Origin of the sequence: Paenibacillus dokdonensis (assembly GCF_004916975.1) — a bacterium.
Lineage (GTDB): Bacteria > Bacillota > Bacilli > Paenibacillales > Paenibacillaceae > Paenibacillus_AQ > Paenibacillus_AQ dokdonensis.
Genome location: NZ_STGQ01000001.1, coordinates 1,377,407 through 1,492,749, shown reverse-complemented (window position 1 = coordinate 1,492,749; position 115,343 = coordinate 1,377,407). Strand labels below are relative to the sequence as shown.

At 47.3% G+C, this 115,343-nt stretch carries 107 protein-coding genes and 1 other annotated feature (2 of these 108 running past the window's edge); of the genes, 11 read left to right on the top strand and 96 right to left on the bottom strand.

Going from position 1 to position 115,343, the window contains the following annotated elements:
* A protein-coding gene (gene hrpB, locus E6W40_RS06970) for an ATP-dependent helicase HrpB (RefSeq protein WP_136604823.1) crosses the window boundary here: on the bottom strand, positions 1-1,123 show its 5' portion. The gene continues 1,373 nt to the left of window position 1, outside the view; the window shows 1,123 of its 2,496 coding nt (coding positions 1-1,123); its start codon is at positions 1,121-1,123; its stop codon lies off the left edge, out of view.
* A gap of 124 nt (positions 1,124-1,247) precedes the next feature.
* On the opposite strand from hrpB, the gene gluQRS reads away from it, so the two are divergent.
* Entirely contained in the window at positions 1,248-2,237 is a 990-nt protein-coding gene (gene gluQRS / locus E6W40_RS06965) for a tRNA glutamyl-Q(34) synthetase GluQRS (RefSeq protein WP_246072899.1), read from the top strand.
* Positions 2,238-2,306: 69 nt separating this feature from the next.
* Here gluQRS and E6W40_RS06960 read toward each other — a convergent pair whose 3' ends face one another.
* The 12 genes from E6W40_RS06960 to E6W40_RS06905 all read right to left on the bottom strand — a co-directional run bounded on the left by E6W40_RS06960 (position 2,307) and on the right by E6W40_RS06905 (position 15,392).
* Positions 2,307-2,684 carry a DnaJ family domain-containing protein gene (locus tag E6W40_RS06960; protein ID WP_136604821.1) on the bottom strand — a complete coding sequence of 126 codons (378 nt, stop codon included), beginning with the start codon at positions 2,682-2,684 and terminating at the stop codon, positions 2,307-2,309.
* Positions 2,685-2,815: 131 nt separating this feature from the next.
* A complete protein-coding gene (locus tag E6W40_RS06955; protein ID WP_136604820.1) occupies positions 2,816-3,622 on the bottom strand; it encodes an SDR family oxidoreductase in 807 nt (268 codons plus the stop codon).
* Between the two features lie 146 nt (positions 3,623-3,768).
* Complete coding sequence (locus E6W40_RS06950) at positions 3,769-4,575, bottom strand: hypothetical protein (RefSeq protein WP_136604819.1); 807 nt, start codon at positions 4,573-4,575, stop codon at positions 3,769-3,771.
* A 13-nt stretch (positions 4,576-4,588) separates the two neighbouring features.
* Positions 4,589-5,344, bottom strand: coding sequence for a vWA domain-containing protein (locus E6W40_RS06945; protein WP_136604818.1), 756 nt, complete (start codon positions 5,342-5,344; stop codon positions 4,589-4,591).
* Positions 5,345-5,383: 39 nt separating this feature from the next.
* A complete protein-coding gene (locus tag E6W40_RS06940; protein ID WP_136604817.1) occupies positions 5,384-7,399 on the bottom strand; it encodes a protein kinase family protein in 2,016 nt (671 codons plus the stop codon).
* Positions 7,400-7,528: 129 nt separating this feature from the next.
* Entirely contained in the window at positions 7,529-7,804 is a 276-nt protein-coding gene (locus E6W40_RS06935; protein WP_136604816.1) for a WXG100 family type VII secretion target, read from the bottom strand.
* Between the two features lie 115 nt (positions 7,805-7,919).
* Positions 7,920-8,198 carry a DUF4176 domain-containing protein gene (locus E6W40_RS06930; protein WP_136604815.1) on the bottom strand — a complete coding sequence of 93 codons (279 nt, stop codon included), beginning with the start codon at positions 8,196-8,198 and terminating at the stop codon, positions 7,920-7,922.
* 64 nt (positions 8,199-8,262) lie between these two features.
* Complete coding sequence (locus E6W40_RS06925; protein ID WP_136604814.1) at positions 8,263-8,931, bottom strand: hypothetical protein; 669 nt, start codon at positions 8,929-8,931, stop codon at positions 8,263-8,265.
* A gap of 20 nt (positions 8,932-8,951) precedes the next feature.
* Positions 8,952-10,142 carry a WXG100 family type VII secretion target gene (locus E6W40_RS06920; RefSeq protein WP_136604813.1) on the bottom strand — a complete coding sequence of 397 codons (1,191 nt, stop codon included), beginning with the start codon at positions 10,140-10,142 and terminating at the stop codon, positions 8,952-8,954.
* A gap of 6 nt (positions 10,143-10,148) precedes the next feature.
* On the bottom strand, positions 10,149-10,976 hold the full coding sequence (locus E6W40_RS06915) for a hypothetical protein (RefSeq protein WP_136604812.1): 828 nt from the start codon (positions 10,974-10,976) through the stop codon (positions 10,149-10,151).
* A 16-nt stretch (positions 10,977-10,992) separates the two neighbouring features.
* Positions 10,993-14,982 (bottom strand): type VII secretion protein EssC, encoded by a 3,990-nt coding sequence (gene essC / locus E6W40_RS06910; RefSeq protein WP_136604811.1) that lies wholly within the window; start codon positions 14,980-14,982, stop codon positions 10,993-10,995.
* A gap of 35 nt (positions 14,983-15,017) precedes the next feature.
* The gene (locus tag E6W40_RS06905; protein WP_246073058.1) at positions 15,018-15,392 is read right to left on the bottom strand and encodes a ubiquitin family protein; all 375 of its coding nucleotides are present in this window, start codon (positions 15,390-15,392) and stop codon (positions 15,018-15,020) included.
* 364 nt (positions 15,393-15,756) lie between these two features.
* Here E6W40_RS06905 and E6W40_RS06900 point away from each other — a divergent pair, with 364 nt between their 5' ends.
* Entirely contained in the window at positions 15,757-15,996 is a 240-nt protein-coding gene (locus E6W40_RS06900) for a hypothetical protein (protein WP_136604810.1), read from the top strand.
* 73 nt (positions 15,997-16,069) lie between these two features.
* On the opposite strand, the gene E6W40_RS30255 is transcribed toward E6W40_RS06900, so the two are convergent.
* The 4 genes from E6W40_RS30255 to E6W40_RS06885 form a co-directional block, all read right to left on the bottom strand.
* On the bottom strand, positions 16,070-16,204 hold the full coding sequence (locus E6W40_RS30255; protein WP_281281438.1) for a hypothetical protein: 135 nt from the start codon (positions 16,202-16,204) through the stop codon (positions 16,070-16,072).
* Between the two features lie 93 nt (positions 16,205-16,297).
* Positions 16,298-16,825: a hypothetical protein gene (locus E6W40_RS06895; protein ID WP_136604809.1), complete on the bottom strand. Its 528-nt coding sequence runs from the start codon at positions 16,823-16,825 to the stop codon at positions 16,298-16,300.
* A gap of 122 nt (positions 16,826-16,947) precedes the next feature.
* The gene (gene rsgA / locus E6W40_RS06890; protein ID WP_246072898.1) at positions 16,948-18,039 is read right to left on the bottom strand and encodes a ribosome small subunit-dependent GTPase A; all 1,092 of its coding nucleotides are present in this window, start codon (positions 18,037-18,039) and stop codon (positions 16,948-16,950) included.
* Between the two features lie 306 nt (positions 18,040-18,345).
* Positions 18,346-18,939 carry a DUF2087 domain-containing protein gene (locus E6W40_RS06885; RefSeq protein ID WP_136604808.1) on the bottom strand — a complete coding sequence of 198 codons (594 nt, stop codon included), beginning with the start codon at positions 18,937-18,939 and terminating at the stop codon, positions 18,346-18,348.
* A 207-nt stretch (positions 18,940-19,146) separates the two neighbouring features.
* Between E6W40_RS06885 and E6W40_RS06880 the strand changes: the two genes are divergently transcribed.
* From E6W40_RS06880 to ytaF, 3 genes are all read left to right on the top strand, one after another.
* Positions 19,147-20,124, top strand: a complete 978-nt coding sequence (locus tag E6W40_RS06880) for a YpdA family putative bacillithiol disulfide reductase (protein ID WP_136604807.1) — start codon at positions 19,147-19,149, stop codon at positions 20,122-20,124.
* Between the two features lie 142 nt (positions 20,125-20,266).
* On the top strand, positions 20,267-20,710 hold the full coding sequence (locus E6W40_RS06875; protein ID WP_136604806.1) for a DUF441 domain-containing protein: 444 nt from the start codon (positions 20,267-20,269) through the stop codon (positions 20,708-20,710).
* A gap of 373 nt (positions 20,711-21,083) precedes the next feature.
* On the top strand, positions 21,084-21,719 hold the full coding sequence (gene ytaF / locus E6W40_RS06870) for a sporulation membrane protein YtaF (RefSeq protein ID WP_136604805.1): 636 nt from the start codon (positions 21,084-21,086) through the stop codon (positions 21,717-21,719).
* A 109-nt stretch (positions 21,720-21,828) separates the two neighbouring features.
* Here the strand turns inward: ytaF and E6W40_RS06865 are convergent, their stop codons facing one another.
* Entirely contained in the window at positions 21,829-23,577 is a 1,749-nt protein-coding gene (locus E6W40_RS06865) for an ABC transporter ATP-binding protein (protein WP_136604804.1), read from the bottom strand.
* Positions 23,578-23,779: 202 nt separating this feature from the next.
* Here E6W40_RS06865 and E6W40_RS06860 point away from each other — a divergent pair, with 202 nt between their 5' ends.
* Positions 23,780-24,295, top strand: a complete 516-nt coding sequence (locus E6W40_RS06860; protein WP_136604803.1) for an ADP-heptose synthase — start codon at positions 23,780-23,782, stop codon at positions 24,293-24,295.
* Between the two features lie 83 nt (positions 24,296-24,378).
* On the opposite strand, the gene E6W40_RS06855 is transcribed toward E6W40_RS06860, so the two are convergent.
* Complete coding sequence (locus tag E6W40_RS06855) at positions 24,379-24,828, bottom strand: NUDIX domain-containing protein (RefSeq protein ID WP_136604802.1); 450 nt, start codon at positions 24,826-24,828, stop codon at positions 24,379-24,381.
* Positions 24,829-24,861: 33 nt separating this feature from the next.
* Positions 24,862-25,182 carry a HesB/YadR/YfhF family protein gene (locus E6W40_RS06850; RefSeq protein ID WP_136604801.1) on the bottom strand — a complete coding sequence of 107 codons (321 nt, stop codon included), beginning with the start codon at positions 25,180-25,182 and terminating at the stop codon, positions 24,862-24,864.
* Between the two features lie 455 nt (positions 25,183-25,637).
* Here E6W40_RS06850 and E6W40_RS06845 point away from each other — a divergent pair, with 455 nt between their 5' ends.
* Together E6W40_RS06845 and E6W40_RS06840 are read left to right on the top strand one after the other, a co-directional pair.
* A complete protein-coding gene (locus tag E6W40_RS06845; RefSeq protein WP_136606868.1) occupies positions 25,638-27,407 on the top strand; it encodes an ABC transporter ATP-binding protein in 1,770 nt (589 codons plus the stop codon).
* A complete protein-coding gene (locus E6W40_RS06840) occupies positions 27,397-29,463 on the top strand; it encodes an ABC transporter ATP-binding protein (RefSeq protein WP_136604800.1) in 2,067 nt (688 codons plus the stop codon). Before E6W40_RS06845 ends, E6W40_RS06840 begins: the two co-directional genes overlap by 11 nt.
* A 145-nt stretch (positions 29,464-29,608) precedes the next feature.
* On the opposite strand, the gene E6W40_RS06835 is transcribed toward E6W40_RS06840, so the two are convergent.
* The 16 genes from E6W40_RS06835 to E6W40_RS06765 all read right to left on the bottom strand — a co-directional run bounded on the left by E6W40_RS06835 (position 29,609) and on the right by E6W40_RS06765 (position 47,993).
* Entirely contained in the window at positions 29,609-31,168 is a 1,560-nt protein-coding gene (locus E6W40_RS06835; RefSeq protein WP_136604799.1) for a tetratricopeptide repeat protein, read from the bottom strand.
* 123 nt (positions 31,169-31,291) lie between these two features.
* The gene (locus E6W40_RS06830; RefSeq protein WP_211146979.1) at positions 31,292-33,130 is read right to left on the bottom strand and encodes a cache domain-containing sensor histidine kinase; all 1,839 of its coding nucleotides are present in this window, start codon (positions 33,128-33,130) and stop codon (positions 31,292-31,294) included.
* 2 nt (positions 33,131-33,132) lie between these two features.
* The gene (locus E6W40_RS29940) at positions 33,133-33,978 is read right to left on the bottom strand and encodes a helix-turn-helix domain-containing protein (RefSeq protein ID WP_246072897.1); all 846 of its coding nucleotides are present in this window, start codon (positions 33,976-33,978) and stop codon (positions 33,133-33,135) included.
* A 3-nt stretch (positions 33,979-33,981) separates the two neighbouring features.
* Entirely contained in the window at positions 33,982-34,695 is a 714-nt protein-coding gene (locus tag E6W40_RS29935; protein WP_246072896.1) for a response regulator, read from the bottom strand.
* A gap of 129 nt (positions 34,696-34,824) precedes the next feature.
* The gene (locus E6W40_RS06820) at positions 34,825-36,513 is read right to left on the bottom strand and encodes an extracellular solute-binding protein (RefSeq protein WP_136604798.1); all 1,689 of its coding nucleotides are present in this window, start codon (positions 36,511-36,513) and stop codon (positions 34,825-34,827) included.
* Between the two features lie 105 nt (positions 36,514-36,618).
* Entirely contained in the window at positions 36,619-37,515 is an 897-nt protein-coding gene (locus E6W40_RS06815) for a carbohydrate ABC transporter permease (protein ID WP_136604797.1), read from the bottom strand.
* Positions 37,516-37,563: 48 nt separating this feature from the next.
* On the bottom strand, positions 37,564-38,520 hold the full coding sequence (locus E6W40_RS06810) for an ABC transporter permease (RefSeq protein ID WP_136604796.1): 957 nt from the start codon (positions 38,518-38,520) through the stop codon (positions 37,564-37,566).
* A 152-nt stretch (positions 38,521-38,672) separates the two neighbouring features.
* Positions 38,673-39,620 carry a protease complex subunit PrcB family protein gene (locus E6W40_RS06805; protein WP_136604795.1) on the bottom strand — a complete coding sequence of 316 codons (948 nt, stop codon included), beginning with the start codon at positions 39,618-39,620 and terminating at the stop codon, positions 38,673-38,675.
* Positions 39,621-39,705: 85 nt separating this feature from the next.
* Positions 39,706-40,194: a hypothetical protein gene (locus E6W40_RS06800; protein ID WP_246072895.1), complete on the bottom strand. Its 489-nt coding sequence runs from the start codon at positions 40,192-40,194 to the stop codon at positions 39,706-39,708.
* 120 nt (positions 40,195-40,314) lie between these two features.
* A complete protein-coding gene (locus tag E6W40_RS06795) occupies positions 40,315-41,025 on the bottom strand; it encodes a hypothetical protein (RefSeq protein ID WP_136604793.1) in 711 nt (236 codons plus the stop codon).
* A complete protein-coding gene (locus E6W40_RS06790; RefSeq protein WP_136604792.1) occupies positions 41,025-41,957 on the bottom strand; it encodes an ABC transporter ATP-binding protein in 933 nt (310 codons plus the stop codon). The genes E6W40_RS06795 and E6W40_RS06790 overlap by 1 nt, the downstream gene beginning before the upstream one ends.
* A gap of 33 nt (positions 41,958-41,990) precedes the next feature.
* Complete coding sequence (gene argS / locus E6W40_RS06785; protein ID WP_136606866.1) at positions 41,991-43,688, bottom strand: arginine--tRNA ligase; 1,698 nt, start codon at positions 43,686-43,688, stop codon at positions 41,991-41,993.
* A gap of 54 nt (positions 43,689-43,742) precedes the next feature.
* Positions 43,743-43,992, bottom strand: a binding site (T-box leader).
* 50 nt (positions 43,993-44,042) lie between these two features.
* A complete protein-coding gene (locus E6W40_RS06780; protein ID WP_136604791.1) occupies positions 44,043-44,450 on the bottom strand; it encodes a PqqD family protein in 408 nt (135 codons plus the stop codon).
* 5 nt (positions 44,451-44,455) lie between these two features.
* Positions 44,456-46,369 (bottom strand): OPT family oligopeptide transporter, encoded by a 1,914-nt coding sequence (locus E6W40_RS06775; protein WP_246072894.1) that lies wholly within the window; start codon positions 46,367-46,369, stop codon positions 44,456-44,458.
* A gap of 179 nt (positions 46,370-46,548) precedes the next feature.
* On the bottom strand, positions 46,549-46,887 hold the full coding sequence (locus E6W40_RS06770; RefSeq protein ID WP_136606865.1) for a four-helix bundle copper-binding protein: 339 nt from the start codon (positions 46,885-46,887) through the stop codon (positions 46,549-46,551).
* Positions 46,888-46,985: 98 nt separating this feature from the next.
* Entirely contained in the window at positions 46,986-47,993 is a 1,008-nt protein-coding gene (locus E6W40_RS06765; protein WP_136604789.1) for a CobW family GTP-binding protein, read from the bottom strand.
* Positions 47,994-48,180: 187 nt separating this feature from the next.
* On the opposite strand from E6W40_RS06765, the gene E6W40_RS06760 reads away from it, so the two are divergent.
* Positions 48,181-48,696 (top strand): MogA/MoaB family molybdenum cofactor biosynthesis protein, encoded by a 516-nt coding sequence (locus E6W40_RS06760; RefSeq protein WP_136604788.1) that lies wholly within the window; start codon positions 48,181-48,183, stop codon positions 48,694-48,696.
* 53 nt (positions 48,697-48,749) lie between these two features.
* On the opposite strand, the gene E6W40_RS06755 is transcribed toward E6W40_RS06760, so the two are convergent.
* From E6W40_RS06755 to E6W40_RS06620, 29 genes are all read right to left on the bottom strand, one after another.
* Positions 48,750-49,262, bottom strand: coding sequence for a hypothetical protein (locus tag E6W40_RS06755; protein ID WP_136604787.1), 513 nt, complete (start codon positions 49,260-49,262; stop codon positions 48,750-48,752).
* 122 nt (positions 49,263-49,384) lie between these two features.
* Positions 49,385-50,380, bottom strand: a complete 996-nt coding sequence (locus E6W40_RS06750; RefSeq protein WP_136604786.1) for an acrylyl-CoA reductase family protein — start codon at positions 50,378-50,380, stop codon at positions 49,385-49,387.
* Positions 50,381-50,609: 229 nt separating this feature from the next.
* Positions 50,610-52,061 carry a nicotinate phosphoribosyltransferase gene (locus E6W40_RS06745; RefSeq protein WP_136604785.1) on the bottom strand — a complete coding sequence of 484 codons (1,452 nt, stop codon included), beginning with the start codon at positions 52,059-52,061 and terminating at the stop codon, positions 50,610-50,612.
* A gap of 152 nt (positions 52,062-52,213) precedes the next feature.
* Complete coding sequence (locus tag E6W40_RS06740; RefSeq protein ID WP_136604784.1) at positions 52,214-53,008, bottom strand: NUDIX domain-containing protein; 795 nt, start codon at positions 53,006-53,008, stop codon at positions 52,214-52,216.
* Between the two features lie 103 nt (positions 53,009-53,111).
* Positions 53,112-53,513 (bottom strand): PaaI family thioesterase, encoded by a 402-nt coding sequence (locus E6W40_RS06735; protein ID WP_136604783.1) that lies wholly within the window; start codon positions 53,511-53,513, stop codon positions 53,112-53,114.
* 39 nt (positions 53,514-53,552) lie between these two features.
* The gene (locus E6W40_RS06730; RefSeq protein WP_136604782.1) at positions 53,553-54,026 is read right to left on the bottom strand and encodes a GNAT family N-acetyltransferase; all 474 of its coding nucleotides are present in this window, start codon (positions 54,024-54,026) and stop codon (positions 53,553-53,555) included.
* A gap of 113 nt (positions 54,027-54,139) precedes the next feature.
* A complete protein-coding gene (locus E6W40_RS06725; protein WP_136606864.1) occupies positions 54,140-54,553 on the bottom strand; it encodes a YlbF/YmcA family competence regulator in 414 nt (137 codons plus the stop codon).
* A gap of 64 nt (positions 54,554-54,617) precedes the next feature.
* Positions 54,618-56,180, bottom strand: coding sequence for a tRNA (N6-isopentenyl adenosine(37)-C2)-methylthiotransferase MiaB (miaB, locus tag E6W40_RS06720; protein ID WP_136604781.1), 1,563 nt, complete (start codon positions 56,178-56,180; stop codon positions 54,618-54,620).
* A gap of 234 nt (positions 56,181-56,414) precedes the next feature.
* Positions 56,415-56,990 (bottom strand): phosphate propanoyltransferase, encoded by a 576-nt coding sequence (gene pduL / locus E6W40_RS06715; protein WP_136604780.1) that lies wholly within the window; start codon positions 56,988-56,990, stop codon positions 56,415-56,417.
* A gap of 109 nt (positions 56,991-57,099) precedes the next feature.
* Complete coding sequence (locus E6W40_RS06710; protein WP_136604779.1) at positions 57,100-57,966, bottom strand: 2-oxoacid:ferredoxin oxidoreductase subunit beta; 867 nt, start codon at positions 57,964-57,966, stop codon at positions 57,100-57,102.
* Between the two features lie 2 nt (positions 57,967-57,968).
* Positions 57,969-59,723 carry a 2-oxoacid:acceptor oxidoreductase subunit alpha gene (locus E6W40_RS06705; RefSeq protein ID WP_136604778.1) on the bottom strand — a complete coding sequence of 585 codons (1,755 nt, stop codon included), beginning with the start codon at positions 59,721-59,723 and terminating at the stop codon, positions 57,969-57,971.
* 168 nt (positions 59,724-59,891) lie between these two features.
* Entirely contained in the window at positions 59,892-60,890 is a 999-nt protein-coding gene (locus tag E6W40_RS06700) for a dipeptidase (protein WP_246073057.1), read from the bottom strand.
* A 183-nt stretch (positions 60,891-61,073) separates the two neighbouring features.
* Positions 61,074-61,334 (bottom strand): stage V sporulation protein S, encoded by a 261-nt coding sequence (locus E6W40_RS06695; protein WP_136604777.1) that lies wholly within the window; start codon positions 61,332-61,334, stop codon positions 61,074-61,076.
* Between the two features lie 156 nt (positions 61,335-61,490).
* Positions 61,491-62,285, bottom strand: a complete 795-nt coding sequence (locus E6W40_RS06690; RefSeq protein ID WP_136604776.1) for a TIGR00282 family metallophosphoesterase — start codon at positions 62,283-62,285, stop codon at positions 61,491-61,493.
* A 77-nt stretch (positions 62,286-62,362) separates the two neighbouring features.
* Positions 62,363-63,907: a ribonuclease Y gene (gene rny / locus E6W40_RS06685; RefSeq protein WP_136604775.1), complete on the bottom strand. Its 1,545-nt coding sequence runs from the start codon at positions 63,905-63,907 to the stop codon at positions 62,363-62,365.
* A gap of 281 nt (positions 63,908-64,188) precedes the next feature.
* Positions 64,189-64,917: a regulatory protein RecX gene (locus tag E6W40_RS06680; protein ID WP_136604774.1), complete on the bottom strand. Its 729-nt coding sequence runs from the start codon at positions 64,915-64,917 to the stop codon at positions 64,189-64,191.
* Between the two features lie 83 nt (positions 64,918-65,000).
* The gene (recA, locus tag E6W40_RS06675; protein ID WP_136604773.1) at positions 65,001-66,062 is read right to left on the bottom strand and encodes a recombinase RecA; all 1,062 of its coding nucleotides are present in this window, start codon (positions 66,060-66,062) and stop codon (positions 65,001-65,003) included.
* A gap of 207 nt (positions 66,063-66,269) precedes the next feature.
* A complete protein-coding gene (locus tag E6W40_RS06670) occupies positions 66,270-67,556 on the bottom strand; it encodes a competence/damage-inducible protein A (RefSeq protein ID WP_136604772.1) in 1,287 nt (428 codons plus the stop codon).
* Positions 67,557-67,683: 127 nt separating this feature from the next.
* Entirely contained in the window at positions 67,684-68,271 is a 588-nt protein-coding gene (gene pgsA / locus E6W40_RS06665) for a CDP-diacylglycerol--glycerol-3-phosphate 3-phosphatidyltransferase (protein WP_136604771.1), read from the bottom strand.
* A gap of 196 nt (positions 68,272-68,467) precedes the next feature.
* A complete protein-coding gene (locus E6W40_RS06660) occupies positions 68,468-68,962 on the bottom strand; it encodes a YajQ family cyclic di-GMP-binding protein (RefSeq protein ID WP_136604770.1) in 495 nt (164 codons plus the stop codon).
* 164 nt (positions 68,963-69,126) lie between these two features.
* Positions 69,127-69,288, bottom strand: coding sequence for a hypothetical protein (locus E6W40_RS29395; protein ID WP_168928842.1), 162 nt, complete (start codon positions 69,286-69,288; stop codon positions 69,127-69,129).
* A gap of 108 nt (positions 69,289-69,396) precedes the next feature.
* Positions 69,397-70,443: a helix-turn-helix domain-containing protein gene (locus E6W40_RS06655; protein WP_136604769.1), complete on the bottom strand. Its 1,047-nt coding sequence runs from the start codon at positions 70,441-70,443 to the stop codon at positions 69,397-69,399.
* A 28-nt stretch (positions 70,444-70,471) separates the two neighbouring features.
* The gene (locus tag E6W40_RS06650; RefSeq protein ID WP_136606862.1) at positions 70,472-71,218 is read right to left on the bottom strand and encodes a DUF3388 domain-containing protein; all 747 of its coding nucleotides are present in this window, start codon (positions 71,216-71,218) and stop codon (positions 70,472-70,474) included.
* A gap of 263 nt (positions 71,219-71,481) precedes the next feature.
* Positions 71,482-71,733: a DUF3243 domain-containing protein gene (locus E6W40_RS06645; RefSeq protein ID WP_136604768.1), complete on the bottom strand. Its 252-nt coding sequence runs from the start codon at positions 71,731-71,733 to the stop codon at positions 71,482-71,484.
* A 124-nt stretch (positions 71,734-71,857) separates the two neighbouring features.
* Positions 71,858-72,631, bottom strand: a complete 774-nt coding sequence (gene ymfI, locus E6W40_RS06640; RefSeq protein WP_136604767.1) for an elongation factor P 5-aminopentanone reductase — start codon at positions 72,629-72,631, stop codon at positions 71,858-71,860.
* On the bottom strand, positions 72,631-73,911 hold the full coding sequence (gene yfmH / locus E6W40_RS06635; protein ID WP_136604766.1) for an EF-P 5-aminopentanol modification-associated protein YfmH: 1,281 nt from the start codon (positions 73,909-73,911) through the stop codon (positions 72,631-72,633). The genes ymfI and yfmH overlap by 1 nt, the downstream gene beginning before the upstream one ends.
* A gap of 2 nt (positions 73,912-73,913) precedes the next feature.
* Positions 73,914-75,197: an EF-P 5-aminopentanol modification-associated protein YfmF gene (gene yfmF, locus E6W40_RS06630; RefSeq protein WP_136604765.1), complete on the bottom strand. Its 1,284-nt coding sequence runs from the start codon at positions 75,195-75,197 to the stop codon at positions 73,914-73,916.
* Between the two features lie 132 nt (positions 75,198-75,329).
* A complete protein-coding gene (sleB, locus tag E6W40_RS06625; RefSeq protein WP_136604764.1) occupies positions 75,330-76,151 on the bottom strand; it encodes a spore cortex-lytic enzyme in 822 nt (273 codons plus the stop codon).
* A 244-nt stretch (positions 76,152-76,395) separates the two neighbouring features.
* Positions 76,396-76,776, bottom strand: a complete 381-nt coding sequence (locus tag E6W40_RS06620; RefSeq protein WP_136604763.1) for a winged helix-turn-helix transcriptional regulator — start codon at positions 76,774-76,776, stop codon at positions 76,396-76,398.
* Positions 76,777-76,908: 132 nt separating this feature from the next.
* Here E6W40_RS06620 and E6W40_RS06615 point away from each other — a divergent pair, with 132 nt between their 5' ends.
* Together E6W40_RS06615 and E6W40_RS06610 are read left to right on the top strand one after the other, a co-directional pair.
* A complete protein-coding gene (locus tag E6W40_RS06615) occupies positions 76,909-78,090 on the top strand; it encodes an MFS transporter (RefSeq protein ID WP_136604762.1) in 1,182 nt (393 codons plus the stop codon).
* Between the two features lie 46 nt (positions 78,091-78,136).
* Positions 78,137-78,979 (top strand): aldo/keto reductase, encoded by an 843-nt coding sequence (locus E6W40_RS06610; RefSeq protein ID WP_136604761.1) that lies wholly within the window; start codon positions 78,137-78,139, stop codon positions 78,977-78,979.
* Between the two features lie 125 nt (positions 78,980-79,104).
* On the opposite strand, the gene E6W40_RS06605 is transcribed toward E6W40_RS06610, so the two are convergent.
* The 31 genes from E6W40_RS06605 to pyrH all read right to left on the bottom strand — a co-directional run.
* A complete protein-coding gene (locus E6W40_RS06605) occupies positions 79,105-81,753 on the bottom strand; it encodes an FtsK/SpoIIIE family DNA translocase (protein WP_136604760.1) in 2,649 nt (882 codons plus the stop codon).
* Between the two features lie 78 nt (positions 81,754-81,831).
* Complete coding sequence (locus E6W40_RS06600) at positions 81,832-82,050, bottom strand: YlzJ-like family protein (protein WP_136604759.1); 219 nt, start codon at positions 82,048-82,050, stop codon at positions 81,832-81,834.
* Positions 82,047-82,805, bottom strand: a complete 759-nt coding sequence (locus E6W40_RS06595) for a ClpP family protease (RefSeq protein ID WP_411831713.1) — start codon at positions 82,803-82,805, stop codon at positions 82,047-82,049. The genes E6W40_RS06600 and E6W40_RS06595 overlap by 4 nt, the downstream gene beginning before the upstream one ends.
* A 195-nt stretch (positions 82,806-83,000) precedes the next feature.
* Positions 83,001-84,680, bottom strand: a complete 1,680-nt coding sequence (locus E6W40_RS06590) for a ribonuclease J (protein WP_136604758.1) — start codon at positions 84,678-84,680, stop codon at positions 83,001-83,003.
* A gap of 228 nt (positions 84,681-84,908) precedes the next feature.
* Entirely contained in the window at positions 84,909-85,790 is an 882-nt protein-coding gene (gene dapA, locus E6W40_RS06585) for a 4-hydroxy-tetrahydrodipicolinate synthase (RefSeq protein WP_136604757.1), read from the bottom strand.
* A 53-nt stretch (positions 85,791-85,843) separates the two neighbouring features.
* Complete coding sequence (gene dapG / locus E6W40_RS06580; RefSeq protein WP_136604756.1) at positions 85,844-87,061, bottom strand: aspartate kinase; 1,218 nt, start codon at positions 87,059-87,061, stop codon at positions 85,844-85,846.
* A gap of 18 nt (positions 87,062-87,079) precedes the next feature.
* Positions 87,080-88,126 (bottom strand): aspartate-semialdehyde dehydrogenase, encoded by a 1,047-nt coding sequence (locus E6W40_RS06575; protein ID WP_136604755.1) that lies wholly within the window; start codon positions 88,124-88,126, stop codon positions 87,080-87,082.
* A 50-nt stretch (positions 88,127-88,176) separates the two neighbouring features.
* On the bottom strand, positions 88,177-88,773 hold the full coding sequence (locus E6W40_RS06570) for a dipicolinate synthase subunit B (protein WP_136604754.1): 597 nt from the start codon (positions 88,771-88,773) through the stop codon (positions 88,177-88,179).
* Entirely contained in the window at positions 88,770-89,669 is a 900-nt protein-coding gene (dpsA, locus tag E6W40_RS06565; RefSeq protein WP_136604753.1) for a dipicolinate synthase subunit DpsA, read from the bottom strand. Before dpsA ends, E6W40_RS06570 begins: the two co-directional genes overlap by 4 nt.
* Before the next feature lie 150 nt (positions 89,670-89,819).
* Positions 89,820-90,266, bottom strand: coding sequence for a dUTP diphosphatase (gene dut, locus E6W40_RS06560; RefSeq protein WP_211146978.1), 447 nt, complete (start codon positions 90,264-90,266; stop codon positions 89,820-89,822).
* The gene (locus E6W40_RS06555; protein WP_425464937.1) at positions 90,241-91,470 is read right to left on the bottom strand and encodes a M16 family metallopeptidase; all 1,230 of its coding nucleotides are present in this window, start codon (positions 91,468-91,470) and stop codon (positions 90,241-90,243) included. Before E6W40_RS06555 ends, dut begins: the two co-directional genes overlap by 26 nt.
* Before the next feature lie 117 nt (positions 91,471-91,587).
* Entirely contained in the window at positions 91,588-92,577 is a 990-nt protein-coding gene (locus tag E6W40_RS06550; protein ID WP_136604751.1) for a polysaccharide deacetylase family protein, read from the bottom strand.
* A gap of 197 nt (positions 92,578-92,774) precedes the next feature.
* On the bottom strand, positions 92,775-94,871 hold the full coding sequence (gene pnp, locus E6W40_RS06545; RefSeq protein WP_136604750.1) for a polyribonucleotide nucleotidyltransferase: 2,097 nt from the start codon (positions 94,869-94,871) through the stop codon (positions 92,775-92,777).
* A gap of 148 nt (positions 94,872-95,019) precedes the next feature.
* A complete protein-coding gene (gene rpsO / locus E6W40_RS06540; protein ID WP_044478403.1) occupies positions 95,020-95,289 on the bottom strand; it encodes a 30S ribosomal protein S15 in 270 nt (89 codons plus the stop codon).
* A 151-nt stretch (positions 95,290-95,440) separates the two neighbouring features.
* Positions 95,441-96,388: a bifunctional riboflavin kinase/FAD synthetase gene (locus E6W40_RS06535; RefSeq protein WP_136604749.1), complete on the bottom strand. Its 948-nt coding sequence runs from the start codon at positions 96,386-96,388 to the stop codon at positions 95,441-95,443.
* A 40-nt stretch (positions 96,389-96,428) separates the two neighbouring features.
* Positions 96,429-97,346, bottom strand: a complete 918-nt coding sequence (gene truB / locus E6W40_RS06530; protein ID WP_211146977.1) for a tRNA pseudouridine(55) synthase TruB — start codon at positions 97,344-97,346, stop codon at positions 96,429-96,431.
* A complete protein-coding gene (locus E6W40_RS06525) occupies positions 97,343-98,320 on the bottom strand; it encodes a DHH family phosphoesterase (protein ID WP_136604747.1) in 978 nt (325 codons plus the stop codon). Before E6W40_RS06525 ends, truB begins: the two co-directional genes overlap by 4 nt.
* 114 nt (positions 98,321-98,434) lie before the next feature.
* A complete protein-coding gene (rbfA, locus tag E6W40_RS06520) occupies positions 98,435-98,788 on the bottom strand; it encodes a 30S ribosome-binding factor RbfA (protein ID WP_136604746.1) in 354 nt (117 codons plus the stop codon).
* Positions 98,789-98,806: 18 nt separating this feature from the next.
* Positions 98,807-101,479: a translation initiation factor IF-2 gene (infB, locus tag E6W40_RS06515; protein ID WP_136604745.1), complete on the bottom strand. Its 2,673-nt coding sequence runs from the start codon at positions 101,477-101,479 to the stop codon at positions 98,807-98,809.
* Positions 101,472-101,795, bottom strand: coding sequence for a YlxQ family RNA-binding protein (locus E6W40_RS06510; protein ID WP_211146976.1), 324 nt, complete (start codon positions 101,793-101,795; stop codon positions 101,472-101,474). The genes infB and E6W40_RS06510 overlap by 8 nt, the downstream gene beginning before the upstream one ends.
* The gene (rnpM, locus tag E6W40_RS06505; protein ID WP_136606859.1) at positions 101,788-102,096 is read right to left on the bottom strand and encodes an RNase P modulator RnpM; all 309 of its coding nucleotides are present in this window, start codon (positions 102,094-102,096) and stop codon (positions 101,788-101,790) included. Before rnpM ends, E6W40_RS06510 begins: the two co-directional genes overlap by 8 nt.
* Before the next feature lie 27 nt (positions 102,097-102,123).
* A complete protein-coding gene (gene nusA / locus E6W40_RS06500) occupies positions 102,124-103,221 on the bottom strand; it encodes a transcription termination factor NusA (RefSeq protein ID WP_136604743.1) in 1,098 nt (365 codons plus the stop codon).
* A gap of 135 nt (positions 103,222-103,356) precedes the next feature.
* Entirely contained in the window at positions 103,357-103,818 is a 462-nt protein-coding gene (rimP, locus tag E6W40_RS06495; RefSeq protein ID WP_136604742.1) for a ribosome maturation factor RimP, read from the bottom strand.
* A gap of 228 nt (positions 103,819-104,046) precedes the next feature.
* The gene (locus tag E6W40_RS06490; protein WP_136604741.1) at positions 104,047-108,363 is read right to left on the bottom strand and encodes a PolC-type DNA polymerase III; all 4,317 of its coding nucleotides are present in this window, start codon (positions 108,361-108,363) and stop codon (positions 104,047-104,049) included.
* 189 nt (positions 108,364-108,552) lie between these two features.
* Complete coding sequence (gene proS / locus E6W40_RS06485; RefSeq protein ID WP_136604740.1) at positions 108,553-110,001, bottom strand: proline--tRNA ligase; 1,449 nt, start codon at positions 109,999-110,001, stop codon at positions 108,553-108,555.
* 62 nt (positions 110,002-110,063) lie between these two features.
* Positions 110,064-111,335 carry an RIP metalloprotease RseP gene (gene rseP, locus E6W40_RS06480; protein ID WP_136604739.1) on the bottom strand — a complete coding sequence of 424 codons (1,272 nt, stop codon included), beginning with the start codon at positions 111,333-111,335 and terminating at the stop codon, positions 110,064-110,066.
* Positions 111,336-111,602: 267 nt separating this feature from the next.
* Entirely contained in the window at positions 111,603-112,745 is a 1,143-nt protein-coding gene (locus E6W40_RS06475; RefSeq protein WP_136604738.1) for a 1-deoxy-D-xylulose-5-phosphate reductoisomerase, read from the bottom strand.
* Positions 112,746-112,763: 18 nt separating this feature from the next.
* Positions 112,764-113,564, bottom strand: coding sequence for a phosphatidate cytidylyltransferase (locus tag E6W40_RS06470; RefSeq protein WP_136604737.1), 801 nt, complete (start codon positions 113,562-113,564; stop codon positions 112,764-112,766).
* A 21-nt stretch (positions 113,565-113,585) separates the two neighbouring features.
* Positions 113,586-114,353, bottom strand: a complete 768-nt coding sequence (locus E6W40_RS06465) for an undecaprenyl pyrophosphate synthase (protein ID WP_136604736.1) — start codon at positions 114,351-114,353, stop codon at positions 113,586-113,588.
* 72 nt (positions 114,354-114,425) lie between these two features.
* A complete protein-coding gene (gene frr / locus E6W40_RS06460; protein ID WP_136604735.1) occupies positions 114,426-114,980 on the bottom strand; it encodes a ribosome recycling factor in 555 nt (184 codons plus the stop codon).
* Positions 114,980-115,343, bottom strand: partial view of a UMP kinase gene (pyrH, locus tag E6W40_RS06455; protein ID WP_136604734.1) — the 3' portion only. Its footprint extends 365 nt past the window's final position; the window shows 364 of its 729 coding nt (coding positions 366-729); the start codon falls outside the window, past its right edge — the gene reads right to left on this strand; its stop codon occupies positions 114,980-114,982. The genes frr and pyrH overlap by 1 nt, the downstream gene beginning before the upstream one ends.

Genomic DNA, 115,343 nt, shown 5'->3' with positions numbered 1-115,343 from the left:
TGGGCTCTTGAACTCCCCATGCCGCGAGCTCAAGTGCTAACGGCGTTAAATCCGTCTCCAGAATCTCCGGCTGATTCCGCTGTTTCAAGTGATCATGTACTTCATGGCTCCACAGCCTGTACGCCACTCCCGGAGCCGTCCGTCCCGCCCGGCCTCTGCGCTGGTCTGCAGAAGCCCGGGATACCTGGCTTGTTGCCAAATAAGGCATTCCTGAACGCGGAGAAAAAAGCTGTGTACGCATATATCCGCTGTCCACCACTATCCGAACACCGTCTATTGTTAAGCTCGTTTCCGCAATGGAAGTTGACAGAATTATCTTGCGCCGGTTTTCTGTATCCGGACGCACTGCGGCATCTTGTTCATTTTGCGGCAGCTGACCATACAGCGGCCTGACCACAAATCCGGATGAAAGTCCTGCTCTATCCAGCTCTGCATGCAGCCTGCGGATTTCCCCGGCTCCGGGCAGGAAGACCAGTATATCGCCGGGATGCGCTGCGGCAGCCTCTCGGATAACAGCTGCCAGATGCTGCTCGAGTTTCTGTCCGTTAGCTGGCGGTGTATATATCGTTTCTACCGGAAACTGCCGTCCAGGACAGTTCACGACAGATGCATGCCCCAGCAGCGCAGCGACAGGCTCTGCTTCAAGCGTCGCCGACATCACCAGAATCCGTAAATCCTCCCTGAGGACAGACCTGGATTCAAGTGCCAGAGCGAGACCCAGATCACCCTGTAAATTACGTTCATGAAATTCGTCAAAAATGATCATCCCGACGCCTTCAAGCTCAGGATCATTTTGCAGCATCCGGGTCAAAATCCCCTCCGTCACCACTTCTATCCTTGTATTTTTACCTGTCTTACTATCCATCCTTACCCGGTAGCCGACAGTTTCTCCGGTCTGCTCGCCGAGCATTTTGGACATATATTCCGCTGCAGCCCGCGCGGCGAGCCTGCGCGGCTCCAGCATAATGATTTTTCGGCCATGCAGCCAAGATTCGTTCAGGAAAGCCAGTGGAACCTGGGTCGTCTTCCCCGCCCCCGGCTCAGCAATGAGGACCGCCGATGTATCTGATCGCAATCGTTCAATCAGCTCTGGCAGTACCCTCTGTATCGGTAATTCATTCATTCTCTTCTCACCATGTCTTTCGATCGTATACTTGTCTTGCTTTCATTATAGAGCCTTGGAGCACTGGATATCCACGTCGGTTTGCTATAAAATGTACGAAGCTGCAAAAAGGAGACGATTGCATTTGAGCCCAAACAAACGTCAGGTGCGAGGCAGATTCGCACCTACACCTTCAGGCGAGCTGCATATTGGCAATGCATGGGCGGCTTTGCTTTCTTGGCTTCAGATCCGCAGCCGGCAAGGAACTTTCTTGCTGCGGATGGAGGATATCGATACACAGCGGTCCAGACCGCACTTGGCAAGACAAATTCTTGACGACCTGTACTGGCTAGGGCTGGACTGGGATGAAGGTCCGGATGTAGGTGGTCCTTTTGGTCCGTATACCCAAAGCGAAAGGATCGAGTATTACGATGAATCCCTGAAGCAGCTTGATGGCAAAGGATGTCTTTATCCCTGTTATTGCAGCCGCGCTGATCTATTAGCAGCTGTACGCGCACCCCACGGATTATCATCGGAAGGTCCTGCATATCCGGGAACTTGTCGCCATCTGACGCAAGAAGAAGCTGCCCGCAAATCCTTGGTTAAAGCCCCAGCATTACGGTTCAAAGTTGACCATGAAATGCTTATTTTCCGGGATGGTGTTGCCGGCCAGCAGGAGTTTGATGCCGCCAGCGGCGGCGACTTCATCGTGCGGAGAGCAGATGGAATGATATCGTATCAATTGGCTGTCGTCGTAGATGATGACCGGATGCATATTACGGATGTCCTCAGAGGATCAGACCTGCTGGATTCCGTCCCCAGGCAGCTCATGCTTTATAAAGCGCTTGGTATGCACGCCCCGGCTTTTGCCCATGTTCCACTGTTTATGGGTCCGGATGGCAAACGACTGGCCAAGCGGCATGGCGGAACCAGTCTGGCAGCACTTCGTGAAATGGGTGTCACTGCCGAGCAAGTGGTCGGCTGGCTCATGTGGATCGCAGGACTGACAGAGAAGCTGGAGCCATTGACAGCCAGAGAGTGTATACCTCTTTTCCATATGGAAAAGCTTCCTTCTAATCCGATCATCATCACCGAAAGGACGTTATCCCATCTGCATGGAACTAAAATCCCATAAAAAACCTCTATCTTTGCCTGAGCTGAAGGTAAAGATAGAGGTTTTTTTTGCCATACAAAAAATAAGCTCCTAAGAATCCTCCAAACGGTCTCGCATCTTTTGCTCATATTCCAAAAACGCCGTGCTGCCGCTTAATCCTCTCTGCTCCATCAGCATTTGAAAGCGCAGCTTCTTCTCAGTCAGCGTTTTTTTCAGCTTTTCCTTTTCGCCGGCGGTCACGCAAGCATGGATTAAATCCTGCAGCTTCAGCAGTTCTCCCTTCAACTGCATTTCCTCCGGAATGAACCCGGCATTTTTCATGATTTTATATGACATTCGGAGGTCTTCAGGGATCTGGGACGTATCTTCGAGCTCCAGCGGCTTTCCTTTACCTGCCAGATCCTCGAATTCACCCTGATTCATTGCCTGGGTTATTCTTTGTTCTGCAAGCCAAGACATGATACTCATGTGAGGTCAGCCCTCCTTATGTTCTAAAGTAAACTTTATTCAATGTAATCATGTACCACCGGGCATGTCAAACTAGAATAAGACCGTTTCCGCAGCTGCGGAAACGGCCATTATTTTCAACATATCCTACATTAGCAGAGTAGCGATTCCGCTCCGTCGATAATAATCTGTGCGCCTGTAATATGACAGGACTCATCCGAGCCCAGAAACGCCACAAGATCAGCCACGTTTTCTGGATCCCCAGGTCCATCAGCCAGAGGCTGACTTCCTTCCGGGAACTGTACCGGGATGACAATTTCCTTCAACTCTTCAGTTTTCTCCGTGCTTTGATCGATATTGGTTGAAATGGAACCCGGGCAAATGACATTAACACGGATTTTGAATTTGGCCAGCTCCAGCGCCGCCATTTTGGCAAAGGCTACTTGACCTGCCTTTGAGGTGCTGTAGGCAGACATACCAAAATTCGAGAACGTCCGGTTGCCGTTAATGGAACTCGTAATAATGACGCTGCCACCGTGCTTTTTCAAATGAGGAATGGCATACTTGACTGTCAAAAATGTACCGTTCAGATTCACGCTCAGCGTATGCTGCCAGTCCTCCAGCTTCATATCTTCAATAGGTGAAAGCACGCCATTGATGCCTGCATTGGCAAAAACAACATCAACCGAGCCGAACAGTTCTACCGTTTCGAGAACCGCTTTTTCCACACGGGCCGCATCCGAGGTATCCACATCAAAAGCGCGTGCGGAACCCGGTCGAATGGCATTAATCTCCGCTTCTGTCTGAGCCGTGCGGTCGTTTAATAAATCGAATAAAGCCACATTGGCTCCCTCTGTAGCCATTTTAATGGCAGCCGCTTTTCCAATGCCGGAACCGGCTCCCGTTACAATCGCTGTCTTTCCTGTAAAACGCAGTTTATTTACCTGCTCCTGACTCATTCGTATCTCTCCTTTGGTAACCTGATTCTAGTATGTTTCATCTGTCTCAAGATTACCCAAAAAGAGCTTATGCTTAATCACCTAACAAAAAAACTTTTTTTATTCCTCTAACTATTTTTAACCACTGTAAATTCTCGTTATTCCTGTTACCACTGAAGTTCCAAAAACGCAGCATCATCCTCAAGCCCGCCAGTATGCGGGGCATCAAGGAGAATCTGAATCTGTTCATCCGGCAGCAGCTCGCGGATCGGATCCAGATCATCCAGACCGTCCGTGTAGAGCTGCAGACGCATTGGTAATCCGTATTCCAGACGGGTCTGGTATACATGGGGCGAACCTCCGACCGGCCCCGTTAAGGTGGACCAGCGTTCATTCGTCAGCATCGTTTCGTGGAAATATTCGCTGATCTCCGCATTATTTTTCCAGAAGCGCAGCCTTGAATCACCCTGCCATGCCATCCAGATTCTCCCCTGTCTTTTTCTTGCTGTAGGCAGCTCGATACGACCACAAATATACATCGTCTGGCTTCCAAGACGCTGCTTGTCTTCCAGTACCTCGCGCAGCAGCGTAGGGACTTCTCCCGGAGGCGTCAGCTGTTTAAGCTGCTCGGAAGCTGATGCGGTGATTTCCTGCATGAAGCTTGTAAAAGCTGCAGAGGACCACTCGCGCGTGGTACCCAGCCAGTCCAGCAGCGTGTTGCCAAGAAATCGCGCAGCGAAATCACCTTGGTAGCTCTGTCCGACCCCGTCGCAAAGAACAAAATTACATGAGTTGCCATCCATATGAACACCAACAAAATCCTGCCCTTTCTCTCCCTGCACTAGACTTTCCATTGCGCGCCCATAAGCATATCTGCAGACAAAACGGCCTTGATATGTAGAAAGCCGATGCTCAGAGGACTGGGAACTGACAAACGTGAATAAGCCTTGAGTTGCAGCCGTATTGGTTTTCATAGAATACCCCTTCCTACGCTCTGACCGGCGTTGCCGCCGACATTTGGAATCCGATGGACACGAGCTCAGCACAACTTCCTGGAAGCATCATCAATGCTCCGGGGGTAAGTAGATAATCAGCCTCGGCCAGCATCTCCCGATAGCTCTCCGGCAGAGGTGAGGACATATTCCGCAGCTTTGCCGCATGCTCATCCTTGAGCTCGGTTTCCGTGTGGATTCCTTTCCAACGCCTTGGCTGCAAGATAGGCTCATCCAGCATATGATCGGAGATAAAGATATTTTCCACGAGCACATTTCCGTCTGGTACACTCATGCTCATAATCCGTTTGGCTATAGGCTCAGGATCATCTCCGGTTGCTACCCCATCGGTCATGTGACAAACCAGCGGGGCAGGACAATCCTGCATATGCGGAAGTTCGGACTGCAGTATACGTTCCGCCTGGCGGAAGGCCTTAGCTGAATCCGAGAATCTTCTCGGTGTCAGATCCGGCAAAGAACCCACTGCTGCAATTTCATCGATCCCCTTTATTCCATTGAGCAGATCGTAAACATCATCACTATATGCCAAGATGGCAATCCGGTAACGCGGCGTAAGTCGGTTACCTTTCGTTGACCGGAACACCATTTGCCGAATAGCGAGAGATAAGGCTTCATAAACGATATCGATACGCCGTTTATCCTCCATCAGCATATTCATGGATGCGCTGATATCGATTAAGTAGATAATAAGCGCTGGCGTGCGCTGGGAAGCCTGAATAGTATAATTCATCTTTTTATTTAACTCCCCTTTTTGGTTAATAAATCATGTCTAGACGTTAGGCAGCTGATAACCCGCATTGGCCAGAAATTTATAAATTCCGTTTGCGCGAGTGCTGGTTTTCCCCACAGTTTTAAAATAAGCTGCATCCTTCTCATACAAATTGACAAAGCTTTTAGCGTATTCTCTTGCTTTCGCCGTATTACCGCCCTTTTGAGCATTATAGGCTTGATTATAGGAAGCAATCAGCTGGACTACCTGGCTTGACCGTTTTTTCTGGAGTGTCTTGGCTTTCGCTGCAGCCTCCTTGCGTGCGGCTTCTTCTTTGGCCTGTTGAATCTTTAGCTGCTTCTGGTAAGCTTCAAACTTGGCCTGTTTGTCATACATCTGCTGCAGCTGTTGCTTCTCCGAATCCTTTTTCTCTTGATTTTGCATTTGCTGGGCAAGATAGGCTTCATACTTGGCCTGTTTGTTATACTGCTCCTGCAGCTTTTGCTTTTCAAGCTTCTGCTGAGCCAGCTTGATTTCTTCATCCTGCTTAAGCTTTTGCTCCGCTTCGGCAGCCTTCACCAGCTTTTCGTCCTCCTGCTTTTTGAGCTCTGCCAATCTGACTTCTTCCTGCTGCTTGGCAAGAGCCTCAGTGGCTGCGGCTTCCTTTTGACGGTTTTCCGCCCGGTCTGCCAATATCCGGTTTACCGTAAAGCCGGAGCCTCCGATAAGAATCAAGACAGCAATTGCTGTAGCAATCCATTTTCGGGAACGGTAAAAAGGAAGCTTCCCTGGCTCATCTTCCTGTTTCGGATTGAGCAGCTCCTCAATCCCCTTAATGGCCGCTTCCAGTTCCACCTGCAGCGGTGAACCTGATGGTACAAAATGATGTGCGGACCGGTAAACCTCAAGTGCGCCGTTGAGATTTCCCTTCTCCTCCATTTCCCTTGCCTGCAGGAATAACCGGTTGACTACGCCACTATCCTGACCGGTTCGGTTCGATTCAACCAAGACAGCGCCTGACCCCTGTCGTTCAGGGACGGATCCCGCAGCAGCCTCAGAGGCTGCCTGCGTAGGTATGATTGGCTCCTCCACTTGAATATTGGGAACTGCAGCGATTTCAATTTCATCCTGCAGCAGTTGTTCCTCATTAATGGACGACAAGATAACCAGCCATTCACCGAAGGTCGGACAACTGCTAACATCCTGACTCTCCCAAGCACGGGCGAACAGTTCCGCAACCTTAGTACCCCAGTTATCCTCGAGGGACTTCTTCAGCACAAAATACCGCTCGCATGGGTTTTGCATCTCATGCTGGTCGAAATAGCTTTCTCCCCAGGCCTTCCCCACTACCTGTGGATCACACCATCCCAGCATCTCAGCAAGAATAATCGCTCCGGCAAACCGATCTGCATAAGCACTCCACAGTCCACTCTGCACCGTACGATGGGCTGCATATCCAGGCGAGCCTGCCAGCAGTACATCAGGTCGGTCCATTTTAGGACTATACATCTGCTCAACATCAACCAATTCGACAGCCGAGCTCTTGTCCGGTAGATCGACTTCAGAAAAAAACGGAAGCATTACGTTCGGAGCAGATAAATCGCAATGGGCCAAGCCACGCTGTTCCATGCCCGAAGCAATGCCGGAAAGCGCCTTTGCGAGCGAGAGACTTTCCGTGCGTTTAAGCTGCCTCTGGTCGGCAATGATATCAAACCAGGTAAATCCGTGAACCCAGGGCATCAATACGGCATATAGCAGGTCCGGATGTTCGGCAATTATTTCTCCGTTTCTTTCGGGAGTGAGCACGTCTCGACTGCAGACCTGCAAGCCCGGGCTTCCACTGTAAATCTCCATCGTTTCAGACTGATAAACCATCGCCGGAATACGAAATTTAGGAAAAAACACTTTTAGAGCCTTCGCCTCATGCGGTCCGCCTTCTGCAGGGATCAGCTGATAGACAATTCCCTGCCTTCCTGCTTGGGCATACGCCAAACCGGGCGCGGCTGGATGCTGACCCACAGAGTACATTTTTCCGTTGATACGGATCATATCTCCCGGATTAGGCTGAAAAGACATAGACATCCCCTCTCTTTGTCAAAAAACTAGAATAGACTGCAAGAAAACCGGGAGTTCACGAACACCCGGTTTCTAAGCTTATAAGTGGATTGTACCAATCCCAATACTTTGGTCCTATCGAAATACACCTTAACGCGTTTCGTCGACGGTGCGGAATTTCTGGGCAATTGCAGTCAGCTCTTGGCTAATGCTGTTGAGAATTTGAACGAATGATTGCATCTGCTTGCCTGCTTCCTGGAATTCCTGGAAGAAACGCTGTTTGGTCATCCCTTCCCATTGTCCTTCCATGCCATGAATGGCTTGGGTCAAGCTGGAGACGATTTGTTGGCTTTGCTCTCCGCTTTGCTTGAATTGGTTCGCTACCGTATCGACTTGCTCGGGGGTAATTAAAATACGTCCTGCCATAATGTGCCTCCTTCAAGGTTCGATTATTTTCTTTTTTATTTTCGTTCTAGACTATACTATATTTTGCCAATTTCATCTAAAGTCGCTAGTCCTGATTCTTTATACCCGCTTCCTACTAAATTGAAACATCTTCCAGAAGCTTGTTAAATCTTTCTTCCTCATCATTCGAAAATCCGGTAAATTCGATCTTGTCGATATCCTCATGATTGAACAAAAAAGTATAGTTGGGGTCGATGTATCCTTCCGGATAGACAACACCCAAATAATCGTATAAGGTGTTACTTTCCATTTGGATCTGCTTGCGCCCGTAAATCATCAACTTCTTCTGAGCGCCCTTGAGCAGAACTACCGACCCGAGCGGAAGCAATGAATTCGTGTGTTCCCGTTCCTCCATCGTTTGTTCAACCTTCCTCTCTATTGACAATATGTACACGTCTTTCTGGGAAAAGACTGAAGTATTAGCCTCTCTTCTTCATCAAAATATATTTGTGAAGATTACCGGCAAGCATCATATATGCTAACGAAAATAGTAAAAGAAGCATGATAATCAGCATCACTTTGATGTTGTAGCCCCCAAAGGTTTTGACGAGCACACTCCCGATCAGAACTCCTGCCCCGGAGCATGCCAGTATGATGCCTTGTGACTTTCTTAGCCCATTGCCATTACCTGACACGGTCTCATTTTCATCACGGGAGTAATATCCGCCATATAAAAGCTTCATATGAATCCGATACAGAAGTCCGAAAACGAGAAAATACCCCGCCCCGGATACGATCAGAAACCAAGGCGATGTCATACCTAAGGTGGCATATGCCAGCTTGTTCGCAGCGGCCGTAAAGGCTGCTGAGCCCAGTATTCCAAGCACTCCCAGAAACAACAAATGGAATATTTGCATTCTGCCGGGCGATATCAGAATAAAAAGGCTCAAAACATCCAATACCGCCAGCGGAACCAGCAGCACCCACGCCCATAAAGGGGTAAATGGATCTGCAAAGGCTAAAATGAGCAGCAGCAGATTAGGGAGCAGTAGCAGACTCACGGTCTGAGATCGTATGATACGAAGCGGATAAACCCCGGTAAAATCATCTATGGAACTTTGCTTTTGCTGAGGAACACTGCTGTTCAACGATCCCTCACTCCTTTATATCAGGCAAACATCTTGCCCAGACTGCCGATCTTATTTTTCACCTGGTCTGCGAGTTCACTTGCTCCATGGGATACGGCTTTTACGGAGTCTGAAACGGCATGAAAGGTTTCCTGCGCTGCATGGCCAATCCCTTCCGCTGCAACCTTCGCCACTTCAACCGTTCCGTCGATCGTTGCATCTACTCCGTCCACTGCATAAGTTTTTAGCGATTTTCCGTTAATTTCGATATCGGTGACCGCCGATATGATCACACCCGAAGCCAAGCCTACTACCGCACCTACAGCCGTACCCGCTACGGGAACCGCGGAACCTACCGCTGCTCCAATCGCGGCACTGCTTGCCAAAGTCCCTAGACCCAAGCTTCCGTTCACCAATACACTGGCTGCCGCACGGCTTGCCCCTCCGCGCTTATAATCCTGAAATCCGGATACGCCTGTATCAAATAAAAGTCCAGCGTAACCAAGCTTTCCGCCAATCCCCTTGATCGATAGAGACTCTTTGGCAGCGATTTTGGGATCAACAAATTTCCAAACCTGGGGATTTTTCGCCGCATTATTGAGCGTGTAACGTGTTCCTTTAATGCCTTCATTCAGTGCATATGGTGAACGCGCGCCCTTGATCGTAGCAACTGCCCCATTATTTCTCATATTGACATTAAATCCGCTTTTGACCATCGTTCCCAGCATTAGAGCACCATAGCCTAGCGATGCCCAGCCTGCCGGAGTCGGTCCCTGATAGCCCCAGCCGACATCAACCCCGTCCTCACTTGATCCTTGTCCCTGTACAGCCATAACTGCAGAAGATGGATTCGAGATCGGGACATTGCGTCCACCATAGCCGGGGAGAATCGAACCGCTGCCTTGAATACCGGCAGCACGAAAACTGGCAACCGGAGAATTATAGAATACAGAATTGCCCATGATGGAATGCTGCTGCTGATCTGCGGTCTGAAACTGGCCTGCCTTATTAAGCACATTTCTTCCCATTTCGTTAAGCAGGGCATAGATCTGCTCTCCCTGTTGGTTGGCGGTTTGCCACTGATTCAAGAGAGATTGACGGATAGAAGTTTCCCATATTAACGATCCTAAAGCCTGATTTAAAGAAGCCGTAATTTGGCGGATTTGCTCGCCACTCTGCTCCAACTGACGACTTAATGCCCGGAGTGCTTCCGGTTCAACAGAAATACGCACGGATCATCACCTTCCATCTGATTCTGCGGACTGCTTCAGCCAAAGAAGCAGCATCTCTTGAAATTGTTGTTTGCTGGCAGGACTGGCTGTCAACCAGTCTTGATCCCCGCTCATGCTCATGCGGACTAGCCAATTCATTGAATCATTAACCACAAATGCGGCATTCTGTGTCTCCCAGCTGCTTCCATTCCATGTGGACAAGTGCATTTCACCTTCCACTGTACGAAATTTCATGCAGCGGGCAAGCGCAATGGAACCTTCCATATCATTCGTAGCCGCGGCAAGCTCATCACTCAGTTCATCCAAAGTGAGAGCCGAAGCGCGGCTGAGTATTTCCCCGAATTTCTTTTTGGAGAGCAGCAGGGCCGGTGTATCCGCAGGGGCATAATCCTTTAAATCCATCTCATCTATCAATCTGCCGCATGCCTCATCCACCGTTCCCAGCTCATCAAGTTTATATTGAAAATCCCTTTCGGATTTACAGACTTGAACGACACGTTCATTTGTAGCATGCAAATAACCTTCGAATGTTTCATTATTTTGCTTATACCTTAACCAGCAGGAGCGTTCAGCTAAACCTGCTATGGCCACTCGCGAGAATACCTTTGGAGGCATCGCAAGCTCGACGCCGTTGTCTTCCTCTATAAGGTAACCCTTTTCCAGAAGAGATTCTTTGACGACATCCCATTCTTCGGCAATTTCCTCCGCCAGATATCCTTGAAAAGGGTCTTCTATGCCTAAAAGGCGGTCCGAACCCAGAATTCCTGCCAGGAAAAAGAATTCTTTATTATCAAGTGTAATTGTATCCTGTTTGGAAGCATGAATCGTCAACATTATGAGCCACCTCCCCTCAAACAACAACATGCCATCGGTCACGAATTTCTGTGACCCAGTTATTGCTGTCCCATTGTTCATCGAACGGAATTGCAGCTTTAACCCTGGCAAATTTCCGTTTAATGTAGTACCCCTGTCCCGGTGGAAGAATTTTCAAGCTGCCAGGGGCATTACTGGACTCCGAAAAAGGAATCCGAAAGAACGATAAATCATTAGGGTCTAAAGTCCCGAATAGAAATCCGCTTTGGCAAGATTTCACATCATTAAACCACTCCACCCCGAACGTTGGAAAGTCAGCCGGAACACCCGATAACAGAACATGTACATTCCGGTCACGTCCGAGTCTCACAATGGCTCCGAGCTGTTCCTTTATAGTAAAGTCATTTAACTGTTTAGCTAGAATGTCGGCATCATCGATCACCAGCAGAATGGCTGGTCCTTCCGTCTCTTCACTTCCACGGCGCTGCACCTGCTCATATACTTGACCAATCAGAATAGAGAGCTCTTCCTCCCTCGCGGCGCAGCCCTGTATATGAGGAAGCTCTTTAACCTGCGACAGACCACGGCTTCCATAACGGGAATCCACTGTATACATAAGCATCTGTTCCGGTGAGTAATGATATGCCAACGACAGCATCCATGCAAGTAAAAAGGAGGTTTTCCCTCCCTCCATCGGGCTGGCAATGATGAAATGAGGTCCTTCCTTCAAGTCCAGTTCAAAGGGCTCCAGATCATCCGTAAACAATCCGACAGGTACCTTAAACGAAGATTTCCCCGAAAGTTCTGGCTTGAAGCTTGCCACATGCGGCATAAGCTCATGAAGCAGAATACGTTCCGGCAGCTTTTCAATCTTCGGCACTTGCTCATTTGGATAATGCTGAGCGATGTTCTGAATCTGGTTGCGGAGCGCTATGGAACGCACTGCTTCATCATCGCCCGCTGCCGGCAGCGCACCCTGGAACTCAAGCGGTGGTATATGTCCTTTCACTAAACCTCTGCCCGGAGGCATGGAGCCAGGGTTCCTGGCCGGTCTGCCAACGGCATAATAATAATCTGCAGCATCCGCGAGTTCAAAGGTTGCCGCATTGGCAATATTGCTCCGTACTTTTTCAAAAATATCAGATATACGGTTTGAAGTGATCATGAACGTGATACCAAGGTTACCGCCCTCACGCAAAATAAATTCCAGCATCTCATTTTCTTCAGGAAATGAATTCCGGAAATTCAAGTAACCATCGATGATCACGAGCAGCTGCGGAAGAACGGTCATCTGAGAACGCCGATAAGCGGCAGCAGTTTTTACGCCTACCTCGGCAAACATTTCTTTACGCCGGGAAACGGTCTTCACCAGAAAACGGAACAAGCGTTTAATCCGGTCATCCTCTTCTGCCATCATGACACCGCCAATATGCGGCAATCCTGTGAAATCACGCATCATACGACCCATATCCACGATGTAGCCATTCCACGCCAGTGGAGAGTAGCGGCCTGCCAGTGACATCAGCAGAGTTTGTATAAATGTCGTCTTGCCAAGACCCGGCATTCCATATACTGCCCAGTGTCCCTGGTGCATCGAAATATGAAGCGGTCTTTGGCTTTGGTTAGGCAGATCATCAATCACACCCACGATTCCTTCAAGCTCATGGGCCTGCAGGTTTCCTGTAAAGACTGCCAGATCCTCCAGCTCAAGCCTGTCCGGAAGCGGCGGCAGCCACGGTCCCTGAAGACGCTGGATTCCTGCCTCACTTGCTGCTTCGGCCAGTTTGTCTATAAAGACCTGCAGCTGCTTTGGCGGCTGCTCCATTTGCAGATTCGCTGCGGACATGCTGGTTGCCAGCAGGTTTTCACGTTTTCCGTTCAAAGAGATTTCCGTCGGGACGATCCGTCCCGGCGAATCCGTTTGTTCCACATAAGGTGCACCACTCCAGGCAAACTGCATTTCTTCAAAAGTCTCATCGCTGCCCACCTGTAAGTAGCCACGTCCCGGCTTATTAATCCAGGCTGCATTCGGAATTTTGAGCATGTCCCGGCTGTCACCTTCGTCCTGTACGCGCAGACAAATGCGGAAACGGGCGTTACTCCATATTTTATCGTCAACAACGCCAGCCGGTTTCTGAGTCGCAAGTATCAAATGAACACCCAGCGTTCGGCCTATAGCCGCTATGCTGATCAGTTCATCCATGAACTCAGGCTGATCTTTTTTGAGCTGTGCAAATTCATCAATTATAATGACCAGATGCGGAAGAGGTTCTCCCCCTCCACGTCTTAACTGCTTGTAGTATTCGTCGATATGCTGCAAATTTCCGGCATCATTTAATATTTTTTGGCGACGGACTAGCTCCGCCTTAAGAGATATTTGGGCTCTTTCCATCAAACTGCTGCTTAAATTGGTAATCGTTCCTACAACATGCGGCAGATCGATGAACGTATTGGACATACCTCCGCCCTTATAATCAATGAGCATGAAAGACAGGTCATGGGGATGAAACTCCGCGGCTAAGGAGGCCACAATGGACTGAATAACCTCACTTTTACCTGACCCGGTTGTCCCCGCGATCAGACCATGCGGACCATGCCCCTGTCTTTCTATTTTATCATGAATATTCAAATTGATCTTTTTACCGCCTGCACGGACGCCAATCGGGACCGGGAGGCTGTCTGGATAACGATTATTTTTCCAGCGCTGCTGCACATCCAGATCCGATACGGTTTTCATATTCATCATTTCAAACAGAGACAGAACATCCGGTATATCCGATGCCAAGGAACGTTTCAACCGGACCGGGGCCATGTAACGCGATAAAGCCTCTGCCCTTTCGAGCGTAAGGATATCCGGAACAAAACCCATCTGATCAAATGCCCCGTCCTCGCGCTTTAAAGAGTAATGCCCCTGCTCCCTGCTAACATCCACGATCAGATGGCATTGCATAGGCAGTGCTTCCTTGCGGTCCGACAAAATGATGGTGCAGGTGTCAACCTCTCCGGGTTCTTCCAGCAAAAGCGGAAGCAGCGGCTCCTCTTCGATCAATTGGCTGCTCGACAGTAGGACAAGCTGTACCGGCAATTCAACGGTTTTCTTCTTTTTCTCATTACGTGATGTTTTACGGCGCATCAGGCGCTGGAACAGTTCATCCGCAAGCTGGTGGGTACTGCTGCGCCGGTCAGACATATAGCGCTGGCTCCGGTTCTCATCCCATGTATGCGGGAGCCATCTCATCCAGTCCCAGTCCTCTGCATCCTTTTCCTCGTAAAAGGCGGCGAGCTTCACCTCGTCCGGTGAATGTCGGACAGCCATCTGGGCAATGATGACCCGCAGTGAATTCATGACCGTCTCCCGGTCACCCACGAGACCAATGACTTTCGCCTGAAACAGCGGCAGCGCTACCGGAGCATCCGGAACCGTTTCAAATTCATTCGCAAGCTCCTGCGCCGCTTCAATCAGCGGATCTTTTACATAACCATCCGGACGAGGAACCTTTACCTTCATATAAAAGGGAAGATTTCCGGTTCCAATACGCGTATGCAGAAAATCATCATCCTCAAAAGAACGTTCCCACAGCACGCTGCTCCGGTTTTTGACAACATGAAAACAGACATCAGGATCACCGTGAACTTCTAAAAGCACATTCACTTGTTCCTTATGCCCTATGGTTAATTCTTCTCTGTGTTTGTCCAGCTCCACATGATATAAGCGGATACGCTCTTTCAGCTGTTCCTTATATTTCTTCTTGTTGCCTAGATAGACGAAGAAAGGAATCGTGTAAGATGTCAGCATCATCATGACAGAAACCATCTGAAACATAATAAAGCTCGAATTGCCCATCTTTCCGGTCAGATTCATATATATATAAAATCCAATGCTGAATATCGTCATTACCGCCGGAAGTAGAATGGAAATGAGAGAGAAAGAAGGCTTGTTTGGCTCATTCTGCGGTCTCAATATTTCGATATTCTCTTCTTTCAGCGTTGGCTTGATTCTTGGCGAGCGTTGATACAACACATTCACGATGCGTCAGCTCCTCCTTTAGCTTCCAAAACGTTCTATGTATTTTGTACGTGTTTTTTTCTCCAAAGTTGCTCTCTTAATCCCCCATTACCCCAATAGACCTCATGTTGAAACAGGCTCCTCTTCCCATATACTGGAGCCTCTTCATCCGTTGTGGAGAAAGCGCGCTGAAGCCTTACCAGGCTGCCTTCCCGAAGGCCTGCTTCGGCGATATCCTGAGAATCACGAATCGTAAACCAGAGCCCGTCCGGAAATTTTCCTTCCAATATATATTGTTGGCCGGCTTGAGGCGCTTCCCCGTGCACCCTCATTCCCAGCATTTCCTTCAATTGAATGACGGGATAGTCGTCCGGTACATCTATATCAAACCAATCTCTTTGCTGGCGGCTTTTGATGACGGTCAGAATCAATATTTTACACCTCTCATTCTCTGTAAATCTATGATTCATAAGATACAATAACTTCTATGATAATGTATCACTCGTGCGTAAACATGTCAATTTGTGACAAATTAACTAGATTAAATCATTAAAATCAAAAATAGAATAGGTTCAGAGAATCATTTCCATTTATTTTTCATTCCTGTTTATGATAAAATATCCTTTTTCAAGTAAGATCAATATGACAATTTCACATCTTTTATATCCATGAAAATCCCTATGAATCTGTGAAAATTGTGTGCAATTTAAGTTTTTATAAGCTTTCTTTAAGGTATTTTTAATAATCGGGGTTTAGAATACAAATATGGAATAACACGAATGAGGTGATTTTTCTATGAGAATGTTAATTAGTTTCCAAAACAAGCTGGTCCCAGTATACTTCAGCAGTGAAAACAAACAATCCGTCCAAAAAATATTAAAGCTGCTAAGCGGCACCTTAGAAAATAAGTTCCAATACGGCAAAAGAGCATTACAAAAATGCCTGAATTCATTAATCAGCATCGAAATCGAAGGCTCTGAAGCCATTTTGCACAGCAAAAGTGAAAATGACACACTGGCACTGTCCCTCTATTAAGAGGGATTTTTTTTGTCTGCAACAAAAAAGGAGCCTTAATGTAAGACTCCCCATGATGGATACATGTGTATCATTATTTGAAGGAATACCATTCCACCGCGTTTTGTGCTTTCTGAATACGGATCTTGAACAACTGAAGCAAACTGGAGCGAGTATGTTCTTCCGGGCAGGAGTCCAGTTTTCTTAAAATAAACCGATCAATGGACATGTCCATCCTCTCCCTTAAGATTCATTCAGGAACTATTTTCCTATTTTCCTGTTTTACATATTTACCCGCATAAATGCTTTTTAATCACGCTGTTTACCTATGCAGTACCTGCTCTGCTTCTAACGTTAAAAGCATCATTAAAATATAAATAATCAGGGATGCCAGGATCAGGAGGATCCCCAGAATGACGGCAAGAAGCGGCGCGAGCGGCGCAATCAGCAGAATGAGAAATGTAGCAGTAATGACGATGATATACCATCTCCAGCGCTGAATCGCCTTGTTCTGAAATTCATGAAAACCCCTGCGGCCGGCAAGCTCGCTGATGCCATAACAAAGATGAAAAACAATGTACAGCTTTAGGATGTAGAGCACGACATTAAACAAAAAGTAAAACAACCATGACTGGAGTGATGCCCACGATATGACGAGAGACATAACCGAAAGAATGATCATAACAACCGACATATTTTTAGCCTTGAGAAAATGCAGCGACTTGCTTTCCAGTTTTACGAAACCGAGAAAGAAGAGCACATACCCGACCACATCCGGCAGTATGTCAAAACCATTAATGCGGATATCAATCAGAAACAGAAATCCCCAAAATAAGTGTAAAAAACCCACTCTCTCCACCTCCCGCAGCTTCCTTTATATTATATATTGGTAGGGCAAGCCTAATTATAACTTAAAAAGAAAGCCTTTACATCCAATATATACCATTTCAATTCCGCTCCGGTGATCCTTTCTCATTCCTCACTTATACGGCTGTTCCAGAACGCAGATTTCCGGCGTACCGGCTCCTTCGCAGATTGATCCTTCCGATTGACTTTCCTTTGGGTGCGCGCCTCCTTCTTAATTTGGAACTGAAGCTCGCGCTGGGTCTTACGGTAATTCTGCAATCTTTTTTCATCCAACTCCCCGTCAAGGACAGCTGCAAGAACGGCGCATCCCGCTTCATTCTCATGCTGGCAGTCCATAAACCGGCATCCTTCACCGATCGATTCGATATCAGCAAATACCTGCTCCCATCCTCCGCCGTCATCATCATAGAGCTGCAGCTCCCGCATTCCCGGCGTATCCACCATCAGTCCTCCCTGTGGCAGCAAAAACAGCTCCCTATGGGTGGTCGTATGCCGGCCCCGGCTGTCCTCCTCGCGGATACCCTGCGTCTTTTGCTCAATGGATTCCGCCAACCAGTTGACGATCGTCGATTTGCCGCAGCCGGATGAGCCCGTAAGTGCTACCGTCACCCCCTCCTTCAGATAACCGGTAACCGCCTCTTTTCCCATATTCTCAAGCGCACTAACCACATGTACCGGCACCCCAGGTGCAATCAGTTCCATTTCCGCAGCCTTCATCTCCGCATCATCACACAGATCGGCTTTACTCAGCAGAATGACCGGATTCACGCCACTGTTCCAGGCCATGATCAGATACCGCTCCATCCTCCGCGGATTGTAATCATCATTCAGTGAAGTCACCAGGAAGAGTACATCGACATTTGCAGCAATCAATTGTTCCTGTGCCGATTTGACACCAGCCTTCTGTCTGGAAATGCTGGTTTTTCGGTCGATAATACTGTGAATAATGACTCGGCCCTCGCCTTCAAGCATATGCAGCTGAACCCAGTCGCCAACGGCAGGATATATACCTTTACTCTGAAGCGTATGCTGCATTTTGCCGGACATTTCCCCCCACGCTTCTCCTTCTTCCGTGAATACCCTGTACTTTTGACCGTGATCCGCAATGATTCGTCCTGGTTTATGCTGACTGCGTTCCTCTTTGTTCCAATGGTTTTCCCAATACATATTCCAACCGTATTGCATCAATTTGTTCAAATAAAATCCCCCTAAAATGGTGTTTGTTATTTATGAAAAAACCCCGAAGCTTATCGCTCCGGGGTTATTGCATACATTCGCAATAAAAAAAGCCGCGGAGACATAAGGTCTCCGCGGCATATAAAAATGGTATCCCTCATGTTGTATTAGAACATGGGAACCTTCTTAAGCCGATGAAAGGAGACCGATATACATGCATAACGAACGACGGATACAAATAATGTGTTGTTTTTCATGTTTTATCGTCTCCCTTCCTGTCATATGCTGACATCATAACCAGTTTAGCAAATCATTGTCAAGCCCTTTTTATTTGACGTTCTCCCAATGTGTCCACAGCTCACGCGGATTAAGCTCATAGATTTCGTCTTCCCGGTACATAAACTGATGCATAATAAACTCTCTTCGGATTGTGGCAAAATCATCATGGTACTGCTTGATAAACTCATTAATTTCTTTCTCTGGATACTTGCGTCCCGGCTCCAGTTGTTCAATCATATGCTCGAATGCGATCAGCTTTTTCTTATATTGGGCAGGAATTTGGCGCAGACGGCCGTCCTTCGCAAAGAAATTGCGGATCACCGCTGCTTTCACATTTTCATTCACGGGTTCGGACATTTCCTTACCTCCTTCCTTGAAAATCAAATGAAGTGATGCCTCTGCATGCTGCTGGATAAAATAGCGGTTTTGGGCAAAATAAACCGTGTTCTTTTCACGTCGCTCTGTAATAAGTGCCTCCTCTCTAAGCTTGGCTGCATGATGAGTGACCGTCGGCTGTGAAATGTTCAATTTTTCTGCCAAGGTTTGACCATTCATCTCCCCTTCTGACAGCAGCAGCAAAATACGAAGCCGTGTCGGATCAGCCAATGCTTTGTGGTAATTGACGATTTTTTCAAGCTGCATCTCTTCACTCCCCGGGCATCAAATAGTTATCCGCCACCTAATTATATGTTTATCTAATTTAATGTATATCTAATTATATATTTATCAAATACTTTATGTCAATTCACATTTTTGTCATCCTTAAATCCCGGGTAAGCTGCTGGTTTTTGTCAGTAAATTACGATACGATGGTAAGTGAATTGTTTATAGTCAGAGGAGGAACAAACCATGCAAGACGTTATTATTATTGGAGCCGGCCCCTGCGGATTATCGGCCGCAATTGAATGCGAACGCAGAGGGCTGTCCACACGGATTATTGAAAAGCATTGCCTAGTGCATTCCATATTTCTATATCCGACTCATATGCAGTTTTTCAGCACGGCTGAAATGCTGGAAATCGGAGATATCCCTTTTCCTAGTTCAAATGAAAAGCCGTTTCGCTATGAGGCGCTAGCCTATTACAGGAAAGTGGCAGAACATTACGATCTTGCCATTTCACAGTATGAAGAAGCCCTGTCTCTTGAGCGTAAAGGAGATCAATCCTTTGTTGTCGAAACTGTGGACCGAACGGGAACTCATCATCAATATGAAGCCCGTAACGTAGTCATCTCGACAGGTTATTTTGATCATCCCAACTATATTGGCATACCGGGAGAAGATTTGGACAAAGTTACGCACTACTTCCGTGAAGCACATCCTTACAGCGGTATGAAAGTTGCCATTATCGGAGGAAGCAACTCTGCCGTTGATGCGGCCATGGAACTGATTCGCGTCGGCGCCAAAATCGATATGATCTATCGCGGCGAAACGGTGTCCGAGAATATCAAGCCATGGGTACGTCCAGTATTCGAAGCCATGGTACAGAAGGGCAAAATAACCGTCCATGTTCAGTCTCATGTTACGGAGATCTCCCAGGACTCCGTTACTATTGAAAGCAAAGACGGTGAAATCAGCAAGGTGGATAATGATTTCGTCCTTGCCCTCACCGGCTTCCGTCCTGACCGCAAGCTGTTGTCTTCCTGCGGTGTTGAACTTGACGGCGACATGGAAAAGCCGCTCTATAATACAGAAACGATGGAAAGCAACGTGCCCGGACTCTATGTCGCAGGTGTTATCGCATCGGGGCGCAATGCCAATGAAGTATTTATCGAGACAGGACGCGAGCATGGTGTCCGGATTGCCGAGCATATCACCGCTACGAAATAACAGCATCTATTATGAATTGCTTCCTGTAAAAGGATTCCTTACGGTTATAACCTCCTGCATATGGATATTTTCTGACTGCAATAAGAATACTGCTGTATAGAGGGTATTTTTTGTCAGTAATGAATGCGGGAGGCGAAGCTGGTTGGATATGACGTCATTGATTTTGCTGATTCTGGCAGCTCTGGGCATCATCAGCAGCAATTCACCGATTACGATCGCTATGATTGTTCTGCTTCTTCTGCGGGTGCTTCATCTCCAGCAGCTGTTTCCTTGGCTCGAGAAAAACGGACTGACCCTTGGCATTGTGATCTTGACCATTGGGGTTATGACGCCTCTGGCCAGTGGAAAAATGAGCCTGCAGACCATTGGTGAATCGTTTTTGAATTGGAAATCGCTGCTCGCTATTGTGATCGGAATGCTGGTCGCCTATCTTGGTGGCCGCGGAGCTTCACTCATGGCCGTAAACCCTACGATTGTAGCCGGTTTGCTGGTCGGAACCGTTCTTGGTGTAGCTCTTTTCAAAGGTGTCCCTGTTGGTCCACTGATTGCGGCTGGAATTCTCTCCCTTATCATCGGCAGAGTATAATCAACTGCTTGTACCTGTTTTTTACAAGAAAGATCATCGTATCATGCTTCCTCTGCAAGCTGGCGTCGATTCCTAATCGGCGTCAGCTTGTTTAGCTTCCAAAACCGATGCCTATGAAAAAGCTCTCATAAAAAACGGAAAAACATTGAGAAAATCTCAACAGTCACTCAAAAAAGAAGACATAGGCAGGCGCCTATTTACCTTACTTACCTTTCCTGGTAATGGAATTTTGGGCGAACATCTCCCTACATCAGGTGTTGAGAGTCATGTTGATTTTTTATCAACGATTTGATGTGGGATAAGCACTCCTTTCTCAACACTCCTATATACTGTCATGTAAACAGAATTTTCTACTTGAGAGGAGCTTTTGAATATGGTTTGGCTTTTGATCCTTGGTTTAGCGATTTCATCCAGCATCGATAATTTGGGGGTGGGAATTACTTATGGCATACGGGGGATTCGGATTCGTTTACTATCTAACATGCTGATCTCTGTCATTTGTTTTCTTTTCAGTGCAGCCGGAATTTATTTCGGACAATGGGTCTCTAAGGTCATGCCGGGGATATTCCCGGTGCTGCTTGGAGCTTTCCTGTTAACCGTCATCGGGATTCGCATCATTTTGCTCGCGATCCCGCGTCACCCGAAGAATATTGATCAGACCGAGAAAGACTCTGCAACAATGGCGAAAGGATTGAACGGAATACTTAAAAACCCCGAGCGTATAGATTGGGACCAATCCGGAGACATCGGCTGGGCAGAAACGGTTATTCTCGGAATTGCCCTCTCTGCGAATGCACTAACTAGCGGACTAGGGGCGGGACTTCTCGGATTACCGCCTTTTCTCATCGCAATTACCGCTGCAATCGCTAGTTTTATTACCGTGTGGTTAGGAGTTCTGCTTGGCAGAAAGGTGGCTCACTTGCGAATTGGTGCTTTCTCAGTTGGACAGTTCGGTACACTGATCAGTGGAATTCTGCTTATCATCATTGCTGCCAATTCTTTTTTTTAACAAGCCAAATTCCGATTTTCCATTCAAACAAAAAGAGGTTAGCAGGGAACATTCTGCTAACCTCTTTTTGGTTTAGTTTTATAAGATCTCAAACCATGGCAAATGTCTGTTACACTTCGAGATGCTGCACATTAAACAGTCTTGCATAGCTGCCTTCCATCGCCATCAGCTCCGTATGGGTACCCTGTTCGGTAATCGTACCATGTTCCATTACAATAATTTGGTCTGCATGGGTAATTGTCGACAATCGGTGCGCAACAATCAATGTCGTGCGATTGACGGACAGAGATTGCAATGCTTGCTGGATCAAATGCTCGGACTCCAGATCAAGCGCCGATGTAGCTTCGTCAAGAACGAGAATATCCGGATTTTTCAAAAACACGCGTGCGATCGCAATCCGCTGCTTTTGTCCTCCCGAGAGCTTGACGCCTCTTTCCCCAACCTCTGTATCATAACCTTGAGGCAGATTCATGATGAATTCATGGGCGTTGGCTGCAGCCGCGGCCGCCTCTACCTTGGATGAATCCGCATCTGGATTTCCGATCAAAATATTATCCTTTACGGAGCCGCTGAAAAGAAAGTTATCCTGCAGCACCATCCCGACCGAACCGCGGACACTCTCCATCGTTAATTTCCGCACATCCTCGCCGTTAATGCGTACACTTCCCTGCTGGATATCATAAAACCGCGGAATCAGTGAGATCAGACTGGATTTACCTCCGCCGCTCATGCCAACAAAAGCTACCGTCTGTCCATGCTTAATCTCTAGATTTACATCCTTAAGCACCCAATCCCCATCGTTGTTATATTTGAACCATACTCCGTCAAAAGAGATATTGCGTGCAGGCGTATTCAGCTTTTTGGCATCCGCAGCATCCACAAAATCATAAGGCTCGTTCATTAGCTCCATGACCCGCTCCAGAGAAGCAGATGCCTGGGTTAACACGGTTGAGGAGTTGATCAGCCGTTTGAGTGGAGCATACAGCCTGTCCAAATAACCGAAAAATGCGATAAAGGTACCAAGTGTCAGACTATGATTGATGACGCGATAGCCACCATACCCGATCACAAGCAGCGGTGCAATATCGGTGAGTGTATTAATAATCGAAAAGGTCAGCGCATTCCAGCGGGTTGCGGCAAGCGCCTTGTTCAGAAAGTTCTGGTTAATATTTTTAAACTGTTGATGATCATGACGTTCGAGAGTAAAACTGCGAATTACTGATATCCCCTGAATCCGTTCATGAAGATATGCCTGGATCCCGGCCAGTGCCTGGGAGCGGTCTTTGGTCAGCTTCTTGAGCCTTTTGTACAGCATTTTAACGGCAATGGCGTAAAAAGGCAGAATCGCAATGGATACCAGCGTAAGAACGGGATTGAGATAGAACATGACTCCAAGGACAAACAGCAGCGTAAACATGTCCAGCCAAATATTCATCATACCGACTTCCACGATGTTTTTCGTCTGCTCCACGTCATTAACAAAACGCGATATCGCTTCTCCTACCTTCGTATTCTGATAATACCGCAATGATAGGCGCTGCAAATGTGCATACAGCTTATTCCTCATATCGAACAGGATGCGACTCGTGATAAGCTGGGCAAAATACTGTCTTAAGTATTCAACGGGTCCACGGATAATGACAAACAGAAACAATGCCCCTCCAAGAATTAAAAACAGCTGACTTGCCTGCTCCTGAACTGTCAATTTGGGGTTCATGAGCAGATCATCGACGACATATTTCAGGATCATCGGCAGGGTGAGCGGAATCCCGAATTTCACCATCCCAATGATCAGCGTCAGGACAATCCACTTCGTATATGGTTTAACAAATTGATAATAAGCTTTCCAGTGACTCAATGCCTTGCACTTCCCCTTTCTTCTTCGAACACATGCCATTCGGCGGTAAATCTATATTACCCGAGTGAACAGCAGATTCACCCGGTTGACATTTCCTCCTTACAATGATTAGATATTTTTAAGTTACAACATCGTTCCATTGAACCATAAGCCATGTAACCAAAGACCCTGCCGCTATCGCAGGGACCTCAGGAGGCCCCAAATGCCAAAACAATTCGTTACGGAAGCGGTCATGCTAGCCATATACGGAGAACTGCTGCTGACTCCCGTGCCGGTTGAATATATGATACCGTATACCAGCCTGCTTGAGCTTTATGAATTTTTAGCAAGTGATGAGCCATTGATGAGCAACAACGAAGATGACAATCATGTAAAAGAGAAAATCAGGGAATTGGTTGATTATCTCGATGAGCCGCTAAATAAGAAGAAAATTCAAAAAGCTCTCAACGTGCCATGGGCTAAAAGCCCGTATATTCTGATCGGAGAATCCACACGCGTTTCCGTGGTCAATGCCATGGATACCGCTCCATATGGTGAATTTTTCGATCCTGTCGAAACCGAGCTGCTGCTCGTTTCCCAGCGGGAACAGGTACCTCTGCTTACGGATCAGCCGGAGCTCATTCACCGCATCATTGATGCCTCGGTACCCGTACAGGTATTTGATATTGATGACTTTCAGTTTGCTGTGGAAGCCGATAACTTTACCCATCATATTTAATCCGGGTTCACGGGATCGTATAAGCAGTCAAAAACTCCTTTCCTCATGGAAAGGAGTTTTTTGCGGCTTACACGGTTTGGAATTTAATCCGTAATTGATCGAAGGCTGCTCAGAAGAGTCATGGAGAGCAGATCCACCATCGACCATGGTTCTGTGAAAAAGCGTAGCGCCTTGTTTACTTCCGCCTTGAATTCCAGCTCGCTTTGAAGCCCTTTCGCTTCATATAGCGCAATGACTAAAAATTCTTCATCCCCGCTGCTGTTCACCTTTTTGAATTCAGGGCCTGAAAACATCTTCAGCAAAGTCATATCCTTCGCCGTCAGAGCGGTCTCCTCCCATAATTCCCTGCGGGCAGCGTCTTCCAGCGATTCTCCAGGTGTCATCGAACCGAGGGGAAGCCCCCATTCCTCAGCCCCCGCCCTCTGCTGCAGCAGCACTTCCTTGTCTTTATTCTTCACAAGGATGGCTACCAGTATGGTGATTTTGGACATTTTTTTAATGTATTGGCGGAAATCACGGTCCAAATGAGACAAGCTTCTCCCTCCTTCAACAAACCATATTCTTAATTACCCGGCGTTCGAAGTCGTATTTTCCTGATCTTCCTCATAAATATATTCAATGTCGTCCTGGGATTCCAGGTAACGAACTACCAGGTCATAGCCTCTCAAATACCAACCGTCCTGCTCCTCCATAAAAAAGATAATTCCTTCCAACTCTTCCTTAAGCAGCGGACGTTCAGGATCTTCTACCGATATGCCAAGCGAAAAACCGGGATGGAGTCCCCCACCCGAACTGTACCGGGGAAAGAAGCGCAGCGCGCTGCCATTCTGCAGCCCCAGTTCCTTGATGTACCATTTTGCCGCGTCGTTACTGATTCGAAGTTTCATCAGGCTTCATTCCCTTCTATCGATGTTGTGCGTGTTCAAAAATAATCTACATACAATATATCATAACATTAATCGATCACCTCCTGAAAATATAAATTGACATAGTTGTGAGGAGGGTGATAAAATTCTCTGCATACGAGGTCCAAATTCAAATTATTACCAAAGAAAGGGTGAGTAACATGTTCAATTTCATTCATGATCAATTTAACCAAACGACAATTGAATATCGGTGCAACCCTGCTGGTGGAATTGACTTTTGAAGCCTGGAAACAGACTTTGGAGCATTGAATATTAACCATTCCTAAAGACGCGGGTTGTTATCATCAACCGTGCGTATTATATATGTTAAGGATTGCAAGGCATATCGTCCGAATACGGGCGATATGCCTTTTTTAATTTCTTTGTACTCCGCAGCATTTACCGGGATTGACCCAACAAGAGAGGAAGTGAAAGTATTGTTTTCCGTACTTAAAAACCTGGGCTGGTTCTTCCGCCAGGAAAAGAAACGCTATTTAATCGGTCTGTTCATGCTGATTATCTGCGGAATTGGTGAGCTGTTCCCACCCCGGCTGCTTGGAAACGCGATTGACGAAATCGTCCGCGGCTCCATCACCTGGGCTTCACTCACGAAATACATTGGTCTCATCATCGTGACCTTGATCCTGATTTACATCTTCACGTACATATGGATGCACAAACTGTTTGGCGGTGCGAACCTGGTGGAACGCATCCTGCGCTCCCGTTATATGAATCAGCTGCTGCGCATGACTCCACCGTTTTTTGAACGGAACCGTACCGGTGACCTTATGGCCCGGGCGACCAATGATCTACGCGCCGTAGCCAATACAGCCGGATTCGGCATGCTTGTTATGACCGATTCAACAGCCTATCTGACCGTGATCCTGTTCGCGATGGGATTTCTCATCAGCTGGAAGCTGACGCTTGCAGCCATCCTTCCGCTGCCTTTCATCGCACTGGCCATGAAAATCTACGGCAAGATGGTTCATGAACGCTACACAGAAGCACAGGACGCCTTCGGTGATATGAATGACCAGGTACTGGAATCGGTAGCAGGTGTGCGCGTCATCCGTGCCTATGTTCAGGAAAGATCCGATGAGCGCCGTTTTCAGGATATCGCAGATGATGTATACCGCAAAAATATGCGGGTTGCCAAAATGGATGCACTGTTCGAGCCAACCATCCGGCTCTGTGTAGGCCTCAGTTATGTCATTGGCCTGGCCTTTGGCGTCTATCTTGTATTCAAAAACCAGATTACCTTGGGAGATCTCGTATCGTTCAATATGTACCTGGGGATGATGATTTGGCCAATGTTCGCCATTGGCGAGCTGATTAACGTCATGCAGCGCGGCAGCGCTTCTCTGGACCGTGTGGATGAGACCTTGTCCGTCGTTCCCGATGTAGAGGATGTACCGCATCCATCTCACGTGGATTCACCGGACACCATTTCTTTAAAAGATGTCACTTTCCGTTATCCTACCTCCACGGTTGATAATCTGAAGCATGTAAACTTGAACCTGCACCGCGGGCAAACGCTGGGTGTTGTTGGACGTACAGGCAGCGGCAAATCAACACTGTTAAAGCAGCTGCTTCATGAATATCCAACGGGTACTGGTGAGATTCTCATCTCCAATACCCCTATTGAACTGATAGCCAAGGACCGGCTGCACAGCTGGGTCGGATATGTTCCGCAGGAGCAAATCCTGTTCTCCAAATCCGTCCGTGAAAATATCCAGTTCGGCAAGCATCAAGCGGGCGATGAAGTTATTATGCAGGCCATCTCCACTGCAGCATTCGATAAGGATCTGCATACACTCTCTGACGGACTCGATACTCTCGTTGGTGAAAAGGGCGTGTCCCTGTCAGGTGGTCAAAAGCAGCGCGTATCGCTCGCACGGGCATTCATATCCGATCCGGACATTTTGATCCTGGACGATGCTCTTTCTGCTGTTGACGCACGGACCGAAGCACGCATTGTTGATAACATCCGTGAGCACCGTTCCGGAAAAACCACGCTGATCTCGACCCATCGTCTTTCCGCCATTGAACATGCGGACTGGATTGTGGTGCTGGATGAAGGAAGCATTATCGAAGAAGGTACCCACGCTGAGCTGCTGGCCAGAGGTGGATGGTACCGGGAACAATTTGAACGCCAGCAGGTCGAAAACAATCTGACGAGCGAGGAGGAATCATCATATGACTCCTAATCCCAGGACGGGAAAGCGTCTGTTTCAATACGCTCTTACCGCCAAAGGCATTTTCATTGCCGCCTTCATCGCCCTCGCCATCGGCGTAGGCGCAGAACTGGCCGGACCTTTTATTGCCAAGAGCATGATCGATGATCATATGCTCGGTATCGAACGGCCTTATTTTGAATCGACATCGGCTGAGCAAGCCGCCGAATATAACGGGCATTACTACAAGCGGGGCGACCGCTTTGATGCTGATGAAAGCAAGGGTTCCCAGATTCAGCTCCTACAATCCGGTCGCAGCTTTTACTTTATCGATCAGGCTGTGGCAGAGCCTCAAGGCGAACGGACCTTTTCGGACGGCCAAATGACGATCAAGTACGGTGACAAAGTGTCACAGTATCCGGCACAGAAACTGTCAGCCACCGATCTGTATTCCTTTTACAAGCCGGAAATCCCAGGGATTATAAAGCTGGTCGGGTTATATTGCATCTTCTTAATCATCAGCATTTTCACGGAATTCGGCAAAACCTACTGGCTTCAATCTTCGGCCAACAAGGTCATTCAGAAGCTTAGAAATGATGTGTATGCACATATGCAGCGACTGCCGGTTTATTTCTTCGACACGCTGCCTGCCGGTAAGGTTGTTTCCCGGATTACCAATGACACGGAAGCGGTCAAAGATCTCTTCGTAGCTGTTCTGGCCAATTTCAGTTCCGGAGTCATTTATATAACAGGCGTTTATATTGCGCTCTTCCTGCTGGATCTGCGGCTCGGACTGGTCTGCCTGTTCATCGTCCCGCTGCTGATTGCCTGGATCATCTTCTACCGGAAGTTCGCTACCAAATACAACACAATCATCCGGTCACGTCTTAGTGAGATCAATGCAATCATCAATGAGTCCATTCAGGGAATGTCTATCATCCGCGTTTTCCGCCGGCAGAAGCAGACCCGGGAAGAATTTGAAACCTTGAATGATGATTATATGAAGCATCAGAACAAAATGCTGAATCTGAACGCATTTACTACACATAATCTGGTCAATGTGCTTCGCAGTTTTTCTTTTGCGGTCATTCTCGCTTATTTCGGCTTTGGTTCGCTTTCAGGTGGAACTGCGGTCTCCCTCGGCGTCTTGTACGCATTTGTGGATGTTCTCGGCCGTCTGTTCCAGCCTATCACCGGTATGGTGAATCAGCTGGCGGCACTGGATTCCTCGATGGTATCCGCAGGACGCGTCTTCACGCTCATGGATGAGCCTGGCGAAGACGTAACCGATGGCACGATGCCGCGTTACAAGGGAAATGTCGAGTTCAAAAACGTATCCTTTGCTTATAAGAAAGAAAACTACGTGCTGAAAAATATCAACTTTGAAGCGAAGCAAGGACAGACGGTCGCACTTGTAGGCCACACGGGTTCAGGCAAAAGCTCGATCATCAATCTGCTGTTCCGCTTCTATGACCCTCAAAAAGGAACCATCACTATCGACGGCCAGGATGTCACGGATCTTCCGAAGCAATGGATCCGCCATCATATGGGCATCGTGCTGCAGGATCCTTACCTGTTCACGGGCACCATCGCCTCAAACGTAAGTCTCGGCGACGAGAAAATATCACGAGAGCAGATTGAAAAAGCACTTCGCGATGTAGGTGCAGAGCGGATTCTCGCCCATCTGCCGAAAGGATTCGACGAGCCTGTGGTCGAGAAAGGAAGCACCTTGTCTGCAGGACAGCGGCAGTTGATCTCCTTCGCACGTGCCTTGGCTTACGATCCTGCCATTCTGATCCTTGATGAGGCGACAGCCAATATCGATACGGAAACAGAAAGTCTGATTCAATCCGCCCTTGAGGTGTTGAAAAAAGGCCGGACGACGTTTATCATTGCACACCGCTTATCTACCATCCGCAGTGCTGATCAGATTCTCGTTCTGCATCGCGGCGAAATCGTCGAGCGTGGTACACATGATGAGCTCATGCAGCATAATGGTCGCTATTATCAGATGTATCAGCTGCAATCAGGTTCCTCGGAGACAAGTGATAAGGCTCAAACACAGGCAACAACGCCTTCTCTTGCTTAGTCCCACTGATCAATAATAGATGAGAACTAGATATAAAAAGACCCGTAAGATGGACACTTTACAAAAGTGACTCTCTTACGGGTCTTTTCTATTTATAGAACGATGCGTTTACAAGCGGCATCTCTACGAATCGAAACCTATAATACTAATTTTCACCGGTCAAAGCACGCAGCAGATCCAGTGCTTCCACATGATCAGGCTCCAGCACCAGCGCCTCGCGCGTGTATGCTATCGCTAAATCGAGCTGATCGAGCTCATAACTGCAAATGGCCAGGCAGTAGAGAACCGTCGGAACAGGTTCATCCTCATCGGCCTCAAGGGATGCCTCCAGAAAATGCTTCGAATCCTCATACATGTCCATTTCAAAAAGCAGAAGTCCAGCATCCAGAGCCAGATCATAGCGCTGCTCCATGATGTAGTAAGCAGACCACATATTGTGAATTCCCCGCTGAATATCGAGCATTTCTTCGTCATTGGCCTCAGGCAGTAGAGCTGAAATTTGCTTTGCGGTCTGAATAAAGAACTCCGCGTCATATCCGCCCAGCCGCCAAAATGCAAGAATTTGCTGCATTCCCATCGTATCCAGATGAAGATCTACCCATTCTTTCATACTGAAGAAATCATCCGGCCCGAAACGCTCGATAAAGCTCCGGTATGCCAGCCGGGTATTTGTGTAGCTCATAGGTGCTTCCATCATAAAAAAACAGCCTATATTTAAATTTTTATAATGATGCGTTGTGAATAGAGTATGTGCCCCTCTCTCTTCCAGCACATGCTGTATGGCATGAAAATTAGCCGTGAATGAAAAGCTTCCATGAATGATTAACTCAGGTGGCTCTGCAAATTTAAAGTTATCCAGTCGGTGATCGCCTTTATCCGCCGTAATAAGCATGAACCCTGCCTCAGACAGCTGGTTCAGACGTTCCAGGCAAGTCAGTCCTGCCACCGGGAACAGAATATGCGAATCCTCCAGCTCTTGCTGATATAGTGCAATCACATCACGATACGGGTATGATTCTTCTTCGTATTCATGCGCACGGCGGTACTCATATTCTAACTTCATTTGCTGCAGAGCTTCCGACACTGTAAGCTTTTCCGATGTATCCGGTGTTTCGACGATAACATCGCAATCAAAAATATGACCTTCACCGACATAAATCAGCTCTTGCGGGATACCGTCAAAAAAATAGTTGGCGATAATCAGCAAGGGCTGCTTTAAATCTCCCTGCCGTATCGTTGTACCTGATACCGTCAAATTCAGCTCTGTGTCATTCACTGCATCAAAGCGCGCGAAATCCAGCAGACCCTGCTTGATATAGCTCTGTAAAGCGGGATGCTGCTCCCAGCTCGTTACATTTTTTATGGGGAGATCGGTCATCACATATCGAAATGGGGGCAGTGGTATTCCCGCATAATCCCGCATCTCGCATAATTGATGAAGCACATGGAAAGCGAAGCGTCCCGCACCTGCCCCCAGCTCCAGGATCGTAACGGGTTCAGAAATATGGCCCTTTCCGGCCCGGTCTTGCAGAAATCCAAAGATCATTTCCGCATAAGCTGTGCCAATCATCGGGTTGCTCGTAATATATTGCGGAACCTGATCATTATTCCAAGCCTTTAATCCTAATTCTTCATAATATATCCGCTGCAAATCCCAGATCGGTGCTTCGCTGAAACGGAAACGCTGTTGTCTATTTTCTGTCATTCACTATAAACCTGCTCTCTTCTATCGATATCTTCAGGGATTATCGTACCACATAAGCTGCCTGTACCAAAACCCGCAAAAATGAAAACTTGAAAGTCTATGTGCTGTTTTTTCGCACCAACATTACCCGTTCCATTTCACATTCATCTCTGCAGATGCCTGTTGCTTTGCGCGCTGAAGTGGAATTCGGATAGACACCGTAGTGCCAATGCCTGGCCTGCTATGCAGCTGTACACCGTACTCCTTCCCGAAATAGAGCTTAATACGTTCATTCACATTGCGGATTCCATATCCTCTTCCTCTGCCGGAGCCCTTTGTCGTACCGGGATTATTCATAGCGGAAATCACCTGCTTCAGCATGTCTTGGCTCATTCCGTTACCATCATCCATGATCTCGAATAAAATTGAATCCCCAGCTTCTTCTAGTCGACCGCACACGCGGATATATATCCGATCCCCACACCAGGCATGCTGCAGCGCATTTTCCAGAAACGGCTGAAGAATCAGCTTTACGGTTACAAAATTGACGATGCTTGGATCAATGTTGAATTCCACATCCATGCGATCTCCATATTTCACCTTCTGAATATCAATATAAGCCTGCGTCTGTTCCAGTTCTTTATGAATAGCAATAATGGTATGTCCTTCATTTAGCGATAAACGGTAAAACTTAGCCAGGTTCATGACCATCTGATGCTGCTTGTCCACCTGTCCAAACTTGGCCAGCCGGCTGATCGAAGACAAGGTATTATACAGAAAATGCGGATTAATCTGAGCCTGAAGCGTCTCCAGCTCCGCCTCCTTTTTCTTCAGATTCGTCATGTATACTTCTTCAATCAAATGTTCGGTATGTTCACCAAGCTTGTTGAGCGAAGCGGCAATCATCGTGAATTCATCGTTTCCTTTGTAATGCACCCGTTTATGAAAATCTCCCTGTTGAAATAAATTAAGCACAGAGACCACTTTGGATACTCGTTTGGAAAAGAAACGCGATACACCCAAAGCTACCAGAACAATCACCACAAAGCTTGCCAGACAGATCACTAGTGTAAGTATATTAACTTTCCGGGTCTCATGCTGAATGATTGTATTGGGTATTAATGCGGTAAGCTTCCAGTTCAGTTTAGGCAGCTGTCCGCTGAGGACTGTATACCGGGAGACATCCATCAGCTTGTAATCCGATTGTATGTCCGGCACATGATCCCCGGAGCCATAGAGGATCCGGTTATTTTCATCCATAATCAACAGCATGCTGCCGCTGCCAACTTTATCAATATCGACACTCTGGAAGATTTCGGATAAATATACGCTGATTCTCATAAACCCGATCGTTTCAAGCTTCGTCGGATTTCTCGTATCCACCAACCTTCGCAGAAGCGATATTCTTCCAAACCTGCTGTCATCCTCTACCTGCTGCCATACCATGGTTTTTCCGTAGTTCTCTTCTGGAAAAGCCTTGTACCAGGATTTGTCCACGATCCGGCGCAAATGGAACAACCCCCAGTGCTTACCTTTCGCCAAGGCATCTGACGTCGAGTCATCATTGTTATAGATTTCCGGCAGTGTTTCATTTTTCAAATACACACTCATCCATACTTTCCGGTTCGTTGAATCTACCGTTTGCCTGAATTTCGGAATCAACAGCTTCGTCGTCGTCTGGTAGCTGACCCAGCCTTCCTCATATCGCATAATTTCAAGTGGCATGCTCTCATCAAAATATAAAATATCCGAAAGACGCTGGGTGTCCTCCAGCTTGTAGTTGATATTGTCGCGGATCTGCGTCAATGTTCCGGTCAAATTCGTGTTCATTTGCTTGCCATAGAGATCAACCAGTATGGCATTGGCCATGTAACCAAAAATGAAGATCGGAACAATGATGAGAATCAGGTAGGAAATAAACAGCTTCATGCCAAAGGGCAAAAACATTGGCTTGTTGGGATTCATCCGGTTGAACTTGTCCATAACTACATTTTTCTCCTGAATTCGCCAGGTGTCATGCCGAATACCTCATTAAACTGACGGCTGAAGTATGGCATATAACGATATCCAACCTGATCAGCAACTTCATATATTTTAATTCGCGGATCCTTTAGCAATTCACCCGCTTTTTCCATTCGCATGGTGATAACATATTCGCTGAAATTGGTTCCTGTAACCTCCTTGAATAAGGAACCCAGATAATTGGGAGAAAAGGATAGATAATCGGCAACTTCTTTGAGTGTGACATTATCATGTATCTGCTGCTTCACATAACGAATCATTTCCTCAATAAGCTTGGCACTTTTCTTCTGTCTTTTATTCTGGATGATTTCAGCGGCACTGAACAGCCGGTATCTAAGCCATGATCGGATATCATCTATGGTTTCATATTTCAGCATGATATCCGGTTTACTTAATCCGTCATGCTGCAAGGCTTGGAACATATTCTCACTGATGGATTTGAGCTGGCTTTCCAGCCTCATCCATATATTCATGACATAGAATTGAATCTGAGCTTTGGTGCGTATCCCCGCCGCCATCATGAACAAACGGTCCACTTCGTCACTGATCCTGACCAGATCATAATGAAGTACAGCATTCAGTAGCGGTTCCAGCGGAATATCCGTGTCCATCCTTTCTTCGACGTCTTCAAAGATAAGCTGATGATGGTCAATCACTTTTCCTTTGCCGAGAATCAGCTTATAATCCAGTGCGGTCAGAGCCTCCACGTAAGACTCCCTGAGTGCAGCCAAGTGCTCAGCAATGCCTCCAAGACCAACGGTCACAGAGAAAGGATGGAGCTCATGAAGATGATGGATTAAAGACTCCAAATCCTAATCCTGCATTCCACTCTCAATGAGGAGGAAAATCCGCTGTTTCGAAGTTCTGCACACATGATGGATTCCCTCAGCTTCAAACATCGGCAAAGCCGATTCATAAAACCTGTTAAACCATTCCTGCTTCAAATGTTCCGGTAATGGATCCAGCTTCCAGCTCAAATCATCAATTTCTATTGTGGCGGCTCGGGCCGGCCAGTTTACATTTTTCAGACCATAATGCTCCAAAAGAATGTTGGAGGTTTCGTTGGTGGCCCCCCCTTCAAGAAGCTGAAGCAGATACTCATTTTTGGCTATCATTCTGTAGGCTTGCTCGGTTTTCTCCCGTTGTCTTTCTCCGTCCAGCTCCAAAACAATTTTCCTTAAAGCATCAATCAATTCCGAATCATCCATAGGCTTCAGGACATAGCTGTACGCGTTCAACGAAATGGCCTGCTTCACATAGTTAAAATCCTGATAACCGCTTACAAAAATAACTTTAATGTCGCCATACAGCTCCTTTGCCCTCTTCACAAGCTCAAGCCCTGACATGCTAGGCATATGTACATCCGTTACTAACACATCTATCGCTTCTCTGTCCAAAGCGTTCATTGCTTCAAAACCGTTATTGACGGCATCAACGACTTCCAGGCCCAGTTCCGTCCAAGGGATGAAGGTCCTCATTCCCTCCAGATCGAGGATTTCATCATCTACAATCAGTGTTTTATACATGAAATCATCTCCTGACCGAATATTAAACTGTCTCATACACAGTACATGGAATCCGCCTCATAAAGGCATGAGCCGCCCCTTAGGCCGGGACGGCTTATGCTGAATACGTCTTAATTATACCTTTTTTTGTTATTTATCACCGATTTTTTTCAGGTTATCCTGCCATTTTTCTGTTTTAAATGCCAGCAGTTTGTCATAACCTACAGCCATTGCGTCCTTTTCTGCTTTATCCAGAATGGACAGTACTTCTTCGTCGTTCTTCGCATACAAGGCTTTCGCTCTCGATTCGGAGAAAATCTCATCCACACTTTGCTGGATAATGCCTTCTTCGGTATCCGGCATTGGATTCAGGTTTACAAACTGTGTTGCATTGTACTGCGTTTTCCATGTAATGGACGATTGATAACGGCTCTCCCAGTTTTGTTTTTCGGCCGGGAGCGTTTTTTCGAATTTCATCTTGGATTTATCAATATATACCGTATTACCATTCCATTGCAGGTTGACCGTTGCGTCCATGATTTTGCTGCGTCTTTCCACATCGTTGATGTACGTATCGGTAAATTTCGGATATCCTTCTTCATCGGTACCATTCCACAGAATGCCTTCAGGCCCCCACATAATGACGCGGCTTCCTTCTTCGCCTGTCAGCCAATCAAGAAAAGCGAAGATTTTTTCAGGATCCTTGGCCGATTTCGTAATCAGAGCCACGTTCCATCCCAGCTGGTTGTAGCTTCCTGTCCAAATTTTGTTCTTGTCGAGGCCTTCCTTATGAAACGGCCAAATCATCTCGTAGCCGGCGGTTGGATCCTTTTTCTTCAGTTCCACATCGCCTTTACTCCCGTATTCTGTTGGACTCGCGCCAGCAGCGATGGCGAAACGTCCTGTATATGCCTTCTCAAGCACCTGATCTTTTGTTTGCGTCAGCGCATCCTGTGCCATAAGCTTCTCACGGAACAACTTCGAAGCGAACTGCATAGATTCACGATAGACCGAATCCTGGAAAATCGAAGTCAGCTTGTCGCCGGTTGGTACGGCTCTTTCTCTCAGGTATACCGGAGAATGATCTTCACCGAAAGCACTGTACAGAATATCCAGACCCTGGCCATCCTTCGCCAGATCCGGTTCAAATGGCACAACATTCGGATACTTAGCCTTAACTGCTTTCAAATAATTGTATAAATCATCGGTCGTTTCAAGCTTCGGTGAACCAAGCTCCTTATACATTTTGCTGTTCATCAAATAGCCTGCATTCCCTGCCGGCTGCGAGGTATACCAGTTCGGGAACTGATACAGCTTGCCATCGCTCGAGCGGAGCATATTTAATGTTGAATCTCCCGCCCATTTTTTAAGATTCGGATACTTGTCGAGATACTCGTCATACGAAACCAGCATACCTGCTGCACGCAGACGCTCAACATCTGTGCCTCGGTCTGTCCAGATTACATCCGGAAGCTCCTTGGAAGCAATCATCGTGTTCAGTTTTTGCGCAGCGTTGCCGCCGGAATTAACAGCTGTAATATTCACTTTCTTTTGGTCTTGAATCCATTTACTTGCTTCATCCGCACCCCAGGCAGGCATGGTATACCAGTCATAGTGGCCGTAGAAGGTAAAATCGAGCGGTGAGCTCCCAAGCTCAAATTTCTCAGAGCCTGTGCCTTCCTTATTTTCCTTTGCTTCTTCTACTTTCGTAGTGTTGTTGTTCGAACCCTCGGCTGTCTTGCTGTTATTGTCGCTTTTGCTTCCGCAGCCTGAAAGGACAGTTGCTGTTGCACACAAAAACACAAGTGATACAATCAGCGATCTTCTCCAACTTTTCATACAAGATAACCCCTTTTCCCCATCATTCAATTTATATCAGGATTATGTAAGATTTCGATTAGCGAATATGCACAACCCTGATGTTTAAAGCAAAAGCTCTAAACGCTACTCTTTGAGTGATCCTACCAGCACACCTTTGACAAAATACTTCTGTACAAAGGGATAGACCGCAATAATAGGCAGTGTCGCAACCATCATGGTAGCCATCGACAATGACTTGGTAGTAACGCTCTTCATAGCCGACATCCGGCTTTGCGCAGCCGAATCCAGCTTGGACATCTGCTCGGTCATAATGTTCGTGCTCAGGATCTGCTGCAGCATGGACTGAATAGGCAGCAGTTTTTCATTGGTGATGTAGATACTAGGGAGGAACCACTCATTCCAATGTGCAACAGCCGTAAATAAACCCAGCGTTGCAATAACCGGACCGGATAGCGGCATAATGATCCGAAAAAAGGTGGACCAGTTGCCACAGCCGTCGATTTTGGCTGATTCCTCCAGTCCGTCCGGCAGCCCGAGAAAGAAGGTTCTGAATATGATCATGTTCCACACGCTGATCAAACCCGGAATAATGAATACCCAGAAGGAGTTCATGAGTCCCAGACCGCGCACGACCAGGAATGTAGGGATCAACCCCCCGCCAAAGTACATGGTAACAATACACATCAACATGTAATATTTGCGGCCGATCAGCTCTTTTTTCGTCATCCCATAAGCGAAAATCGCTGTGCATAGAACCGAAAGTATCGTTCCTACCACGGTCCTCATCACACTGATGGAAAAGGCGTTCAGAATTCGGGTATCCCGGAAAACAACATAATAATTCTCCAGAGACCATTTCCGCGGCCAGAAGGTAATTCCACCAAGAGCCGTGTCCATTCCTTCATTCAGTGAAACGACAAGTCCGTTCCAGAATGGATAAAAAGTGCTGAAGCCAAGCAATATCAGAAAGACATATACAAAAATGCTGAATACTTGATCGCCAAAGCTTTTACTATGCATCCTATTGCAGCCTCCCTGTCATCTCCCATGTCGTCAAAATCATGGATTCTACCACAGACTGTTACCTGATCTGCGCGCAAACATATTGGCGAATGTCAGCAGTCCGACACTGATTACGGCCTTGAATAATCCGACCGCTGTCGCGTAAGAGAACCGCTGGTTCGTAATACCCACCCTGTAAACATAGGTATCGATTACATTAGCCACATCCCTCAGTACCGGATTCGAACCCAGCAGGAGAATGTCTTCAAAGCCCGCACTCAGGAGATTGCCGATAGCCAGAATCATGAAGATCGCAACCACAGGTAAGATGGAAGGAATCGTAATCATAAATATTTGTTTGATTCGTCCCGCTCCGTCCATCGCTGCCGCTTCATACAGACTTGGATTGACGCCTGCGATGGCAGCCAGATACACAATGGAACCGAAGCCAATTTCTTTCCACACGCTTGTAGAGACAATAATGCCCCAGAAATATTCAGCTTGGCCGAGGAAACCGATCGGCTCCTTAATCAAATGCAGTTTTTGCAGCAAAATGTTCAAGCTTCCGTTATCTGTCGACAGAATTGACATGGTAAAACCGGCGACAATAACCCAGGACAGAAAATGTGGAAGATAGCTGACCGTCTGGATAATCCGTTTAAACACCATATGTCTCACTTCATTCAGTATCAGTGCCAGAACAATGGGTGCCGGAAATCCGATACAAAACTTCAGCAAACTGATGATGATCGTGTTACGGATAATGGGCCAAAATTCAGGTGAGTGGAAAAACATGCTGAAATGCTTGAAACCTACCCAAGGGCTCGCCCAAAACCCGTTAAAAATGCTGTAATCCTGAAAAGCCATTAAGACACCATACATTGGTATGTAAGCAAAAACAAAAATCAATAACAGTGCCGGTAAAACCATCAGCTGGATATCCCACTGCTTGGCCATCCGGTATGCGACTCCCCGCTTTTTCTTCACGTTCTCCACTTTTGTTATCGTTGCGAGCTGCGCCATATGCTTCCCCCCTTAGCTATTATTGTAATCGTTTGCAATAAGGGAATACTATTTGCCTCGTCAACGAAATCTGATACTTTTAACAGATGCTGAACAAAAAATATCAAAAAGCCCCTTCCCCTGAAACCGGAGAAAGGGCTCTTTTTGATATGCTACTTGAGTAAAGTTTCGTTTATCCCGGGGATTGATATCGGAGGTCCATCTTCGCCGGGGGTTCTTTTTACACTTACCTTATATTTGCTATCGAGATAAAATGATGCTTTTGCGGTAGAGATGACCTGCGGATACATCTTTCCAGGCTCCGGTGTCGTGAAATGATAGTATGCTACAGCCTTTTGCCCTGTAAGAAAGTCAATTCGGTCAATAGAGATACTATAACCTGGATTTGGCATCCCGGGCTTTGAGATTACGATTTTATTGACTTGATCATCGATCTTTTCTGTTTGGACGGAAACCTCATCTTCCGATTCACCCGGCTCCTGCTGATCGTTATGCTTTTGGATGTACTGAAGTGCATTATACGTCATTTCAGCTGCCTCCATACGAGTAATGCTTTGTTGGGGATGAAAACGATGCTGCCCGTCCAGCCCGGCAATACCTGACAGCAGTATATATTGCACCGCCGTTTTCGCTTCGGGCTGTATTTGGTCGTCATCCGCCACCGGCATCAACATTTGTACGGATGGATACGTTCCTGCTGTCACCGTTACAGCTGTATACAGCAAAAGAGCATATTGCTCTTTCGTTAGCTTGGCATTCCAATCCTTGATAGAACGAACAGGCAGCCCATTATCCTGCGCGATGCCTGCGGCTTTGGCGTACCAAGCATCGGGCGGTATATTATCGGCTCCGGTTTTTCCGTTCACAGCCTTCAAATCCATTGCTTTCACAAGGATCTGAATGCCCTGCGCGGCCGTCAATTTGTCCGATGGGGCAAATCGATCCGCGGACACGCCCTGTATAATGCCTTTGCTTTGCAGCTCTGCTGCTATTTTTTCCTCACGGGTATCCTTAATATCCGAAAAAGCATAAGCCGATGTCGCAGCTGCAAGTGAGCAGGCTGCCAACAATGCCACGGCCGTTATTTTCATGTTTCGCATAAACGATCACCTCCACTTTCTCAGACGGGGACGATCTTGTAAATGTTTCATATTATTGGAAAAAGAGCTACTGCTCATTCTCCAGCTAAGCATTCGTATGCGTGCCAGCCTTTTCCGTTTCCAGATCCAGTCCGAGCTTCCCGTACAAATCATTCGTATATTTCTGCAGCTTGCGTTCCAGATCCTGTGCCTGCTGTTTGAAGCTGGTGAGCTCCCGGATCATTCTTGACCGGCCAGCAGGACTAAATGTTTCCTGGATTCGCTCCTTAAAATAATCGTGAACGATGTAATTCCTCTGTTTCCAAACCTCTTTCAGTAGTATTGTTTCTTCCTCTGAGAAAGGGAAATGATGCTGGATTTCATTCACCAGCTGGCCAAGCGAGTTGCTCAGCTTCTGATGATACAGATCGGCAAGATCTTCCTCTGTCGGGACCTTTCCCTGCGAGATCTTCATCAGCATTAACAAGTTGACAAGCTGCTGCTCGAGCGCCTGAGAATAGTATACAGCGAGTCCGAAATAAGCAAATAATTCTTTGGAATGTTCGCTATCCAAGAGCCGTGTCTGTTTCATCATACCCTCCTACCCATATCCGTGATGAGATCGTATAGTTCCATGTTAAAGGATGTACACCCAATCATCAACCAGTAAAGTTATATCAGGTACTGATTCACATCAATTGCAGACTCGATGAACCTAGGTTCGGGCATCTCTTCGAACTGAAATAAACATGTAAATAAGGCACAGCAATAGAATATAGACCAGTCCATATCCAAGGGCTCCCCAAACTTGTCCAGGAGTAAAAACTGTGCTGTTTATCAAACCGTCCATGATGGGTGATACCGGAGGCAGGATCCAGCGTATCCAGGAAACCGGGAAAGGGAACCGAGAGATAATGGATTTGGCTCCAAGCGATACGATGACCACAATCAGCATCATCGCAATTGCTCTTGTACCATTAGGCATCCATGCGGTTTGGAAAAAGAGAGATAGCATGAAACCCAGTATGCCCAAAATCACATGTCCGCATATGGCCATTAGAAGCTCGCTAAGATAGACGGGTCTATTAAACATATGCGTCAAAATCGGAAAGACTATAAATATAACCGTAAATAAAATCACAGGGATGATGAGCGCCAAGATCTGGCTGAACAGGTACTTTTTAAGGCTGCCGATATGTATGATGTGCAATTGCTCCTGCTGCGGACTGACGTGATTCAGGAAGGTTAAGCCCATCCATGCCGCACCGATAAACAAGAATACAGAAGTGACCGCGTAGCTGTCCATTACGGGATTCGGTTTGTATGAATAAAGCAAAAACATAGCGATCAAGGTTGCCGCGAGTGGAGCAAAATAAGCATGCTTGCGGGTATAGCTTTTCAGTAAAAAGCGGGCCAATGCTATCACTAAACCTGATCCCCTTTCTCAGAGGCAGCAGGCTGCAGCCATTCCCCTAATGGAATGTTCATTCCCATGTTTGGAATCACCGACACGATTGAACCGCCGCTATCTAGAATTTGGCGTAATAACACATCAGCTGCTTCGGACCGTACCTCAAGCTCACAGTGATCTGATCTGACTGCCAAACCGACTATTCCCGGATGCTCGGATATTCGCTTTACCGCACTTGAATTGAGTCCCCGCAAGACAATTTGGGTGGTAGTTCCCGCTTCAAGATGCTTTCCGGATGTTTCTTTTATAATCTGTCCATTCTTCATCAGCAGCACACGGTCAGCAATCTGCTCAATCAGCTTGGGCTCATGAACCGACATGACAATCGCTGTACCGCTGCGTTTCAAACCAACCAGAATATATTCCAGGTTTTCCTGTGCCTTAATATCCAGCCCCGACAAAGGCTCATCCAGCACAAGCAAATCAGGACTACCCATCATCGCCTGGATTAAATTGATCTTTTGCAGCATGCCTTTAGAGAACTGGCTCATTCGGACATGCGCAAAGCTTTCCATACCAAGCTGACTCAAAAAGCCTCTTATCTCATTCTCTGCCGATTCCTTTTTCATCCCGCGAACTTCTGCACTACTAAGCAAAAACTCCCAGGGAGTAAAGGTAAGCGGCGGGAATCTTTCCGGAACATAGCCTGTAACCAGTCTTCCGCCGCTTACCCATCGTGTACCGCTTGTAGGGCGGGTAAGGCCAGCCAGCATCCGCAGAAGCGTGCTTTTGCCAGAGCCGTTCTTGCCCACTAAGGCAGTACATTCTCCTTTCCGTACGTTAAGCGAAATATCCTGAAGAACCTTACGCCTGCCATATACTTTAACGGCATCCTGCATAATCACAAGTTCCGCGGTTACTCCATTTTCCGTGCCTGCAATCGCCAAGCCTGAATGCTCCTCTCCGGATTAAACCCAAATTTACATACGGTCAGGTGTCTGAAGTCCAAGCAGCTGCAAAGTCCGTGTTAAAGAAAGTCCCGCCAGACGTGTCAACTGTAATCTTGCAGAACGGGTAGACACCTCATCTGTGACAATTCTTTCCTTATTATAGAATTGATTGAAGGACTGCGCCACATCCAGAGCATAACGTGCGAGAACGGAAGGCTCATTATTCCGGATACCACGCTGCAATTGCTCAGGAAATTTCGTCAGCAGCTTCAAAAGCTCCCAGCCTGAGTCCCCGAGTACGTCAACGCTAATGGATAACTCCACTGCATTATCCACTACCGCCGCTTGTTCTAGAGCCGAACCCTTGGCGAGCACACTTTGTGTTCTGGCATAGGTGTACTGCACATACGGGCCTGTTTCCCCGTCAAAATTCAGGGCGTCTTCCAACGAGAAATCCACTTCATTCACACGGTTATTCTTCAGGTCACCGAAAATAATAGCACCCATTCCTATCGCTTCCGCTACCTTCTCTTTATTTTCAAGCTCTGGGTTCTTTTCATCAATAATACTCATGGCCCGAGCTACTGCCTCGTCCAGCACCTGCTCAAGCACGACAATTTTGCCGCGGCGCGTAGACATTTTTTTGCCTTCAAATTTCATTAAGCCAAAGGGTACATGTGCACAGCTGCCAGCCCAATCCATACCCATGTGGCGAAGTATGGAAAATACCTGTTCAAAATGAAGCCTTTGTTCACTTCCTACGACATACAGAAGACGTTCAGCCTTCATCACATCATGTCTGTAGATCGCAGTAGCCAAGTCCCGCGTAGGATAAATGGTCGTTCCATCCGTCTTAATAATAAGACAAGGCGGCATGCCTTCATCATCCAGACGAACCACTAGCGCTCCGTCACTTTCCTCAAGCAGCCCCTTTTTCTTCAAGGTATCTACAACCGTCTGCATTTTATCATTATAAAAGCTCTCACCGAGCGTATGGTCGAAGCGGACATTCAGCCGCATATACATCCGGTTGAACTCCTTCATGCTGACTTCCACAAAATAAGTCCACAGTCTGCGAGCTTCTTCATCACCTGCTTCCAGCTTGCGGAACCAGTCCCTTGCCTCCGGCTCAAGTGTGTCATCCTGTGCTGCTTCTTCATGAAAACGCACATACAGCTTAAGAGATTCCCCAATCGGATCTTCTGACAGCGCTTTGTCATCCCCCCATCTTTTATAAGCGGCAATCTGCTTGCCAAATTGGGTTCCCCAATCGCCAAGATGGTTAACGCTGACAACATCATAGCCAGCCAGTTTATACATATTGTAGAGCGCTGCCCCTATCATGGTAGAACGCAAATGACCGATGCCAAAAGGCTTCGCAATGTTGGGAGAAGACATATCAATGACAACCTTGATCCCTTTTCCTGTTTCCGCAGCCTTGCCCTTCTCCAGTTCTCTCATGATTAGACTGCCATAATGCCCCCGGTTGAATTTCAAGTTGACATAAGGTCCAGCCGCTTCCGCAAGAATTAACGGATCTGTGAAGGCTTCAACAATCGTCTCCGCAACGGCCTGAGGAGCTTTCCTGAACTGTTTAGCCAATATAAAACAAGGGAAAGCAATATCTCCCATATTAGCCGAAGGTGGAACCTCAAGCAGTTCCATGATTTGTTTTTCTTCTAGCGGAACATATGCCTTAAGAGCATCCGCTGCCCATTGGTATAACATCATGATCAATACCTCTCTTTCATTTTCAAAAAGCAAAAAAGCCCTCATCTCCATAATAGAGACGAGAGCTTAAATTCCCGCGGTACCACTCTAAGTAAACGAAAGAGGCATAAAGCCGTTCTTGTCGTTTCTCTTAAGAACTTTTAACGGGGTCAACCGGACTGATCTACTTGCTTTCTGAAAAAAAGCTTTGGACCAGCCATCTCACGGGTGCGCTTCACGAAGGAACCATGTACCGGCTTTCACTCTTTCCGGCTCGCTATCCATGTTCTGCCTTCCTTACTCTCCCGATCCTAGACGTTCAATTTTCAATATTATACACATCATGTGAACGGGAATGCAAGGGCTGCTTCATTATCTTGCCGTTAATTTATCATGATTCATTTCTGTTGAAGACTGCCATGTCAGCAGCCCGTTTGCTTCAAGTACCTCCATGAATTTGGCTAAGCGTGGAAGCAAAGGCTCTGCTGCTTTACCAAAATGCTCATGAATCTCATCCGCAATTTCGCCTACCGTTTGATTGCCGATACAGCGGGCAACCACTGCACTGCCCAAATCATCCAGATGAATCTGCACGGCTTCAGGCTGTTTTAGCCATTTGACGGATTGCCGTTCCAGCCAGCTCCTTCTTGGAAGGACCAATGTTACACCCTCTTCAGCTTTTTGCATGACCGAAATACGGTTGGTTAAGACAGGAATCATATCAAGCAAATTTTGAGATCCTGGCTGAGGACGATTTTTCTTGGGTTTAAATCCGATCATCTAAACTACACCTCCCGCTTGGTAATCACGGACTTGTTCTTCCGCCCCATCGACATCCAGGTAAGCATGATAACGACAAGCATGAAAATAATAAAAGGCAGCCAATTGTTCTCAATCAGTACTTTGCCTGGGATCGGAACATTCAGCCATATGAGAATCGCGATAATGACGCCAATCAGCGACTCGCCTGCAATAAGTCCGGATGCAAGCAAAGTACCTGTTTCCACCCGTCTTTTGAGCAGGGCTTCATTTTTGCGTGAACACCATTCAACAAACCAGCGCACAATCCCGCCTACCATAATAGGTGTACTGACATGAATCGGCAGATAAATGCCTACGGCTACCGTCAGTGAATTCAAGCCCAAAAATTCAAAGACTACAGCCGAAGCCACTCCGATAAAAATCAGATCCCACGGCAGATTGCCGGACATAATCCCTTCAACGATCAACCGCATGAGTACTGCTTTCGGAGCCGGCAGATCTTCAGAACCCAGTCCATAGCTCTCATTCAGAACAGATAGAATAAATCCGATGACTAGACCGCTAACCAAAACACCGATCATCATGGCTACCTGCTGCTTCCATGGTGTTCCGCCGACCAAATATCCAGTCTTCAAATCCTGCGAAATATCTCCCGCTACGGCAAGCGCCACACATACGATAGCGCCAACGGTTAATGCCGCGATCATGCCGGTCATACCTGTCATGCCGGTCAATTTGAATATTATCGTCACAATCAGCAGCGTAGCGATTGTCATTCCGGATACCGGTGATGATGAGCTTCCAACCAACCCGACAATCCGTGAAGCAACCGTAACAAACAAGAAGCCGAATATGGCAATCGCGATGGCGCCTACAATACCCACATCCGTTAATGGGGCAAAAGCAATGACGATGACAAGCAAAGCGATCATAATGGTCACCCAAAAACCAGGAATATCAAAATGGGTACGATCGAGGGTAATCTTTTCATGATCTTTTCTTCTCAAGCCTGAGAGAGTAGCAGCCAGCGAGCTGAATAGCATAGGTAGTGATTTGACCAGCGTAATAAGGCCACCGGCAGCGACTGCTCCGGCACCAATATAACGAATATAGCCTTCCCATATCCCCCATGGGTCAAGTCCCGGAATAGGCTTGTCTCCAGGCGGAAGCACGGAAGCATCACCTGCTCCGAAGAAGCCGATCATCGGTATCAGGACCAGCCAAGCCAAAATACCGCCGGCCAGCATTTGTCCTGAAATTCGCGGCCCGATAATATAGCCCACACCAAGCAGTGCCGGATAAGTATCCATACCAATCAATGAATTTTTAAACTTGTAGATACCGGTTTCAATTTCTGTCTTGAAAAATTTGAATCCGTCTCCAAGGGCCTTAACCAAGCCGCCGGCCAGAAAGCCGAACACGACCATCTTGGCGCTTTCCCCTCCAGTTTCACCGGATATCAGCACTTCTGCGCACGCTGTTCCTTCCGGGTATGGCAGCGTTTCATGTTCATTAACGATCAAAAGTCGGCGGAGCGGGATCATCATGGCCACTCCCAGAAACCCGCCCACCAGAACTATAAAGCTGACTGTGCTCATATGCGGAACCTGGTTCCACATATACAGCGCCGGAATTGTAAAAATTGCCCCTGCCGCTACCGCCTCACCCGCGGTAGTCATCGTCTGGACAATATTGTTTTCCAAGATGGATTTACGCTTGAATATTCCTCGCAGCACACCCAGGGAAATAACCGCCGCAGGAATGGAGGCACTGACAGTCAAACCGATTTTAAGTCCGAGATACGCGTTGGCTGCCGCAAACACCACCGCGAGAATAATCCCCAAAATAATAGAAAGCAGTGTTAATTCTGGCAGCGACTTGGATGCTGGTATGTACGGTACGAATGATTCGGATTCCTTATGCTCTTTTGCGTTCACGAAAGTCTCTCCTTCCATTTATGTCTGAAGCTTCATGTAAACAACCAACCATATAGTACCCCATTCCAAAGAAACTCAAACCCATAACACAAGTATCACCAAGCATGAAAAAAGCCTGAAGTCCCTTGAGAGCGCTCAAGAAAACTTCAGGCTTTATGTAATTTATGATATGGAGCAGCTTAAGCCGTTGCTAACATTTGACGGCATGCATCAGCGCATCTGCGACATGCTTCCGCACATTCCTTGCAGTGCTCATGTTCATGTTTACCGCATTCCTCGGCACATGCTTCACATGCTTTCACACATAATTCGCAAATTTCATGGACAAAAGGACTCTGACGGATCATCGATTGTGCAGCAAAATCACAAATATCCGCACATTCCCGATCGAGACGAATGCATTCACGCAGCATAGCCAAGTCATATTCCTTCAGGCTAGAAACATAGCAGACATTACAAGCATTCATGCATTGCAGGCAAGCCTCGATACAATCTTTATATTGCAAATCCTGATTCATCATCATTTCCAACCTCCAGTTTATTTGTGGCTCTGTATTTCTATTAACCATAAACTGTGGAAGGGAAACCAGGAAAAATCAGTAATACGCCCCGTTGTTCAGCGCAGCTCCATCGCCCTCATGCCCTCTTCAATCGCCGACTTGGAGAAATGCTCTCCGATAAAAACGACCACATCCGGCACTTCTCCTTGGGGTCTGATCCGCAGGAAATCCGGCTCACGGAACGCATATTGAAACAGAAAGCGGCTTGCTGTATCGCTAAAGGTCAAAACACCCTTCGCACGGTAAACCTCACGGGGAAGATTGGCAATAAAGCTCTCAAATTCCCCGCTGTCTACTGGGCCATTTAAATAATGCGTATAAACCATGACATGATCATGATGAGTATGCTGATGAGGCGAGCTATGATCATGTTCAACAGTCGTCTGTTCGCTTCCGGCCACCTGATCGTGACCTTCTGTCTGCAGGGCCGTAAAGTCTAAGGGTTTATTTCCTAACGATTCAAGAACTTTGGTGATATCCACCTCACAACGGACTGAAGGAAGAACAGGAGCAAATTCGTTCCAGCGGGAAATAACAGAAGATAAGAGCTCTTGTTCTTCTGCACTAACCCGGTCCGTCTTGTTTAGAATCAAGCAGGAAGCCGAGCGTATTTGTTCCTGCATCAAACGGAATGTCTTCCCTTTCTGATTCCGGTATAAATCGAGTAAGTGGGCAGCATCCACAACCGTTATAACTCCCTTAAGATCAATTTTCAGATAAAGGGCAGCTTCGGTAACTCCATCTAAAATCTCCATGGGATTCGCAATTCCCGTTGCTTCAACGACAATGACATCGGGTGCTTCTCTTTGAATTAATCCGGCAATCTCCATACTGAGATCCCCGCGAATCGAGCAGCAGATGCAGCCGCTAAGCATTTCCGTCATAGGCACCTGCTCTTGAACAAGCAGACCGTCCAAATTAACATCGCCGACTTCATTCATGATGACTGCCGGAAGCATCCCCTGCTCCTGCCAGTAAGACACTAATTGCTGCAGTAAGGTTGTCTTTCCGCTTCCCAGGAAACCGGAAAGTATGTAAATGGGTGTTGTTGTTTGCTTCGACATAATCGTTCTCCTCTTCATTCTTTGCGCTATGAAATCTGTTTTTAGCAAAGTGTACTACACCCCTGGCTGCATCGCAACTGAGCATCATGATAAATAAATAACTCAAGTTATATAAGTGATTTGCATGTCAGTCCTCAAAGGATTATCCTATAAAGATACTCTAAAAGGGAGAGGAGAGAATAGAGATATGAAATCAGTAGACCAGCACCGCAGCGAAGCACCGGAGACCGTTTCCTGTATGATTGTTACCGTGTCGGATACACGCACTCCGGAGACCGATTCCGGAGGACAATTGATTAAATCCCTTTTGGAAGAAGCGGGTCACCAAATTGCGGGCTATGAAATCGTTAAAGACGATTATGAAGGAATACGCGAGCTTATTCATGAGGCAACGAGCAGCCCGGATGTGGAGGCTGTTATTTTAACTGGAGGCACCGGAATTTCACCGAGGGACACCACATATGAAGCCGTTTCCTCCCTGCTGGATAAGCAGCTTCCGGGTTTTGGAGAGATTTTCAGATACCTCAGCTTTACAGAAGATATCGGAGCCGCAGCCATTCTTAGCCGGGCCATTGCCGGAACTTCCGGTGGTAAGGCTGTATTCTCCATTCCAGGCTCTACCGGAGCCGTTAAGCTCGCCATGGAACGAATTATTGTTCCGGAAATCGGTCATGTCATGAGAGAAATCCATAAAAAAGAATAATATCCAAAAATGCCGGGAAGCGATAGTCTGCTCCCCGGCATTTTATTTGTTCTTTATTTAAAGTCCATGCGGTTCAGTAAGGAATTAAACACCTCATGAACCTGCTTGTCATACATTCCCTTGTCTTTACCTGATGAAGTATAAATCAAAGAAGCTCTGTTATGACTATAAATCACGGTGTGCATCTTTTGGGTATCAATCCGGTTTTGGTCTCCATACCAGTTATGGATCCGCTTGATGCGTTCCTGCTCATCGGTAAAAACATGCAGATTAATGTACTGCTGCGGATTTCCCCTGATATAAAACATATAGCTGATATTTCCCCTGCCATCCTCTGCATACATTTCATGGGTCAGCGGTATCTTCTTTGCTCCAAAAGTCAGCTGGAGCTCGTTTAGCAATTGACCGTTTAACCCCTTACCTTGAGATTGTGCTCTGATATTTCCTTCGGAATAGGAATCAAAATTATACAATTTGGTTTCTTTCTTGATGACGGTATGCTTGTCACAGCCAACCGCGGCAATTAGCAGCACACAGGCCAGCAGCAATGCTAACGGTTTGTTCATGTTGGTTCATCCCTTCCAGATTCCCTGATGCCGCTTCAAGCGGAAGACAGCCTGTTATGGGCTTAGAATGCCAACATTTCAAACGCATTATGCAGCACTATTGCGCAGGTGGGCCTGTTGCTTTATTCCAGACGGACGATCGTTCTCCCGACGGCTTTCCCCTGCAAAATGGCTTGAAGGATCTCTGGCAGCTCCTGAAGGGTGCAATCCTTAATCCCGCCTGCCAAAGCTCTTTCCGGCTTCCATTCCTGCGCCAGCTTGCTCCAAATTTCATTTCTTAATGTTTTCGGACAATATACCGAGTCGATGCCAAGCAGCTGAACACCACGCAGTATAAAAGGAAGGACCGTACTTTCAAACGATGTCCCTCCCGTAAGCCCTGAAAGCGCAATTGCTCCACCATACCGGATACTTTTTAGTATACCTGTCAGATGCGGTCCCCCCACGGGATCCACAACACCTGCCCAGCGTTGCTTAACGAGCGGAGCTGCTTCAGTTACCTCAACATCTTTCCGGCTGACAACTTCAGATGCTCCAAGGCTTTCCAGCCAGCTGCTTTGTTCATTTATTTTGCCGGTGCTTGCCGTTACTTTGAATCCTGTCCGCGACAGGATATCCACCGCAAAGCTGCCCACGCCGCCGGTTGCCCCTGTCACGAGAACCGGGCCTAAATCAGGTGTAACTCCGCAATGAAGCAAACGATGGGCGGACATAGCAGCTGTAAAACCGGCAGTTCCGATTCCCATCGCTTCCCGAGGAGACAGCCCGTCAGGCAGCGGTACCAGCCAGTCTCCTGAAAGCCGCGCATATTGGCTGAAACCGCCGTAATGATTGGTTCCAAGTCCATAACCAGTACATAAAACCAAGTCGCCCTCGTGAAAGTCAGAATGCTCCGACTGCATGACCTCCCCGGCTAGATCGATTCCCGGAATCATAGGATACTGCGGCACTACCTTACCTTCTGGCGAGCTGGCTAATCCGTCCTTATAGTTAACGCCCGAGAAATGCACTTTTATCAATACATCCCCTTCAGGCAGCTGATCGATTGTCAGCTCCTCTATCCTGCTTCTCAGCCCATCTTCTTCTCTGCGGACCATAAATGCCTGGAATGTTTCCATTTGCTGTTATCCCTCCCTCGGTATGCTTACACATTGATTATACAATACCCTTAACTGTCAAATCATTTTCCATAAGCGTCTATCCCTGTCGATCATACGAGAATTCCCGGCGAAATTTGGCGTTTTATGCGCTTTCCCGAGAAATAATTATGATACACATCGTCGTCCCTCTTCACCTGAAAATAAAAAAAGACCCAGCGCTTAATCCATGCTGGATCTATCTATTAATTTATTCTTCAAGCTGCATATATTCGGCCATTAATGTTTGCTTGAGCTCCCAGACCTTCTCGCTGATATTGATGCGGTAAATTTCCGGATTCAGCTTGCGCAGATATTCCGGCCAAAAAAGATCCATTTGTTCGCGGTGATACTGGCGAATTTCATCCAGCGTAGGCAAAGTGTAGACCTGCATTCCATTTTTGAAGACCTGCTCCAGCATTGGAATAGCATCGTAATTCTTTACGTATTTTTGCAAATAAGGATGCTGAGGATTAAACAGCTTTAGACGCATACCATCATGAGGCTGCTCTTCGTCCGGAAACATAATATAATCCGCTGTGGCTTTGCCGCTGACACGGTCCACAATACGGTAGATATCCTTTTTGCCAGGCGTCGATACCTTTTCCGGATTACCGGAAATCTTGATCGTAGGGACCATCTCGCCCTTTACTTCGCGTTCTACAAGCTTATATACGCCGCCAAGAGCCGGTTGGTCCGCAGCGGTAATCAACTGTGTGCCAACTCCCCAGGTGTCGATACGGGAACCTTGGGCCTTCAGGTTAAAGATCGTATTTTCATCCAGATCATTTGAAGCTACGATTTTGACATAAGGTAGACCGGCATCATCAAGCATCTTGCGCGCCTGGATAGAAAGATAAGCCAAGTCTCCGCTGTCCAGACGGATGGCAGACATTTTCTTACCGGCGGCCTCCAGCTTTTTGGCAGTCTCGATCGCATGAGGAACTCCGCTTTTCAAAGTATCAAACGTATCGACCAAGAGGGTCACATCATCAGGCATTACTCTGGCATAGGTATCGAATGCTTCCTGCTCCGAAGTAAAGCTTTGAACCCAGGAATGGGCATGCGTACCCTTCGTTGGAATGCCGAACTTCTGTCCTGCCAGCATATTCGAAGTCGCGTCAAATCCCGCTACATATGCAGCGCGTGCGCCCCAAACAGCAGCATCCGCTTCCTGTGCGCGCCGGGTTCCGAATTCCAGCAGAATATCCTTGCCGGCAACCTGCTTCACACGAGAAGCTTTGGTGGCAATTAATGTTTGGAAATTCATGAAGTTAAGCAGTGCAGTCTCCACCAGCTGCGTTTCCATAATCGTTCCTTCCACTCGGATCAGCGGCTCATTCGGAAAAACAAGCGCCCCTTCTTTCATGGAAAACATATTTCCGCAGAAGCGGAACTGCTTGAGCTCTTCCAGAAATGCAGAATCGTAGTTTTCTTCTTGTTCAGACAGATACTTGATATCCTCATCCGTAAAACGCAGATTGGCAATATAGTGAACAATCCGCTCAAGGCCTGCGAATACAGCATAGCCGTTTCCGAAAGGAAGCTTGCGGAAGTATGCCTCAAAGACAGCCTTCTGTTGATGCGACCGGTTTACCCAGTGCGCATACATCATGTTGATTTGATATTTATCCGTATGTAATGCCAATCCTGCTGTTTGCATGGCAGGCTTCCTCCTTTGTACTCCAGCCACTTAGGGCCTCTAGGTTTCTACAAGCCTTCAGTTTGGCCAACGATAGCGCGAGGACCAAGACTTCCCTGTAAAATCAATGACAACCAGCGCATTCACGACTTTTATCGTTGATTGGGATTACCCTATGTGTAAATGGATAACAGCGGCTCATAATCCGTAAATTTATATAATTGAGCCGGACGCTGAGAGTATTGGTTAGAGCTGAGCGGCTTGCCATCCTTGTCCCGTACTTCTTCCAAAATGCCTTGTCTGCTGCGGGTCGACGTAATTTTCCGGATAAAATTCGGTTCGCTAAACTCCGGCACAACCGTCTGAATAACCTGGTACAGTTCGCTGAGCGTAAATTGCTCTGGTAAAAATTGGCGAGCAATCGTGGAATGCAGCATTTGCTGCTGAATTCGAAGGTAGGCATCACGTATAATCTCATGATGGTCAAATGCCAGCTCCAGCCCGTTTAAAACCTCTTCTATGCCAAATAAACCCACTTCACCAGCATCATCTGCAGCCTGTCTGCTCTCCAGCATCCATTCCTCTACAAGGGCAAAAAAAGCATGGCTGATTATCCAACCGCGCGGATCTCTTCCGGGTGTGCTGTAAACCCCCAGATACTCCAGATGGCCTCCGTCAACGCCGGTTTCTTCTTTGAGCTCTCGTGTAGCGGCATCATAAATAGATTCGCTTTCCTGACAAAAACCTCCCGGCAGCGCCCACATACCAGCAAAGGGCCAGGATTTACGCCGAATCAGCATCACCTTGAGCTCTCTGATTGGCAGTGTTTTGGTCACGGTTTTTCTTTCCTTTTTGGTCAGTGTAAACATAACGATATCTGCCGGCACGCCGTCTGGCGTACGGTATTTTTTAGCCGAATAAGCTTGCGCTTCAGGTGAAATTTCACCTTGTTTCCCATGTTCGTTCATATCATCACCACATAATATCTTTTTGATACTTTCATTATGATTTATTAATATGAAAAGTCAAGTATTTTTAGAAAAAAATTCGTTATAGCTGTTTATTCTTCCGTTATTTACGGTTTACAACTCTGAAAGTAGCTGTGGCAAGGCATCCAAGGGTTCCCTCGCTGTTGTGAATACGGGCTTCCGTTGTCAGGGAACGGCCCGCCATATGAAGCACGCATGCTGTTACAGTGAGTCTTCCGGTTGTCATGGCGGACGTGAAGTGAACGTTGATGTTCGTCGTCACGCAGTTGTCCTGGTCTTTAGCCGCCGTCGCAACCATTCCCATCGCCTGATCCATTAATGATGTCAGGACTCCGCCGTGGATAATCCCCATGGAGTTGGTGTGATGCTCCTTCGCTTCAAGAGCAATAACAACTTCATGTTCATCGGCTGAAACAAATTCACAGCCCAGATAAGCCCAAAACGTGTTCTCGCCGCGGGCGATCATTTCTTCCAATGCCTTCATTATGCTTCCCCCATTGTTGTCTCTGAATATTATGCTGTTTCATTCTCTCCGGGCGTTGATTTCCAGGACGACCTGATCCCGGCAATGGATGCCATTTTCATAAATCGGTTCAGGATAGTTGTTCACAAAATAGTCCCGCTCTATCCGGACCATTCGGAATCCGCATTTCTGATACAGTCCCAGCTGATCCAGACTGGAATTCCCTGTCCGGACAATGATCTTCTGATAACCTTCATTCATGGCTTGTTCCAGGGCTCGCAATATCAACTGCTTGCCATAACCCTTACCCTGAAAATCCGGATCAACCGCTGCATTCATGATTTCCGCAGAGGAAGCATCCACAGGCATATATCCGCAGACACCTATAACTCGGCCTCTGATTTCAGCCATGATCCAGCTTGATCTATCCAGATATTTCTCCACTTGCAGCCAGTCCGGGTCCGCCAGCAACAGCAATTCCTTTGGAATGGCTTCATTTCTCTGCTTCTGCCTGGTTATCACCAATTCGTTCATTAGCAAAACTTCCTTTCCGCGTTCTGCGTGCATGCCAGATCTGGAAAGAGATATTTTCGGGCATCCACAAAAAAAGGCGCGGATACATGATCCACAGCCTTGATTCCATAAACTTAACCACAGTTTGAAGGAGGCGCGTCGGTTCCCGCTTCCACGTTAATCTTTTCCGATACGGTATCACGAATAACAGACATGACCAGCTGCAAAAGGTAATTGATATCGCTTTGGCTCTGCTGGAATTCAACCACCACCGGAATGCCGTCGATTTCACCCTGGAGCGTTTCCATTTCCTTTTCGATTTTCGTCACCATCTGCGGGTTTTGAAAAGATTCGAAAGCAACGATTTCCTTTTGACGCTTCTTCAATGTAGAGATTAATCTCTGCACATGCTCATGATTGCGGATTTTTTCTTCCGCCTTCTGAAACTGCTGTACCTCTTCACTGCCTGAAATCAGTTCTGCAAGTTCTTTAACTTTGGCCATGATATCGTCACGGATAACCAAATCCTTTGTATCGTAAGACATCATGCCCAAGCTGTTCAAATGGCCCTTTTCTGTCACCTTTCATTACCCCTATTCCGTTAATTTGACTCTAATGAGTTAGTGCAGGCGCTGCATTTGTTTCTGTAACGATCTCACCCTTAATGTACCAGGTCATCGCATCGGTGATTTTGACATGAACAAAGCCGCCGATCAGATCCTTATTCCCTTCAAAGTGGACCAGCTTGTTGGTACGTGTGCGTCCAGCCAGCACGGAAGCGTTATTCTTGCTCTCACCTTCGACCAGCACTTCAACAACCTCTCCACGAAGGTTCTCATGGCTCTTACGGCTGTGTTTCTCAATTGCACGGTTCAGCCGCTGCAAGCGTTCCCGCTTAACTTCCATCGGTACATTGTCTTCCATGACAGCTGCCGGTGTACCCTCCCGTGGAGAGTAGATAAAGGTATAGGCAGAATCGAAGCCGACTTCGTCCACCAGCGACATCGTATCATCAAACTGCTCATCGGTTTCACCCGGGAAACCTACGATAATGTCTGTGGTTAGTACGGCTCCCGGAACGGCTGCTTTAATTTTGCGGACGAGTTCCAGGTAAATTTCGCGTGTGTATTTCCGGCCCATAATCTTAAGTATTTCACTGCTGCCTGACTGTACCGGCAGATGAATATGTTCTACCAGATTGCCGCCTTTGCTAAGAACCTCCACGAGGTGATCATCGAAGTCCCGCGGATGGGATGTTGTAAAGCGGATGCGCGGGATGTCAATTTTCCGCATATCATCCATCAGATCGCCGAAGCTGTATGTGATATCGGTAAAATCTTTACCGTATGCGTTTACGTTTTGACCCAAAAGCGTAATTTCTTTGAATCCCTGACGGGCCAGTTCCCGTACCTCAGCTATAACATCCTTAGGGCGGCGGCTGCGTTCTTTACCGCGAGTCATTGGCACAATGCAGTACGTACAGAACTTGTCACAGCCATACATGATGTTCACCCATGCACGCAAGCCTTCGCGTTTCTTCGGCAGGTTCTCGATAATATCGCCTTCTTTGGACCACACCTCTACAACCATTTCCTTGCTGAGCAGAGCTTCCTTAATTAGATGAGGGAGTCTATGCACGTTATGGGTACCGAAGATCAGATCCACGAAGCCATGCTTTTGCATAATGCGGTTGACCACATTCTCTTCCTGGGACATACAGCCGCATACACCCAGCAGCATATCCGGCTTTTCTCTTTTCAGATGCATGAGATGTCCAAGTTCACCAAATACCTTATCCTCGGCATTTTCCCGGATGGCGCAGGTATTCAGCAAAATGATATCTGCTTCCTTCCGGTCCTCGGTAGATGAATAACCCATCTCCTCCAGCATGCCCTTAATGGTCTCCGAGTCATGCTCGTTCATCTGGCAGCCGAATGTATATACGATATAATGCTTACCTTTTCCGATCTCCTGAAGCTCTGCAGGCACGGCAGTTTCGTAAAGAACATTCACGTCCTCCCGGCGGCGCTTCTTGCTTTCTCTATGGTTAGGCTCCGAAATAATATGAATTTCCCGCCCTTTGATCCGGATGGTCTTGCCGTGTTCATCCTCGGACAGGACCTTGGCATCGGAAAAATCAAAATATTTGGAGTAATCCTTGGTTTCCTTGGCCATGCTGATGATCACTCCTTCAATTCCCTTGGGATAATCCCCTAAGCCTAAAAAGGCATTACAATAAATTATAACATGAACTGCCAGTGTTATCTACTTTTCTGGTGCTTCAAACACAATGTGAAATGACAAATTTCATGTTATAAAATGTAGTGAGATAAGCTAAAAAGGATGGGCACAGCAAATATCATTTGCCTTATCCATCCTTCTTTGTGTTTCTATTCAACAATGCAATTCTTATAAATCGATAATTTCAGCGGTATCTCCGGTTTTGACTCCAGCCGCATTGCCCTCATCGGTATCGATATGCATGTCCAGTGCAAATGAATCCGACACACGTGCGATGACGTTTTCGAAAACGACGCCGCGTTCTCCGCCAACACGCACCTTCAGCATTTGCTGATCGGCAATTCCCCATTTTTCTGCATCAGAGGTATGAAAATGGATATGGCGTGCAGCAACGATAACGCCTTGCTCCAGTTCAATTTCGCCCTTCGGGCCTTTGATTTTGGCTCCCGGCGTTCCCTCAATATTACCGGATTCACGAACGGGTGCTTTAACGCCAATTGCAAAAGAATCCGTGCGGGAAATCTCCACTTGACTTGCTTTGCGGGCTGGGCCCAGAATTCTCACCTTATCGAATTGACCCTTCGATCCAATCACCGCAACGGTTTCATTGGCGGCAAATTGGCCTGGCTGGGACAGAGGTTTAAACTCAGTCAATTGATAGCCTTCTCCAAACAAAGCCTCAATATGTTCTTGGGTAAGATGAATATGTCTTGCGGATACTCCTACAGGTACAGTTTTACTCACGTGGATCACTCCTTATTTTTTCTCTATGATCTGTACGCCAGACTCATTATACATCCTTTTACCCCAAAATAAAAAGGCGCTACCGCAATTGCGGGCACCTTTTCAGCTATTATTTGAATTCCGCTACAAGATTGTCAAATTGTTCTCTCGAAATTAACGGGTCCTGCTGAGCAAGCGGCTCGTCCCGGAAACCGGAGATCAGGTTCTCATAGCTCTTCTTGTTTTTGTCCTGATAGATCAGGCCCGTGACCATTCCGTTCGTTTCCATGAGCGTCGTCATCGCTGCAATCCGGCTGGATGGATCATAATCCGGAATGGAATCCAGCGAAACGATGTTATCCTTGAACCATTCATACGTGTTGATCTTGTTGAACGTGACGCAGGGACTAAACACGTTGATGATGGAGAAACCTTCATGTTTAATAGCTTCCTCCACAAGAGCCGTCAGCTGTTTAATATCGCTTGAGAACGACTGTGCCACAAAGGTAGCACCAGCCGACAATGCCAGCTCCAGAGGGGACAGCGTAGTCTCTACGGAGCCCTGCGGTGTACTCTTGGTCACGAATCCTTCTGCGCTTCGCGGTGAAGTCTGGCCCTTGGTCAGACCGTAAATTTGGTTATCCATGACAATATAAGTCATATTAATATTTCTGCGGATGGCATGGATGGTATGCCCCATACCGATGGCAAAGCCGTCTCCGTCTCCACCGGAGGCAATGACCGTCAGATCACGGTTAGCCAGCTTCACGCCCTGGGCAATGGGAAGCGAACGACCATGAATGCCGTGGAAGCCATACGCATGAATGTATCCGGAAATCCGGCCTGAGCAGCCGATCCCCGATATAACCGCCAACTGTTCAGGTTCAAGACCGGAATTGGCAGCGGCGCGCTGAATGGCCGCCTGAATGGAAAAGTCTCCGCAGCCAGGACACCAGTTAGGTTTGACATTATTGCGAAACTCTTTGAATGTTGCCATAGTTATACCAGCTCCTTACTTGCCTGACAGGCTTTTCTGCATTCTTCAACCACGATGGATGGCAGGAACGGGTTGCCGTCGTATTTCAGCACACTCGTTATTTTCTCTCTGCTCCCAACATGCAGCTTGATCAGATCAGCCAGCTGGCCTGTCGCGTTATGTTCCAGAACGATAACCTGCTTAGCTTGTTCCACATATGGCTTAACCGCTTCTGCCGGGAACGGATGCAGCAGTCTGATTGTCATTTGGTTCGTCGTAATACCTTCATTTTCAAGCTTTTCACGCGCTTGCTTAATGGTCCCGCCAGTCGACCCCATTCCGATGATCAACAGCTCAGGGCTATCATTCGGGGCATCCACATGGATTGGATTTTCCACCTTGATCCGCTCCATTTTCCCTAGGCGTTTATCCATCATTAGCTTCCGGTTCACAGCGCTTTCCGACGGGCGTCCGCTCTCATCATGCTCAACACCTGTCACATGGTGGATACCATTCTTCTGGCCGGGTAATACTCTTGGTGATATTCCATCCTCCGTAAGCTCATAGCGCTTGAATAGACCTCCAGCTTCGAGCTCAGGCGCTTCCGGTACCAGCTTGCCCCGGTCAATGCTGATCCGGTCATAATCCAGCAGCTCACAGGACTGCTTACCCAGAGATAACTGCAGATCCGTTACAACGATGACGGGAAGCTGATACTTGTCCGCCAGATTAAACGCTTCAATCATATCGTAAAAGCATTCCTCGATCGAGCTTGGTGCCAGCACCACTTTAGGAATCTCTCCATGTGTACCATGAATCAGTGCGTTAATATCACTTTGCTCCTGCTTGGTTGGCAGCCCTGTACTAGGCCCTCCACGCTGTGTATCAATGATCACAACCGGAGTTTCGGTCATACCCGACAAACCGATAGCCTCCATCATGAGCGACAGTCCTGGGCCTGCAGAAGCCGTCATGGAGCGGACTCCTGCGTAATTTGTACCAATCGCCATCGTAATGGCTGCGATTTCATCCTCGGTCTGAACGACGGTACCGCCGAATTTGGGCAGCTTCTTAATCAAATATTCCATGATCTCCGAAGCCGGTGTAATCGGATACGCACTCATAATGCGGCAGCCTGCGGCCAGCGCCCCCAGCCCGATAGCATCGTTGCCGATCATGAACAGCTTCTGCTTGCCGTCGGCAGGCTCAAGTCTGAAGTCTTCAAGCGGTCCTCCCGCCAGTTCGAGTACATAATCGGCACCGCTTTTCACGGCTTCGATATTCTTCTCAACAACGGCTGCACCTTTGCGTCCAAATTCTTCTTCAACCGCTTTATTGAATACATCCATTGGCAGACCCAAAAGCGCCCAAGATGCACCGGATGCAACCATATTCTTCATCAGAGATGTTCCCAGTTCCTCAGCAATGGACGTAATTGGCACTGGAAAAAGACGCGCATCCGCTCCATCAGGCAAAGCAGGTCCGAATTTAGCATCTGCGATAACGACACCGCCCGGGCGAAGTTCATGCGCATTTAAATCTATGCTTTCCTGGTCGAAAGCAACCAGAATATCCAAATCATCCGCAATTGCGCGAATCGGTTGTGTACTGATACGGATTTTATTATTGGTGTGTCCACCTTTAATTCGGGATGAGAAATGTCGATAACCATACAAATAATAACCAAGCCGGTTGAGAGCCGTTGAAAAAATACGGTCTGTGCTCTCCACACCTTCCCCTTGCTGTCCACCTATTTTCCATGACAATTGACTGATCAAAAAAGCCACTCCTTCTTCCCGTTCACCCGTGCCTTACTCATATTCTTGTTCCCTGGCACCACTTTGAAATGTACGGCTAATAATTATGTAAAAGTTTATGAGGTACCGGGACAAATAGCAAGCGTTTTTTATGTGACATGAATCATGCATTTGCCCCTGTCTTCCTCTCTATTTGGCATCTGCAGCCCCTTTTTCCGGAAGATGGATGTTCAGATAGGACAAAGCGTTTCCGGAAAACCAGCTCCGTACCAAACTCTCCGAATAATGCTTGCACAGCAGCTCAGCGAAATCAGGATACCGCCCTGGATGCTCCAAATCTTTAATCCATGAATCAATCCCGTCAAAATCAGATCCGATCATCAGGCTATTCTCCGCACCCAACGAGCAAAAATGCTCAATATGGGGCAGCAGCTCCTCTGGACATACCGGTCCATCTCCCCCTTCACGCACAAACCATGGCACAAAGGTCATTCCTATGCGTCCATCCATCGCGATGATCGCCCGGATCTGTTCATCAGTCAAATTCCGCGGATGCGGGCATATCGACTTTGCGTTTGAATGCGAGGCAATGAAAGGCCTTACTGTCCGTTCTGTCAGCTCCCAAAATCCAGTTGGGGATAAATGGGAAACATCCAGCAATAGACCGATTTCGTTACTCAGATCAATCAGCTTTTTGCCTTTCTCCGTGAATCCGCCATTACGCTTCTCGAGCACACCATCTGCTGCCCAGTTCGCATAGTTCCAAGTGATCCCCAGAAAACGGACACCCAGCTCGTAGCACATTTTCACATAAAACAAGCTGCCCTCAAACCCGTCTGCCCCTTCAACCGAAAGCAGCCCCCAGGGAAGCTGGCGGGCATTGTCCACCCTGCTTGCCGTTCCGATTTCTTTTTGCAATTCAGCCGCATCTTCTTTCCAGCGGAGCCAGCGAACACCCTCTGCGGTGGTCATGACTCTTGATTTGAAAACGTCGATCTGATCTAAAATATATTCATAACGCGGGATCCCCCAACGCTCGGACAAATAAATCGCGAAGCACTGCAAGGATACCTCACCCTGCCGCAAGCGGTCATATGTGACATCAAGCTTCGGATCATTCTGAAAGGCTATACCCGTGTCCTCCCTCATTTTGCTCAGTGCATCGCAGTGAAAATCAATGACGGGAATACTCAAGTTCCATTTCTCCCTTCTTCGTTATGATTCGGTCATTTTACCTCTATAGATGCAAAAAAACCTGTCTATCCCATATAAACTGAATGTAAGTCAGAAGGCGTTAGCTGCCTCAAAAAAATCGACTTTATTCAGCTTATATCAATAAACAGGTTTCAACAACGACGAACGCCTATCAACTCATCTAGGCTCCACAATCAGCTTGATTGCGGTCCGGTCTTCCCCATCAATCTTAATATCCGTAAAAGCTGGAATACAGATCAGATCAACCCCACTTGGTGCGACAAATCCCCGGGCAATGGCAACCGCTTTAATGGCTTGATTTAGCGCACCCGCTCCGATTGCCTGCAGTTCAGCAGCACCACGTTCACGAAGCACGCCAGCTAGAGCACCGGCAACAGAATTTGGATTGGACTTTGCTGAAACTTTTAATACTTCCATGGTAAGTACCTCCCCTGGGAATGATGATGGTTAGCTTCCACATACTAGATGTTATTCGTGAGTGGTAAAATAATTCCTTCTTTTTGTCAATTTTACCTGGAAAAATACATCCATAGTCTTATGCTTCCATTTCTCAATCCCTATAAGAGAAGATTCTTAGTCCATAATCCAGTCATCCTCAAGCATACGGATTTTTTCCATCTTTTTCGCTTTACCCGTGGCATCATCCAACTGGACAAATAGCCCGTGAAGCTGCCATTTTCCATTATCGACCTGAAAGCGGACAGGCAGCTGGGTCTTGAATTTACGCAGAACGGCTTCCCGTTCCATGCCCAAAATCCCTTCTTTAGGCCCGACCATGCCAGCATCCGTCAAATAAGCCGTTCCACCCGGCAAAATCGTGTCATCATTGCTCTGCACATGAGTATGTGTACCTACAACGATAGAAGCGCGTCCGTCCAAATGCCAGCCCATTGCAATCTTCTCGGAAGTTGCTTCGGCATGAAAATCAACCAGTATGCACTTATGCTTCTTGCGCAGCTGATCTATAATTTCATCACTTTTGCGGAAAGGACAATCAATTGGCGGTAAAAATGTCCGCCCCTGCAAATTGATAATAGCGAGCTCTTTACCATTCGCCTTGATGACTGTATGTCCGAGTCCCGGTGTGCCTGGAGGAAAGTTCGCAGGACGCACCATCCGCGGCTCATCATCGATGAAATCAAAAATTTCCTTATTGTCCCATGTATGGTTGCCCATCGTAATCCCATGAACGCCCCATTCAAAAAAATCCTTGGCGATGGATTCGGTAATGCCCCTACCTGAAGCGGCATTTTCTCCATTCACAATAATGATATGCGGGTTATATTTTGATTTCAGGGAAGGCAGTGTATCCTTTAACGCTTTTCTCCCTACACTTCCTACGATGTCTCCAATAAATAAAACGTTAATAACGTTCCCCTCCTATGTTTTCTGATTTCTAAAATATGAAAAGTGGCCCCTGAAGCGGCCACTTTTCATATTTAGCATTATTTAGCGTATTCAACCGCCCGGGTCTCTCGAATAACAGTAACTTTAATATGTCCTGGATAATCCAGTTCATTTTCGATCGTTTTCGTGATGTCCCGTGCCAGACGGAAAGCTTCCGCATCATCAATCTTCTCAGGCTGTACCATAACGCGAACCTCGCGTCCGGCTTGAATCGCGAACGATTTTTCTACACCCTCGAAGGATTCGGAGATCTCTTCCAGCTTTTCCAGACGTTTGATATAAGTTTCGAGTGTTTCCCGACGTGCTCCTGGTCTCGCTGCGGACAATGCATCTGCCGCGCCAACCAGCATAGCGATTACGGATGTTGCTTCAACATCACCGTGGTGTGATGCAATACTGTTGATAACCACCGGATGTTCCTTGTACTTCTTCGCTAGTTCCACGCCAATTTCAACGTGCGATCCTTCCACTTCATGATCCAGCGCTTTACCGATGTCATGCAACAAACCGGCACGTTTGGCGAGGACAATGTCTTCTCCAAGCTCTCCGGCCATCAGACCCGTGAGATAAGCAACCTCCATGGAATGCTTCAGCACGTTCTGGCCATAGCTGGTACGGAATTTCAAACGGCCCAGGATCTTGATCAGATCCGGATGCAGACCGTGAACTCCCACCTCAAAGGTCGCTTGTTCGCCATATTCGCGAATGCGTTCATCGACCTCTTTGCGTGATTTTTCCACCATTTCTTCAATCCGAGCCGGATGAATTCGGCCATCAGATACCAGTTTTTCCAAAGCGGTACGGGCGATTTCCCGGCGGATCGGATCAAATCCTGATAGAATAACAGCTTCCGGTGTATCATCAATAATGAGATCAATACCAGTAAGGGTTTCCAGTGCACGGATATTACGACCTTCACGACCGATAATCCGTCCTTTCATTTCCTCGTTCGGCAACGTCACTACAGATACTGTAGTTTCAGCCACATGGTCGGCAGCGCAGCGCTGAATGGCAAGAGTAACGATTTCACGCGCCTTCTTGTCCGCTTCTTCTTTGGCTTGCTGCTCGATGTCTTTGATCATTTGAGCGGTTTCATGCCGTACTTCCTGTTCCACATTGCTCAAAATAATGCTTCTTGCATCCTCCATCGAAAGATTGGAGATGCGTTCCAACTCAGTGACCTGGCTTTTATAAATCAGATCAATCTGCTGTTGTGTCTCTTCAATACGCTTCTCTTTGTTAGCCACTTGTTCTTCTTTACGTTCCAGCGATTCAATCTTTTTATCCAGCGACTCTTCTTTCTGCAACAATCGTCTTTCCTGCCGTTGAATTTCATTCCGACGCTCACGAGTGTCTTTTTCAGCTTCGGTACGGATTTTGTGGATTTCATCCTTGGCTTCCAATACCGTTTCTTTTTTCTGTGCTTCAGCTTCTTTCTTCGCATTTTCGACAATATGCAATGCAGCTTGTTCAGCACTAGAAATTTTAGCTTCTGCAAGAGATTTGCGAATAAAATATCCAACCACGAACCCCAAGAACAATCCGGCAACAACGAGAATGATCGATAGCGCCCATGTAGGCATAATTTCACCCCCCCGTTGGTTCCTCCAAGGTATTCCTTGGGATTTTTCTACAGTTTTTCATTCAACACGATCATCATCATACACAAATCGCAAATCAACGATTCTTATCTCCCGCGGATGGCGGGCATTATCCATATGAATTGGTGCTACTGAATCTTACAGAAACGAGCCTTTCTTGGAAGGAAAAAGGGTTTCTTTTCGGTACAAGATTCATATTCATTTTAGTATTTGTGAAAAGATATTGTCAAGAGAGTGCACTTCATAATATGTCAGCTTCTACCTCAATCAAATGAAAAATGCTCCATTTCCTCTTCCGCTTCACCATTTTCACGAATCAATTGATTAATTACCTTCCTCACCTGTTCGCCGGAAAAGCCTCTTCTCATTAAAAAAGAACCCGTTTTCCGCTTTCTGTCCATGATTTCTCCGCGCGTCTGATTCCATTTCTTTCTTCCTACAACTAAACAGCTTTCATATTCCTGTTCTTGACTTACTTCAGAGAGTGCCTCACTGATCAGCGCCTTGTCGACACCCTTCTGACGCAGCTCCTGCCTAACCCAGGCTTTCCCCTTCCGCTGGCTTGAAACCCGCTGTACAGCCCACTGCTTCGCGTACAGCTCGTCATTAATCAGGCCCTCCTGCTGCAGGCGCTGAAGTGCTTGTTCAATGACCGTTTGAGAAAGCTCCTTTTGCCGCAGACGGTCCTCCAGCTCCTTGCGTGTGCGCTGCTTTCGTTCCAGGTACTTAAGCGCCTGGACGTATGCCCGCTGCTTCTCATCAGCCAGAACAATTTCCTCAAGCTCTTGTTTTGTAAAAACATTGCCTTTCAGCATCCGGTACTTAATCATCACATCTTCATGTACGGACAGAACGTATTCACCAAATGAAATCAGGTAACGTCCCCTCTGCTTCGGCTCGCGTTCCAGAGCGGTGATTATCAGGTCTATATCATCAGGGAAACTAGAGATTTCCGACATTTCCTGCTCCCTGTGCAAATCTTCTTCCTGCATGATCTCACACCCTGACAATTGTATTTTTAATGAAAAAGGCGCCCTGGACAGGTTCCCAGGACGCCTTCTAAATAGGCTAACGTTTATTCAAGCTCCAGAAGTTCCTGCTCTTCCTTCTCTTCTTCTGCCAGTTCACCGGACGTAGGAGAAGGAACCGTAGTTGTAAGATTACTTGCTTCCCGAATTTTATTCTCAATAACATCGGAAATCTGCGTATTCTCTTTCAAAAACTGCTTGGCATTTTCACGGCCCTGACCCAGGCGTTCGCCTTCATAGGAGTACCAAGCACCACTCTTATTCACAATATCCAGTTCCGTGCCGATATCGATAATGCTGCCTTGCTTGGAGATGCCTTCCCCATACATAATATCAATTTCGGCCTGTTTGAAAGGAGGCGCAACCTTGTTCTTTACAACCTTGATCCGTGTACGGTTACCTACGACATCATTGCCCATCTTAATGCTCTCAATACGGCGTACATCAAGACGCACGGAGGAATAGAATTTCAAGGCACGACCGCCAGGCGTTGTTTCCGGGTTACCGAACATTACCCCAACCTTCTCACGAAGCTGGTTGATAAAGATTGCAATCGTCTTCGATTTCGCAATTGCACCGGACAGCTTACGCAGAGCCTGAGACATCAGACGTGCTTGAAGACCCACGTGGGAATCGCCCATTTCGCCTTCAATTTCAGCTTTCGGAACGAGCGCAGCTACCGAGTCCACAACAACAATATCTACAGCTCCACTGCGTACCAGCGCTTCGGCGATTTCCAACGCCTGTTCACCCGTATCCGGCTGGGAAAGCAGCAGCTCGTCGATATTAACTCCAAGCTTGCTCGCATAAAGCGGGTCAAGCGCATGCTCCGCATCTATAAATGCGGCTTGTCCGCCTGCCTTTTGAACTTCAGCAATGGCATGAAGAGCCACTGTCGTTTTACCGGATGATTCCGGGCCGTACACTTCAACAACACGGCCTCTAGGAAGACCACCTATACCTAATGCTATATCTAAAGCCAAGGAACCACTGGGAATTACTTCCACCTGCATGTGAGTTGACTCACCCAGCTTCATAATTGAACCTTTACCGAATTGTTTCTCTATCTGACGAAGCGCTATTTCCAGCGCAGCACGACGATCTGACAATAAACTCACATCCTTCACCGTTTATAATCATATCATACCTTGTTTTGGAACGTTTGCCAAGCATTTTTTCGAACATACATTCGTTTTTTTATCCCGATCAATCTCCTTCCGGCATTTCACCGCAGTACCCGGGAATGGAAAAGAACCGCAGCAAAATTCAAATTTGCACGGTTCTTCCGTATAAATATATTATACCTCTTTGCAGAGTTATTGTACAACTTCCCCTGATGAGGATTCAGGCTCATGCGTAATCAATCTGAGCCACAAATGATGGAGCAGGGTTTTGACGGTGCGGATTCGGATTGTTTCACGATTCCCGTTGAATCGAAGCTCAAAAACCTCCGTCTGCTTCCCGCGTTCCGCGAGTCCGACATATACCAGTCCGACAGGCTTGCGCTCAGAGTATGCCGGACCTGCCACCCCCGTTACCGAAAGACCAAAATCACTGTCTGTAATCATTCTGACATGCTCGGCAAGCACTTCAGCCACTTCATGACTTACGGCTCCCGGTGCATCTTCACCTTCAAGCAGCGCATGCGGCACATGCAGGAGCTTCTCCTTCATTTGATTGGAGTAGCATACAATCCCGCCAAGAAACATCGTTGCGCTTCCCGGTATAGAAGTGATGCTTTCCATCAGCAGCCCGCCTGTGCAGCTCTCAGCCGCGCTGAGTGTGATCCCACGATCCGCCATAATATCTACGATCATTTTCTCAATCGGCACATCTGAGCTTGCATACATATGCTTAGGAAGACGTTTCTGAATTTGCGACTCCAGCTTCTCCAGTTTCTCCATTGCCTCCCGTTCGCTCCCGGCTTTCGTCGATATGCGAACCGATACCTCACCTTCTTTAGCGTAAGGTGCGATCGTTGGATCGCTCTGAGCCTGGATCAGATCAAGGAGCTTATCCTCCAGCAGGGATTCACCGATTCCCGCAAACTTCAGCATTTTGGAGTAGATCGGCATTTCGCTTGTCAGGGCATGCTGCAGTAGCCACGGCTTAGCCTGACCGTCAAACATCGGCTTCATTTCCTTCGGAGGGCCCGGCAGCACGATGTAAAACTTCTCGTCCTGTGCAATCGCAATCCCTACAGCCAATCCCGTTTCATTCGGAAGCGGCGTGCTCCCATCGATCACAAGCGCCTGGCGCCGATTATTTTCAGTCATGTCAATGCCCCGGTTGACAAAGAACTTCTCCACATGATCCATGGCCATACGGTCAATGTGAAGAGAACGGCCCAGAGCTGCCGCAAGGGCATCTTTGGTCAGATCATCCTGAGTTGGACCAATACCGCCCGTCAGAATTAAAATATCGGCCCGCTGAGCGGCATGCTCTATGGCATGCTGAAGGCGCTGCGCATTGTCGCCGACAACCGTTTGAAAATATACATCAATCCCCATTCCCGCGAGTTCCTGGGATAAATATTGTGCGTTCGTATTCAGAATTTGCCCAAGCAGCAGTTCAGTTCCCACTGCGATGATTTCCGCTTTCATGCTGTCATTCCTCCTAAATTATGCGCATTTACTGTCTATCTATCATTAACACATTTCAGGCCGGATACAACCAAGTAACCGTAGTGGAAAGAAAAAGCAATAGGATAGCCCTATTGCCGTTTATGCATTATGCATTGGTTAGCCGAAGCAAATGTCTGTTTTTCACAAAATAATCGATTCCTGAATAAATGGTAATCAAAGCAGCCGCCCATGTTGCGATGATATCAAGCGGAACTCCGATCATTCCAAATGGGAAGTTGTTGATAAGCATCAACACAATGGCAATAATCTGAACCACGGTCTTAGCTTTACCCCACTTGCTTGCCGCAACAACAGAGCCGTCCAGAAGAGCAATCTGCCGGAGCCCAGTCACCGCAAATTCACGGCTGATGATGACGACAGCGATCCATGAATCGCATTTGCCCATCTCGACAAGAGATATCAGTACCGCTGCCACAAGAAGCTTATCCGCCAAAGGGTCAAGCAGCTTGCCCAAATTTGTTACCATGTTGTTCTTGCGTGCCAAATAACCGTCTATACCGTCTGTGCTGGCTGCCACAATAAAAATGAATACCGCGATCAGCTGATTCAGGGGCAGCTCGTAAGAATTCCAGACCAGAGGTTCCGGATAGAAACTAAAGTCCACCAGGAGAAAGACCATCATGACCGGAATCAGACAAATTCTTGCAATGGTAATACGGTTGGGCAGATTCAATGTACACCCTCCCCGGATAAAAACAAACTAGAAGTATAAAATCAATGGTCAGCACAAATGCACCGGAACAAAATATGTAAAAACGTCCCTTACTACACTTATCCTCACAAGTATAATATAACGTTTTATCACCTGTCAAAAACATGCAAGCAGCTTTGCCTTCGAAATTCCCGGTAAAAAACCCAACTTCTTTTTACTAGGATTTCAAATTCGTAAACTGCAAATCGAGTGACAAATCTGCCTTGCGTAAAAGCTGCATAATTGCCTGCAGGTCATCTCTGCTCTTGCCGGTAACACGAATCTGATCGCCTTGGATCTGACTCTTAATCTTCAGCTTGGAGTCACGGATTAGCACGTTGATCTTCTTGGCATTTTCCTGGTCAATCCCCTGCTTCAAGGTAATACGCTGACGTACTGTCCCCATGGAAGCCGGCTCGATTTTACCGTAATCCACATTTTTAAGCGAAAGTCCTCTTTTAATCATTTTTGTCTGAAGAATGTCAATAACGGCATTCAGCTTGTATTCATCGTCTGAAACGATGACCAAGGCGTCCTTATCCAGCTTCAGGCTGCTTTTGCTGCCTTTAAAATCAAAGCGGGTCTCAATCTCCCTCTCCGCCTGACTGATGGCATTATTCATTTCCTGCAAATCAAATTTGGAAACGATATCGAATGAATTTTCTGAACTCATATTCATCACGTCCTTTCTTAAAACTTCATGTCATATTATATGAAAATGTTGCGGACAAGTCTAATCCAAACTTTACAGAACGCAGTTAGCTACACCAAAAAGACATCCCTGACAGAAAAACCGGATCTTCAGGAATGTCTTTTATGGGCAACATGTTTTGCCATTTAACGATTATGCACAGGTTGTCTGAACATATCCAGAATTCCGAGCACAATATGCGCAAGTCCAAAGCCTAATATCCCGTACCCCCATGCATTGGGAGTCAGATAATAACCGAGAAGGCTGACAATGATACCGAGACCGGTCACAATCCAGCTGACTGTCATAATCCATACACCTCATTTCAATTGGAGATAAGACTGGATTTAAGTTGAAGCTAGTCCTATTGTCTCCTTACCGGTGCAGGCTTATTCGCCATCCTCGGATGGGATAAATCAGGGGTTGCTGCCTGTTGAGCTGCTGTTATCCGAGCTGTTTGAATTACCGTCACTTGATTGATCACCAGTAGTGTTCAAGCTACCTGGATCAACCGCTTGAAGCACCATACGGGATGTCGATTTGCCATCTGTAATGGTTTGACCCCCTACTGTAATCGTTGTGGCAGGCGAATATCCGGATTTAATGTATAAGCCCGAAGAATCGAGAGTAAAGGTCTTCGTATCACCATCTTGAGTGTTGCCAAATGATAGCTTCTCACCGTGAATATTTTCACCTTTATATACTTCCAACCAGCTCTTACCCGTAGCCTTGATTTCAACAGTCACCGGAGTACCTGAAGCAGCGGCAACCTTAAAGATGGTATCTTTGCCCTTTTTGCCATCCTTTTGAACTGTAACGGTCTGGTCCCCAGAAGGCGGCGTGGTGCTGTTATCCGGTGTAGTCGTGTCATCCGGTTTAGTCGTGTTATCCGGAGGTGTGGTGGTTTGATCTCCACCCGCTGTCCCTCCATCAGGCGTTTTATCGCCCGGTGTCGTGTTATCCGTACCTTCAGCGGTTTTACCCGGATCCGCTGGCGGATTCGTCACATCCGGAGTTTTTGAAGGATCCTGCTGTTTGTCTGTTACCTTCGACTGATCAACATTCACCGATTTCGTATGGGTCGCATTGTTTGCGTACCAATAAATAACAACGATAATCAGAATGGGAAAAATCCACATTAATGTCGTTGGCAGCCATTTGACATTGCGTTCTGTTGATCGGTTGCTGCTGCGCTTCTGAATAACCGGCTCCATCGTCGGCTCCGGCTCCGGAGGCGTCTCCTGCTTATGGCCCTCAAGGAGCAGATCCGGATCCAGACCTACCGTTTCAGCGTATGTTTTAATAAAAGCCCTCACGTAAAAACTGCCGGGAAGCACCTTGTAATCCCCTGCTTCGATGGCTTCCAAATATCTTTTGCGGATTTTTGTCATTTCCTGAACATCATCCAGACTCATGCCCTTCTGCAGTCTTGCTTCTCTTAACTGTTGTCCCAGTTCGGACATACCATCACCTCCTCATTATATGTTTTATTTAAATGTCGTCATTGTAGGAACTGGTAAAAGTATCATAAATGATTTCTTCATTCGGGTTGTTTCGAAGCTCAACAATGATATCAAAATCATCAAACGTATATTCAGATTCCTGGACAAAAACATCGGGATGTTCGATTACCTTCGTACAAGGCATGCCCATAATATCCTGCAGCAAATTATAATGGCGTTCGTTTGAGCGGATCGTACTGACGATCCCGTCGATAATGAAGACATTTCCCGGATTCATTTCATCTTCGGAGAGCTGGCTTCTGACCGTTTGACGGAGCAAAGTCGAGGATACAAACGTCCAGCGCTTCATAGCGCAAACACTGCCTGCGATGATTGATTCTGTCTTGCCGACCCGCGGCATCCCGCGGAGACCGATGACCTGGTTTCCACTCTTCTTAAATAATTCACCCAAAAAGTCAACAAGTAATCCCAGCTCGTCCCGGGTAAACCGAAAAGTTTTTCGGTCATCCGAATCGCGGTCGATATAGCGCCCGTGCCGTACAGCGAGAATATCGACCAATTTAGGTTCACGAAGTGCGCAAACCGTGATGTTATCAACCTTTTTCAGCATAGCCCCCATCAGGGCAATCTTCTCATCATCATTTGTCTCAAGCAGCATTCCCCGTGTCTTACCTTCCACACCGTTAATCGTTAATATATTAACCTCCAGCATACCAAGCAGAGATGCAATATCCCCGAGTAGACCCGGACGGTTCTTATGTATCCTGTACTCCATATACCATTGCTTCGTTTGTTTCGATTGATTAGCTTCCACCTTGACACCTCATCTGAACTTTTCCCACGTATTTCGACAAAATAAACCTGCAGCCCTTTCGGGAGAGGCTCATTAAACACTGCCATAATGTTGGGTCACGTTAATGATATATAAAATACTAGTGAAAAACAAGTTCAATACTGTAACCATTAGAGAAAAGCCCCCTAATGGGGGCTTTTTCCTGATTTGCAACATTCATCTTCTCTTTAGTTCAATCTGAACTACTATGCATTTTTCTTCGCCAGCTTGACCATCAAGCGGGCAATCGTATGACGCTCTTCTTTGTTTCCGACTTCCCATAACTCTTTCAGTGCGCGATTGGATAAGTTTTGCGGATCTACTTTTTCATCCAAAAAGTCACCAATTTCGTAAGCGAGGCTGGCGATGGTATCTTCGCTCATCCCCATTTTCTCGGCTTGTACGACGCGCTCTCCCAGAAACTTTTTCCAGGTATCGAAATTCTTGAGTACGGTCATTGATAAGTCCTCCCTTGGCTGTGGCGCATTGAGATTTAAAATCAACAATTGTAATATAACCTCTAACGCCTGAGCCTATACAAGGCGGATTCATCCAACCGTTAAACAGGAAGAAGCAAGAAAATCAGGTAATCCAGCCCCCATTGGGGCTGATCACCTGGCCGTTTATATATCCCGATTCAGGTAAAGCCAGGAAGTAGACAAGGGATGAAATTTCATCTGGTGTAGCCAGCCTTCCTGCAGGAATTTCCTCCTCAAGCATGCGCTTCTCCTCCGCATCGAGATGCCCAAGCATTTGCGTATTGACGGCTCCTGGGGCAACGGCATTCACCGTCACACCTGAAGGTGCCAGCTCCTTCGCCAATGCTTTGGTAAAGGCGTTTATGCCACCCTTCGTGGTGGAATACAACACTTCACAAGAAGCACCAGAGATGCCCCACACGGAGGACATATTAATGATGCGGCCATAGCGCTGTGAAATCATGTATGGCATAAATGCTTGTGTACACAAAAACAAACCCTTTAAATTTACCGACATAACCTCATCCCACTGCTCTTCTGTCACATCCGCCAGCATCCCGTAATGCGAGATGCCGGCGTTATTAATCAGAATGTCTGGCATAAGATCATGGCTTTCAAGTTTATCGCGCATACGCAGAATTTGCTGATTGTCTTTAAGATCCGCTGTGACTGTCAATACCTTGGCTCCATGCTGCATACAGCGCCGGGCTACATCATTGGCCGCTTCATGGGAAGCGCCGTAATGGATAATGACATTCATGCCGACCTGCGCAAAACGCTCAGCAATTGCAGCGCCGATTCCCCTGCTCGCGCCCGTGATCAAAACAGTCGTATCCTGTAATGCCTTTACAAAGCTTTCCTCTCCCATGCTGACCATTAAGGATTCACCACAATCGATACCGCCAGCTGATCCCAATCAATATGCTCATGCAGCCGGTCATTGACTTCTTTTAACGTGATGGACTCATACACTTCAACTACTGAGAAGAAATCGCTGTCGCGGAACTGATAACGGGTAAATTCATGAGCAATATTTTCCGGCGAGTTGAGCATGCGTAGATATCCGCCGATTTTCTTTTTGCGTGCCCGTTCAAAATCATCTTCCTTGAATCCGTTCTGGAGGATTTTATCGACTTCCTCACGCACTCTAGCCAGCAGCTTATCCGGATCCGCGGTGTCCCCGCCAGCTGCAGAGAACGCATATTGTGGCGAGCTGTTATATTCATGCGAGAAACTGTCGGAGATCAGATCCTCGTCATACAGCTTCTGGTAAAGCTCTGTACTCGAGCCAAAAAGCAGATCCAGCATAATTTTACTCGTCAAATCACGGCGAAGCAGATCACTTCCGGTAGCTCCCACATGCTTTTCCTTAAATCCGAACAAGCATTTCGGCATGGATACGGCCAATTTGGAAATGTGGCGTTTTTCTGCAACTTCAACCTTCTCCGGATCGAAAATGCGTTCAATGTCACCTTGCAGTTTATAGCTTTTGGCTGCCTGGTTAGAGCGCACAAGCTCGAATATTTCCTCTGGCTTCACACCGCCCACGACGAACAGCAGCATATTACTCGGGTGATAAAATGCATTGTAGCATGTATATAGCGTTTCTTTTGTAATGGTGCTGATCGATTCCACCGTGCCCGCGATATCAATATGAACCGGATGGATTTTGTACATTGCTTCAATTAAGCCGAAGTACACCCGCCAATCCGCATTGTCCAAATACATATTGATCTCTTGCCCGATGATCCCCTTTTCTTTCTCCACATTCTGGTCCGTGAAATAAGGGTTCTGCACAAAATTAATGAGTGTCTCCAGATTGGTTTTAATTTTCTCGGTAGCGGAGAACAGGTATACCGTTTGGTCAAAGCTCGTAAACGCATTGGCGGATGCCCCATTGGTGGCAAAGGTTGCAAAGATATCGCCTTCAGGCTCCTCGAACATTTTATGCTCCAGGAAATGGGCGATCCCGTCAGGTACTGAGATTTCTTCCTGTCCCTCCACGCGGAAATGGTTATCCACTGAACCGTATTTCGTTGCAAAAGTCGCATACATTTTTTGAAAGCCCGGTTTGGGCAGCACATAGACATGAAGCCCGTTGTCCATCACTTCCGTATATAAGGTTTCCTGCAAGTTATCGAAATGAAGTTTTTCCACCGTTATTCCTCCTTCTGCCCCTTCAGGAAATAGATCGTATCCAGCTCAAAGGTAGCTGCGGCAGCCTTAACGTCCTCAATCTGAATCGCTTCTACCTGCTGCAGCAGCTCTGCGCGCGGGCGGTCCTTGCCAGAAAATTGACGGTTAAAATCATATGCGATCATTTCGAAGGCAGAGTCATCGATTTCGAGCAGTAAATTACGAATCATCGCCTTGGTTTGCGACATTTCAAGATCGGTAATTTGACCGGAACGCATTTCGTCCAACTGCTTTTTAATGATCTCCAGCGCCTTTTCGTAGTTCTGTACTTCGATACCCGACTGAATCGTTCCGATACCTTTATGACCGTCGTAGCGGGAAGATGCGTAATACGCCAGACTTTCCTTTTCACGAACATTCATAAAGAGCTTGGAATGCGGATAGCCTCCCAAAATTCCGTTGTACATCAGCGCGGCCGCATATTGCTCATCGGAATATGTAATGGATGTGCGCAGGCCCATATTCAGTTTGCCTTGGCTGACCTCCATTTTTTCAACGACAGTCCGTACTTCATCCGCTTGACGGGTAGAGGATTCCTGCTTGTAGGACACATCATTTGAATCAGAGGAGAATGCAAAATGTTTATTTACGAGCTCCTTCACTTCCTCAAGCGTCGTATCGCCCGCCACATATAAATCCATGCTCGCAGTATCCAGCCACTGCTGATAAGATTTATATAGACTCTCAGGCGTGATATGGTCGAGATCCGAACGCTGACCGAGAGGATGGAGCCGGTAAGGCTCATGGCGGCACATTTCCTCAATGCATCGCTCGGAAGCATATCTGATTTTATCATTCACAATCGCCTCAAGCTTTTTGCGAACGTTCTCTTTCTCTGCCTGCACATAGCTGCTGCGGAAATGGCCATCTTCGAGTACAGGCCGCGTAACCACTTCCCCTAGAAAAGCAAAAGAAGATTCCAGCAGGCTGTCTTTACTTTTGACAAAGGAATCATTAATGGTATCCATGCGGAACTGAACCATCTGATAGTTGCCTCTTTTATATACATCAAAGCCAAAACCCGCTCCGTACATCTGCTCCAGCTGTTCACGGAACTGTCTTGTTTCCGGATAGGACTCCGTTCCGCGTCTTAATACGAATGGAGTCAAGGCCGTTGCTGTTACCGTATCCTCTGCAAGCGGGATGCCCGCATATAGCGATATGGCAAACGTTTTGAAGCGTTTCGTTGGCAGGACGTGAATCCGCATACGCCCCGTGTTTCCATGTTGAAATGCAGTTTTATTCAAGGTCCAAAACTCCTTTAGCCATGAATTTGTCTATCGTACACTTGTGAATATGTTCCATTCTATACCATTACAAAGTGAAGAAGCAACCGAAGACAAGCCCTCCGGTTGCTGTTTCTGAGCAGATAAAAGCCCCTACATACAGAAGATATGCTGTCCGATGGTTTTGACCTGCGGGCGGGACCAGATCCACTTCGAAGTCGCCGTTTTCGGGTTGAAGTAATACAGACAACCTCCTGATGGATCCCATCCATTCAGCGCCTGCTGAACAGCTTTACGAGCGGTCTCATTTGGCTCCAGGTAAATCTGGCCGTCGGCTACCGCCGTGAATGCTCCTGGCTGGAATATGACCCCATGAGGTGTATTAGGGAAGCTCGGCGATTTTACCCGGTTTAGAATAACGGCAGCTACTGCCACCTGGCCCTCAAAGGGCTCTCCTCTGGATTCCCCATATACAGCATTAGCCATAATCTTCAGATCATTTTCTGATAATCCCATTGTATTAGCGGATGCGGTTGGTTCTGTTTTGCCGTTCCCTTCATTTCCTTTATTTTCTGTAGCCGGTTGACCCTTGCCTGCAGCAGACTCGGAAGGCTTCCAGTTTTTCGTTGCGTTATACAGCTTCAGCTTCGTCTTCGCACCTACCGTGCCATCCACTTTCATACCAAATTCAGATTGGAACCATTTTACTGACTTCAATGTGGCCCAGCCATACTGACCATCAATCTTTCCATAATAGAAACCGAGGAATTTCAAGCGTCCCTGCAGCTCGTAGATATCCTGTCCGGAGGAACCATACTTCAGGGTCGTTGTTCCGAAGGTTGGAACGGCTTCATCTGAAACAGGTTGTTTATCGGCTATGGCCCTGTCCTCCATTCGAGGCTGAAGCCCTGCAAATACCGCAGCTGACAAAAGGACCAAGAGTCCAAAAATGATCCACAATTTTGCTTTTCTCATTTGGCAGCTCTACCTTTCTCTTGTGAGTTTGACTAGGATGGCTACGGTTATTATGACAAGAGCCACCATTAACTATTCACATTGCAAAAGAAAGGTTGGAAACTGTCGTAAGATGTGGATGAAACAAGGCTATGGTTGATGTCGACTGAAGAGGATAAGGCATAAAAAACCGCCCTGCAGAACAATTGCTTGTACGACAGACCGGTTCTTTTTTATCATCATTAAATTTCATATTTCAATGCAATTACCTTTCGGTTACAGGTTCTTGAGGCTTGTTCAATATGTTATCTTCAAGCACGATGAATTTATCTCCGTACTCCCTTACAATATGCCGTTCTCCCCATGCGCACAAAGAATCCAAAATGGACTGAAGACTCCAGCCATATTCGCTGAGCTCGTATTCGACCTTGGGTGGAACCTGATTGTATACGATCCTGTTCACAATCCCATCTTCCTCCAGCTCCCTAAGCTGCTGCGTCAGCATTTTCTGTGTGATATTCGGCATAAGACGGCGTAAATCGCTTGTCCGCTTTTTGCCGTATGTTAAATGGCATAGGATGACACATTTCCATTTCCCTCCGATCACCTCAAGCGTTGCTTCTACAGAAATATTGTATTTCTTCATCCAATCAGCCTCCTCACAATGTATGGGTACTTTTTAGTACCTATAGTACTTTAAAGTGCGTACTGTTCATTTTGCTTCTTAGCCCCCATAATAACACTCACCGGCCGGGATGACTAGACAGGAGTGAAGAGAATGCCACAAGGCAATAGTAAAAGCATGTTTGCACTTCTGGCATTAGCCATCAGTGCGTATGCAATCGGAACAACCGAATTTATCAGTGTAGGTCTGCTTCCCCTCATTGCAAGGGATTTGAATATATCGGTAACCTTAACGGGCTTAACGGTAACTTTGTATGCTCTTGGAGTTACTTTTGGTGCCCCTGTGCTGACTTCGCTCACGATGGGGATGTCCCGTAAGAAGCTGTTAATTGGAATCATGCTTGTGTTTATAGCAGGTAATAGTACAGCCGCATTATCAGGAGGCATTGCCATGCTGCTGGTGGGACGCATCATATCCGCTCTGGCGCACGGCGTCTTCATGTCGATTGGTACAACCATTGCTGCCGATATGGTGCCTGAAAACCGCCGGGCCAGCGCTATCGCGATCCTGTTCTCAGGACTTACGATTGCCACGGTGACCGGTGTGCCGCTGGGCACTTTTATCGGCCAACAAATGGGATGGCGTGCTGCCTTCTTTACCATTGCCATTGTTGGAGTCATCGCTCTGATCGCAAACATGATCCTGATTCCCAAGCATCTGCGGAAAGGCATGAAAACGCCTGTGAGAGAGCAATTAAATCTGGTCACGAACAGCCGGCTGCTGCTTGCCTTTTTAATAACTGCTCTAGGTTATGGGGGTACTTTCGTCGTCTTTACTTATTTATCCCCGCTGCTTCATAATATAACAGGATTTAAAGAGTCAACGGTAGCCTTGATCCTTTTGCTTTACGGTATTGCTATCGCAATCGGGAATGTTATCGGGGGTAAAGCGGCTAACCGGAAGCCATTATCAGCACTGCTGGTGATGTTCTCCCTGCAGGCTGTGGTCCTTCTGGTGCTCACTTTTACAGCACCCTTCAAAATAGCCGCCCTGATCACCATCTTCGTGATGGGACTGCTGGCCTTTATGAATGTCCCTGGGCTGCAAGCTTATGTCGTTATGCTGGCGGAGAGGTTCGCTCCAAAAGCAGTGGATGTCGCCTCCGCCGTAAACATTGCCGCATTCAATGCAGGAATCGCACTCGGAGCCTATTTAGGCGGAGTCATTACGGATACAATAGGTATCGTTCATACCGGCTGGGTCGGGGCTCTGATGGTCACAGCCGCCGTACTTCTCACAGGCTGGAGCCAATTATTGCAAAGAAAAGATGCTTGATCTGAAGTACAAAATAACAAGGAACCAATATAAGGAGGAAGTCAGAATGAAGCTCCATCTTCAAAGCACAACAAAACTTCACAACGGAGTGGACATGCCTTGGCTTGGGCTTGGCGTATTTAAGGTAAAGGAGGGTTCAGAGCTTGTTGAAGCAATTAAGGCAGCCATTAAACATGGATACCGGAGTATTGATACGGCAGCTGCCTATGCCAATGAGAGCGGTGTGGGACAAGGAATCCAAGAAGCCCTCGCAGAGAATGGTTTATCCAGAAAGGATCTGTTCATCACATCAAAAGTGTGGAACAGCGATCAAGGTTATGAAGAGACACTCGCCGCCTTTCACACAAGCTTGTCCAAGCTCGGTCTTGATTACCTGGATCTTTATCTTATTCACTGGCCTGTAGCGGGCAAGTACAAGGACACCTGGAGAGCAATGGAAAAGCTTTATAAAGACGGTCGCGTTAAAGCGATTGGCGTAAGTAATTTCCAAGTCCATCATTTAGAAGATTTGCTTCAGGACGCTGAGATCAAACCAATGATAAATCAAGTCGAATTCCATCCTTATCTGACACAAAAGGAGCTGCTTTCCTACACTCGTAAGCATGGGATTCAACTTGAGGCCTGGTCACCGTTGATGCAGGGAGAGCTGTTAAACCAGCCTGTTCTGCAGGAAATCGCAGGCAAGCATGGCAAGTCAGTCGCTCAAGTGATCCTGCGTTGGGATCTTCAAAACGGAGTCATTACCATTCCGAAATCAATCAAGGAACAACGGATTATCGAAAATGCTTCTTTATTCGACTTTGAGCTGAAAAGTACAGAGATGGAACAAATTGATGCTCTGAATCAAGATCATCGCGTTGGTCCAGACCCTGACAACTTTGATTTCTAAATCATATTAAGAAGACATTGCTTCGAAAAGATAAATGCTTATCATCTACTTCGAGGTAATAAAACGGGCAGCCTAGGAATCATCCTGGGCTGCCCGTTGTTTTGTTTATGAAAAGCTGATGCTGCTTATGAACTGATGCGGTTCTGCTGCTGATACTGCTCCAAGGAGACCAGCACTTCACGCGGTTTGCTGCCTTCATACGGCCCAATGACGCCTCTGGCCTCCATCGAGTCAATCAATCTTGCAGCCCGCGTATAACCCACTCTCATTCTCCGCTGCAGCAGGGATACCGATGCTTGCTTAGCTTCCAGAACAATCTGAACTGCCTGATCATAGAGCTCGTCGAGCTGCTCATCGCCATCCGGCTGACTTTCATCAATTTCAGGTACCAGCGATTCATCATACTTCGCTTCACCTTGCTCACGCACATAATTTACGATCGTTTCCACTTCCTGATCCGTCATAAAAGCGCCCTGCACACGAATCGGTTTGGAAGATCCCATCGGCATAAAGAGCATATCCCCACGCCCAAGCAGCTTTTCTGCTCCGGCCATATCCAGAATGGTTCTGGAATCCACCTGGGAGGATACACCAAAAGCAATCCGTGAAGGTATGTTGGCCTTGATAACACCGGTGATAACATCTACTGATGGCCGCTGCGTTGCGATAATCAAATGGATTCCCGCTGCACGCGCCATCTGTGCGAGTCGTGTGATAGCTTCCTCCACATCATGAGCTGCCACCATCATCAAATCCGCAAGCTCGTCCACGATAACAACAATGTAAGGCAGAACGGCAGGCAGGTTGTCCTTCATCAGATTATTATATCCTTCAATATTACGTGTACCTGATTTGGAAAACAGCTCATAGCGCTTTTCCATTTCAACGACGATTTTCTTAAGTGCAAGAGATGCCCGTTTCGGGTCTGTAACCACTGGCGCCATGAGATGTGGGATGCCGTTATATACATTCAGCTCAACCATCTTCGGATCGACCATTAGAAACTTGACTTCATCCGGTTTCGCCTTATACAGGATACTCGTAATAATTCCGTTGATACACACGGATTTACCCGAACCCGTAGCTCCCGCTACAAGCAAATGGGGCATCTTGGCCAAGTTACCGACGATCGTCTGTCCGGAAATATCCCTGCCAAAAGCGATGGACAGCTTGGACTGAGCATCCTGGAAGATGGGTGTCTCCATGACCTCACGCATCGTAACAAGGGATACTTCGTTGTTAGGAACTTCGATGCCAATCGCGGATTTGCCGGGAATCGGCGCTTCCATACGGATATCCTTAGCTGCGAGCGCCAAAGCAATATCATCCGTAAGGCTGACGATCCGGCTCACCTTCACGCCGATATCTGGTTGAATTTCATAACGCGTTACCGCAGGGCCGCGAACAACCTCCAGCACCTTAGCCCTGACACCAAAGCTCTCAAGCGTCGCCTCGAGCTTGCGTGCCGTCTGCATATAGTCGTTTTGATCTCCTGCTTTGCCTCCGTTTTGAGGTTTCGCCAGCAGGCGGAATGGTGGAAGCTTATAGGGTTTAGGCGGCGGAGCCGGAGGCTTATCGTCAACCGCTTCCGCTGTTCCCTCCCCTTCGATGGCCTGCCCGGCAGAAATATCTGCCATTCCATTTGCCGCAGACTGCAGATCCACTCCATCCTGAGTTTCCGTGTCCAGTACATCTGCAGGAAACTCAGTCACAGGCTCGTTTTCATCCCAATCCTCATCATCCGCATTCCCTTCCGATTTAACCTGTTCGAAGAAATCACGAATAATCGGAGATGGCGGATGATTTTCTTCGCTTCTCTCCCAGTGATCCGTTGAATGAGGAGCGACCTCTTGCTCTATCTCATGTTTGAACACCGGAGATTGAGCTGCTGTATTTCCAGATTGTCTGTTAGTAGGCTCCAGTATATCGCTGCCATCCAGATCATCGTCTTCGGCAGAAACCGAATCATCCGGTTTACCAAACTTGCTTCCGAAAAGCTGAAAAAATACGGGTGTTGAACGCTTGGCTTTTGGAGCCACAAAATCCTCCAGATCATCCTCTTCATCCTCATCCGGCAGCTGGATTTGCTGCCTTTTGCGGGAAACTGCCTTGGGAGCAGCCGCAACGGCCTGCTGCTTTTGGCTGGTCATTCTTTTTTGTACATTGCTTCCCGCCTGAACCACCCGCTTGCGTACAATCCGCATCAGATCCACATACGATAGGTTTGTGATCAGCATAAAGCTGATAATAAACATGACAATCATCAGCAGCTTGGTCCCCGGGTTTCCGAACAACCAGAACAATAAGGCATATTGGAGAGCCCCCGCATAACCGCCGCTGATATCCTTATTTAACATAGAATTATCTTGGGAAGCCGAAGATGAAAGCAGTGAACCCTGCAAATCATTATGTACTTGGGTTATGATATGTCCGGCGCTTAGACCGGGTACATGCGACAGCTTCTTTTCCAAAGAAGAAACACTGCTCATCAGCGACAAGGCCAGCACCAGCAGGACAATCCCGCTTTTTCGCGTGCTCCAGCGATTCGGCCATTTCCGCCCAATCATCACGCTGAGTCCCAGATAAATACCTATCAATGGAATCACAAAATAGAACCGACCAAGCAAAAGCCCGAACATTTTGGATAATGACCACCCTACTGCCGCTTCACCCGATAAGGCGATGACAGAAAGGGTGATCAGAACAATACCGTATATTTCGTATTTAAGAACATTGGTCAGCAGAGCCTTTTTCCTTTTTTTGCGTTTGGCCAAGAAATGTCACCCCCGGAACATCATTATACCATATAATACCGTGGGCACCTATGTTCTGTTTTTTAATTCCAGGTGTTTTTATGGAGCGGGAATATACTGAATAATTTGACCCGGAGCGTAAGCAGGATTCAGGTAATTATCCAAAGGTCCATCCAGCAGGCGGATAATCTGAACTCTGTTAAAATCCAGCGGTCTGACCTCCATAAGCATTCCCTGTATTCGTACTTCGGCTGAGGGATCTGCTTCTCCCTGCTTTTCCCATACCGCTTCAAGGGGCATCACCGTATGCAGTGTCATTGCTTGATCCCCTCCACTTCCTTCGCACTTTTCCAATCATCGATAAGCCTGTTCAGTTTGGCTAGCGCTTGCCCGATGCCGCCCACTTCGTCCATAAGGCCATACTTCACAGCATCAATTCCGCCGACCGGAGTGCCAACATCACGATTCAGTTCCCCCGTCCGGAACATCAGCTCTTTAAACTGCGATTCCGTAATACGCGAATGGGAAGTGACAAATCGCACGACACGCTCCTGCATCTTCTCCATATATTCGAACGTTTGTGGTACACCGATAACCAAGCCATTTAAGCGGATCGGGTGAATCGTCATTGTTGCGCTTTCCGCGATGATTGAATAAGTAGATGAAACCGCAATCGGTACCCCGATGCTATGTCCACCGCCCACCACCACCGTGACCGTCGGCTTAGTAAGGGAGGCGATCATTTCGGCGATGGCAAGTCCCGCTTCCACGTCACCACCAACGGTATTCAAAATAATAAGAATCCCATCAATATTTTTATTTTGTTCTGTTGCCACCAAGGTAGGAATGATGTGTTCATATTTTGTCGTTTTATTTTGTGGAGGTAAAACCATATGTCCTTCGATTTGTCCGACAATTGTCATGCAAAAAATATTTGACTCATTCGTTGCCGGAACATTCATTTGACCTAGCTGCTGTATCGCATCCAGCGCGGCTTTTGTTTGATTCTCAGGCTGCTGCTCCGGTAAAACGGCCGGCTCTTCCATATGAGGTTGTCCTTGTTCATGCGGCATGTTGAGTTACCCACCCTTTCACTAACCAAGTTAAATTCATTCTGTTTAGTATGGCGGTTAGAAGAGTGGTATTATTCCTTTGGACGCCTTTTTAGACAATAAAAAGCCCCCTTCCGCAAGAAACCGTCCATTATTGCTTGCGTGAAGGGGGCGACTGTGTGCTTTGTCGTCAAACCTTTATATTATTCAATTGATTTACACTTCCATAATGATTGGTAAAATCATTGGTCTGCGGCGGGTTTGTTCATAAAGGAACCGTCCCAGCGCATCCTTAACTCCCGTCTTCAGGGAAGCCCATTCATTTACATTCTCGCTCATCAGCTTTTGCAGTGTACTGGAAACAATGCGATTGGCCTCATCCAGCAATCCTTCGGATTCGCGAACGTACACAAACCCTCTGGAAATAATATCCGGACCGGACATGATCGTTCCATCCTGCTTGCTCAGCGTCACAACAACGACAAGAATGCCATCTTGGGAAAGCAGTTTGCGGTCGCGAAGCACGATGTTGCCTACGTCGCCAACACCCAAGCCGTCGATCAGTACGTTACCAGCAGTGACTTTGCCGGCTCTGCGTGCTGCACCGTTTTGAATTTCAATGACTTCACCAATATCGGTGATAAAAATGTTATCAGGATCTACACCTACTGATTCAGCCAAAAGAGCGTGTCTGCGCTGCATACGGTATTCACCGTGAATCGGTAGGAAGAATTTCGGTTTCATCAGGTTAAGCATCAGCTTGAGCTCTTCCTGACTGCCGTGTCCTGAAACGTGAACGCCGGAATTAGATCCGCTATAGATAACATTAGCACCTAAACGGAACAATTCATCAATAGTCCGGCCCACATATTTCTCATTGCCCGGTACCGGAGTAGCGGCAATGATAACGGTATCACCTGGCAAAATATCAACTTTACGATGAGTCGAACGCGCCATCCGGGTTAATGCGGACATCGGTTCACCCTGACTGCCTGTACACAATACTACGACACGGTCAGCAGCCATTTTATTAACTTCTTCCGGTTCAATCAGCATGCCATCAGGTACATTCAAGTAACCAAGCTCAGAAGCAATGGAAACCACATTTACCATACTGCGGCCAATCACCGTAATTTTGCGGCCGGTTGTTTCGGCAGCGTTTACGACCTGCTGGATCCGGTGAACATTGGAAGCGAATGTCGCGATGACAACACGCTGGGATGCTTTGCGGAAAATATCCTCAAGCACAATACCCACATTTTTTTCCGATGGAGTGAATCCTGGTTTTTCAGCGTTTGTACTATCCGACATGAGAGCAAGAACGCCCTCTTCACCGATGGCAGCCATACGCTGCAAATTCGCGTACTGTCCGTTTACCGGTGTATGATCGAATTTGAAATCGCCTGTATGAACAACATTGCCTTCCGGTGTTGCAATACAGATACCGACAGAATCAGGAATACTATGGTTCGTTCTGAAGAAGGTAGCCTTCAGGGTCGAGCCCAGTTCGATTTCAGAATCTTCGTTGATCAAGATCCGCTTGGTTTCACCAAGCAAATTGGCTTCCTTCAGCTTGTTCTCAACAAGTCCAAGGGTAAGCTTTGTTCCGTATATAGGAACATTCAGATGTTTCAACACGTAAGGCAGTCCGCCAATATGATCTTCGTGTCCATGTGTTAACAAAATGCCTCTTACTTTGTCGCGGTTTTCCGTCAAGTAGCTGATATCAGGAATGACAATATCGATACCAAGCATATCTTCCTCAGGAAATTTCAAGCCGGAATCTACTACAACGATGTCATTCGCATACTGAACAACATACATATTTTTCCCGATTTCACCGACGCCGCCCAATGCAAATATCGTCAATTTATCGCTATTATTTTTTTTAGACAAATGAATCTAAACCTCCTATGGTTTTGGACGTCGTACCATTTTATAGTATTTATATTTCAAAAATATACCGCACCCAGTCACTTGACCTCATTATACATGATTAAAAACGCAAAACACAAGTCACCCTCCAAGTAAGAGTTATCGTACCCAAAAAAAGTAGGCGTTATTTGCAAAAAAACAGCGCCCGCAACGGACGCTGTTCACCATTTTTTTGAGTTATTCGCGGTATTACAAAGAAGCTATCAGTTCGCGGATAAATGCTGCTTCCGATTCACTAGGATCAATCAGAGGCAAACGGACTCCCCCCACCGAATGACCCAGCTCATTCAGCGCATATTTCAGAGCCGAAGGATTAGGTACCGGTGCAGGGCATTCGAACAAACCCTTAAATACCGGGAAGAGCTTCTGATGAATCTTCGTTGCCCCGGCAATCTCACCATTCAAATACGCTTGAATCATATCCTTCATGGAGGCTCCGATGATATGGCTTGCTACACTAACGATCCCGTAAGCTCCAACAGCTAATGCAGGCAATGTTGAAGCATCATCACCTGAATAAACCCTGAAAGAGTCCGGTGCGCCTGCAGCAATTTGTGTTACCTGCTCGATGGATGCACATTCCTTTGTAGCCACAATGTTCGGAATCTCAGCAAGACGAAGCGTCGTTTGTGCACTGATGCTTGCTACCGTACGTCCAGGAACATTATACAGCATGACTGGAAGATTTGTGCTGCGAGCTATCGCTTCGAAATGACGGTATATCCCTTCCTGGCTGGGCTTATTATAATAAGGCACAACCAGCAAAGCTCCATCGACACCCAGCTTTTCAGCTTCCTGTGTCAGATGGATCGAATGCTCGGTGCTGTTGCTGCCGGTACCCGCAATAATTTTGCAGCGGCCTTTGGCATGCTCGAGCGCGAATGCAAACAACTCAAGCTTTTCTTCCTCGTGGAGTGTTGGCGATTCGCCCGTTGTACCGCAAATCACAAGAGAATCCGATTTTTGTTCTTCAATCAAATAATCAATGATTTTTGACGTTTCCGCCCAGTTGATTTTCCCGTTCTCGTCAAAAGGCGTGATCATGGCTGTAATCAGTCTTCCGAAATCCACTTGTATAACCTCCTCAAACGATAGGGCATGCTCATGAAGTAGTAATTTGATATTTAACGGTGAAGTTCAAATTTGGTATGAAGAGCACGCAATGCCTGCACCATATCTTCTTTTTTAACAAGCACCCATATCGTTGTATTTGAATCCGCAGATTGCAGGATTTGTATATTTTGTTCACTGAGTGACTCTACAATTTTGGCCATGATGCCGGGTACTCCATTAATGCCACCGCCAATGACTGAGACCTTTGCACATCCGGAAAGAGCTTTGGGGCTGAGTCCCAGATCTCGAAGAACCGTAACGGCACGGTCTGAATCGAAGTCAAACACGGTATAGACGGCTCCCGTAGGGGTTACATTTATAAAGTCAACGCTGATGGAATTTCCAGCCATCGCCTTGAAAACCTGAAGCTGAAGATTATGCCCTACCCCTTCACAATCCACCGTAATCTGCGTCACATTGCTTACATAGGCTATGCCCGTTACATAACGATCCATTATTCCCTGTTGAACGTCTTTGAAGCCTTCCGGCTGGGTAACCAGTGTGCCTTCGTCCTCAGAGAATGTAGAACGCACCCGAACCGGGATTTGGGATTGCATAGCGATCTCTACTGCCCGCGGATGAATGACCTTAGCGCCATACTGGGCCATGTTGCAAATTTCAGCATAGCTGACAACCGGCAGCGGTCTCGCATCCTCCACGATTCTTGGATCTGCGGTCAAAATCCCGTTCACATCTGTGTATATATCCACCATTTCAGCATGAAGCGCAGCACCCAATGCCGTAGCCGAAGTATCACTTCCGCCTCTTCCCAAGGTCGTGAAGTCACCTGATTCCGTTTGTCCCTGGAAGCCGGTTACGATCACAACTTGATGCGTTTCGAGTTCCGTAACAACCCGTTCAGGACGAACATCCTTGATTCGGGCATTACCGTAATGATCATCCGTGAGGAAGCCTGCCTGGGCACCCGTCAACACGATTGATTTTACTCCTTCGTGCTCCAAGAGGGTACAGAGCGTGGTTGCTGAAATGATTTCACCACAGCACAGCAGTAAATCCCGCTCGCGTGCAGGCAGAGCGTCACCGTTCTGGGCTGCCCAGTCCAGAAGCGTGTCGGTAGCATAAGGCTCGCCCTTGCGCCCCATAGCAGACACCACGACAACGAGCTGATATCCAGCGGAAAGCTCACGCTTGATGTGTTTGATGACAAGTTCTCTTGCCTGCGGTGTAGAAAGTGAAGTACCACCGAATTTTTGAACTAAAATACTCATTTCCATTCCTCCATACGACTAAGAACACGCGGAGCGTTTGGCTGCAATAATCTCAGCAATTTGCACAGCATTCCATGCTGCACCCTTTATTAGATTATCAGAGACAATCCACATGTTAAGGGCTTTGCTCTCACCAAGGTCTCGGCGCAAACGCCCTACAAAAACGTCCGGTTTTCCTGCGGCATCGGTCGCAAGCGGATAGATTTGGGAAGCCGGATCATCCATAACGGTTATTCCTGGCGATTCCGCCAATAGGTCTCTTACGTCTTCAAGTTCAAAGTCCTTCTTAAGTTCGACATATACAGATTCCGAGTGACCGTAAACAACAGGAATACGGACACAGGTTGCTGTTACATCAATCGATTCATCACGCATAATTTTTTTTGTTTCTCGTACCATTTTCATTTCTTCAAGCGTATAGCCGTTATCCAGGAACTTATCAATTTGCGGAATCGCGTTAAAAGCAATCTGATGCTTCACGGGTAGTGAACCCACCGGCAAAATATCCGGTTTAATCTCATTACCCTCAAGAACCTCTTTGCTTTGGCGAAGCATCTCGTCAATTGCACGAGTGCCTGCACCGGAAACCGCCTGATAGGTGGAAACGATAATGCGTGAAATGCCGTATGCATCCTGCAGAGGCTTAAGTGCAGCCACCATTTGGATGGTCGAGCAGTTCGGATTGGCGATAATGCCATTATGTTCATCAATTTGCTCCGGATTAACCTCTGGTACAACCAGCGGTGTGTTCGGATCCATGCGAAAAGCGTTGGTGTTGTCTATGCAAACCGCTCCAAGCCGGACAGCGTGGGGTGCAAGCTCTTTGCTGACATCCCCCCCGGCGCTGAACAGAGCAATATCAATGCCTTCAAAACTTTCAGGGGTTGCTTCTTCTACTGTTATGTCTTGACCTTTAAAGTTAATGATCGTGCCTGCAGAACGTACAGAAGACAGCAATTTCAGATTGAAAATCGGGAATTCCCGTTTATCCAACAGACCCAATATTTGCTCTCCGACTGCTCCCGTCGCTCCTACAACCGCGACATTAAACTTCTGATTGCTCATTGCCGTATCTCCCCTTATCAATGATGACTATTTCTCTATCATAGTAGCAATTAAGCTGAGAAAATCCGCTGAAGAATCATAGGTTGAAGCTGTCTTCCTTCCAGTGCGGCGTAACATGCCTCAGGAATTAAATCCATATGAGCTACCAGTGAATTTGGTTTCTGATGCGGACTATCCTGGCCGAAAGGAACAAAGTAAATATTTTTCGTCACTAAAAGCTTGGCGATATTGGCTGCATTCAGCCCAAGTCCGTCATTCGTGGAAATAGCCAGCACTAGCGGACGCAGGTTTCTCATCTGAGCCTTGGCGGCCATAAGAACCGGACTATCTGTCATCGCGTTTGCCAGCTTGCTTGTTGTATTTCCAGTGCACGGGGCAATCACCAGTACATCCAGTAATTTGGACGGTCCCAGCGGTTCTGCTTCAACAATTGTTGAAATAATATCACTACCCGTAATATCTTTCAACTGCTGCAGCCAATTTTTGGCCGTTCCAAAGCGCGTATCCGTCACTTGCACCGAATTGGATACGATCGGCACCACCTTGGCACCTTCATCCACAAACCGCTTCACCTGCGGCATAATTTCTTCAAGTGTGCAGTGAGATCCTGTGATCGCGTAACCTACCGTCTTACCCTGCCAATTCATTCTACATCCCCCCGAGTCTTGAACTCATCCGAAATCAACTGTACCAGCGTGTTGGCAATAATCAGACCAGCTGTTTTGGGAGCTACGATTCCGGGAAGACCAGGGGCAAGCAGCGCCTTAATCCCCCGCTTCTCCGCATACCGGAAATCGCATCCTCCGGGAGCGGAAGCAAGGTCAATAATGACGGTGCTTGTAGGCATTTTAGACAGGATTTGCGCTGTGACTATCATAGTCGGAATCGTGTTAAAAATCAAGTCAATATTGCTCACATGATCCGTCAAATCCCTTGTCAGAAAAGGCTCCCAGCCCATGACCTCCGCCCGCGCGATATCCTTTTCGGCACGGACTCCCACCTTGACTTTTGCTCCCAGACCCTGCAAACTTTTGGCCATTGTAAAGCCGGTTCTGCCTAGACCAAGCACCATGCAATCCGATCCATGTATCGTAAAATCCGTGTTCTGAATAGCCATAACAAGCGCGCCCTCAGCGGTCGGAATGGAATTGCTGATCGCCACTTCATCGCGGTCCAGCAATTCAACCAGCTTGATTTCATGATGCGCGCACAGACTGCGCAGATAAGGTTTCGCCATGCCCGTGTATACCTTGCAGCCCTTGCGCAATGATGCCATATGTTCATCCTGAAGCTTGAGCGGCTCATTCGAGAACTGCGTATGGATGATGCCATTATCATCGCAACCCACAACAGGAAGGACCAGGACATCCGCGGCAGCAAGCAGCTCAGCCGTCAAATGATCCCTGGTCACTCCCTGGAGCTTCTGCTTCAGATTGTCAAAGCCGACAACACTGACGGTGGCATCCATCTCCGAACATTTACGGATCACCTCGATCTGACGCGCATCCCCGCCTAGGAATACGATTTGGACTCCTGTCAGCATAAGGATGTCACTCCTTTCAAAAAGCACTGTTATGGAGCATCTTATGCTGCAGCCTAGCATTCGGTGAAAACGCCTGAACAAGAGGCGGAGAAAAACAAAAAAAAGTCTACCGGAAGTTCCATAAAAAGGAACAGGGCAGACCTCATCTTGTTATTTACCTGTATGACCAAATCCACCGGTACCGCGTACCGTCTCGGACAGTGTTTCCACTTGTTCAAACTGAACCTGTGGCACCTCTTGAAAAACCATCTGGGCGATCCGTTCATTGCGTACAATTGCAAAGGATTCCTGGCCCAGATTAATGAGAAGCACTTTCACCTCACCCCGGTAATCCGCATCAATCGTTCCAGGTGTATTCAAGCAGGTAATTCCATGCTTCATAGCCAGTCCACTTCGCGGACGGATCTGCGCTTCAAGCCCTTCAGGCATGGCTAGAGCAAAACCTGTTGGAATCAGCTTGCGCTCACCTGGATGCAGCACAATCTCCTCCTCTACGGCTGCGTACAGGTCGTAACCTGATGCAGAAGAAGACATTTTCTGCGGAAGCGGCACATCTTCATGACCGGGGAGTTTATGAATTTGAACGTAATGCAACAAGATCATCCCTTCTAAGTCCAGCAATCGCTTTATCTGATGCTCCAACCATGGCTAGTGCAAAAGGCTCGCTGAACAATCTGTCCAGCACAGCGTCGACATCCTTCATGCTGACATTCTCAATTTTTTCGATCATTTCATCCAGGGTATTATGCTTGCCCAGCATGAGTTCATTTTTGCCGAGACGATTCATCCGGCTGCCCGTTCCCTCAAGACTGAGAATCAAGCTCCCCTTCAGCTGTTCCTTACCCTTCTTCAGCTCGTCTTCCGTAATGCCGTTCCGGGCAATGTCAGACAGCACATCCTTGGTCAAATCCAGCACTTCTTTGGTTTGTTTTGGCGCTGTACCTGCGTACACGGTAAACAACCCGCTATCTTCATTAGAACTGTGGTAAGAATACACAGAATACGCCAGACCTCTTTTTTCACGAATCTCCTGAAAGAGCCTCGAACTCATTCCGCCGCCGATGGTGTTGTTCAGCAAAATCATGGCATATTGAAGCGGGTCATGAATGGAACAGCCGGGCAACGAGAGGCAGATATGGTTCTGCTCCGTCTTCTTTTTGTGATATAAAAGATTGCTGTGGAAACCTGGTGTCTCGATTTCTTTGACTTCACTATGGTTATTGAATTGGCCAAAGTGGCGCTCCAACAGTTCTACGACATTATCGTCAATATTGCCCGCTACGCTGACAACTGTATTTTCAATGGTATAATGCTCGTTCATATATGCTTTCAGCTCCGCCGGTCCCATTGGATCAAGCTGCTGCTTCGTCCCCAGAATCGGGTAAGCGAGCGGATGGTCGCCGTATACCGCTTTGGCCATCAAATCATGCACAAGGTCATCCGGCGTATCTTCGTACATGGATATTTCCTCAAGTATTACATTCTTTTCTTTGGTGAGCTCTCCCTCATCCAGTGTGGAACGGAAGAACATATCGGACAGCATATCCACCGCAATTGGCAGATGTTCATCCAAAACTTTGGCATAATAGCATGTGTACTCCTTCGACGTAAATGCGTTCACATTGCCGCCGATGGCATCAAACTGCTCCGCTATGTCTTTTGCATCAAAACGCTCTGTACCTTTAAAAAGCATATGCTCGATAAAATGCGAAACTCCGTTATTGTCGGGGTTTTCATGACGTGAACCCGTTTTAACCCAAATACCAAAAGAAACGGACCTGCATGTCGGTATTTTTTCCATTACAACTCTAAGGCCGTTGGTAAGCTTTATTTTTTTCACGCGATAGGCCCTCCTAAAATGATATCAATCCAATGGCATTTGACGCATTCCCTATCCTACCAAATAACATGTTCCCGCTCAACTGGTTGGCGGGATGATACGTTCAGGTGAAAGTGTTTGGCTGACCGTCCCCGGAACCAGACCTCTCTTCTTAATAACCCTGATCATGCCCTGCAGCGATTTGGACGAAGACGCAGTCGGGTGCATCAGAATAAGGGTGCCTGCCTGAACTTTGTTCGAAATTTTATTCACAACCGATTCCGGTGAGGGATTGCGCCAATCTACGGTATCCAGCGTCCATAAGACTGTTTTCAGACCGAGGCCGGCGGCAATCTTAACCGTTTGTTGATTAAAATCCCCCGACGGCGGCGCGAACCAAGTATTTTCCACACCCAGACTCTCCTTAAGGAGCTTCTGCGTTTTGCTGATTTCCATAGAGGCGCGATACTCGCTAAGCTGGCTCATATTGGGATGGGTGTAAGCATGGTTTTCAAGCTCATGACCGCGCTTTTGAATTTCCTTCGCCAGCTCCGGATTCTTTTTCAACCAGCTTCCATCAAAAAAGAAGGTAGCCTTTACCTTCTCTTCATCCAATATATCCAGCATCGGAACGATGAACTCGTTGCCCCAAGCCACATTGATCATAAGCCCAACCATGGGCTTATTGGGATTTCCCCGATAAATCGGCTCTGCCCCCAAATCCTCAAGACTTACCTTTGGGGGGATTTGACGGTATACATATGTAATCGGAGAGGAGGACCGGGCCGCCTTGGCCTGCTTATAAGTCTCTTCCGCATCAATTTCCAGTCCATTATAACCGGGAATCGCCTTCCATACACGGTCTAGTACCGCGTCCACAGGCTGAATCCGGGTCTGTTCTCTCTTTTCAAGGATCTGTTTATAGAGGGGATCCTGCTGCTTCAGATCATTCACCTTGGGACCCCATGTGCTGACTGCCGCCGGCTGTTGTCTGGCCTCCTGAATATATTCGCCAACAACACCGGTCTGGCCAATCCCCACCACGGTTGCAAAACAGGCCAGCAATACCGCACCCTTTCTTCCGTTCATAGCTCCGCTCATCTCCCTTACCCGCTTTGTCCCATCATATGAACAAGTCCATCGGAATATGATATGGAGAAGAACGTTCGGACACCATGCGAATAACAGAATTTTGAAAAAAAAGAGCCAGAAGTGGTTACATTCTGCCTCTTTCGCAAGACCTGTTAGTCTTGTTGAACTGTCATAAAATTGAAATGCCGAACAGCTTACGCTTTGGTTTCTGCTGTCAACACGGCTTTACGGGACAGGTTGATACGACCCTGCTGGTCGATTTCGGTCACCTTCACGGTAATCGAATCGCCAATAGCGACAACATCCTCAACCTTCGCCACACGCTCGGTGGACAGTTGGGAAATGTGTACCAGACCCTCTTTGTTCGGAAGAATTTCGACGAAAGCTCCGAATTTCTCAACGCGTTTCACTGTGCCGACGTAAATTTCGCCAACCTGCACTTCGCGAACGATGCCTTCGATAATGGAACGAGCCTTCTTGTTCATTTCTTCGTTAGCGGAAGCGATGAATACACGGCCATCCTGTTCAATATCAATTTTAACACCGGTTTCTTCAATAATCTTATTGATGATTTTACCGCCTGCACCAATAACATCACGGATTTTGTCCGGGTTAATGTTCATAACATCAATCTTAGGCGCATAAGGCGACAAAGATTCTCTTGGCTGCTGGATGGCTTCCATCATTTTACCCAAAATGAACATGCGTCCTTCTTTGGCCTGCTTCAGGGCATCCTGCAAAATCTGGCGGTCAATACCGTCAATTTTGATATCCATTTGAATGGCGGTTACGCCTTCTGCAGTACCGGCTACTTTAAAGTCCATATCACCCAGATGGTCTTCCATGCCTTGAATGTCTGTCAGAATGGACACATGCTCGCCGTCCTTGATCAGACCCATCGCAACGCCTGCAACCGGAGCTTTGATCGGCACACCTGCATCCATCATGGCCAGTGTGCTTGCGCAAATACTTGCCTGGGAAGTCGAACCGTTGGATTCCAGTACTTCAGAAACCAGACGAATGGTATATGGGAATTCCGTTTCAGAAGGTATCACCTTAGACAATGCTCTTTCGCCTAGTGCGCCATGACCGATCTCGCGGCGTCCTGGTGCACGGAGCGGACGGGCTTCGCCAACACTGAACGGCGGGAAGTTGTAATGGTGCATAAAGCGTTTGGTTTCCTGCAGGTCGATTCCATCGAGAATCTGCACGTCGCCAAGTGCTCCAAGCGTACATACGCTAAGCGCCTGTGTTTGACCGCGTGTAAACAAACCAGTACCATGCGTCCGTGGCAGAATGCTGGTATCACATTCGATCGGACGGATTTCATCCAGTTTACGGCCGTCAGGACGAACCTTATCATGCGTGATCAGGCGTCTGACTTCTTCTTTTACAATATCATGGAGAACTTCTTTTACGTCGCCTAAGAGCTCTGGAGTCTCTATGTATTGCTGTTCGAAGTAAGTTACGGTTTCATCGTTAATGGCGTCAATTGCATCCTGACGTGCATGCTTCTCAGCAATGCGCACAGCTTCAACCAAACGGGCTTCCGCAAATTCACGGACCTGCTTGTTCGCTTCAGCGTCAACCGCATGCAGTTTGACTTCCATTTTCGCTTTGCCAACTTTTCCAACCAATTCTTCAATCACTGCAACGATTTTCTTGATTTCATCATGGCCGAACATAATTGCTTCCAGCATAATATCTTCCGGCACTTCGTTCGCTTCCGCTTCAACCATCATAATCGCATCTTTGGTACCGGAAACAACCACGTACACGTCGCTGACTTCCTGCTGAGCGATGGTTGGGTTGATAATGAATTGTCCGTCGATACGGCCAACCACTACACCGCCAATCGGACCATTAAACGGCACATCAGAGACGCTGAGTGATGCCGAGGTTCCGATCATTGCCGCGATTTCCGGTGAACAATCCTGATCCACGCTCATCACCAGATTAAGGACTTGTACATCATTACGGAATCCTTCAGGGAAGAGTGGACGGATTGGACGGTCCGTGAGACGACTTGAAAGAATCGCCTTTTCACTTGGACGGCCTTCACGTTTGATAAATCCTCCTGGAATTTTACCTACCGCATACAATCTTTCCTCATAGTTTACGGTCAGCGGAAAAAAGTCCAGATCCTTAGGTTCACTTGAAGCAGTTACAGTACAAAGAACAGCTGTTTCCCCGTAACGGACCATCACAGCGCCATTGGCCTGCTTTGCGAGACGTCCCGTTTCAAGAATAAGGGGTCTTCCACCCAACTGCATTTCAACACGACTTTCCATGAAATCCCTCCTTTTCATTACACATTATTCCCAGCTTTGGGTGAATTCATATAAGGCCTGCATAAAAAGCAACCCGGTTGCCACCGCTGTCACTCCTAAAAGGACAAACGGTGAACAACCAGGCTGCTTTAAGTAGACCATACGGATATTAACGACGCAATCCGAGTTTTTCAATCAGAGCGCTATAACGTCTAACATCTTTGTTTTTCAAGTATGCCAACAGCTTACGGCGTTGACCAACCATTTTCAACAATCCACGACGGGAATGGTGATCTTTCTTGTGCGTACGCAAGTGATCAGTCAGGTTGACAATGTTCTCCGTAAGGATAGCAATTTGCACCTCTGGAGATCCTGTATCGGACTCATGAGTTTTGTGCTCTTCGATCAGTTGTTGTTTACGTTCTTGAGTTAATGCCATCCTATTCACCTCCTTAAAATATATAATCGCCGTTAGCCTCGTTACCGTCGGTGAGATCGAGTAACCAAGCCAAGGTTATTGTCACTGTCTCCAGCGACGTTTATCAGTATAGCACACTTCACCGGAAAAAGTAAATGATAGCCAAACACGATTAATTGGAAGAGTCCAAAATCCGTCTGGCCGTGTCGGCATCTGCCTGGATTTGAGCAACCAGCTCCTGAATGGAAGGGAATTTCCGTTCCGGCCGAATATATGAGATCAGTTCTACAGTCAACTGCTCGCCATAAATATCACGGTCGAAATCCAGAAGATGAACCTCAAAGCTCGGTGCAGTAACACCTTCTTGAAAGGTCGGTTTTACTCCTAAATTCATCACGCCGGACAACCATTTCCCCTGAACCAGGGAACGGACGGCATAAACACCCTTGGCAGGAACCACAAACTTGTCTTCAATCCGTAAGTTCGCCGTTGGAAAACCAATGGTTCTCCCACGTTTGTCTCCATCAATCACTTCGCCCCGAAGGCGGTATGGATGTCCAAGCAGTCGGTTTGCCTCTTCCAATTCGCCGGTTTGCAGTGCTTTGCGAATCGTAGAGCTGCTCACCTTTTCACCCTCCTGCTCGAAAGGAGGGATAATCTCCACGTTCATTTTCCCATTTCCAAGCTCGCGCAGCATCTCCGCATGTCCCTCGCCCTTATGTCCGAAGCGGAAGTCGAAACCTACAATTGCCGTTTGGACGCCCAATGTCAGCAGCATTCCTTCCACAAAAACTTGCGGACTCAGCTGGGAAAAGGACTCGCTAAATTCCACCACATAGAGAAGATCTACGCCCATTGCAGCAAGCAGCTCCTGCTTTTCTTGCAAAGGAGTCAGGTTGCCTTCATAATTCCCCTTCTTCATAACATCCTTCGGATGAGGATGAAAGGTCATCACTGCGGATGGAATTCCCTTTTGCTGAGCGAGCCGAACCGCAGAAGTTATGACACTCGCATGTCCCTGATGCACACCATCGAATTGTCCGATCGCAGCAATTTGCGGACCCGCATTCTCTTCGATAATGCCAGCAGTTAGAGGATAGGATAAATTTACAGTCTTCACAACGTTCTCACCTGCAATTCGATTTTGATATCCAGTAAGATCATATCTCCGGTAAAAATACCTTGACCGGTGCGATTGCCCCTGTTTCTTCCTGCTTTTCAAAGATGCCCAGGAATAGGCCATCACTATTATATAGCCGGATACTGCCTTCAGTTGTCACCTCTGGCGCAACGGCTCTGCTTGAAAGTCTCTGTCCCTGCATAGCCGCAGCAGACTTGTCATCCGAAACCGTGTGGGCAGGCAGATGCCTGATCGCATGGTCCACCTTAATCAGATGTTCCTGAAGCTCGCCAGCTTGCATGAACCTCTCAATTTCTTCAAGAGTCAGACATTCCGAAGTAGAAATGCCGGCAGACATCGTTCTTGTCAGCTTCACCATCGTCGCCGGTAGTCCGAGTGCCCGTCCGATATCTACACAAAGCGTCCGGATGTATGTTCCTTTAGAGCAAAGCGCTCTGAAAGACACATCCAGAAACGGCCCATTCCACTCATAATCCTTCATTTCTATTTCGTATATCGTCACTTCACGGCTTTTACGTTCAACGGTCTTCCCTTCACGCGCCAGCTCGTAAAGACGTTTCCCATCAACCTTAACCGCAGAATACATCGGGGGAACCTGGGAAATGGTGCCCAGAAACGTTTCCAGCACCTTCCCAACCTCTGCAGGCGTGACAGATACCTGATCGGTTTGCTCGATAATATTGCCCGTTAAGTCCTCCGTATCTGTAGCCAATCCCAGCCGGAGAGTTGCCTCATATTCCTTTGGAAGCTCCTGCATATATTCCACGACTCTAGTAGCTCTTCCAAGACAAAGCGGCAGCACGCCCGTCACTTCCGGATCCAATGTGCCCGTATGACCTATACGCTTCATTTTCAGAATCCGTCGTGTTCTGGCTACGACATCATGAGAAGTCATACCTGCCGGTTTATCGACGGCCAAAACCCCTTCAAGACTCATAATTGTGATTTCACCCGCTCTACTACCTGCTGAATAATGGATTCCAGAGAGCCTTCAATACGGCAGCCTGCTGCGCGGACATGTCCGCCGCCGTCAAAGCTTTGTGCAAGCGCCGCTACATCAACTTTCCCTGCCGAACGAAGACTTACCTTCACCGCGTTTTCATGAATGACTTTAAATAAAATGCCTACTTCAACGCCATGGATATTTCGGGGATAATTCACAATCCCCTCAAGATCCTCATTCACCGCACCCGTTTCCGCCATATGTTCAGGCGTGACATGAACCCAGCAAATTTTCCCGTCAGGCGTCATCTGAAGCGTGTTCAGCGCCTTCACAAGAACTTTCATTTGCGGGAAGGTCATTGCCTCAAGCAGATTTTCGGATAATTCAGGCCCGTTTACTCCGTACCCCAGCAATTCTGAGGCAATTCGCATCACCTTGGGAGAGGTGTTTGCATAGCGGAATCCTCCTGTGTCCGTCAAAAGCCCTGTATATATGGCCGATGCGATATCGGTCGTCCATCTGAATTCAAAGGCTTGAATCAAATCATACAGAATTTCGGCGGTCGCAGCAGCTTCCGGTTTGATCAGTGTCGCACTTCCATATCCGTTGTTCGTCGGATGATGGTCAATATTCAGGATCAGTGCATCCTCTTCAAAATACTGGGCTGTCTGTCCCACTCTGCCAAAGTCGGCACAATCCACACATATAACATGCTTGAACTTGCGGTCTGGCGGATCAAGCTCCATATTCACGATCTGATCGGATAACAACAAAAAGCGCATCCGCTCCGGAATGGGCCCTTCATTGATTAGAGTGAATTTTTTGCCCAGACATGAGAGAAGCCAGCCCACTCCAACGGTGGAACTGACTGCATCTCCATCTGGCTGAATATGCGACACTACTAGAAAATCATCAAGCCCCAGCAAGAATTGCTTCGCCTGCTCAAGCGACTGTTCATAGGTCTGCATTGCCTTTCTCCTTTAAAACCGTATTTACATAAATTGAATTAAAGACGATAAATCTTTTCTTCATTTTATTTACATAAATTGAACTAAAGACGGTAAATCTTTAGTTCATTTTATCTAGTTCGAGTCGTTCTTGCCAATCTCACCGAGGAGTTTTTCGATGTGACTGCCGTATGCGATCGATTCGTCGAACTTGAAGATCAACTCCGGTGTGTGACGAAGACGAACCCGCTTGCCGAGCTCAGAACGGAGAAAACCATTTGCTTTCTCCAGAGCTTTCAGCGAATTCACTTTTTGTTCTTCATCTCCCAGCACGCTGAGATAAATCTTGGCTTGGGATAGATCATTTGTTACATCCACACCGGTTACGGTCAGGAAACCGATGCGTGGATCTTTTAATTCACTTTGAATGAGTTGGCTCAGTTCCTTTTTGATCTGTTCACCAACACGCCCAACACGTATTTTAGCCATATCTGTTCACCTCTTTACCTACTTGCGCTCGACAGTCTCCATGATGAATGCCTCGATGACGTCGCCTTCCTTAAGGTCATTATAGCCCTGAAGGGTAATACCGCATTCATATCCTTGGGCAACTTCTTTAGCATCATCCTTGAAGCGCTTGAGCGTATCAATTTTGCCCTCATGAATAACGATGGATTCGCGGATCAGGCGCATTTCGGCATTGCGCGCAATTTTGCCTTGAGTGACCATACAACCAGCAATCGTGCCCACTTTACTGATTTTAAACAGATTGCGGACTTCGGCATGGCCGATCACAACTTCTTTATATTCAGGATCCAGCATGCCCTTCATAGCCTGCTCGATTTCTTCAATAACATTGTAAATGACGCGGTGCTGACGAATATCCACTTTTTCCTGCTCTGCTGTTGCTCCGGCTTGCGGATCCGGACGGACGTTAAAGCCGATAACGATCGCGTTCGATGCAGCTGCCAAAATAATGTCGGATTCGGTAATCGCTCCGGCACCACTGTGGATGATTTTAACGCGTACGCCTTCTACTTCAATTTTGGCCAAGGAACTTTTCAGCGCTTCAACCGTACCTTGAACATCACCTTTAATAATGACATTCAAATCTTTAATCTCACCGTCTTTGATGTGCTGGAACAGATCATCCAGCGTTACACGCACATTACTGCCCAGATCAGACTGGCGCTGTGTAATGGAACGTTTTTCAGCGATGGAACGTGCTTTACGCTCATCTTCAAACATCATAAACGGATCGCCTGCTTGAGGAACCTCAGTCAAGCCCGTGATTTCAACCGGTGTGGAAGGTCCCGCTTCTTTCAGACGACGGCCTTTATCGTTGACCATCGCACGAACACGTCCAAAGCAGTTACCTGCAACGAAGGCATCTCCGACTCTCAGAGTACCATTCTGCACCAGAATCCGTGCAACTGGACCGCGGCCTTTATCAAGCTCAGCCTCAATGACAGCGCCGCGAGCGCGTTTGTCCGGATTGGCTTTGTAGTCGTTGACCTCAGATACGAGCAAAATCATCTCCAGCAGGTCTTCAAGTCCCATTTTCTGTTTCGCTGATACGTTAACGAAAATGGTGTCGCCGCCCCATTCTTCAGGAACCAGGCCATATTCGGTCAGTTCTTGCTTCACTTTATCCGGATTTGCATCCGGTTTGTCAATTTTGTTCACCGCAACGATAATTGGCAGTTCTGCCGCTTTCGCATGGTTAACAGCTTCAACGGTTTGTGGCATCACACCGTCATCGGCTGCAACGACGATAATGGTAATATCGGTAATCTGAGCACCACGCGCACGCATTGCTGTAAAGGCTTCGTGGCCTGGTGTATCCAGGAAAGTAATCTTTTTGTTGTTGATTTCAACCTGATATGCACCGATATGCTGCGTGATTCCGCCTGCTTCGCCACCCGTTACATTCGTGGAACGGATCGCATCCAGAAGTGTTGTTTTACCATGGTCAACGTGACCCATAATGGTAACCACTGGTGGACGAGCTTTCAGATCGGCTGGATCGTCATTTTCTTCTGTTGTTTCGAAGCGGTCATCTTCAAGCACGATTTTCACTTCTACTTCAACACCGAATTCCCCGGCGAGCAGCAAGATCGTATCAATATCAAGCTCTTGGTTAATGGTAGCCATGACACCCATCAGGATCAGCTTCTTGATAACCTCAGAAGCGTCCTTATGAAGCAGCTTGGCTGTTTCACCAACGGTCATTGTACCGCGAACAATGATTTTCTTCGGTGTGTTATCAATTTTTTCACGTGGCGGCTGGTTGGACTGTCTGCCTCTGTTGTTCTTGCCTCCACGATTGTTATTGCGGTTGAATGAACCTGATTTATTACCGTCTTCAAAACGTCTGGAGCCTCCGCCTTTACCACGGTTTTGGTTTTGGTTCTGACCTTGACCACGGTTACCTCCGCGGTTGTCATTAGATGCGCCGCCTTCAGGACGAGTCCCTGTCTGCTGTGGACGGTTTCCGGATTGCTGCGGACGACCCTGGCTGTTTGCGCTTGGACGCTGTCCACCAGACTGCTGCGGACGACCCTGACTATTGGTGCTCGGACGCTGTCCACCGGACTGCTGTCCGCTTGGACCACGGTTCGCACCGCCTTGTCCTGTACCCTGAGGGCGTCCGCCTTGGGATGATCCCTGGCTGCGGTTACCCGCATTCGGACCTGCACCTTGGCTGCGGCCACCTGTTCCGTTTTGGCCTTGCGGTCTGCCGTTTGACTGTCCGCCTTGGCTCGGACTGGTGTTTGTTCTACGGGAATCTTGCCCGTTTTGGGTTCTCTGGGAACCAGTTTGTGTGGTTGTATTTGGTTTATTATTCATACTTACCTGCTTTTCCTGTTGTTTTTGGGATTGGCCTTGGCCTTCTGGCCTGCTGCCCTGATTATTTTCTGCCCGGTTGTCATTTTTTATAGAAGATGTATTAGCTGTCGTTTGAACTTCCCCGCTTTCTCTTTTCGCAGCGGCATTCGATTTGATATCTCGAAAAAATTGTTCCACTTTGGAAACCGAACCATTCTCCATCACGCTCATATGATTGTTGACGGGAATATCCAATCTTTTCAAAATGGTAATAATTTCTTTGCTGCTCATATTTAGTGATTTGGCATATTCGTACACACGCAGTTTATCTTTACTGTCTTGTTTACTCAATATACTCCACCTCCGACATTATCTCCAAGCTTTTGGAGATCATTTCTGCGAATCCTTGATCCGTAATTGCGAGCACAACTCTTTCGGGTTTACCGATGCTTGTGCCCAAACTTTCGCGGTCAAATCCGATCACCAGAGGGATGTTGTATGTTCCACATTTGTCGCGGAACTTTTTCTGTGTATTTGCTGAGGCGTCACCCGCAAGTATGACTAGCTTTGCTTCAGAGGACCGTATCGCTTTCAGCACAATTTCATCACCGGTTTTAATCTTTCCCGCTCGCATGGCAAGACCGAGACGGGAGAAGAACTTATTCATCGCCCGAACTTCCCTTGACCGCCAGGAACTCATCCTCCACCGAAATAAAGTCTTCGGCAAGCTGTTCATAAATCTCCGGTTTCACATGATGCTTCAAGGCACGATCCAGTGATTTGTTTTTTTGTGCCAGCTTAAAACATGAAACTTTACCGCACAGATAGGCACCTCGGCCCGACTTCTTGCCAGTCAGGTCAATCAGCACTTCGTCTTCTGGTGTCTTCACAATACGGATCAGTTCTTTCTTTGGCATCATTTCCTGGCACGCCACGCATTTGCGCAGCGGCACTTTTCTTTGCTTCATCATGGCGTGGCCTCCGTCCCTGTAATATTAATCGACGGAGACGGAATCCTGATGCATTTCAGCCGAGGTCGTTTTCGGTCTGCCGAATTCCTGTTCCGCCTGACTTTCACTCTTAATGTCGATTTTCCAGCCTGTCAGCTTGGCCGCAAGCCGAGCGTTTTGACCCTTGATGCCGATGGCCAAAGACAGTTGGTAGTCAGGCACAATGACGCGTGCCATTTTCTCTTCTTCGAACACGATCACTTCCAGAACTTTAGAAGGGCTCAGGGCATTTGCCACATATTCCTCAACCTCTTCCGAAAAGCGAACAATATCAATTTTCTCTCCGCGCAGCTCATTGACAACGGTCTGCACACGAAGGCCTTTGGGACCTACACAAGAGCCCACAGGATCCACCTCAGGATTGCGGGAGTAAACAGCGATCTTCGAACGGAAGCCTGCTTCACGTGCTACAGAGCGGATTTCAACCACACCGTCAAAAATCTCAGGCACTTCAAGCTCAAACAAACGCTTCAGTAGACCCGGATGTGTACGGGACAACATGATTTGCGGACCTTTTGTCGTGTTTTCGACCTTGGTGATGTAGGCTTTGATGCGGTCGCCATGCTTGAATTTCTCATTCGGCATAAGCTCGCCAATCGGAAGGACGGCTTCAACCTTACCCAGATCTACATAGAAGTTACGCAAGTCCTGCCGCTGAACAGTACCGGTTACGATATCTTCCTCTTTATCCACGAACTTGTTGTAAATCAAACCGCGTTCCGCTTCGCGGATACGCTGTGTAACGACCTGTTTTGCCGTTTGTGCGGCAATACGTCCGAAGTCACGTGGTGTCACTTCGATTTCAGCGATATCTTCAAGTTGGAAATGAGGGTTGATCTCCCTTGCAGCAGGTACGGAAATTTCAGTGCGCGGATCCAGCACCTCTTCCACAACCAGCTTGCGGGCATATACCTTAATAACCCCCGTATTGCGGTTCATATCAACACGTACGTTTTGCGCCGTATTAAAATTTCGTTTGTAACTGGAAATCAGCGCTGCCTCAATAGCCTCAAACAGAATATCCTTGCTGATTCCCTTTTCTCTTTCCAATTCATTCATAGCCTCAATAAAATCCATACTCATTGGAAATCAGTTCCCCCTTTCATCACAGTGCACCCAAGCTTAAATGGCTTCGCCGTCTTCAGCTAGTGAAGCTTACGTTTCGCGACAGAAATCCAGTAATCCACAATTGGTGCATGTCTTATCAATTCCTGGATTTTAAAAAATAATGGCCAGTCTGGCACTGGCAACTTTTGCATACGGAATGGTGTATTGCTTCTTGCCTGCAGAAATCACAAGCTCTTCATTCTCGAACGAAAGAAGTCGGCCTTCAAATTCCTTCAGACCGTCAACCGCCTCGTACACTGTAACAAAAACATCTTTGCCGACAGCTTTAGCCACGTCTTCGCTTTTCTTCAGCGGACGTTCGGCACCTGGGGAGGATACCTCCAGAAAATAAGCGGTTGGAATAGGATCATTCTCATCCAGCTTCTGGCTCAGATATTCGCTGACCATGCCGCAGTCATCAATGTCAATGCCGCCTTCCTTGTCAACATAAACTCGCAGGAAGTAATTACTGCCTTCCTTTACATATTCCACGTCAACAAGTTCAAAGTTATGCTCATCCATAAAAGACTGGACCATTTCTTCTACAATTTCCTTGATCTTAGTTGTGCTCAAAGATTATTACCTCCAAGACTTTCAATATCCTATATACCAAAGAGTAAAGAGTGGGTCGCCCCACTCTTTAAACAACGGTTTTATCTCCATGATTGCCAAAAAAATTATAACATAGTCTGGCAACACTGACAAGTATCTCTCCTTGACTGCCTCCAGACACAGCAAGGGATACGAGTCCTTTTTTTCTTGTCAAGCCCCAATAAAAAACGTCTGGATTTTCCGGTTTCCCTAGAAAAGAGAGAGCTGATTACTTTCAGGAAGACCCCGGAAGCAGCCCAATTGCGTAAGCAGTTCAATAATGGACTTACTTGCCTTGGACTTCTGCTGGAAGTCCTCAATGGAGAGATATTCTCCATGCTCACGGGCAGCCGCAATGTTGCGTGCCGCATTGTCACCGATTCCCTGCATTGCCGAGAACGGAGGAATCAGAGAATCACCATCGACGATAAAACGGGTCGCTTCCGAGCGGTACAGATCGATGCTCTTGAAGCTGAAGCCTCTTGCCGTCATTTCAAGAGCCATTTCCAGCACCGACAGCATGCTTTTCTCTTTGGTGGTTGCCTGGAAGCCTTTCTGCTCAATTTCATCAATTTGACGACTGATGGCATCATACCCTTGGCAGCAGAGTTCGATGTCGAAGTCCTCTGCACGAACCGAGAAATAAGTCGCATAATAATGAATAGGATAATAAAGTTTAAAGTATGCCGTACGAACCGCTGAAATAACATATGCGGCGGCGTGGGCTTTCGGGAACATGTACTGGATCTTCAAACAGGAGTCAATATACCACATTGGCACTTTGCATTTTTTCATTTCGTCGATCCATTCCGGTGTCAATCCTTTACCCTTACGAACACTCTCCGTAATTTTAAAGGCCAGACTGGCATCCATCCCAGCTTTATAGATCAGGAAGAGCATGATATCATCCCGGCAGCCAATAACGGTTTTGATGTTGCAGGTTCCATTCTTGATCAATTCCTGTGCATTACCCAGCCATACGCCGGTTCCGTGGGACAGCCCGGAAATCTGCAGCAAATCGGCAAACGATGACGGCTTTGATTCAATCAACATCTGGCGGACAAATTTGGTTCCCATCTCAGGAACTCCATACGTTGCGACAGGTGTCCGAATTTTACCCGGCTCCACTCCGAGAGCTTCGGTGGAATTGAACATGCTCATGACCTTCGGATCGTTCATCGGGATGGTCGTAGGATCAACCCCTGTTAAATCCTGCAGCATCCGCATCATTGTCGGATCATCATGACCCAGTATATCCAGCTTCAGAAGATTCGCATCAAAGGCGTGATAGTCAAAGTGAGTTGTTTTCCATTCCGCATTGACATCATCCGCCGGGAATTGAACAGGAGTAATATCCTCCACTTCCATATAATCCGGAACAACGACGATTCCGCCGGGATGCTGCCCCGTGCTGCGCTTCACGCCCGTACAACCTGCCGCAAGGCGGCTCAGCTCGGCTCCGCGCCATTTTTGATGATGGTCTTCCTCATACTTCTTCGTGTATCCAAAGGCTGTTTTCTCTGCTACCGTACCGATGGTGCCTGCCCGGAATACGCATTTATCACCAAAAATTTCTTTGGTGTAGTTATGCGCCTGCGGTTGATATTCCCCGGAAAAGTTTAGGTCGATATCGGGAACCTTGTCTCCTTTAAAGCCGAGGAAGGTCTCAAACGGAATATCCTGGCCTTCACCCTTCAGGCTGCTTCCGCAATGAGGGCAGGCTTTATCCGGTAGATCAAATCCACTTGGCACGCTGCCGTCGAGAAACCATTCACTGTGTTTACATTCCTCATTCTTGCAGATATAATGCGCCGGCAGCGGGTTTACCTCGGAAATGCCAAGAAATGTGGCGACGACGGAAGATCCAACCGAACCCCGGGAACCAACCAGGTAACCATCCCGATTCGATTTCTTCACCAAACGTTCCGATATCAGATAGTTAGCCGAGAAGCCGTATTTAATAATCGGTTCAAGTTCTTTTTCCAATCGTGCGATGACAACCTCCGGAAGATCCTCTCCGTAAATCGATCTTGCCGTTTCGTAGCATGTGTTTCGAATTTCCTCGTCTGCGCCTTCAATAATCGGTGTGAAGAGCTTGTCGGGGAATAATTCCAGCTCCTCAAAGCGGTCAGCCAGTTCATTCGTATTCGTGACAACGACCTCAACGGCTTTGCCTTTACCCAGAAACTCAAACTCTTCCAGCATCTCATCCGTTGTGCGAAAATGAGCATCCGGCTTCCGGATGTCCTTGAGGGGACTGAATCCGGTAATACCATGAATCGTAATATCCCGGAACAGCTTGTCCCGCGGATCAAGGTAATGGACATTGCCTGTAGCTATAACCGGCTTATTCAGCTTTTCACCAATATCGCAGATCGTTTTGATCGCTGACTTTAGTTCTGTCGGACTTCCTACAAGGCCTTTATCCACCAAATGCATGTACATGGTTAATGGCTGAATTTCCAATATATCGTAGAACTGAGCCACTTCAATGGCTTCCTCTACCGTTTTGTTCAGCACAGTTTCAAAAAACTCGCCTTTTTCACAGCCTGATATGATCAAAAGCCCTTCCCGCATCTCTACCAGCTTGGATTTTGGGATGCAAGGTACACGCTTAAAGTATTCCGTATGAGACATTGAAATGAGCTTAAAGAGGTTCTTCTTGCCGGTACTATTCAGTGCATAGATGCCGCAATGGAATGGACGCGTATTGGACAGATCGGTGCCGACATAATCATTCAACCGGTCCAGCATCGTCAAACCCTTGATTTTTTCAGCATCGGCTAAAAGTCCGTTCAATATGCCGGCCAAGGCAATCGTATCATCGATCGCGCGGTGATGACTTTCAAGCAGAACTTTATATTTATCCGCAAGTGTATTCAACCGGTGATTCTTCATTCCCGGATGAATCAAACGAGCCAATTCAAGTGTATCCAAAGCCGGATTATCCAGCAGAGGCATGCCGTATTCTTTCAATGAAGCCTGGATGAAGCCCACGTCAAACCTTGCGTTATGAGCCACAAGTACGCTATCGCCAACAAATTTCACGAATTCCTGCAGAACTGGTTCCAGATCAGGAGCGTCCTTCACCATTTCATCGGTAATATTCGTCAGCTGCTGGATATGATATGGGATTTTCTCATGTGGATTAACGAAGGTTGCATACCGGTCAATCTCTTGACCCTCATACATCTTAACTGCGGCAAGCTCTGTGATGTTGCTGTTTGTAATCGACAAACCCGTGGTCTCGATATCGAATACGATATAGGTGGCTGATTTTAGCTCAATCGGCTGCGGCTGCAGCACAACGGGTACCGAGTCATTCACCACATTTGCTTCCACGCCGTAAATCATTTTAATGCCGTTCTTTTTTGCAGCCTTCGCCGCGTCAGGATAGCACTGCACACCTCCATGATCGGTGATCGCAATGGCCTTATGTCCCCACTTGGCTGCCGTTTTGATATATTGATCAACAGACGTTACCGCATCCATCGTGCTCATGGTCGAGTGCAAATGAAACTCCACGCGTTTCTCAGGAGCCGTATCTTTACGGGCAGGTGGTGCCTGTACTTCTGCCAGATCAGAAGGAATCATGACGAGTTCAGGAATTTGCATAAAACGGTCATAATCAACCCGACCGCGTGCCTTGACCCACTTACCGTTTGCCAGAAGACTCATAATTTTCAAATCTTCCTTCGTCTTCGCAAACATTTTCATTTGCAAGGAATCACTGAAGTCTGTGAGGTTGAACATAAACAGCGTGCTGCCATTACGGAGTTCTTTACTGTCCAGGCCGAATATGGTTCCCTGAATCGTAATTTTCTTCTCTTCATCTTGAATCTCTTGAATCGGTACAGGCTGTTCTTTGATGTCATAACCGATCTGAAGCCGGACTTCTTCTCCATCCTCATCCGCGCTGCGCGCCTCAGCCTCCATGGAGTTGATCATCTTCTCGATAACTTCGCGCTCTTCCTGCAGCTTCTTCTGTTCAAACTCCTCATAGGCCTCTCTGCTGACTTCACCAGCCTGAACTTTCACACGCAGCGGAAGCGCAAAATACTGGTTATAAAAACGGATAATAGCCTGGTCAATCTGCTTCTTTCGCGCAAGCTCAAGCGAGGTGTTATCTGTCATCGTAACCATGAGAGTATCCCCATCAAGCTCATGTGCTGCTCGTCCCATCCAGCCGTTCACCGAAGGGATCTCTCTATGAATCCACTCCAGAAACAACTGCCAATACGTATTAATAATTTCTTCATGATCCACGGAAAGGCCATATTTGAAGATGAAGGATACCTTGGCGATATGCTGCATCTGATCCCGGAGCTTCAGACAGAAATTCCGGTACACCTCAGCAGGTACCAGACTTTCTTTGATGATGGAAATCACCCACTCCTGATTGCTTCGGCTCGTTTCAACTTGCTCAATATAGCCATCCAAAAAATAAGGATCGATCAATCCGGGGGGGATTTCACCCTGTTTCATCAGAAGTTCAAACCGTTTTCTTTTCTCATCGGACTTGTCCATGCTCTTTCCCCCTTGCGAAAAATGAAAAGCTTCTGAATCCAGTTATATATACCGGGTTCACAAAACACCGGGCCTATTTCTGGCAGAAGCTCCTCATTGTCTATTTCTGAATCCATTACAGGCTTTACCAACCTGAAGTGGATGTTTTACGGTTTAACTACTGTGAAAGTACATCGCTGTACATTTTTCTTAATATGCTCTCGCAAAAACGACAGTATGTTTGGCAGGCTGCCCACATACCAGGCAAGTATGTTTTTCTTCCGAAGGGCTGAATGGAATGTTCCGGCTTGTTGCTCCTGTTTCTTCCTTAACCTTGCTCTCGCATTCTTCGGAACCACACCAACCAGCCAGAGAGAAACCGCGTTTTTCTTCCATGCTCGTCTTCATTTCTTCCAAAGTATCCACGGAGTAGAAGTTCTCTGTCATAAACTGCTTCGCACGGTCGAACATTTCACGCTGCACTTGATCCAGCATCACATTGACCTCTTCAACAAGATCTGCCTGCTGAACCACCTTTTTCTCACCAGTTATCCTCGATACAAGCACGCAGACGCCATTTTCCATATCACGCGGGCCAATCTCGAGACGAACCGGCACACCACGCATCTCATACTCATTAAACTTCCAGCCTGGACGCACATCGCTGCGGTCGTCTACACGTACACGAACACCTGCTTTTTTCAATTCAGCAAATAGCTCGTCCGTGCGGCCAACAACGGCTTCCCAGGTTTTTGGAGGTCCAATCGGAACCATAATGACCTGAGTTGGTGCCACCTTCGGCGGCAAAGCCAAGCCACGATCATCACCATGCACCATAATCATCGAGCCAATCAGACGTGTACTTGTACCCCACGAGGTTGTATGCACATATTCCTGTTTATTTTCACGGCTCAAATATTGAATATCAAAGGCTACCGCAAAGTTGGTTCCGAGATAATGAGATGTTCCCGCTTGTACAGCACGACCGTCCTTCATCATAGCTTCAATGGAGAACGTGTCCACTGCGCCCGCAAATTTCTCGGATGGAGTCTTTTGCCCTGTAATTACCGGAATCGCCAAGTACTCTTCTACAAAGTCACGGTAGACTTCGAGCATTTTCATCGTTTCTTCGCGAGCTTCCTCTTCTGTTTCATGAGCTGTATGGCCTTCCTGCCATAAAAACTCACTCGTGCGAAGAAATGGCAGCGTACGCTTTTCCCATCTTACAACGTTGGCCCATTGGTTAATCAGAACAGGCAGGTCACGATAAGATTGAATCCATTTTGAATACATATGCCCAAACATCGTTTCAGATGTCGGACGGATAGCCAGACGCTCCTCAAGCTTGTCTCCGCCTGCTTCGGTTACCCATGGCAGCTCGGGATTAAAGCCCTCGACATGCTCTTTCTCCTTCTGGAAAAAGCTCTCCGGTATGAAGAGAGGGAAATACGCATTCCGGTGTCCTGTCTCTTTAAATCGGCGGTCCAGCTCTTTTTGAATATGCTCCCAAATTTCATAACCGTCCGGACGGAACACAATACAGCCGCGGACAGGCGAGTAATCCATGAGATCTGCTTTTTTAATAACATCGATATACCAGCGCGAGAAATCTTCTCCTTGCGGTGTAATCTCAGTCACAAATTGTTTATCGTTTGACATAAAAATGGATTTCCTCCCAAGAATGTTCTCCCCGCAAGCTGCGGCAGAGCCTTCATCATCAATTATCCGTTGATTAATCGTAATATATCATTATAGGTTACTGCAATCATTAATAGGAAAAGCATTGCAAAGCCCACAAAGTGAACCATGCCCTCGCGGCTTGGGTCAATCGGTTTCCCGCGAAGAGCTTCGACTCCGAGGAACACCAGCCGGCTTCCGTCCATTGCTGGAATTGGCAGCAGGTTAAAGATTCCAAGATACAAGCTTAAGATGGCCGCCCAATAAGTTAGCTGAACGATCCCCTGCTTGGCAATCTGACCTGTCACTTCAAAGGTCCGGACCGGACCGCCGATATCATCCATATTAAACTGTTTGATCAGCTGGCCAAAGCCCTGGAAAATAATCTTCGTCGTATCGACCATGGCAACGCCTGATCCTGTAAAGGTCTCACCAAAACCAGCCTTACGTGTAGGGAGCTGAGGTGTAATACCCACCTTGCCGCCTTCCTGACCTTCCATCGTGCGCGGCGTCAGGGTCACGTTGAATACTTCATCCCCGCGGCGGATTGTCCATTTCATCGGCTTGCCTTTAGACTTGGAAGTCAGATCTATCATCTTCTGATAATCCGCACCAATCTTGACTCCGTCGATAGTATCGACGATATCGCCTTTTTTCAGATTGGCTTCCGCTGCAGGCATATCCTTGGAGACTTCACCAATCTGCACATACGTCGGATTTTCCAGTGGAATCCCCGCCATTTGCAAATGAATTGCGAATAAGATAAACGCCAATATGAAATTCATCAGTGGCCCTGCAAAAATAGACATGGCACGCTGTCCCACCGTCTTGCTGGCAAACTGGCGGTTCCGCGGAGCAATCTGTGTTTCCTGCGATTTCGCCACAAGCATCGCCTGCGGATGAATCGGATATTGCTGGATTTCCCCATCGACATCCAAACGGATCTTCAGGCTGTCCGTCATATCAATGAATTCCACTTCACCACGGATCACGTTTTTCCGGTTATCCAGCTGATCCAGATAAATCTTTTTCACTTCACCGTCTTTCACCCTTATGGCAACGGTCTGACCCGCATGAATTTCCACGAGTTCCGGATCTTCACCTGCCATGCGAGCATAGCCTCCAAAAGGAAGCAGGCGAAGCGTAAATTGGGTTTCCCCACGTTTATAAGAGAATAGTTTCGGACCAAAACCGATCGCGAACTCCCGAACCAATATGCCGGCACGTTTAGCGAAATAATAATGTCCCCACTCATGCACAGTCACGATGACGAAAAACATGAGCACTGTCAAGAATACTACCTGCACCATTTCCAATTCGTCGCATCCCCCTTTATTGTCTGAGACCGAAGCTTCATAACCCATGAATCAATTGCAGCAATTGATTCTCATAGAATGAATTATTGTCCGTCGGGAGCTGTTTAAGCCCTCCTGCCTTCCGCAGCATTTTGCAATCAGGCTCGTCTGTGATTCAGTCTATATAGATTATCATTATTCTCCGGCCCCGCACAAGAGAATCACTTTTGAGTCATTTTTTAGATAAGGGAGAAGAGTGGGCATTGCGGTAAACCATATGCTATACGCTTAGGACAGCCTAGTGGCGGCATCCCGGGTGCGTTTGTCGCAATCTTCGATTTCCGCAAGTTCAGGTTCTGAAATATTATGATGCTGATCAAGCACTCTTTCGATAATATCCTCAATTTGCAAAAATGAAATCTCCCTGCGCAAAAACCGCGCAACTGCCACCTCGTTCGCGGCATTGAATGCGGTTGTGGCTGTACCACCCATTTTACCACATTCATATGCCATTCTTAAACAAGGGAAGCGTTCAAAGTCCATCTCAGCAAAATTGAGTCTTCCCACTTGAGCAAGCGACAGTCGCTCTGAAGGGGATTCCCATCGCTCCGGGTACGTTAGCGCATACTGAATCGGCACCCGCATATCCGGATTGCCGAGCTGGGCAATAATGCTTGTATCTTGGAATTCTACAAATGAATGGATAATGCTTTCCGGATGCAGCAGCACCTTGATCTGCTCATATGGAAGCCCGAACAGCCAATGAGCCTCTATAACCTCCAGCCCCTTGTTTACCATAGTCGCCGAATCGATCGTAATCTTGGCTCCCATGGACCAGTTCGGGTGCTTCAAAGCATCTTCCACCGTAACCTGCTTTAATTCATCACGCGTTCGGTCACGAAAGGATCCGCCAGATGCCGTCAGCGTAAGACTGGCCATATCTTGACGGTTCTCACCATTCAAGCATTGAAAAATGGCTGAATGCTCACTGTCGATTGGCAGCAGCTTGACACCCTTTTGCCGGGCAAGGGCTGTGACGATATGCCCCGCTGTGACCAGTGTTTCCTTATTGGCAAGCCCAATCGTTTTACCGGCTTCAATGGCAGCGAGCGTCGATGGAAGTCCAAGACTTCCCACCACTGCAGTAACAACCATCTCGGCATCCGTACCGGCAGCAATTTCGATCAGGCCCTGTTCACCATAAAACACCTCTGTACCTGCAGGAATTTCCGTCTTGATTTGCTCAGCCAGTTCACGATTCGCCACTGAAATTTTACGAGGTCTGAACTTCCGTACTTGCTCCAGAAGTAAAGAGGTGTTGGTTCCTGCCGCAAGGCCTTCGATTTGAAAATGGTCAGAATGCTTCGCTACCACATCCAGCGTCTGTGTTCCTATCGAGCCCGTGGAACCGAGCACGCTAATCTTCTTCATAACGAACCTTCTTTCATTTTAATAAGGCATTAGCATCATGATATGTACAAATGGAAAGACGATAATCCAGCTGTCGCAGCGATCCAGAATACCTCCGTGCCCCGGAAGCAGTGTACCGGAGTCCTTGATGCCATATACGCGTTTATAAGCAGATTGAATCAAATCCCCCAGCTGTCCGGCAACAGCGCAGGCGAGTCCGATTGCCAAGGCCCGTCCGAAGGAAAGAATCCCTCCAGACAAGAGAGAGAAAACCACTGCAGTAATCATGGAGATAACCACACCCCCAAGAGCCCCTTCAATGGTCTTATTCGGGCTGATCGCCGGCCAAAGCTTGTTTTTGCCGATCCACTTCCCTACAAAATAAGCTCCGGCATCGCTGGCCCAAATGGATACAAGCAGCAGGAATGTCCAGAATAGTCCATTTCCGTCAGGCGCATTCCGGGAGCCAGCGATATAAGAGAAGCCGACACCGACATAAACAGTACCTAAAAACAGCATAGCTGCCTGCTGTATTCCAATTTTATTCTTTGTTATGACTGTCACCAGCATGAACAGGAACATCAGAAGCCAGATGGCATGATCCCATGAAAGCGGAAAGTAGATATCCAGAAGACTCCAGGGAAACATAAACATCAAAACGCCCAGATATCCCAGCACTGCTGTACCGCCAAAAGGGGGAACCTTAGTCATTCGCACGAATTCATAATAACCGATCATCGCCATCGCCAAAACGATGAGATGGTACGGAAGCCCTCCAAGCAGGCAAAGTCCCAAAAAAACAACTCCAGCTATAATTCCGGTAATCAGTCGTTGTTTCAACGATCTCCATCCTCCATCAGGCTAAGTCAGGCCGCCGTATCTCCGCGTCCTGCGCTGGTATTCAGCGACCGCTTCATATAAATATTGTTCATTGAAATCAGGCCAGTAAATATCGGTGAACCACATTTCGCTATAAGCCATCTGCCACAGCATAAAGTTGCTGATCCGCATCTCTCCGCTGGTACGTATGATCAAATCCGGGTCCGGAATCCCGCTGGACAGCATATGTTGACCCAGTAATTCCGGGGTAATGTTGTCCGGGCTTAGCGTACCAGACTGAATTTCCCGTCCCAATTCACGCATGCAGTCAGTGATCTCTTTACGACTACCGTAATTAAGCGCAAAATTAAGCACCAAACCGTCATTGTCCGCCGTAAGACGGACAGCTTCTTCCATAGCCTTAAGTGTATAGGAAGGCAAACCTTCCCTGTCACCCATCATCCGAACCTGAACGTTCTTCTCGATCAGTTCATCCAGCTCAATAGCCAGAAACTCCTGCGGCAGACGCATAAGAAAATCGACTTCGTCCTTCGGGCGCTTCCAATTTTCTGTCGAAAAGGCATACAGCGTCAAATACTTGATTCCTAGCTTATCTGCAGCAATCGTGGTCCGTTTCACGGCCTTCATTCCATTTTGATGCCCAATAAAGCGCGGCAGTCCATGGCTTTTCGCCCAGCGTCCGTTACCGTCCATAATGATGGCGACATGCTCAGGAACATTGTCCATTGATCTCTCTGGCGGCTGTACTTTGTCTTTCCGTGTCCACCACGATCGAACTCGTTTGATCATTCTAGTTCCTCCATGCGGGTTTCTGCAAAAAAAGACACAAACCCCACCATAATAGGAGGGGCCGCAAGTCTCTTATACTTCCATGATCTCTTTTTCTTTAGCAACGAGCACTTTGTCGACTTCCGCGATGAATTTATCCGTCGTTTTCTGGATGTCTTCCTGATGACGGCGGGATTCATCTTCAGATATATCGGTTTTTTCCATTTTTTTAATATCGTCATTTGCGTCGCGGCGGATATTACGGATAGCCACTTTCGCTTCCTCGCCGAACTTTTTGGTCATTTTGACCAGCTCATTACGGCGCTCCTCCGTAAGCGGTGGAATAACAAGACGAATTGTATTTCCGTCATTTGCAGGAGTCAGTCCAAGATCGGATTTCATGATCGCTCTTTCGATATCCGATAAGGAGGATTTATCCCATGGCTGAATCATCAGCGTGCGCGAATCCGGGGAGTTAATGTTAGCCAATTGGTTCAGAGGAGTCATTGCTCCGTAATATTCCACTTGAATCCGGTCCAGCAGGGCCGGCGTTGCACGTCCGGCACGAAGCGTTGCCAGATCTCTCTTCAAAGCGGAGATCGCCTTATCCATGCGCTCTTCCGCGTGTTTTTTCACCGTTTGAGGCATTAATCTACACTCCCTTTAACGATCGTTCCGATTTTCTCACCTTGAACGACCCGTTTGATGTTTCCTTGCTCGGTAATCGCAAATACGATCAGCGGAATGTTATTGTCCATACATAGGGAGGATGCTGTGGAGTCCATCACACCCAGATTTTTATTCAATACGTCCAGATATGTCAGCTGCTCGTATTTTTCTGCCGTGCTGTCTTTGAAAGGATCAGCGGAATATACGCCGTCCACTTTGTTTTTGGCCATCAAAATCACTTCGGCTTCAATTTCAGCTGCACGGAGTGCGGCCGTCGTATCTGTCGAGAAGAACGGGTTGCCAGTTCCTGCAGCAAAGATTACAACGCGGCCCTTTTCCAGG

What these genes read in the sequence shown, in the direction of transcription:
- E6W40_RS06960 (WP_136604821.1), bottom strand. Translation starts at nt 2,684, where the DNA reads ATGAGTATCATGTCTTGGCTTGCAGAACAAAGAATAACCCAGGCAATG.
- E6W40_RS06955 (WP_136604820.1), bottom strand. Translation starts at nt 3,622, where the DNA reads ATGAGTCAGGAGCAGGTAAATAAACTGCGTTTTACAGGAAAGACAGCG.
- E6W40_RS06950 (WP_136604819.1), bottom strand. Translation starts at nt 4,575, where the DNA reads ATGAAAACCAATACGGCTGCAACTCAAGGCTTATTCACGTTTGTCAGT.
- E6W40_RS06945 (WP_136604818.1), bottom strand. Translation starts at nt 5,344, where the DNA reads ATGAATTATACTATTCAGGCTTCCCAGCGCACGCCAGCGCTTATTATC.
- E6W40_RS06940 (WP_136604817.1), bottom strand. Translation starts at nt 7,399, where the DNA reads ATGTCTTTTCAGCCTAATCCGGGAGATATGATCCGTATCAACGGAAAA.
- E6W40_RS06935 (WP_136604816.1), bottom strand. Translation starts at nt 7,804, where the DNA reads ATGGCAGGACGTATTTTAATTACCCCCGAGCAAGTCGATACGGTAGCG.
- E6W40_RS06930 (WP_136604815.1), bottom strand. Translation starts at nt 8,198, where the DNA reads ATGGAGGAACGGGAACACACGAATTCATTGCTTCCGCTCGGGTCGGTA.
- E6W40_RS06915 (WP_136604812.1), bottom strand. Translation starts at nt 10,976, where the DNA reads ATGTTGACGATTCATGCTTCCAAACAGGATACAATTACACTTGATAAT.
- E6W40_RS06900 (WP_136604810.1), top strand. Translation starts at nt 15,757, where the DNA reads ATGAGAATGTTAATTAGTTTCCAAAACAAGCTGGTCCCAGTATACTTC.
- E6W40_RS30255 (WP_281281438.1), bottom strand. Translation starts at nt 16,204, where the DNA reads ATGTCCATTGATCGGTTTATTTTAAGAAAACTGGACTCCTGCCCGGAA.
- E6W40_RS06885 (WP_136604808.1), bottom strand. Translation starts at nt 18,939, where the DNA reads ATGCAGCTTGAAAAAATCGTCAATTACCACAAAGCATTGGCTGATCCG.
- E6W40_RS06880 (WP_136604807.1), top strand. Translation starts at nt 19,147, where the DNA reads ATGCAAGACGTTATTATTATTGGAGCCGGCCCCTGCGGATTATCGGCC.
- ytaF (WP_136604805.1), top strand. Translation starts at nt 21,084, where the DNA reads ATGGTTTGGCTTTTGATCCTTGGTTTAGCGATTTCATCCAGCATCGAT.
- E6W40_RS06860 (WP_136604803.1), top strand. Translation starts at nt 23,780, where the DNA reads ATGCCAAAACAATTCGTTACGGAAGCGGTCATGCTAGCCATATACGGA.
- E6W40_RS06850 (WP_136604801.1), bottom strand. Translation starts at nt 25,182, where the DNA reads ATGAAACTTCGAATCAGTAACGACGCGGCAAAATGGTACATCAAGGAA.
- E6W40_RS06840 (WP_136604800.1), top strand. Translation starts at nt 27,397, where the DNA reads ATGACTCCTAATCCCAGGACGGGAAAGCGTCTGTTTCAATACGCTCTT.
- E6W40_RS06835 (WP_136604799.1), bottom strand. Translation starts at nt 31,168, where the DNA reads ATGACAGAAAATAGACAACAGCGTTTCCGTTTCAGCGAAGCACCGATC.
- E6W40_RS06830 (WP_211146979.1), bottom strand. Translation starts at nt 33,130, where the DNA reads ATGGACAAGTTCAACCGGATGAATCCCAACAAGCCAATGTTTTTGCCC.
- E6W40_RS29935 (WP_246072896.1), bottom strand. Translation starts at nt 34,695, where the DNA reads ATGTATAAAACACTGATTGTAGATGATGAAATCCTCGATCTGGAGGGA.
- E6W40_RS06820 (WP_136604798.1), bottom strand. Translation starts at nt 36,513, where the DNA reads ATGAAAAGTTGGAGAAGATCGCTGATTGTATCACTTGTGTTTTTGTGT.
- E6W40_RS06815 (WP_136604797.1), bottom strand. Translation starts at nt 37,515, where the DNA reads ATGCATAGTAAAAGCTTTGGCGATCAAGTATTCAGCATTTTTGTATAT.
- E6W40_RS06810 (WP_136604796.1), bottom strand. Translation starts at nt 38,520, where the DNA reads ATGGCGCAGCTCGCAACGATAACAAAAGTGGAGAACGTGAAGAAAAAG.
- E6W40_RS06805 (WP_136604795.1), bottom strand. Translation starts at nt 39,620, where the DNA reads ATGCGAAACATGAAAATAACGGCCGTGGCATTGTTGGCAGCCTGCTCA.
- E6W40_RS06800 (WP_246072895.1), bottom strand. Translation starts at nt 40,194, where the DNA reads ATGATGAAACAGACACGGCTCTTGGATAGCGAACATTCCAAAGAATTA.
- argS (WP_136606866.1), bottom strand. Translation starts at nt 43,688, where the DNA reads ATGTTATACCAATGGGCAGCGGATGCTCTTAAGGCATATGTTCCGCTA.
- E6W40_RS06780 (WP_136604791.1), bottom strand. Translation starts at nt 44,450, where the DNA reads ATGATCGGATTTAAACCCAAGAAAAATCGTCCTCAGCCAGGATCTCAA.
- E6W40_RS06770 (WP_136606865.1), bottom strand. Translation starts at nt 46,887, where the DNA reads ATGAATCAGGATTTGCAATATAAAGATTGTATCGAGGCTTGCCTGCAA.
- E6W40_RS06765 (WP_136604789.1), bottom strand. Translation starts at nt 47,993, where the DNA reads ATGTCGAAGCAAACAACAACACCCATTTACATACTTTCCGGTTTCCTG.
- E6W40_RS06760 (WP_136604788.1), top strand. Translation starts at nt 48,181, where the DNA reads ATGAAATCAGTAGACCAGCACCGCAGCGAAGCACCGGAGACCGTTTCC.
- E6W40_RS06755 (WP_136604787.1), bottom strand. Translation starts at nt 49,262, where the DNA reads ATGAACAAACCGTTAGCATTGCTGCTGGCCTGTGTGCTGCTAATTGCC.
- E6W40_RS06750 (WP_136604786.1), bottom strand. Translation starts at nt 50,380, where the DNA reads ATGGAAACATTCCAGGCATTTATGGTCCGCAGAGAAGAAGATGGGCTG.
- E6W40_RS06745 (WP_136604785.1), bottom strand. Translation starts at nt 52,061, where the DNA reads ATGCAAACAGCAGGATTGGCATTACATACGGATAAATATCAAATCAAC.
- E6W40_RS06740 (WP_136604784.1), bottom strand. Translation starts at nt 53,008, where the DNA reads ATGAACGAACATGGGAAACAAGGTGAAATTTCACCTGAAGCGCAAGCT.
- E6W40_RS06735 (WP_136604783.1), bottom strand. Translation starts at nt 53,513, where the DNA reads ATGAAGGCATTGGAAGAAATGATCGCCCGCGGCGAGAACACGTTTTGG.
- E6W40_RS06730 (WP_136604782.1), bottom strand. Translation starts at nt 54,026, where the DNA reads ATGAACGAATTGGTGATAACCAGGCAGAAGCAGAGAAATGAAGCCATT.
- E6W40_RS06725 (WP_136606864.1), bottom strand. Translation starts at nt 54,553, where the DNA reads ATGATGTCTTACGATACAAAGGATTTGGTTATCCGTGACGATATCATG.
- miaB (WP_136604781.1), bottom strand. Translation starts at nt 56,180, where the DNA reads ATGGCCAAGGAAACCAAGGATTACTCCAAATATTTTGATTTTTCCGAT.
- E6W40_RS06710 (WP_136604779.1), bottom strand. Translation starts at nt 57,966, where the DNA reads ATGGCAACATTCAAAGAGTTTCGCAATAATGTCAAACCTAACTGGTGT.
- E6W40_RS06695 (WP_136604777.1), bottom strand. Translation starts at nt 61,334, where the DNA reads ATGGAAGTATTAAAAGTTTCAGCAAAGTCCAATCCAAATTCTGTTGCC.
- rny (WP_136604775.1), bottom strand. Translation starts at nt 63,907, where the DNA reads ATGCCTACATGGGCGCTATCGATCATTCTCGTTGTTGCCGGATTGTTC.
- E6W40_RS06680 (WP_136604774.1), bottom strand. Translation starts at nt 64,917, where the DNA reads ATGCAGGAAGAAGATTTGCACAGGGAGCAGGAAATGTCGGAAATCTCT.
- E6W40_RS06670 (WP_136604772.1), bottom strand. Translation starts at nt 67,556, where the DNA reads ATGAAAGCGGAAATCATCGCAGTGGGAACTGAACTGCTGCTTGGGCAA.
- E6W40_RS06660 (WP_136604770.1), bottom strand. Translation starts at nt 68,962, where the DNA reads ATGAGTTCAGAAAATTCATTCGATATCGTTTCCAAATTTGATTTGCAG.
- E6W40_RS29395 (WP_168928842.1), bottom strand. Translation starts at nt 69,288, where the DNA reads ATGACAGTCAGCTGGATTGTGACCGGTCTCGGTATCATTGTCAGCCTT.
- E6W40_RS06655 (WP_136604769.1), bottom strand. Translation starts at nt 70,443, where the DNA reads ATGTCCGAACTGGGACAACAGTTAAGAGAAGCAAGACTGCAGAAGGGC.
- E6W40_RS06650 (WP_136606862.1), bottom strand. Translation starts at nt 71,218, where the DNA reads ATGGAGTACAGGATACATAAGAACCGTCCGGGTCTACTCGGGGATATT.
- E6W40_RS06645 (WP_136604768.1), bottom strand. Translation starts at nt 71,733, where the DNA reads ATGACCGTACTCAAGAATTTCGATACCTGGAAAAAGTTTCTGGGAGAG.
- ymfI (WP_136604767.1), bottom strand. Translation starts at nt 72,631, where the DNA reads ATGGTCAGCATGGGAGAGGAAAGCTTTGTAAAGGCATTACAGGATACG.
- sleB (WP_136604764.1), bottom strand. Translation starts at nt 76,151, where the DNA reads ATGAGAAAAGCAAAATTGTGGATCATTTTTGGACTCTTGGTCCTTTTG.
- E6W40_RS06620 (WP_136604763.1), bottom strand. Translation starts at nt 76,776, where the DNA reads ATGAAGAAATACAATATTTCTGTAGAAGCAACGCTTGAGGTGATCGGA.
- E6W40_RS06615 (WP_136604762.1), top strand. Translation starts at nt 76,909, where the DNA reads ATGCCACAAGGCAATAGTAAAAGCATGTTTGCACTTCTGGCATTAGCC.
- E6W40_RS06610 (WP_136604761.1), top strand. Translation starts at nt 78,137, where the DNA reads ATGAAGCTCCATCTTCAAAGCACAACAAAACTTCACAACGGAGTGGAC.
- E6W40_RS06600 (WP_136604759.1), bottom strand. Translation starts at nt 82,050, where the DNA reads ATGACACTGCATACGGTGATGCCCCTTGAAGCGGTATGGGAAAAGCAG.
- E6W40_RS06595 (WP_411831713.1), bottom strand. Translation starts at nt 82,805, where the DNA reads ATGCCGCATGAACAAGGACAACCTCATATGGAAGAGCCGGCCGTTTTA.
- dapG (WP_136604756.1), bottom strand. Translation starts at nt 87,061, where the DNA reads ATGAGTATTTTAGTTCAAAAATTCGGTGGTACTTCACTTTCTACACCG.
- E6W40_RS06575 (WP_136604755.1), bottom strand. Translation starts at nt 88,126, where the DNA reads ATGAGCAATCAGAAGTTTAATGTCGCGGTTGTAGGAGCGACGGGAGCA.
- E6W40_RS06570 (WP_136604754.1), bottom strand. Translation starts at nt 88,773, where the DNA reads ATGAATTGGCAGGGTAAGACGGTAGGTTACGCGATCACAGGATCTCAC.
- dpsA (WP_136604753.1), bottom strand. Translation starts at nt 89,669, where the DNA reads ATGCTGACAGGAGTCCAAATCGTATTCCTAGGCGGGGATGCGCGTCAG.
- E6W40_RS06555 (WP_425464937.1), bottom strand. Translation starts at nt 91,470, where the DNA reads ATGGAAAAAATACCGACATGCAGGTCCGTTTCTTTTGGTATTTGGGTT.
- E6W40_RS06550 (WP_136604751.1), bottom strand. Translation starts at nt 92,577, where the DNA reads ATGAACGGAAGAAAGGGTGCGGTATTGCTGGCCTGTTTTGCAACCGTG.
- pnp (WP_136604750.1), bottom strand. Translation starts at nt 94,871, where the DNA reads ATGGAAAGTCGTGTTGAAATGCAGTTGGGTGGAAGACCCCTTATTCTT.
- rpsO (WP_044478403.1), bottom strand. Translation starts at nt 95,289, where the DNA reads ATGGCATTAACTCAAGAACGTAAACAACAACTGATCGAAGAGCACAAA.
- truB (WP_211146977.1), bottom strand. Translation starts at nt 97,346, where the DNA reads ATGAGTCTTGAAGGGGTTTTGGCCGTCGATAAACCGGCAGGTATGACT.
- E6W40_RS06525 (WP_136604747.1), bottom strand. Translation starts at nt 98,320, where the DNA reads ATGCAGACCTATGAACAGTCGCTTGAGCAGGCGAAGCAATTCTTGCTG.
- rbfA (WP_136604746.1), bottom strand. Translation starts at nt 98,788, where the DNA reads ATGGCTAAAATACGTGTTGGGCGTGTTGGTGAACAGATCAAAAAGGAA.
- E6W40_RS06510 (WP_211146976.1), bottom strand. Translation starts at nt 101,795, where the DNA reads ATGAATAAGTTCTTCTCCCGTCTCGGTCTTGCCATGCGAGCGGGAAAG.
- rnpM (WP_136606859.1), bottom strand. Translation starts at nt 102,096, where the DNA reads ATGAAGCAAAGAAAAGTGCCGCTGCGCAAATGCGTGGCGTGCCAGGAA.
- nusA (WP_136604743.1), bottom strand. Translation starts at nt 103,221, where the DNA reads ATGAGTATGGATTTTATTGAGGCTATGAATGAATTGGAAAGAGAAAAG.
- E6W40_RS06490 (WP_136604741.1), bottom strand. Translation starts at nt 108,363, where the DNA reads ATGGACAAGTCCGATGAGAAAAGAAAACGGTTTGAACTTCTGATGAAA.
- proS (WP_136604740.1), bottom strand. Translation starts at nt 110,001, where the DNA reads ATGTCAAACGATAAACAATTTGTGACTGAGATTACACCGCAAGGAGAA.
- E6W40_RS06475 (WP_136604738.1), bottom strand. Translation starts at nt 112,745, where the DNA reads ATGAAGAAGATTAGCGTGCTCGGTTCCACGGGCTCGATAGGAACACAG.
- E6W40_RS06465 (WP_136604736.1), bottom strand. Translation starts at nt 114,353, where the DNA reads ATGATCAAACGAGTTCGATCGTGGTGGACACGGAAAGACAAAGTACAG.
- frr (WP_136604735.1), bottom strand. Translation starts at nt 114,980, where the DNA reads ATGCCTCAAACGGTGAAAAAACACGCGGAAGAGCGCATGGATAAGGCG.